General features: G+C 32.7%; 99 protein-coding genes and 14 tRNA genes (2 of these 113 only partly in view). 56 read left to right on the top strand and 57 right to left on the bottom strand.

The genetic code is table 11. From position 1 onward, the window contains the following. The 8 genes from U0D62_RS03905 to U0D62_RS03870 all read left to right on the top strand — a co-directional run. Positions 1-228: the 3' portion of an HYC_CC_PP family protein gene (locus U0D62_RS03905; protein ID WP_322194003.1), read on the top strand. The gene continues 189 nt to the left of window position 1, outside the view; the window shows 228 of its 417 coding nt (coding positions 190-417); its start codon lies off the left edge, out of view; its stop codon occupies positions 226-228. 132 nt (positions 229-360) lie between these two features. Beyond that, positions 361-4,065, top strand: a complete 3,705-nt coding sequence (locus U0D62_RS03900) for an efflux RND transporter permease subunit (RefSeq protein ID WP_322194002.1) — start codon at positions 361-363, stop codon at positions 4,063-4,065. A 29-nt stretch (positions 4,066-4,094) separates the two neighbouring features. Then, on the top strand, positions 4,095-5,360 hold the full coding sequence (locus U0D62_RS03895) for a TolC family protein (protein WP_322194000.1): 1,266 nt from the start codon (positions 4,095-4,097) through the stop codon (positions 5,358-5,360). Positions 5,361-5,412: 52 nt separating this feature from the next. Beyond that, the gene (locus U0D62_RS03890) at positions 5,413-5,976 is read left to right on the top strand and encodes a DUF3347 domain-containing protein (RefSeq protein WP_322193999.1); all 564 of its coding nucleotides are present in this window, start codon (positions 5,413-5,415) and stop codon (positions 5,974-5,976) included. Continuing rightward, positions 5,973-6,692 (top strand): heavy metal translocating P-type ATPase, encoded by a 720-nt coding sequence (locus U0D62_RS03885; protein ID WP_322193998.1) that lies wholly within the window; start codon positions 5,973-5,975, stop codon positions 6,690-6,692. The genes U0D62_RS03890 and U0D62_RS03885 overlap by 4 nt, the downstream gene beginning before the upstream one ends. 9 nt (positions 6,693-6,701) lie before the next feature. Beyond that, positions 6,702-7,400: a PepSY domain-containing protein gene (locus U0D62_RS03880; RefSeq protein WP_322193997.1), complete on the top strand. Its 699-nt coding sequence runs from the start codon at positions 6,702-6,704 to the stop codon at positions 7,398-7,400. Positions 7,401-7,404: 4 nt separating this feature from the next. After that, positions 7,405-8,640 carry an efflux RND transporter periplasmic adaptor subunit gene (locus tag U0D62_RS03875; protein ID WP_322193996.1) on the top strand — a complete coding sequence of 412 codons (1,236 nt, stop codon included), beginning with the start codon at positions 7,405-7,407 and terminating at the stop codon, positions 8,638-8,640. Positions 8,641-8,855: 215 nt separating this feature from the next. Further along, positions 8,856-9,611 carry a M15 family metallopeptidase gene (locus U0D62_RS03870; RefSeq protein ID WP_416135530.1) on the top strand — a complete coding sequence of 252 codons (756 nt, stop codon included), beginning with the start codon at positions 8,856-8,858 and terminating at the stop codon, positions 9,609-9,611. Positions 9,612-9,676: 65 nt separating this feature from the next. Here the strand turns inward: U0D62_RS03870 and U0D62_RS03865 are convergent, their stop codons facing one another. The 3 genes from U0D62_RS03865 to aceB all read right to left on the bottom strand — a co-directional run bounded on the left by U0D62_RS03865 (position 9,677) and on the right by aceB (position 14,103). Beyond that, on the bottom strand, positions 9,677-10,975 hold the full coding sequence (locus U0D62_RS03865) for a hypothetical protein (protein ID WP_322193995.1): 1,299 nt from the start codon (positions 10,973-10,975) through the stop codon (positions 9,677-9,679). Between the two features lie 216 nt (positions 10,976-11,191). After that, positions 11,192-12,469, bottom strand: a complete 1,278-nt coding sequence (aceA, locus tag U0D62_RS03860; protein ID WP_322193994.1) for an isocitrate lyase — start codon at positions 12,467-12,469, stop codon at positions 11,192-11,194. A 35-nt stretch (positions 12,470-12,504) separates the two neighbouring features. After that, positions 12,505-14,103: a malate synthase A gene (gene aceB / locus U0D62_RS03855; RefSeq protein WP_322193993.1), complete on the bottom strand. Its 1,599-nt coding sequence runs from the start codon at positions 14,101-14,103 to the stop codon at positions 12,505-12,507. Positions 14,104-14,223: 120 nt separating this feature from the next. On the opposite strand from aceB, the gene U0D62_RS03850 reads away from it, so the two are divergent. Beyond that, complete coding sequence (locus tag U0D62_RS03850) at positions 14,224-15,705, top strand: helix-turn-helix domain-containing protein (protein ID WP_322194854.1); 1,482 nt, start codon at positions 14,224-14,226, stop codon at positions 15,703-15,705. 112 nt (positions 15,706-15,817) lie between these two features. Here the strand turns inward: U0D62_RS03850 and groL are convergent, their stop codons facing one another. The 7 genes from groL to miaB all read right to left on the bottom strand — a co-directional run bounded on the left by groL (position 15,818) and on the right by miaB (position 22,555). Next, positions 15,818-17,458, bottom strand: a complete 1,641-nt coding sequence (gene groL, locus U0D62_RS03845) for a chaperonin GroEL (RefSeq protein ID WP_322193992.1) — start codon at positions 17,456-17,458, stop codon at positions 15,818-15,820. A gap of 47 nt (positions 17,459-17,505) precedes the next feature. Then, a complete protein-coding gene (locus tag U0D62_RS03840; protein WP_322193991.1) occupies positions 17,506-17,781 on the bottom strand; it encodes a co-chaperone GroES in 276 nt (91 codons plus the stop codon). A 151-nt stretch (positions 17,782-17,932) separates the two neighbouring features. Further along, positions 17,933-18,259: a preprotein translocase subunit SecG gene (gene secG, locus U0D62_RS03835; protein ID WP_322193990.1), complete on the bottom strand. Its 327-nt coding sequence runs from the start codon at positions 18,257-18,259 to the stop codon at positions 17,933-17,935. Positions 18,260-18,266: 7 nt separating this feature from the next. Next, positions 18,267-19,241, bottom strand: a complete 975-nt coding sequence (locus U0D62_RS03830) for a hypothetical protein (protein WP_322193989.1) — start codon at positions 19,239-19,241, stop codon at positions 18,267-18,269. A gap of 48 nt (positions 19,242-19,289) precedes the next feature. Continuing rightward, positions 19,290-19,796, bottom strand: coding sequence for an LptE family protein (gene lptE / locus U0D62_RS03825; protein WP_322193988.1), 507 nt, complete (start codon positions 19,794-19,796; stop codon positions 19,290-19,292). A 22-nt stretch (positions 19,797-19,818) separates the two neighbouring features. Beyond that, positions 19,819-21,081, bottom strand: coding sequence for a sigma-54 interaction domain-containing protein (locus U0D62_RS03820; RefSeq protein ID WP_322193987.1), 1,263 nt, complete (start codon positions 21,079-21,081; stop codon positions 19,819-19,821). Between the two features lie 28 nt (positions 21,082-21,109). Beyond that, positions 21,110-22,555 carry a tRNA (N6-isopentenyl adenosine(37)-C2)-methylthiotransferase MiaB gene (gene miaB, locus U0D62_RS03815; RefSeq protein ID WP_322193986.1) on the bottom strand — a complete coding sequence of 482 codons (1,446 nt, stop codon included), beginning with the start codon at positions 22,553-22,555 and terminating at the stop codon, positions 21,110-21,112. 133 nt (positions 22,556-22,688) lie between these two features. Here miaB and U0D62_RS03810 point away from each other — a divergent pair, with 133 nt between their 5' ends. The 8 genes from U0D62_RS03810 to U0D62_RS03775 all read left to right on the top strand — a co-directional run bounded on the left by U0D62_RS03810 (position 22,689) and on the right by U0D62_RS03775 (position 33,145). Then, on the top strand, positions 22,689-23,471 hold the full coding sequence (locus U0D62_RS03810) for a hypothetical protein (RefSeq protein WP_322193985.1): 783 nt from the start codon (positions 22,689-22,691) through the stop codon (positions 23,469-23,471). A gap of 198 nt (positions 23,472-23,669) precedes the next feature. Beyond that, entirely contained in the window at positions 23,670-26,171 is a 2,502-nt protein-coding gene (gene topA / locus U0D62_RS03805) for a type I DNA topoisomerase (RefSeq protein WP_322193984.1), read from the top strand. A gap of 5 nt (positions 26,172-26,176) precedes the next feature. Continuing rightward, on the top strand, positions 26,177-27,340 hold the full coding sequence (locus tag U0D62_RS03800) for a formimidoylglutamase (protein ID WP_322193983.1): 1,164 nt from the start codon (positions 26,177-26,179) through the stop codon (positions 27,338-27,340). 110 nt (positions 27,341-27,450) lie between these two features. Then, complete coding sequence (gene porK, locus U0D62_RS03795) at positions 27,451-28,824, top strand: T9SS ring complex lipoprotein PorK/GldK (protein ID WP_322193982.1); 1,374 nt, start codon at positions 27,451-27,453, stop codon at positions 28,822-28,824. A 78-nt stretch (positions 28,825-28,902) separates the two neighbouring features. After that, positions 28,903-29,529 (top strand): type IX secretion system motor protein PorL/GldL, encoded by a 627-nt coding sequence (gene porL, locus U0D62_RS03790; protein ID WP_322193981.1) that lies wholly within the window; start codon positions 28,903-28,905, stop codon positions 29,527-29,529. Positions 29,530-29,571: 42 nt separating this feature from the next. Beyond that, the gene (porM, locus tag U0D62_RS03785; RefSeq protein ID WP_322193980.1) at positions 29,572-31,119 is read left to right on the top strand and encodes a type IX secretion system motor protein PorM/GldM; all 1,548 of its coding nucleotides are present in this window, start codon (positions 29,572-29,574) and stop codon (positions 31,117-31,119) included. Between the two features lie 16 nt (positions 31,120-31,135). Beyond that, complete coding sequence (gene porN / locus U0D62_RS03780; RefSeq protein WP_322193979.1) at positions 31,136-32,026, top strand: type IX secretion system ring subunit PorN/GldN; 891 nt, start codon at positions 31,136-31,138, stop codon at positions 32,024-32,026. A 72-nt stretch (positions 32,027-32,098) separates the two neighbouring features. Continuing rightward, the gene (locus U0D62_RS03775) at positions 32,099-33,145 is read left to right on the top strand and encodes an NAD(P)/FAD-dependent oxidoreductase (RefSeq protein WP_322193978.1); all 1,047 of its coding nucleotides are present in this window, start codon (positions 32,099-32,101) and stop codon (positions 33,143-33,145) included. On the opposite strand, the gene U0D62_RS03770 is transcribed toward U0D62_RS03775, so the two are convergent. Next, complete coding sequence (locus tag U0D62_RS03770) at positions 33,137-33,523, bottom strand: DUF983 domain-containing protein (RefSeq protein WP_322193977.1); 387 nt, start codon at positions 33,521-33,523, stop codon at positions 33,137-33,139. The two genes, U0D62_RS03775 and U0D62_RS03770, sit on opposite strands and share 9 nt — an antisense overlap. A 58-nt stretch (positions 33,524-33,581) precedes the next feature. Between U0D62_RS03770 and U0D62_RS03765 the strand changes: the two genes are divergently transcribed. The 8 genes from U0D62_RS03765 (at position 33,582) to U0D62_RS03730 (ending at position 44,119) form a co-directional block, all read left to right on the top strand. Further along, complete coding sequence (locus tag U0D62_RS03765) at positions 33,582-35,507, top strand: ABC-F family ATP-binding cassette domain-containing protein (RefSeq protein ID WP_322193976.1); 1,926 nt, start codon at positions 33,582-33,584, stop codon at positions 35,505-35,507. 218 nt (positions 35,508-35,725) lie between these two features. Further along, entirely contained in the window at positions 35,726-36,184 is a 459-nt protein-coding gene (locus tag U0D62_RS03760; protein WP_322193975.1) for a MarR family winged helix-turn-helix transcriptional regulator, read from the top strand. A 174-nt stretch (positions 36,185-36,358) separates the two neighbouring features. After that, positions 36,359-37,522: an efflux RND transporter periplasmic adaptor subunit gene (locus tag U0D62_RS03755; protein ID WP_322193973.1), complete on the top strand. Its 1,164-nt coding sequence runs from the start codon at positions 36,359-36,361 to the stop codon at positions 37,520-37,522. A gap of 3 nt (positions 37,523-37,525) precedes the next feature. Next, the gene (locus U0D62_RS03750; RefSeq protein WP_322193971.1) at positions 37,526-40,738 is read left to right on the top strand and encodes an efflux RND transporter permease subunit; all 3,213 of its coding nucleotides are present in this window, start codon (positions 37,526-37,528) and stop codon (positions 40,736-40,738) included. Beyond that, positions 40,725-42,092: a TolC family protein gene (locus U0D62_RS03745; RefSeq protein WP_416135529.1), complete on the top strand. Its 1,368-nt coding sequence runs from the start codon at positions 40,725-40,727 to the stop codon at positions 42,090-42,092. Before U0D62_RS03750 ends, U0D62_RS03745 begins: the two co-directional genes overlap by 14 nt. A gap of 49 nt (positions 42,093-42,141) precedes the next feature. Continuing rightward, entirely contained in the window at positions 42,142-42,324 is a 183-nt protein-coding gene (locus U0D62_RS03740; RefSeq protein WP_322193969.1) for a CPXCG motif-containing cysteine-rich protein, read from the top strand. Between the two features lie 572 nt (positions 42,325-42,896). Continuing rightward, a tRNA-Met gene (locus tag U0D62_RS03735) sits at positions 42,897-42,969 on the top strand. Between the two features lie 694 nt (positions 42,970-43,663). Continuing rightward, complete coding sequence (locus U0D62_RS03730) at positions 43,664-44,119, top strand: hypothetical protein (RefSeq protein ID WP_322193968.1); 456 nt, start codon at positions 43,664-43,666, stop codon at positions 44,117-44,119. A 31-nt stretch (positions 44,120-44,150) separates the two neighbouring features. Here the strand turns inward: U0D62_RS03730 and U0D62_RS03725 are convergent, their stop codons facing one another. From U0D62_RS03725 to U0D62_RS03685, 9 genes are all read right to left on the bottom strand, one after another. Continuing rightward, positions 44,151-45,221 (bottom strand): nucleotidyltransferase family protein, encoded by a 1,071-nt coding sequence (locus U0D62_RS03725; RefSeq protein WP_322193967.1) that lies wholly within the window; start codon positions 45,219-45,221, stop codon positions 44,151-44,153. 9 nt (positions 45,222-45,230) lie between these two features. Next, on the bottom strand, positions 45,231-46,178 hold the full coding sequence (locus U0D62_RS03720) for an AAA family ATPase (protein ID WP_322193966.1): 948 nt from the start codon (positions 46,176-46,178) through the stop codon (positions 45,231-45,233). A 2-nt stretch (positions 46,179-46,180) separates the two neighbouring features. Beyond that, positions 46,181-46,690 carry an HORMA-1 domain-containing protein gene (locus U0D62_RS03715; RefSeq protein ID WP_322193964.1) on the bottom strand — a complete coding sequence of 170 codons (510 nt, stop codon included), beginning with the start codon at positions 46,688-46,690 and terminating at the stop codon, positions 46,181-46,183. A gap of 10 nt (positions 46,691-46,700) precedes the next feature. Then, complete coding sequence (locus U0D62_RS03710) at positions 46,701-47,666, bottom strand: CBASS oligonucleotide cyclase (protein WP_322193963.1); 966 nt, start codon at positions 47,664-47,666, stop codon at positions 46,701-46,703. A gap of 76 nt (positions 47,667-47,742) precedes the next feature. Next, a complete protein-coding gene (locus U0D62_RS03705) occupies positions 47,743-48,630 on the bottom strand; it encodes a hypothetical protein (RefSeq protein ID WP_322193962.1) in 888 nt (295 codons plus the stop codon). Positions 48,631-48,639: 9 nt separating this feature from the next. Further along, positions 48,640-49,722 carry a trypsin-like serine peptidase gene (locus U0D62_RS03700; RefSeq protein ID WP_322193961.1) on the bottom strand — a complete coding sequence of 361 codons (1,083 nt, stop codon included), beginning with the start codon at positions 49,720-49,722 and terminating at the stop codon, positions 48,640-48,642. 94 nt (positions 49,723-49,816) lie between these two features. Then, the gene (locus U0D62_RS03695; RefSeq protein ID WP_322193960.1) at positions 49,817-50,449 is read right to left on the bottom strand and encodes a response regulator transcription factor; all 633 of its coding nucleotides are present in this window, start codon (positions 50,447-50,449) and stop codon (positions 49,817-49,819) included. Beyond that, on the bottom strand, positions 50,446-52,251 hold the full coding sequence (locus U0D62_RS03690) for a sensor histidine kinase (protein ID WP_322193959.1): 1,806 nt from the start codon (positions 52,249-52,251) through the stop codon (positions 50,446-50,448). The genes U0D62_RS03695 and U0D62_RS03690 overlap by 4 nt, the downstream gene beginning before the upstream one ends. Positions 52,252-52,284: 33 nt before the next feature. Then, the gene (locus U0D62_RS03685; RefSeq protein WP_322193958.1) at positions 52,285-52,824 is read right to left on the bottom strand and encodes a hypothetical protein; all 540 of its coding nucleotides are present in this window, start codon (positions 52,822-52,824) and stop codon (positions 52,285-52,287) included. A 485-nt stretch (positions 52,825-53,309) separates the two neighbouring features. Here U0D62_RS03685 and U0D62_RS03680 point away from each other — a divergent pair, with 485 nt between their 5' ends. From U0D62_RS03680 to U0D62_RS03645, 8 genes are read left to right on the top strand one after another with little or no spacing between them, the layout of a single operon-like run. Continuing rightward, positions 53,310-53,642 (top strand): hypothetical protein, encoded by a 333-nt coding sequence (locus tag U0D62_RS03680; protein WP_322193957.1) that lies wholly within the window; start codon positions 53,310-53,312, stop codon positions 53,640-53,642. A gap of 38 nt (positions 53,643-53,680) precedes the next feature. After that, on the top strand, positions 53,681-54,154 hold the full coding sequence (locus U0D62_RS03675) for a hypothetical protein (RefSeq protein WP_322193956.1): 474 nt from the start codon (positions 53,681-53,683) through the stop codon (positions 54,152-54,154). Between the two features lie 15 nt (positions 54,155-54,169). Then, positions 54,170-54,502, top strand: a complete 333-nt coding sequence (locus U0D62_RS03670) for a hypothetical protein (protein WP_322193955.1) — start codon at positions 54,170-54,172, stop codon at positions 54,500-54,502. A 54-nt stretch (positions 54,503-54,556) separates the two neighbouring features. Next, entirely contained in the window at positions 54,557-55,801 is a 1,245-nt protein-coding gene (locus tag U0D62_RS03665) for a caspase family protein (RefSeq protein ID WP_322193954.1), read from the top strand. 14 nt (positions 55,802-55,815) lie between these two features. Next, positions 55,816-57,501, top strand: coding sequence for a hypothetical protein (locus tag U0D62_RS03660; RefSeq protein WP_322193953.1), 1,686 nt, complete (start codon positions 55,816-55,818; stop codon positions 57,499-57,501). A 41-nt stretch (positions 57,502-57,542) separates the two neighbouring features. Then, positions 57,543-58,679 carry a caspase family protein gene (locus tag U0D62_RS03655; protein ID WP_322193952.1) on the top strand — a complete coding sequence of 379 codons (1,137 nt, stop codon included), beginning with the start codon at positions 57,543-57,545 and terminating at the stop codon, positions 58,677-58,679. Positions 58,680-58,691: 12 nt separating this feature from the next. Continuing rightward, complete coding sequence (locus U0D62_RS03650) at positions 58,692-59,246, top strand: hypothetical protein (RefSeq protein WP_322193951.1); 555 nt, start codon at positions 58,692-58,694, stop codon at positions 59,244-59,246. A 43-nt stretch (positions 59,247-59,289) separates the two neighbouring features. Continuing rightward, positions 59,290-60,921 carry a LytR/AlgR family response regulator transcription factor gene (locus U0D62_RS03645; RefSeq protein ID WP_322193950.1) on the top strand — a complete coding sequence of 544 codons (1,632 nt, stop codon included), beginning with the start codon at positions 59,290-59,292 and terminating at the stop codon, positions 60,919-60,921. 735 nt (positions 60,922-61,656) lie between these two features. On the opposite strand, the gene U0D62_RS03640 is transcribed toward U0D62_RS03645, so the two are convergent. Continuing rightward, a complete protein-coding gene (locus U0D62_RS03640; RefSeq protein ID WP_322193949.1) occupies positions 61,657-62,154 on the bottom strand; it encodes a hypothetical protein in 498 nt (165 codons plus the stop codon). A 66-nt stretch (positions 62,155-62,220) separates the two neighbouring features. On the opposite strand from U0D62_RS03640, the gene U0D62_RS03635 reads away from it, so the two are divergent. The 4 genes from U0D62_RS03635 to U0D62_RS03620 all read left to right on the top strand — a co-directional run bounded on the left by U0D62_RS03635 (position 62,221) and on the right by U0D62_RS03620 (position 66,225). Continuing rightward, positions 62,221-62,769, top strand: coding sequence for an RNA polymerase sigma factor (locus U0D62_RS03635; protein WP_322193948.1), 549 nt, complete (start codon positions 62,221-62,223; stop codon positions 62,767-62,769). Then, positions 62,753-63,295: a hypothetical protein gene (locus tag U0D62_RS03630; protein ID WP_322193947.1), complete on the top strand. Its 543-nt coding sequence runs from the start codon at positions 62,753-62,755 to the stop codon at positions 63,293-63,295. Before U0D62_RS03635 ends, U0D62_RS03630 begins: the two co-directional genes overlap by 17 nt. Beyond that, positions 63,282-64,688: a hypothetical protein gene (locus U0D62_RS03625; RefSeq protein WP_322193946.1), complete on the top strand. Its 1,407-nt coding sequence runs from the start codon at positions 63,282-63,284 to the stop codon at positions 64,686-64,688. Before U0D62_RS03630 ends, U0D62_RS03625 begins: the two co-directional genes overlap by 14 nt. Before the next feature lie 115 nt (positions 64,689-64,803). Next, positions 64,804-66,225 carry a serine hydrolase domain-containing protein gene (locus U0D62_RS03620; RefSeq protein WP_322193945.1) on the top strand — a complete coding sequence of 474 codons (1,422 nt, stop codon included), beginning with the start codon at positions 64,804-64,806 and terminating at the stop codon, positions 66,223-66,225. Positions 66,226-66,349: 124 nt separating this feature from the next. On the opposite strand, the gene rimK is transcribed toward U0D62_RS03620, so the two are convergent. From rimK to U0D62_RS03595, 5 genes are read right to left on the bottom strand one after another with little or no spacing between them, the layout of a single operon-like run. Beyond that, complete coding sequence (gene rimK, locus U0D62_RS03615) at positions 66,350-67,738, bottom strand: 30S ribosomal protein S6--L-glutamate ligase (protein WP_322193944.1); 1,389 nt, start codon at positions 67,736-67,738, stop codon at positions 66,350-66,352. 35 nt (positions 67,739-67,773) lie between these two features. Beyond that, positions 67,774-68,061, bottom strand: coding sequence for a hypothetical protein (locus U0D62_RS03610; protein WP_322193942.1), 288 nt, complete (start codon positions 68,059-68,061; stop codon positions 67,774-67,776). Between the two features lie 2 nt (positions 68,062-68,063). Further along, complete coding sequence (locus U0D62_RS03605) at positions 68,064-69,038, bottom strand: deoxyhypusine synthase family protein (RefSeq protein ID WP_322194850.1); 975 nt, start codon at positions 69,036-69,038, stop codon at positions 68,064-68,066. Then, a complete protein-coding gene (gene speB / locus U0D62_RS03600) occupies positions 69,028-69,972 on the bottom strand; it encodes an agmatinase (RefSeq protein ID WP_322193941.1) in 945 nt (314 codons plus the stop codon). The genes U0D62_RS03605 and speB overlap by 11 nt, the downstream gene beginning before the upstream one ends. Positions 69,973-69,994: 22 nt before the next feature. Then, complete coding sequence (locus U0D62_RS03595) at positions 69,995-71,452, bottom strand: type III PLP-dependent enzyme domain-containing protein (RefSeq protein WP_322193940.1); 1,458 nt, start codon at positions 71,450-71,452, stop codon at positions 69,995-69,997. A gap of 1,300 nt (positions 71,453-72,752) precedes the next feature. Between U0D62_RS03595 and U0D62_RS03590 the strand changes: the two genes are divergently transcribed. The 11 genes from U0D62_RS03590 (at position 72,753) to U0D62_RS03540 (ending at position 80,626) form a co-directional block, all read left to right on the top strand. Continuing rightward, the gene (locus tag U0D62_RS03590) at positions 72,753-72,995 is read left to right on the top strand and encodes a hypothetical protein (protein WP_322193939.1); all 243 of its coding nucleotides are present in this window, start codon (positions 72,753-72,755) and stop codon (positions 72,993-72,995) included. Positions 72,996-73,558: 563 nt separating this feature from the next. Next, positions 73,559-73,717, top strand: coding sequence for a hypothetical protein (locus U0D62_RS03585; RefSeq protein WP_322193938.1), 159 nt, complete (start codon positions 73,559-73,561; stop codon positions 73,715-73,717). A gap of 32 nt (positions 73,718-73,749) precedes the next feature. Then, positions 73,750-75,726, top strand: coding sequence for a tetratricopeptide repeat-containing sensor histidine kinase (locus U0D62_RS03580; protein ID WP_322193936.1), 1,977 nt, complete (start codon positions 73,750-73,752; stop codon positions 75,724-75,726). A gap of 11 nt (positions 75,727-75,737) precedes the next feature. Beyond that, positions 75,738-76,406, top strand: a complete 669-nt coding sequence (locus U0D62_RS03575) for a DNA-binding response regulator (protein ID WP_322193934.1) — start codon at positions 75,738-75,740, stop codon at positions 76,404-76,406. A 187-nt stretch (positions 76,407-76,593) separates the two neighbouring features. Next, on the top strand, positions 76,594-77,163 hold the full coding sequence (locus U0D62_RS03570; protein WP_322193932.1) for an RNA polymerase sigma factor: 570 nt from the start codon (positions 76,594-76,596) through the stop codon (positions 77,161-77,163). 356 nt (positions 77,164-77,519) lie between these two features. Continuing rightward, on the top strand, positions 77,520-78,275 hold the full coding sequence (locus tag U0D62_RS03565; RefSeq protein ID WP_322193931.1) for a hypothetical protein: 756 nt from the start codon (positions 77,520-77,522) through the stop codon (positions 78,273-78,275). A gap of 30 nt (positions 78,276-78,305) precedes the next feature. Then, positions 78,306-78,539: a thioredoxin family protein gene (locus U0D62_RS03560; protein WP_322193929.1), complete on the top strand. Its 234-nt coding sequence runs from the start codon at positions 78,306-78,308 to the stop codon at positions 78,537-78,539. Between the two features lie 337 nt (positions 78,540-78,876). Next, positions 78,877-79,137 carry a DUF2024 family protein gene (locus U0D62_RS03555; RefSeq protein ID WP_322193928.1) on the top strand — a complete coding sequence of 87 codons (261 nt, stop codon included), beginning with the start codon at positions 78,877-78,879 and terminating at the stop codon, positions 79,135-79,137. A gap of 20 nt (positions 79,138-79,157) precedes the next feature. Next, positions 79,158-79,391 (top strand): hexameric tyrosine-coordinated heme protein, encoded by a 234-nt coding sequence (locus tag U0D62_RS03550; RefSeq protein ID WP_322193926.1) that lies wholly within the window; start codon positions 79,158-79,160, stop codon positions 79,389-79,391. A 4-nt stretch (positions 79,392-79,395) separates the two neighbouring features. Continuing rightward, positions 79,396-80,025 (top strand): hypothetical protein, encoded by a 630-nt coding sequence (locus tag U0D62_RS03545; RefSeq protein WP_322193924.1) that lies wholly within the window; start codon positions 79,396-79,398, stop codon positions 80,023-80,025. A 28-nt stretch (positions 80,026-80,053) separates the two neighbouring features. After that, positions 80,054-80,626, top strand: a complete 573-nt coding sequence (locus U0D62_RS03540; RefSeq protein WP_322193922.1) for a MarR family winged helix-turn-helix transcriptional regulator — start codon at positions 80,054-80,056, stop codon at positions 80,624-80,626. Between the two features lie 121 nt (positions 80,627-80,747). Here U0D62_RS03540 and U0D62_RS03535 read toward each other — a convergent pair whose 3' ends face one another. After that, positions 80,748-81,569 (bottom strand): dolichyl-phosphate beta-glucosyltransferase, encoded by an 822-nt coding sequence (locus tag U0D62_RS03535; RefSeq protein ID WP_322193921.1) that lies wholly within the window; start codon positions 81,567-81,569, stop codon positions 80,748-80,750. Positions 81,570-81,815: 246 nt separating this feature from the next. On the opposite strand from U0D62_RS03535, the gene U0D62_RS03530 reads away from it, so the two are divergent. The 3 genes from U0D62_RS03530 to U0D62_RS03520 are packed head-to-tail and all read left to right on the top strand — an operon-like array spanning position 81,816 to position 87,678. Then, on the top strand, positions 81,816-84,914 hold the full coding sequence (locus U0D62_RS03530; protein ID WP_322193920.1) for a hypothetical protein: 3,099 nt from the start codon (positions 81,816-81,818) through the stop codon (positions 84,912-84,914). Continuing rightward, positions 84,914-86,134 (top strand): hypothetical protein, encoded by a 1,221-nt coding sequence (locus U0D62_RS03525; protein ID WP_322193919.1) that lies wholly within the window; start codon positions 84,914-84,916, stop codon positions 86,132-86,134. The genes U0D62_RS03530 and U0D62_RS03525 overlap by 1 nt, the downstream gene beginning before the upstream one ends. A gap of 53 nt (positions 86,135-86,187) precedes the next feature. Continuing rightward, positions 86,188-87,678 carry a cellulase family glycosylhydrolase gene (locus U0D62_RS03520; protein ID WP_322193918.1) on the top strand — a complete coding sequence of 497 codons (1,491 nt, stop codon included), beginning with the start codon at positions 86,188-86,190 and terminating at the stop codon, positions 87,676-87,678. A 59-nt stretch (positions 87,679-87,737) separates the two neighbouring features. Here U0D62_RS03520 and U0D62_RS03515 read toward each other — a convergent pair whose 3' ends face one another. From U0D62_RS03515 to U0D62_RS03495, 5 genes are all read right to left on the bottom strand, one after another. Continuing rightward, positions 87,738-88,967, bottom strand: a complete 1,230-nt coding sequence (locus U0D62_RS03515) for a glycosyltransferase (RefSeq protein WP_322193917.1) — start codon at positions 88,965-88,967, stop codon at positions 87,738-87,740. 143 nt (positions 88,968-89,110) lie between these two features. After that, positions 89,111-90,355 (bottom strand): oligosaccharide flippase family protein, encoded by a 1,245-nt coding sequence (locus tag U0D62_RS03510; RefSeq protein ID WP_322194848.1) that lies wholly within the window; start codon positions 90,353-90,355, stop codon positions 89,111-89,113. Beyond that, on the bottom strand, positions 90,345-90,644 hold the full coding sequence (locus U0D62_RS03505; RefSeq protein WP_322193916.1) for a hypothetical protein: 300 nt from the start codon (positions 90,642-90,644) through the stop codon (positions 90,345-90,347). Before U0D62_RS03505 ends, U0D62_RS03510 begins: the two co-directional genes overlap by 11 nt. A gap of 27 nt (positions 90,645-90,671) precedes the next feature. After that, the gene (locus tag U0D62_RS03500; protein WP_322193914.1) at positions 90,672-90,968 is read right to left on the bottom strand and encodes an STAS domain-containing protein; all 297 of its coding nucleotides are present in this window, start codon (positions 90,966-90,968) and stop codon (positions 90,672-90,674) included. A 35-nt stretch (positions 90,969-91,003) separates the two neighbouring features. Further along, positions 91,004-91,306 carry an STAS domain-containing protein gene (locus U0D62_RS03495; protein ID WP_322193912.1) on the bottom strand — a complete coding sequence of 101 codons (303 nt, stop codon included), beginning with the start codon at positions 91,304-91,306 and terminating at the stop codon, positions 91,004-91,006. A gap of 183 nt (positions 91,307-91,489) precedes the next feature. Between U0D62_RS03495 and U0D62_RS03490 the strand changes: the two genes are divergently transcribed. After that, on the top strand, positions 91,490-93,556 hold the full coding sequence (locus U0D62_RS03490) for a tetratricopeptide repeat protein (RefSeq protein WP_322193910.1): 2,067 nt from the start codon (positions 91,490-91,492) through the stop codon (positions 93,554-93,556). Between the two features lie 59 nt (positions 93,557-93,615). Here the strand turns inward: U0D62_RS03490 and U0D62_RS03485 are convergent, their stop codons facing one another. The 12 genes from U0D62_RS03485 to U0D62_RS03430 form a co-directional block, all read right to left on the bottom strand. After that, positions 93,616-97,575, bottom strand: coding sequence for a DUF4114 domain-containing protein (locus U0D62_RS03485; protein ID WP_322193908.1), 3,960 nt, complete (start codon positions 97,573-97,575; stop codon positions 93,616-93,618). Positions 97,576-97,708: 133 nt separating this feature from the next. Beyond that, on the bottom strand, positions 97,709-98,431 hold the full coding sequence (locus U0D62_RS03480) for a LytR/AlgR family response regulator transcription factor (RefSeq protein ID WP_322193906.1): 723 nt from the start codon (positions 98,429-98,431) through the stop codon (positions 97,709-97,711). An 11-nt stretch (positions 98,432-98,442) separates the two neighbouring features. After that, positions 98,443-98,766, bottom strand: a complete 324-nt coding sequence (locus U0D62_RS03475) for an Hpt domain-containing protein (RefSeq protein WP_322193905.1) — start codon at positions 98,764-98,766, stop codon at positions 98,443-98,445. Next, a complete protein-coding gene (locus U0D62_RS03470) occupies positions 98,763-99,830 on the bottom strand; it encodes a sensor histidine kinase (RefSeq protein ID WP_322193904.1) in 1,068 nt (355 codons plus the stop codon). The genes U0D62_RS03475 and U0D62_RS03470 overlap by 4 nt, the downstream gene beginning before the upstream one ends. Before the next feature lie 13 nt (positions 99,831-99,843). Further along, entirely contained in the window at positions 99,844-100,977 is a 1,134-nt protein-coding gene (locus tag U0D62_RS03465) for an FIST signal transduction protein (RefSeq protein WP_322193902.1), read from the bottom strand. 25 nt (positions 100,978-101,002) lie between these two features. Then, positions 101,003-102,604 carry a PAS domain S-box protein gene (locus tag U0D62_RS03460; RefSeq protein WP_322193901.1) on the bottom strand — a complete coding sequence of 534 codons (1,602 nt, stop codon included), beginning with the start codon at positions 102,602-102,604 and terminating at the stop codon, positions 101,003-101,005. Beyond that, the gene (locus U0D62_RS03455) at positions 102,604-103,143 is read right to left on the bottom strand and encodes a heme NO-binding domain-containing protein (protein ID WP_322193900.1); all 540 of its coding nucleotides are present in this window, start codon (positions 103,141-103,143) and stop codon (positions 102,604-102,606) included. Before U0D62_RS03455 ends, U0D62_RS03460 begins: the two co-directional genes overlap by 1 nt. 14 nt (positions 103,144-103,157) lie before the next feature. Further along, complete coding sequence (locus U0D62_RS03450; RefSeq protein ID WP_322193899.1) at positions 103,158-103,565, bottom strand: response regulator; 408 nt, start codon at positions 103,563-103,565, stop codon at positions 103,158-103,160. Positions 103,566-103,900: 335 nt separating this feature from the next. After that, positions 103,901-104,122, bottom strand: coding sequence for a hypothetical protein (locus tag U0D62_RS03445; RefSeq protein WP_322193898.1), 222 nt, complete (start codon positions 104,120-104,122; stop codon positions 103,901-103,903). 342 nt (positions 104,123-104,464) lie between these two features. After that, positions 104,465-105,565, bottom strand: coding sequence for a slipin family protein (locus U0D62_RS03440; protein ID WP_322193897.1), 1,101 nt, complete (start codon positions 105,563-105,565; stop codon positions 104,465-104,467). A gap of 913 nt (positions 105,566-106,478) precedes the next feature. Further along, on the bottom strand, positions 106,479-106,655 hold the full coding sequence (locus tag U0D62_RS03435) for a hypothetical protein (protein ID WP_322193896.1): 177 nt from the start codon (positions 106,653-106,655) through the stop codon (positions 106,479-106,481). A gap of 142 nt (positions 106,656-106,797) precedes the next feature. Continuing rightward, positions 106,798-106,872, bottom strand: a tRNA-His gene (locus tag U0D62_RS03430). A gap of 78 nt (positions 106,873-106,950) precedes the next feature. Here U0D62_RS03430 and U0D62_RS03425 point away from each other — a divergent pair. Further along, positions 106,951-107,817, top strand: coding sequence for a bile acid:sodium symporter family protein (locus U0D62_RS03425; protein WP_322193895.1), 867 nt, complete (start codon positions 106,951-106,953; stop codon positions 107,815-107,817). Positions 107,818-107,835: 18 nt separating this feature from the next. Here U0D62_RS03425 and U0D62_RS03420 read toward each other — a convergent pair. The 13 genes from U0D62_RS03420 to U0D62_RS03360 all read right to left on the bottom strand — a co-directional run bounded on the left by U0D62_RS03420 (position 107,836) and on the right by U0D62_RS03360 (position 111,074). After that, positions 107,836-107,909: transfer RNA gene (locus U0D62_RS03420), tRNA-Leu, on the bottom strand. A 23-nt stretch (positions 107,910-107,932) separates the two neighbouring features. After that, positions 107,933-108,003: transfer RNA gene (locus tag U0D62_RS03415), tRNA-Gln, on the bottom strand. 104 nt (positions 108,004-108,107) lie between these two features. Beyond that, positions 108,108-108,179: transfer RNA gene (locus U0D62_RS03410), tRNA-Glu, on the bottom strand. Positions 108,180-108,182: 3 nt separating this feature from the next. Next, a tRNA-Arg gene (locus tag U0D62_RS03405) sits at positions 108,183-108,257 on the bottom strand. A 6-nt stretch (positions 108,258-108,263) separates the two neighbouring features. After that, a tRNA-Pro gene (locus U0D62_RS03400) sits at positions 108,264-108,335 on the bottom strand. A gap of 10 nt (positions 108,336-108,345) precedes the next feature. Then, a tRNA-Asp gene (locus tag U0D62_RS03395) sits at positions 108,346-108,418 on the bottom strand. A 3-nt stretch (positions 108,419-108,421) separates the two neighbouring features. Beyond that, positions 108,422-108,507: transfer RNA gene (locus tag U0D62_RS03390), tRNA-Tyr, on the bottom strand. 10 nt (positions 108,508-108,517) lie between these two features. Continuing rightward, positions 108,518-108,590: transfer RNA gene (locus tag U0D62_RS03385), tRNA-Cys, on the bottom strand. 5 nt (positions 108,591-108,595) lie between these two features. Beyond that, positions 108,596-108,668, bottom strand: a tRNA-Asn gene (locus tag U0D62_RS03380). Between the two features lie 7 nt (positions 108,669-108,675). Then, positions 108,676-108,765, bottom strand: a tRNA-Ser gene (locus U0D62_RS03375). Positions 108,766-108,769: 4 nt separating this feature from the next. Next, a tRNA-Ser gene (locus tag U0D62_RS03370) sits at positions 108,770-108,856 on the bottom strand. A 5-nt stretch (positions 108,857-108,861) separates the two neighbouring features. Beyond that, positions 108,862-108,935 (bottom strand) — tRNA-Lys (locus tag U0D62_RS03365). Between the two features lie 738 nt (positions 108,936-109,673). Then, positions 109,674-111,074: an RtcB family protein gene (locus U0D62_RS03360; protein ID WP_322193894.1), complete on the bottom strand. Its 1,401-nt coding sequence runs from the start codon at positions 111,072-111,074 to the stop codon at positions 109,674-109,676. Positions 111,075-111,227: 153 nt separating this feature from the next. Between U0D62_RS03360 and U0D62_RS03355 the strand changes: the two genes are divergently transcribed. The 3 genes from U0D62_RS03355 to U0D62_RS03345 all read left to right on the top strand — a co-directional run. Further along, on the top strand, positions 111,228-112,247 hold the full coding sequence (locus U0D62_RS03355) for a helix-turn-helix transcriptional regulator (protein WP_322193893.1): 1,020 nt from the start codon (positions 111,228-111,230) through the stop codon (positions 112,245-112,247). 89 nt (positions 112,248-112,336) lie between these two features. Next, positions 112,337-114,010: a tetratricopeptide repeat protein gene (locus tag U0D62_RS03350; RefSeq protein WP_322193892.1), complete on the top strand. Its 1,674-nt coding sequence runs from the start codon at positions 112,337-112,339 to the stop codon at positions 114,008-114,010. 142 nt (positions 114,011-114,152) lie between these two features. Then, on the top strand, positions 114,153-115,343 hold the 5' portion of the coding sequence (locus U0D62_RS03345; RefSeq protein WP_322193890.1) for a hypothetical protein. It continues 672 nt past the right edge of the window; only the first 1,191 of its 1,863 coding nucleotides appear in the window; its start codon is at positions 114,153-114,155; its stop codon lies beyond the right edge, outside the window.

Below are 115,343 nucleotides of genomic sequence, written 5' to 3'. Positions count from 1 at the left end.
AAGAAATCTTGTTGTAAAGACGAAGTTTTGGTTATTGAGGGACAGGATGAATTAAAAATGACTTTTGATAAGATTGAGCTTCAGCAACAAGTGTTTATCACCTCTTTTGTATACTCTTATTTAAAACTGTTTGAAGCTTCCGAAGAAAGAAACTTGGGCTTTAAAGAGTATTCTCCTCCTGATTTGGTCAGGAATATCCTTGTTTTACACGAGACTTATCTTATTTGATTTTAGTTTATTACTGTTTGGCGTTTTGACTTCAAAGAGAAGTTGTAATGCCAATATTGAACTTAATTACTAATTACTTCAATAATATTGAAGCATGATTACTTTCTAATGATTAGCTAAAAATTTAAGTCTATGCTCAACAAAAGCATTCGTTTTTTAATTGAAAATAAGTTTGTCGCCTTTCTATTAATAATAATTCTGATAATCTGGGGGATTGTTCATTCACCTTTTAATTGGGGTAACGCACTCTCTGAGATAGGATTGCCTCATGATCCGGTTGCTGTAGATGCTATACCTGATATTGGCGATAACCAACAAATTGTATTTACCAAATGGAGTGGTCGTTCTCCACAGGATATAGAGGATCAAATTACGTATCCATTAACAACTTCTTTATTAGGAATTCCTGGTGTTAAAACGATTAGGAGTTCTTCTATGTTCGGTTTTTCAAATATTTATATAATTTTTGAAGAAGGAATAGAATTTTATTGGAGTAGAAGTAGAGTTTTGGAAAAACTAAATTCCTTGCCCAAAGGATTACTTCCTGAAGATGTCGTTCCTACCTTAGGACCAGACGCTACAGGACTAGGACAGATTTTTTGGTATACTTTAGAAGGTCGAGATGAGAATGGTAATGTAACGGGAGGATGGGACCTTAATGAACTTAGGAGCATCCAGGATTATTATGTAAAGTATGTATTATCGTCGGCTAAAGGAGTGTCTGAAGTAGCTTCTGTTGGAGGGTATGTTCAGGAGTATCAGATAGATGTTAATCCAGAATTATTAAAACAATATAGTATTGATTTACATCATATTGTAAATGCTGTAAAAGAAAGCAATATAGATACAGGAATTCAAACTTTAGAAATCAATAAAGTAGAGTACCTTGTAAGAGGATTAGGATATGTACATTCTATTGAAGATATCGAAAATGCGGCCGTAAGTACTCAAAATTTTACAACGATACGAGTAAAAGATATTGCCAAAGTATCTTTAGGCCCGGCACCCAGAAGAGGAATACTGGATAAAGAAGGAGCAGAAGTAGTTGGAGGAGTGGTAGTATCCAGATATGGTGCTAACCCAATGCAGGTAATTCAATCTGTTAAATCAAAAATAATAGAGATCGAAAAAGGATTGCCGTCTAAGGTTTTAAAAGATGGTAGAACATCCCAACTTACAGTTGTTCCGTTTTATGACAGAACAGAGTTGATACAAGAAACTCTTGGAACTCTTGAAGAAACTCTTACGTTGGAGATTTTAATTACTATTTTGGTAATAACCATTATGCTCTTTAACCTAAGAGCATCTGTTCTTATTTCGGGATTATTACCTGTGGCTGTATTGATGGTTTTTATAACAATGAAATGGTTTAAAGTAGAAGCTAATATAGTTGCATTATCAGGAATAGCAATCGCAATTGGTACTATGGTCGATCTCGGAGTAATTCTTTCAGAGAATATCCTAAGACATCTAGAGAATAGTAGGAAAAAGGAATCCATTAATAAAGTGGTGTATACTGCCACCTCAGAAGTTTCTGGAGCCATTATCACAGCAGTGCTAACAACTATTATTAGTTTTTTACCGGTATTTACCATGATTGGAGCAGAAGGTAAACTTTTTCGTCCTTTGGCTTTTACTAAGACTATGGCCTTGCTAGCAGCAATTGTAGTAGCATTATTTTTTATTCCGCCAATCGCAGCATTTGTATTTAATATCAAAATTAGTAAACGAAAAATAGTGCTTTTAACGCAAGGGATATCCCTTAGTATAGGAATTCTGGCGTTAATCTATGGTTATTTTTTAGGGTTAGTTCTGATTGGGTTTGGTGTTATTGGAATATTGTCATCGTATGATATATTGAAGAAAAAACGTGCTCATATTTTTAATCTGGTTATATCAATCCTGGTAATCATTTATTTTTTGACCATATATTGGAGACCTTTAGGAGTGCAAAATTCACTTTTTACTAATGCTGTATTTGTAACTGCCACCACCTTAGGGATATTAGGAGTTTTTAAACTATTTAAAAGATATTATACAAAAATTTTAGAGTGGACTCTTGCCAATAAGCTATTATTTCTCAGTATACCTTCTGTATTACTTCTTTTGGGTTTTTTGGTTTGGCGTAATACAGGTAAAGAATTCATGCCCTCATTAAACGAAGGAGCATTTTTACTCATGCCTACTTCTTTGCCACATTCAGGAGTTGAAGAGAATAAAAGAGTATTGCAGCAATTGGATATGGCTGTGGCAACGATCCCAGAAATAAAAACTGTTGTTGGAAAAGCTGGAAGAACAGAGTCTGCGCTAGATCCAGCTCCTCTATCGATGTATGAAAATGTCATAGCTTATAAATCAGAATATGTACTTAACAATAAAGGAGAGCCTGGAAGATTTAAAACTAATATAGATGGCTTATATGAATTAAAAGATGGTCGTTTGGTGCCTAATCTTTATATGTATAATGCAACCGAAGATTTATTGATACCAGATAATGATGGAAAATTTTATAGAAATTGGCGATCTCATATTAATTCTCCTGACGATATTTGGCAAGAAATTATAAAAGCAACGACATTACCAGGCGTTACTTCTGCACCCAAATTACAACCAATTCAGACACGTTTAGTTATGTTGCAAACAGGAATGAGAGCACCTATGGGAATTAAGGTAAAGGGCTCTGATTTAGAGCAGATTCAAGATTTTGGACTAGCTCTTGAAGAAATTCTGTTAAATGTTAAAGGAGTTAAGAAAGAAGCGGTTTTTGCAGAAAGAATTGTTGGCAAACCCTATATGTTAATTGATATAGATAGAGATAAAATCGCCAGATATGGAGTGTCGATAAAAGATGTTCAACAGGTTTTAGAAGTAGCAGTGGGAGGAAAATCACTCACGCAAACAGTTGAAGGTAGAGAAAGATATTCTGTTAGAGTACGATATCCTAGAGAACTACGAGATACTCCTGAAGACCTTACTAATATTTATGTTCCTGTATATAATGGGAGCCCCGTTCCTTTAGGAGAATTAGTAAAAATAAGATATGAAAAAGGACCTCAGACAATAAAAAGTGAGGATACGTTCTTAATAGGATATGTGTTATTTGACAAACTTGACGATTTTGCAGAAGTAGATGTGGTAGAGAATGCTCAAAAAATGATTCAACAAAAAATAGATACTGGAGAGTTACAAGTGCCCAAAGGAATCAGTTATCAGTTTGCAGGAACATATGAAAACCAACTACAAGCAGAAAAAACTTTAGCAATTGTAGTACCATTAGCTCTTGCTATAATATTTTTAATCCTTTATTTTCAATTCAGATCAATTGCTACCTCATTAATGGTTTTTACGGGAGTAGCTGTTGCTTTTGCCGGAGGTTTTATCATGATATGGTTGTATGGGCAAGGTTGGTTTTTGAATTTTGATATTTTCGAAATTAATTTGAGATCCCTGTTTCAGGTGCATACCATTCATCTTAGTGTGGCTGTTTGGGTAGGTTTTATAGCGTTGTTTGGCATTGCAACCGATGATGGAGTGGTAATGGCTACATATTTAAAACAAACTTTTGATAAGAATGTTCCTAAAACCAAAGATGCTATAAGAAAATCGGTAATCGAAGCAGGAGAAAAAAGAATTACTCCCTGCCTAATGACAACAGCAACTACGATATTAGCGTTACTACCAATACTTACTTCCACAGGTAAAGGGAGTGATATTATGATTCCTATGGCGATACCTGCTTTTGGTGGGATGTTTATTGCCTTAATTACGTTATTTGTTGTTCCGGTGTTATATAGCTGGAAAGCAGAAATATCTTTAAGAAAAACAATTGTAGAATAAAGAAAAATATTGAACCATTAATATATACTATGAGTTTTAGACGTATATCAAAATATAACCAAAAGAGTAACATCAATAAAAAATTAGGGCAGTTTCTTATTGCTTTTTTCTCTCTTTTTACCTTACAAAATAATGCTCAAACGCTTCAGGAATATATTACCGAGGCAGAGCAGAATAATCCACAGCTTAAAGCTTTGCAATACACATATGAAGCAACTGTAGAAAAGGTTAAAGAATCTGGTAGTTTGCCTAATACTACGATTGGTACTGGATATTTTGTGAGTGAACCCGAAACTAGAACCGGAGCTCAGAAAGCAAAATTCAGTGCTCAACAAAAAATGCCTTGGTTTGGAACACTAAAAGCTAGAAGAGACAAAGAACTTACGCAAAGTGAAGTGCAAAAAAATGAAATTGAGATTGCAAGACGTAAAATAGCTTTGAAAGTAAAACAACGGTATTATGAATTGTACAGCCTTAAAGCAAAAGAACTTGTTTTAAAAGAACAAAAACAGTTGTTAGAAAATTATAAAGAGGTTGCTATATCCGAAGTAGCGGGTAACAAGGCAACTACACTAGATGTACTTAAGATTACTATAGCACAAAATGAATTGGATAATAAAATCGAGATCTTAAAAGGGAATATTCTTAATGTAGAAACAAGTTTTAATAAATTATTAGACCGTGATGGTTTTGATGAACTTTTGGTTCCTGATAACCTTATAATTCCAGAAGAAGAACCCACAATGTCAATTGATGAAGTTACGTATCATCCAGAATTACTTAAGTATGATCATCTTGATGAAGTTGTGAATGCCCAAAAAAGAGTAAATGACAAAGAACGATTGCCAGGACTAAGTTTGGGATTGGATTATGTAGTAGTTGAAGAACGTCCAAACCTTAATTTTGATGATAATGGTAAAGATATTTTAATGCCAATGGTATCGCTATCTATTCCTTTGTTCTCTAAGAAATATCAATCAAAAGATAAACAATTTGACCTGATGCAGGAAGGGTATTTACAACAACGTGAATCAGAACAGAATAGATTAGAAGAAATTCTTGAAAAAGCAATTAATAACAGAATTACGGCAAGGATAAATTATAATACACAACTTAAAAATGTTGAACAAACTAAACAAGCCGAAGAAGTGGCATTAACATTATATAAAACAGATCAATTAAAATTTGATGAATTGATAGAATTACAAAATATGATACTGAATTTTGAAATAAAAAAAATAGAAGCTATCACCAATTATTTTGTACAAACTTCTTTCATTAACTATTTAAACTAATTAATAAACCAACGTATACTGAATACTAATAAAAATTATAAAAATTATAAAAATGAAAACAATTTTAAAATCACTGATACTTACTATAGCAATAACTACAGTTTTTTCTTGTGGAAAAGATAAAAAAGAACAAGAAAACATAGACCAAAAAGAAAATGAAAACACTGAAGCAGTAGTAAAAGATCTTAATAAAACAACTACTAAAAGTGAAGTAATATTCAAAGATCCATCTGTTACTAAAGTTTATAACCAGTACCTTAATGTAAAAGCAGCATTGGTTAATACCAATAGTGAAACAGTGAGAACCGAAGCAAAAAACCTCCAAAATAGTGTACCTCAAAGTGAAGAAAACAAGCAACTAATAGCGACAGCAAATTTAATATCACTTACTAAAGACGTTAAAAAACAAAGAGACTTTTTTGTAACGCTTACCCAAGAAATAGAAAAAATAATTGGTAATGCAGAAATAACCTCTGGAGAAGTGTATAAACAATTTTGCCCAATGGCATTTGAAGGAGAAGGAGGTTATTGGTTATCTAATTCAAAAGAGGTTCGTAATCCATATTTTGGAGATAGAATGTTAAAATGCGGAAGCGTCAATCAGACCATAAAATGATACAAACATATCAAATAGATGGAATGACCTGCAATGGCTGCAGAAGTCAGGTAATGAAAAAACTTAATGAGATTAAGGATGTAATAAGCGTTGATGTAGACCTGCAGAATAAAGAAGCTGTTATAAAGACGAAATCTCAGATCCAATTAGAAGTTTTTCAAAAAGCTTTACCAGATAAGTACATAATATCCAAAAAGGAAATTAAAGAAGTATTTTTAACAAAAACTGAAGAAAAAGGAGAGTTACAGCAACTATTCCCGTTGTTTCTGATATTTGGATATATTACTATTGCTGCAGTAGGCCTAAATGTCGCTCCCTGGAGTACAGAAGGTTTCATGCTGGATTTTATGGGGCTTTTCTATGTAGTATTTAGTTTTTTTAAACTACTGGATTTAAAAGGATTTCCTGACTCTTTTAAAATGTATGATCCTTTAGCAAAATTATTACCTTTTTATGGATGGGTTTATCCATTTATAGAAGTAACTCTTGGAATATTTTTTTTAACACGATTTCAAATAGAAGCATCATTAATCATAACCTTAATTGTTTTAGGAGCTACAACAATAGGTGTAACTAAAGTGTTGTTAGATAAAAAAAGTATTAGATGTGCTTGCTTGGGGACAGCATTGAAATTACCTATGACTAAAGCAACGTTTATTGAGAATTCTATTATGTTAATAATGACCATCTGGATGCTAATAAAAATATATTCATAAATAAAAGCGATGGTTAAAAGAAACACAGCATTATGGATTAGAAGAACACATCGATATCTGGGGATATTTCTGGGATTACAATTTTTGATGTGGACGATAAGCGGGCTATATTTTAGCTGGACAAATATTGATGAGATTCATGGAGATCAGTTTAAAAAAGATGAAAAAGAAGTAGCTTATGATAGTTTGCCTGGATTAGGGAAGGTTTCTGCAAGGTTTAAGATCACATCTTTAGAATTGAAAACAATCACTGGTAAACCATTTTATTGGGTTAATGATAGTGTTTTGATAGATGCTAAATCAGGAGTAGTGAAATCTAAAGTTTCTAAGCAAGAAGCATTAGCTATCGCCTCTGAGTTTATGTTGGATACTTTAGAAGTAAAATCAATAGAACTACTAACAGAGACCAACAAACATCATGAATATAGAGAAAGAACATTGCCGGCTTATGTGATCACCTACAATCATCCAGAAAATGTGAAAGCATACGTATCTGTAAATGATGGAAAATTTCAAAGAGTGCGCCATAGATCATGGAGATGGTTTGATTTTTTATGGATGACACATACGATGGATTATGAAGGTAGAGATGATTTTAACACTACGGTATTAAGAGTATTCTCTTTATTGGGGTTAATCACTGTGCTCAGTGGTTTTATACTTTGGTTTATTTCATCACCTACCATTAGAAAAATTTTAAAAAAATAACGAGATGAAAAATAGTATTTATGTAGTAGTTGCCGTATTAGTAGGATTGCTTCTGGGGTATTTCATTTTTGGAAATAAAAATGAGAAGGAGACAATAGATGCTCATGATCATTCTACTAGCACTTCTGATCAAATGTGGACTTGCTCAATGCATCCTCAGGTAATGCAACCTGAACCAGGTGATTGCCCTATTTGCGCAATGGATTTAATACCTGCGGTAAAAACTGAAGATGGATTAACTCCTGATCAATTTCGGATGTCCAAAAATGCTTTAGCATTAGCCAATGTTCAAACTACGAATATCGGTATGGAGAAACTCAAAAAAAATAATATTGTCTTATCCGGAAAAATCATAACAAATGAAGAGGCTAATGCGATACAAACAGCTCATTTTTCAGGAAGAATAGAAAAATTATATGTAAATTATGTTGGAGAAAAAATAAATAGAGGACAGTTATTAGTCTTGATTTACTCTCCAGAGTTAGTTGCTGCACAACAAGAACTTCTTACCGTATCTGCCATAAAAAAAACTCAACCAGATCTGTATCAGGCAGTAAAAAGCAAGTTGCTATTATGGAAACTTTCTGAAAAACAAATAACAGGAATTGAAGAATCGGGTAAGGTAAAAAGTAATTTCCCGATATATGCTAATGTTTCTGGAGTTGTCACAGAAAAAATGGTCGATTTAGGAAACCATATGTCAGAAGGACAAGCCATGTTTAAGATTGCAAACCTTAATTCTGTTTGGGCCTCATTTGATGCTTATGAAAATATGATATCTACATTAAAAACGGGGCAATCTATAAGCATTAAAACCAAAGCATTTCCTGGAGAAGAATTAAAAGCTACTATTGCTTTTATTGACCCGGTTTTGCAAGAAGATACAAGAACAGTAGAAGTAAGAGTTGTATTGGATAATAAAAATAAGAAATTTAAACCTGGAATGTTTGTAGAAGGGATAGTACAAGCAAATTCTAATACTAATAATGAAACAATTTCTATTCCTAAAAGTGCTGTGCTATGGACAGGGGAACGTTCTGTCGTATATGTTAAAACAGATCCAGATGCTCCAGTATTCGAAATGAGAGAGGTGGTTTTGGGCGAAATTTCTGGAGATGATTATATTGTTTCCTCCGGACTTACAACAGGAGAGGAAGTAGTAACACAAGGTACCTTTACAATTGATGCTGCTGCTCAATTAAAGGGGAAAAAATCTATGATGAATAAAGCTGATCAATAGAAAAAACCAGGGTTTTCAATGTAGTTGATTATCAAAATGTTAACAATTTTTCAGTTGATATCCAAAAAGAAACTATCTTTGTAGTGGGAAATAATTTTTGGAAAACAATTTCAGGGTAATTAGTCGTTACGTGATTACTGATGGTTAGAAACGTGCAAGCTTGCTTGTGTGATGCTGATTGGTTACACCTATGAAAAACATAAAATGGGGACATTATGGTTAAAAAACTACTTTTTTTATTATTATTAATAGGACTTTTCTCTTGTGCTGATGCCGAGATAAAACCGGGCGCTAGTACAATGGCTCTTCTACAAAAATCGAAGGCAATACAGCTAAGGGCAAAAAGAGTCGAAGATAATATGCTTAAAAGGCAAAAAGAATTCGATGCCTATGCAGAGAAACAAAGCTTGTTGGATGCAATCAAAGACAATGATTTTGTAAATATTGAAGAACTGTCTAATTACTTTATTTTGGATATGAAATATGCTACTTCTGATAATTTCTTAAAAGAAGCGGTGTATTCTTGCGCTAGATGTTACGTTAGAGGAGCTGTAGCCAAAGCACTTATAAAAGCTAATAAAGACTTTATGAAGCAAGGCTATCGCATAAAATTATTTGATTGTTATCGACCACATAGTGTTCAGAAAAAAATGTGGAAGATTGTTCCAGATCCAGGATATGTGGCTAATCCTAAAGGAGGTTCTGTACACAATAGAGGTGCGGCATTAGATATTACTCTTACTAACTTAAGAGGAAAAGAGCTTGATATGGGAACTCCATTTGACCATTTTGGCAAAGAAGCAAGTCATTCATATACAAAACTATCAAAAGAAGTTATTGCTAATCGTAAATTGCTTCGTGGAACTATGGAGAAATACGGTTTTAAAACGATAAGAACAGAATGGTGGCATTATAATTTCCATACAGGTAAGAAATTCAAGATTTCTGACTTTAGATGGAAATGTGATTAAATCGTAATCTACCTATCGCCTATATGCTTTGATTTCTTATTAAAACCTGCTGTGATAAGAGTTTGTTATCTGTTAAAAGGAAATTCATTAATCCAATGAAAGCCTCTGTTAATTAATAAAAACTCTTCTCGTTCTCTTTTTGAAGTCTTAATTTTTAAAGTATCACCCTTATAAATACTTTCAAAAATGAATAGACTATCTTCTAACTTATATGTGAAGTTTTGAATATCAGTGCTATCTCGATAAGAAGTGAGGTGTAAGGTATTGGTAAGAGTATCTGTTTTTTCCTTTTTATATTGAAGTTTTTCATCCATTGTTTGTATACCTGTATAGTATTTGTCAACCACTAATCGTTTCCATCGTTTGGTGTCAGTTGTTAAAGGAGGTATAGTGTCATTATTTTTGATAAACTCTGTTACTTCATAAATTCCGTATAATGCTGATTTTGGAGCGTCTTTCCCCCATTTTTGCTGCCCTTCTATGGAACCATTTATATTAGTGTAAAACAAATAGCCTACAACTAATATTTTGACTACTATAGCGGTAATTTTTAATTTTGGAGTTGAGAAATATTGTTTAAATTTTTTAGGTTGAACTTCTTTATTTAATATAAAGAAATTTAAAATGCGATTAATATCCGGTGCGAGCAGAAATACTCCCATTATAGTTAATAAGCCACTATATAATTTAACAGGGATGTCATAACTCATATTCATCATAAAAACATTAAACATCACTGCAATCACCATAAGAGAACCTAACACAGTAGTTTTTCTAAAAAGCAATAATGCTCCTGCAATTACTTCTGCATAACCCGAAAAACGAGTATAGGTATCACTATATTCCATAAAGTTCCACATTAATCCCATAGGAGAAGAATTACCAAAAGGTTTAATGAGATCTATAAGACTGAGCTCTGAGAATTGAAGTGTAAATACCTTTGAAAAGCCATAAGAAAACATAATAGCAATGACATAATACCTTACAAACACTCTAAAATATGTGAATAATCGGGTATAATTTTTTTTTCTATAATCAATGATACTCCATAATATAGTAGTGATAAGCCCTATCATTACTGTTATAAATTGAAAAATGTAATCAGCGGTGGTATCACCACTACCATTAGGGCCAATACGAATCTCATAATCGATTCCTAATATTTTTTTTCCAACCCATACAGAGAGTTTTTGAGCTCCATCTGTATAAAAAGAAAAGAGATCATCTTGTTCTAAAATGGACCCTAAATAGTAAAAAGGAAAAGGGAAAATGTTAAGAAATAGATATACAAAAAAGAATCTAAATGTGATGCGTGTAAATAAATTCCAATCTGTTTTTTGAGAAATATCTTGAGTAACCTCCATAATTGATGATTTGTTATGCTATATGACTACAATTTATAGTTAGATGTTACAAAAATTATAAATGGGGTAGCAAATCTAAGAATACATTTGTTGAAAAACCTTAGTATTAGATATGCTATATAAAAAACGACATCTCATAAAGAGATGTCGTCTTGAGCACAATAATAAAATCGGAAAAAAATTAAAATTGCATTATTCAACCTAGTTGGGTTTATTTTAAAACTGTTCAACTTCGGTACTTCCTTCCATAGCAACAGTGGATGCTTTGCCGGCTGTTACAGTATTTTGAACAGCATCGAAGTAAGTTGTTCCTACAAATCCTTGATGTTTTACAGCGCGGAATCCGTCTTTTTGTAAAGCAAATTCTCTTTCCTGTAGTTCAGAATACCCAGCCATACCTCTTTCTTTGTAAGCTTTGGATAATTCAAACATACTTGTGTTTAAAGCATGGAACCCTGCAAGAGTAATAAATTGAAACTTATATCCCATAGCAGCTAATTCTTCTCTAAAGGTTTCCATTTCTTCAACAGAAAGCTTTGCTGCCCAGTTAAAGGATGGAGAACAGTTATAGGCTAACATTTGATCTGGATATTTAGCATGGATAGCTTCGGCAAATTTACGTGCTTGTTCAAGATCAGGATTACTAGTCTCCATCCATATTAGATCTGCATAAGGGGCATAAGAGAGTCCTCTGTCTATTCCCTGTTCTATACCGTTTTTTACAAAGAAGAAACCTTCATCAGTTCTTTCGCCAGTTACAAATTTTCTGTCTCGTTCATCTACATCACTAGTTAATAAGTTAGCAGCATCAGCATCGGTACGAGCTATGATTATAGCAGGAGTTCCCATTACATCAGCAGCGAGACGTGCAGCCACTAGTTTGTTGATAGCTTCTTGCGTAGGTACTAATACTTTTCCTCCAAGGTGCCCGCATTTTTTTGCAGAACTTAATTGATCTTCAAAATGTACACCACTGGCTCCACTTTCGATCATAGATTTCATTAATTCAAAAGCATTTAGATTTCCTCCAAAACCAGCTTCAGCGTCTGCAACGATTGGTACTAGGTAGTCCTTTTTGTTTTTTTCGCCATTCACAACCTGAATCTGATCAGCTCGAAGCAGAGCGTTATTGATTCTTTTTACAACCTGAGGTACGCTGTTTACAGGATAAAGAGATTGATCTGGATACATTTGCCCGGCAAGGTTGGCGTCTGCTGCTACCTGCCACCCACTAAGATAAATAGCTTCTAGACCTGCTTCAACCTCTTGTACTGCCTGATTACCTGTTAATGCACCTAAACCGGCAACAAAATCCTGAGTTTTTAATTTCATCCATAGTTTTTCAGCACCTTGCTTAGCAACACTATGTTCAATTTTATATGACCCTTGTAGTTTTACTACTTCTTCGGCACTATAAGGGCGCTCAATATTTTTCCATCTTGGGTTTGTTGTCCAGTCAATTAACAATTCTTCTATTCTTTGCTCTGTATTCATAACTTTGGGTTTTTACTATATGTTGAATTTGTTTTTTATAAATATTTGTATGCTCTTGTAGTAAGAAATTCTTCAAACTCCTCTGCTGTTACCAGCGAATGAAAAATCTGGATTGCGTTTTGATAATTTTTGCTCTCAAAAAGCTGTTTTCCTACTTGTTTTTCAATGATGTTTAATTCATCTTCAAAAATCATGTGAAACATTTTATCGTTAAGTCTTAATCCATTTTCAAGCCTCACTTCATTTTTTAACCATTGCCATATTTGGGTTCGGCTAATTTCTGCAGTAGCAGCATCTTCCATAAGATTATAAAGGGCAACAGCACCATTGCCTCCAAGCCACGTAGCGATATAATGAATACCTACATTGATGTTTTCTCGTATTCCTTTTTCAGTGATTGTTCCTTCAGGAATGGCAAGAAGGTCATCTTCTGTTATAGTAATATCATCGCGCTTTACGTCCATTTGATTTGCCTTAGGCATATAGGTGTCAAAGACTTTTTTAGCTAATGGTACTAATGCAGGATGAGCTACCCAGGTACCATCATGACCGTTTTTTACTTCACGCTCCTTATCTGCCTGTACTTTTGCAAAAGCTAATGTATTTCTGGCTTCATCATCTTTAATTGGAATCTGTGCAGCCATTCCTCCAATAGCAAGGATATTGCGTTTATGACAGCGCTGGATCACTAATTTGCTGTAAGCATCCATAAACGGGCTGGACATAGTTACCTGAGCACGATCTGGAACAATAAAATCTTTATGATTTCTTAATTTCTTAATATAGCTGAAGATATAATCCCATCTTCCGCAATTAAGGCCTACAATATGATCTTTTAATGCATATATGATCTCATCTAGTTGAAAACTAGCTGTAATAGTTTCTATTAATACGGTTACTTTAACAGTTCCTGGATCTATACCTAAATATTCTTCAGAGAAATCAATCACATCATTCCACCAGATTGCTTCTGTAAAATGTTCTAGTTTGGGCAGGTAATAATAAGGGCCAGTCTTGTTTTCTTTTAATTCTTCGTTGTTATGAAATAGATACAAAGCAAAATCAAACAAAGAAGCACTCATCTCCTGGTCATTTACTAAAAGATGCTTTTCATTAAGGTGTAGTCCTCTTGGGCGTACTATTAATGTTGCAACATTTTCTTTTAACTGATAGGTTTTATCTCTTTTGGGATTGTAGAACGAAATAGTTTTATTGACGGCATCTTTTAGGTTTTGTTGCCCCTGTAGGCAATTTTCCCAAAGAGGAGCATTACTGTCCTCAAAGTCGGCCATAAAAGTTTTGGCGCCAGAATTTAGTGCATTAATGACCATCTTTCTGTCTACAGGACCTGTAATTTCGACTCTACGGTCTTGCAGATCTGCAGGAATTGGAGCAGCAGCCCATTCGCTATTGCGAATTTCTTTTGTGTTTTCTGGAAAGGAAGGATTCGTTCCCAGGTCAAACAATTGTTGCTGACACTCACGGTTCTTTAAAAGCGTTAACCGTCTTTCATTAAAACGATCTTGCAAAGCTTCCAGAAAAGTTAAAGCACCATCAGTCAAAATCTCTGGATGGTAGTTTTTAACTTCCTTGGTGAAGCTAATTTTCTGATTAAGGTTTGTTTGTATTTCCATAACTATATCGTTTGAGTGAACAATATTAAAAAAAAGTTTTTTACAAAACAAGCGAACGTTCGCTAAATGTGAACTTTTTGTTTTTTGAGCAATTACGCAAAAATGGTTACTTTTGGCTTTATGGCAATAGCAGAAGAATATATTAGATTGATTTTTGGGCTGAAAATCAAGCAGATACGAACGGATAAGGATTTGTCGCTTTTTGGATTATCTAAATTGTGCGGACTTTCTAAATCGTATTTAAACGAAATAGAAAAAGGAAAAAAGTATCCAAAAACTGATAAGATTATAAAATTAGCAGAGACTTTAGATGTCCCCTATGATAATTTGGTTTCTCTTAAATTGGACAAAAACCTGGCTCCTATAGGTGAGATATTACAATCGGGAATATTAGATGAAATTCCTTTAGAATTATTTGGGATTCAACAAAGTGATCTGATTGATATTATCGCTAATGCACCTTCTAAGGTGAATGCTTTTATAAGCACAATTATAGAAATAGCACAGCATTATAATATGAGTCGCGAAGGTTTTTATCTGGCCTCACTGCGATCATATCAAGAGGCGCATAATAATTTCTTTAAAGACCTTGAGGATAAAGCGATAAAATGTGCAAATACATATCAATTGAATTTGAATGGGAAAATATCTTCTTTAGAATTAGAAGAAATTCTTAAAGAAGAGTATGGATATACCATTAATGATTCTGGAATACCAAAGCAGGAAGAATTAGATAATTTAAGGTCAGTATATGTGCCTACTACTAAAACTTTATTATTGTCTGATAGGGTGGATGAAGCGCAAAAGACATTCATTTATGCAAAGGAACTAGGGTATCAATATATGGAAATCAAAGAACGTCCCTATACTTTTTCCTGGATACGATATGATAATTTTGAAGAAGTGCTTCATAATTTCTATGCTTCGTATTTTGCAGGAGCTTTAATTATCCCTAGAAATCACTTGAAAAGCCATTTAAAAGAACTGTTTTCTATGAAAAGTTTTTCAGAAAAAGCTTTTCATAAAATTATGAATCTATATAATGCTTCTCCAGAATCTTTTTACCAGCGATTAACTAATATACTTCCTAGGGATTTTGGGATGCAAAATGTATTTTTTCTTAGGTTTACGCACACACCTGGAGTTGAGAAGTTTAATCTGGTAAAAGAATTACATATTACACATCAACAACAACCCCATGCTAATGAGGTGAATGAACATTATTGTCGACAATGGATGGCAATAAAAACATTGCAAAGAACGGCAAACAACGATCTTGACTACACATTTGATATACAGATATCTGATTATGCAGATACTGATCAGCAATATTTGGTATTTACCTCAGCGACCAAAGATCCGTTTAAAACAGAATATTATCGAAGTATTGGAATAGGGTTCTTGATATCCTCAGCCTTAGAAAAGAAAATCCAATTTGTTAATGATTCTAAAATCTCTAAGTTCAAAGTGGGAGTAACTTGTGAGTCCTGTTCGTTAATGGATTGTAAGGTGAGAATGGCTCCTCCTAAACGATTATTGGTAAAGGAAAAACATAAAAAAACAGCAGCTTTGGTAGAGGATATTGTAAAGCAATATTCATAAAATTTAATTTCTATAGTCAATAAAAAGAGCTCTGTTTTGAATTTCAAAACAGAGCTCTTTATTTGATTTTAACTATAAACAAGCTAAATAAAATAGCTTGCAATGGTTACTGCTACATCATACCTGGCATACCTCCGCCCATTGGTGGCATTCCGCCTCCAGCAGCAGGAACATCTTCTTTGATGTCTGTTAATGCACATTCTGTAGTAAGAATCATTCCCGATACAGAAGCTGCATTTTCAAGAGCAATACGAGTTACTTTCTTAGGATCGATAATTCCAGCTTTTAGCATATCTACATAAGCTTCAGATTTTGCGTCATATCCAAAGTTGTCTTTTCCTTCAAGTACCTTAGAAATCACTACTGATCCTTCTCCTCCTGCATTTTCGACTATAGTTCTTAGAGGAGCTTCGATTGCACGGTTTACGATTTGTACTCCGGTAACTTCGTCAGCATTTTCAGTATTTACACCATCTAATACGGCTTTTGCTCTTACTAATGCTACACCTCCACCAGCTACAATACCTTCTTCTACAGCTGCACGAGTTGCATGAAGTGCATCGTCTACTCGATCCTTCTTTTCTTTCATTTCTACTTCAGAAGCAGCACCTACATATAATACAGCAACACCACCTGCTAATTTAGCAAGACGTTCCTGTAACTTTTCTTTATCATAATCAGAAGTAGTAGTTTCTATCTGAGCTTTGATTTGATTCACTCTGTTTTTGATCAAATCTTCTTCACCTGCACCATTAACTACAGTAGTGTTATCTTTATCGATAGCTACTTTTTCTGCAGTTCCTAAATGGTCAATAGTAGCGTTTTCAAGAGTAAATCCTCTTTCTTCAGAGATTACTGTTCCTCCTGTAAGGATTGCAATATCTTCTAACATTGCTTTACGTCTGTCACCAAAACCAGGTGCTTTAACAGCAGCGATTTTTAATGCTCCACGTAATTTGTTTACTACAAGAGTAGCTAAAGCTTCTCCATCAACGTCTTCAGCAATAATTAAAAGAGGCTTTCCTGTTTGTGCTACAGGCTCTAGTATAGGAAGTAAGTCTTTCATCGCAGATATCTTCTTGTCGAACAATAAGATATATGGATTCTCTAAATCAGCAGTCATTTTTTCGCTGTTAGTCACAAAGTAAGGAGAAAGATATCCTCTATCAAACTGCATTCCTTCAACGATATCTACATGTGTATCGGTTCCTTTAGCTTCTTCTACTGTAATAACACCTTCTTTACCAACTTTTTCGAATGCCTGAGCAATAAGATCACCTATGGTTTCGTCGTTGTTAGCAGAGATAGCTGCAACTTGTTTGATTTTATCAGAAGAATCACCTACTTCTTTAGTTTGTTTAGCTAGATCGTCTGTAATTGCCTTTACTGCCTTGTCAATTCCTCTTTTAAGGTCCATTGGGTTGGCTCCAGCAGCTACATTCTTAAGTCCTTCTTTAACGATTGCCTGAGCTAGAACGGTAGCGGTAGTAGTACCGTCACCTGCAAGATCATTAGTTTTTGAAGCTACTTCTTTTACCATTTGTGCACCCATATTCTCTAGTGCATCTTCAAGCTCTACTTCTTTAGCTACAGAAACTCCATCTTTAGTTACTGTTGGCGCTCCAAATGATTTGCTAATAATTACATTACGACCTTTAGGGCCTAAGGTTACTTTTACTGCATTTGCTAATGCATCCACACCGCGTTTAATTCCGTCACGTGCTTCTATATCAAATTTTATGTCTTTTGCCATAATTGAATTTTATTTTTTGATTTGTGTATTATGAAGTTACATTAAACTTAAACTATTGCAAGAATAGTTTCTTCGCGCATAATCAGATAATCTTTACCGTCTATTCTAAGTTCGTCCGGTCCGTATTTTGCATAAAGTACAGTGTCACCAACTTTAACAGTCATCTCGTGATCTTTTTTACCGTTACCTACAGCAACTACTTTACCTTTTTGTTGTTTTTCCTGAGCAGAGTCAGGGATAAACAGTCCTGATGCTGTTTGTGTCTCTGCAGGAAGTGGTTCTACAACCACGCGATCTGAAAGAGGCTTAATATTTACTCCCATTATGATTAGTTTTATACAATTAAAAAATTAAAGTTTACATCTCTGGTGCTTTTATTTCAGAAATTATGCCAGTAGCGTGATACTGACAAATTGAAACAAAAAATGCCGACTATATGACAAGTCGGCATTAATTTTATCTTTTATAAAAACACTATTCCTGAGTGTCATTTTCTCCAGCCGGAGTTGCAGGAAGTTCTACTGGATCTTCTTGAGTATCTACTTGAGAATTCTGTGTTCCATTTCCATCCATCAGATTGACATTAGATAATAAAATAAGTACTAATAATAAAGTAGCTAATGCCCATGTACTTTTATCTAAGAAGTCTGTAGTTTTCTTCACACCACCTAACTGCTGCGTTCCTCCGCCGCCAAAAGAAGATGATAATCCACCACCTTTAGGGTTTTGTACCATTATTACTACTATTAGTAAAAAAGATACGATAACGATTAAACCTAAAAAAATTGAAAACGTTGTCATTATATTGTTATTTATTTTCTTGTAAATTCTTTATTGCCCGAATTTGGTCTGCAAAGAAACCACTTTTTTCGGGATTTTTCAAAATTAATATTTTATATGCTTGAATTGCTTTCTTATAATTTTTTTGAGCAAGATATACTCTTGCTAAAGTTTCTGTCATCAATTCATCTTGAGCAACCTGATTTTCTTTTGCCAGGTTACGCGAAGGAGCACTTTTGGATACTGGTTTGATTTTGGGATTGTTGGCGATAAATTCATCGATAAGATCAAACTTGTTCTGAAGTGTAGAAGCTGTTTTTGTTTCTTTTTCCTCCAAATCAATTGTTTTCTTAACCTCAGGAATAGTAGATTCTGTGTCAGATTTTCTTTCTATTGGAGTTATTGATGTTAATTTCAGCCATTCTGCAAAAGAATGTGTTTCTCTCTTGTTGAAATCTAAAGGTTTGTCTATTTGTAATGTTGATTTAGGAGATGGATTTGTCTCGTCTTCACCTTTAGATTCTTCTTTTTTTTCTTGGTCATTAGATGCTGCTAAAGATTCAGAAATGGTAACGTGTCTGAAAATACTTTCTTCTTCAGGAGTTAAAAATAGAGTAGGGTCTAAAACATCTTCGGCTTCTTCCATTTTCATAGTAACGGCATCATCCATTGACATTCTCGGAAGCGTTTTTATTTCCTCTACTTCAACAACTTCTATTTCAGCTTTATTTTTCTTTTCGACTTTAATTTGATCAGAACCTTCTGTAAAAAGTGTTGAGGTAATAAAATCAAATAAAACACTTCTATCTGTTGTGTAAGCAGCTGTTATTTTAAGTTCTTGATTATACCTGAAACTTTCCTGATCTTTTAACCCTTTTAATAATAGAGATCTTACAGGTTGGAAATAAGGGAATTCTCTGATTATTTTTTTAAGATCATCAGTATGCTCTTTTTTGAGATGAGCAGGGTTTTGTAATAAGTATGTAAGATCTTTTGTGTTCAAAAAGTGTTCTTTGTTTTTCTTATAAAAGTAACTATAGTATTATTTAGATTACCATCTTGCTAAAGTAGCATTAAAAATATCTTGAGTAATACGTTCGTATATTTCTTGAATAGCCTGATCTCGTATTGCTGTTTCTGATTGAGATGCTGAGTAATCAAAAAAGAAAGTAAATCGTTGTTCTAGATCTTGTGCTGGATCTTTTGTATCATAAAATCGAGTGTTTACAGCTATTGTTAAACGGTTCTGAGCAGCAGTGTTGTCTGAGGTGGCTGTGTTGGGTGCAATATAATATTGTACAATTTCTCCTTCATAAACAATATCTCCTCCTGAGGTTACTAAATCCAGATTGGTTTGATTTAGAATTAAATCTTGTAATTGATTAGTAAATGTTTGATCAATTCCAGGAATAATGATAGGAGCTTGATTCTGAAAAAAGTTCACTTGAAATGTTTTAGTATCTGGAGAGATAGAAGTCCCTGTCAATGAGTAAACACCGCATCCCTGAAGAATGATCATCGTCGTAAATGCAACTACTATATATTTCAATTTGCTCATCTGTATTTCTTAATTTCCTGTATTATAAATTGTATTGTTTTATTTTACGATATAATGTTCGTTCACTAATTCCTAGTTCTTCTGCCGCAGCTTTGCGTTTTCCGCGGTGTCGTTCTAAGGATTTTTTAATCAATTCTAATTCTTTATGTTGTAACGATAATGTTTCTTCTTCCTCAATTTCTTCGGCAAAATGATATTTATCACTTTCTTTTTGTGTTATATCCGGAGAAGAAATTTGTAAAACTTCGGCAGTCGGAGTTGTTACAGGTTCTTCAAAAGGAACTTCTTCTTCTTTATCTTCACGATATATTTTTCTTATCAATCCTTCGTGGTCTTTTTGTACTTGTTGAGAATTGCCGCTTTGCATCAACTCCATAGTAAGTTTTTTGAGATCATTAAGATCACTTTTCATATCAAAAAGCACTTTATACAGGATTTCTCTTTCATTGCTAAAATCACTTTCTTTTTTATCCGAAGAGATTACAGCTGGTAAATTAGCACCTACATTAGGTAAATAACTATGTAATGTCGCTCCTGTTATCGTTCTGTTTTGTTCAAGGACTGAAATTTGCTCAGCAATGTTGCGTAATTGTCTGATATTACCACTCCAATGATGTTTTTCTAATAAAGCAACGGCATCCTCGGTTAGGCGAATAGTTGGCATTTTGTATTTAGAAGCAAAATCAGAAGCAAATTTTCTGAAAAGTAAATGGATATCATCTTTTCTGGTTCTTAAAGGAGGAAGGAGAATTTCTACAGTGCTTAAACGATAATATAGATCTTCACGAAACTTTTCTTTTTTAATAGCTTCAAACATATTAACGTTTGTAGCTGCTACAATACGCACATCTGTTTTTTGAACCTTAGAAGAACCTACTTTAATAAACTCTCCGTTTTCGAGAACCCTAAGTAAACGTACTTGTGTAGTCAGTGGTAATTCTCCTACTTCGTCAAGAAAAATGGTTCCGCCATCAGCTACTTCAAAATATCCATTACGAGTTTGAGTAGCTCCTGTAAATGCTCCTTTTTCGTGACCAAAAAGTTCACTATCAATAGTTCCTTCAGGAATGGCTCCACAGTTTACGGCAATATATTTACCGTGTTTGCGATGTGATAATGAATGTATGATTTTAGGAATACTTTCTTTACCTACACCGCTTTCTCCAGTCACAAGAACTGAAATATCCGTAGGAGCTACCTGGATTGCTTTCTCAACGGCGCGATTGAGTTTAGCATCATTTCCGATAATACCGAATCGTTGTTTTGTAGCTTGAACTGATTCCATTTATAATTATTGATTTTTAAGTAAACAATTAGTTGTTTTCTGAGTAATTCACGGCTTCACCAAGTAATGTGGCACTCGTACAATCCTCGACACGAACCATAACAAAATCTCCAACTTTATAATTTTCTTTAGGAAAAACAACAACAGAGTTTTGTGTTGTTCTACCACTCCAGTGAGCATCTGATTTTTTAGAAGCTTTTTCTATCAGTACTTCAACGGTTTTACCAATAAAAGCTTTATGACGGTATTCACTATGCTTACGTTGTAAATCGTTAATCTCTGCTAATCGTCTCTTTTTTATATCAGCAGGAACATCGTCCTCCATTTTACGCTCAGCAAGTGTTCCTGGTCGCTCTGAGTATGCAAACATAAATCCATAATCATATTTTACATACTCCATTAATGATAATGTATCTTGATGATCTTCTTCAGTTTCTGTAGGGAAACCAGCGATAATATCCTGTGAGATTGAACACTCAGGAATAATTTGTTTGATATTATCAATTAATTTAAAATATTCTTGACGTGTATGCAAACGGTTCATGGCTTTCAAAATACGATCACTACCACTCTGTATGGGAAGGTGAATGTATTTACAAATGTTTTTATGCTTTGCCATTACTTCAATCACATCCAGAGTCATGTCTTGAGGATTGGATGTGGTGAAGCGTAACCTTAATTTAGGATATTTTTCTGCAACCATATCCAATAATTTAGCAAAATTAACTGCTGTAGCTTTTTGAAAATCACTTGCTTTTTCAAAATCCTTTTTTAAGCCGCCACCATACCACAAGAAGCTATCTACGTTTTGGCCTAGGAGCGTAATTTCCTTAAAGTTTTTGTTAACTAAATCATCTATTTCTTTAAGAATACTTTGCGGATCACGACTACGTTCTCTTCCTCTGGTAAAAGGAACTACGCAAAAAGTACACATGTTATCGCAACCTCGAGTAATAGAAACAAAAGCAGATACTCCATTACTTTGCAAGCGTACGGGAGCGATATCTCCATAGGTTTCTTCCTTAGAAAGGATAACATTTACAGCATTACGCCCAGCATCTACTTCTTCAATCAAATTAGGAAGATCTTTGTAAGCATCAGGACCAACAACCAGGTCAACAATTTTTTCTTCTTCCAGAAATTTACTTTTCAATCGCTCTGCCATACATCCCAAAACTCCTACTTTCATTTTGGGATTGACTTTTTTTACTGCATTATATTTTTCGAGTCTTTTTCTAACAGTTTGCTCAGCTTTTTCACGAATAGAACAAGTGTTTACTAATACTAAATCAGCATCTTCAAGGTTTTGAGTAGTATTAAATCCTTCCTTTGCTAAGATAGAAGCAACAATCTCACTATCGCTAAAATTCATCTGACAACCGTAACTTTCAATAAAAAGTTTACGTTGGTTTTCTTTCTTTTGATCAAGAACAAGAGATTGTCCTTGTATGCTTTCATCTATAATCTTCTCCATAAAATAATTCCTTATTGATTCGGGTCAAATAGTGTGCAAAGATACTTTTTAATACGATTTGTGACAAAGTGGCAGGGTTTTATTTTTAAAAAAATTATATTTGAAGATATCCAACCGTTAAAATCAGAAGATAATGCCAAATTCGCTTTTTGAAAAAATAGAAAACAGTAAATTAATAGATTTTGGAGATATATTTAATAAGAGCATTGAGCTTTTTAAAAAAGTGTGGCTTCAAGGTTTTGTTCATTTATTGATCACTTTTGTTATTATGATTCCGTTATTTATCATAATGTATATCCCGATTTTTGCAGTAGCTGGATTAGCAGGATTTGAAAATGAATATAACGAGTATGGATATATTAATGAAGATTTGTCTATTGGACTTGCGATTTTATTTATAGTGTTGATCGTTGTTGTGTCGATGGTAGTTGCGGCACTTCAATTTGGGATTAATGCACATTTTTATAGAGTTTGTAAACAAGTCGATCTAGGTCTTCCTGAAAGTTCAAAGTATTTTATGTTTTTTAAAGGAAAGTATCTGGGAAAAATATTTGCCTTAGCAATAGCTTCATTTGGAATTTCATTATTGGCACTTATGCTGTGTATATTACCTCTTTATTATGTAATGGTTCCGATACAATTATTGGGAGTAATATTTGCTTTCAATCCGGATATGAGTACTTCTGATTTAATAAAAGCAAGTTTTAAACTTGGAAACAAATTTTGGTTAATCGCTTTTGGACTAATTATTATTGCTAGTTTTTTGGCGCAGATCGTAGGAATGATTATGTGTTTTGTAGGAGTTTTTTTTACTGCTGCTTTTGTTTATATGCCGGTGTATTATATATATAAAGATGCAATAGGTTTTGAAGAAAGTAATGATCCGTCTGAGGAAAAGACATTATTTGTTGAATAAAAAAAATAAAAACCTGCTGATCAGCAGGTTTTTTTTGAACTAATTTTTTGATAAAGAATTTGGATATAAAAAAATTGATATACTTTTGTTCTCTGAAATAAGCCATTATGGCTGGGTTAATACCAACCAAAATGTTTATTGACTGTTCCATCTGTCAATCAATAAATATTAATTATCAACAGATGAAAAATACGGATTATGGCTAAGAATTTAGTGATAGTGGAGTCACCTGCAAAGGCTAAGACGATAGAAAAATTCCTTGGAAAAGATTACAAAGTAGCATCTAGTTTTGGACATATAGCGGATCTACCTGCCAAAGAGTTGGGTGTTGATGTTGAAGAAGGCTTTAAGCCGAAATACATTGTCTCGAAAGACAAAAAGGATATTGTAAAAAAGTTGAAGGATCTTTCTAAGAAAGCAGAAATGGTTTGGCTGGCTAGTGATGAGGATCGTGAGGGAGAAGCTATTGCTTGGCACCTTGCCGAAACATTAAAATTAGAGAAAGAAAAAACAAAACGTATCGTATTTCATGAGATTACTAAAAATGCGATTCTTAAAGCAATTGAGAACCCAAGGGCGATTGATTATAACTTGGTAAACGCACAACAGGCTAGACGTGTGTTGGATCGTTTGGTAGGTTATGAGTTGTCACCGGTCCTTTGGCGAAAAGTAAAAGGAGGGTTGTCTGCGGGTAGAGTTCAGTCAGTATCTGTACGATTAATCGTAGAGCGTGAACGAGAAATAATAGGTTTTAAACCAGAGGCTTCTTATAGGATTGATGCTGAGTTTTCAAATGAAAAAGGAAAATCCTTTAAAGCCAAGCTACCCAAGAATTTCAAAACAAAAGAAGAGGCTGAGACCTTTTTAAATAAAAATATTGGAGCATCTTTTAAGGTAGCGGATTTAACAACAAAGCCAGCTAAGAAATCACCAGCTCCTCCATTTACTACCTCAACATTACAGCAGGAAGCTTCTAGAAAATTATATTTCTCGGTAAGTAAGACAATGAATATGGCTCAAAGACTGTATGAAGCCGGATTGATTACTTATATGAGAACAGATAGTGTGAACTTATCTGCAGAAGCTCAGAAAGGGGCTAAAGCAGAGATTGTTTCGGCTTATGGAAATGAATATAGTAATCCAAGACAATATAAGGGTAAATCTAAAGGAGCACAAGAGGCTCACGAAGCAATACGTCCTACAGATTTTTCCAGACATACTGTAAATGTAGAGCCGGATCAACAACGTTTATACGAGTTGATATGGAAACGAGCTATTGCTTCACAAATGAGTGATGCAAGATTAGAACGAACTAATGTACGAATAGCTGGGAGTACACATCAGGAACAATTTACAGCTAATGGAGAGGTAATAAAGTTTGAAGGTTTCTTAAAAGTATATTTAGAAGGAAGTGATGATGAAGATGAAGAGCAAGAAGGAATTCTTCCGGCAATGAAAGTGAATGAAGCATTGTTTAATAAATACATTTCTGCAACAGAGAGATTTACAAGACCACCAAGTCGTTATACAGAAGCTTCTCTAGTTAAGAAATTAGAAGAATTAGGGATCGGAAGACCGTCAACATATGCTCCTACAATTTCGACCATTCAGAATAGAAATTACGTAGAGAAGGGATCTAAAGAAGGAGAGTTACGTAAATATGTACAGATGGTTCTTGCCGATGGAGCAGTTGCAGAGAAACAACTGTCAGAAAAAGTTGGTAGCGATAAAGGAAAAATGATTCCTACTGATGTAGGGATGGTGGTTAATGATTTTTTAGTAAATCACTTCTCTTCTATTTTAGATTATAATTTCACTGCAAAGGTAGAACAGGATTTTGATGAAATTGCAGAAGGGCAAGAAGATTGGACTAATGTGATGAAGGAGTTCTATGAAGAGTTTCATCCGCGTGTTCAGGATGTAGCAGAAAATGCAGATCGCGAAGTAGGAGAAAGAATCCTAGGTGAAGATCCGGTAAGTGGTAAAGTGGTTAGTGTACGTTTAGGAAAATTTGGCCCTATGGTGCAAATAGGTACAGCAGATGATGAAGATAAGCCTAAGTTTGCCAGCTTGCCTCCAGGACAAACCTTGAGTGGGATTACTTTTGAAGAAGCGATGGATTTGTTTCAACTCCCAAAAGAGTTAGGTAGTTATAAAGAAGAAACCATTATGGTTAATAATGGTCGATTTGGTCCTTATGTGCGTTTTGGAGAAAAATTTGTTTCGTTACCCAAAGGAGAAGATCCGTTAAGTGTTTCTTTGGATCGAGCTATTGAGCTTATCGATGCTAAGGAAAAGGCAGATGCTCCTATTTATACATATGAAAATCTTCCGGTTCAAAAAGGTAAAGGTAGATTTGGTCCATTCATTAAATGGAACGGAATGTTTATCAATGTCAATAAAAAATATGATTTTGATAACCTATCTGATCAGGATATCGTAACTCTTATCGAGGAAAAGAAACAAAAAGAAATAGATAAGGTAATTCATAATTGGGAAGAAGAAGGTATTCGTGTAGAAAAAGCAAGATGGGGTAGAAGTAATATTATTCAAGGTAAAATTAAGATCGAATTGCCTAAAACTGTTGATGCTTCAAAATTAACACTTGAAAAAGTCAAAGATCTGATTGAGAAAAACGCTCCTAAAAAGAAGACGACCAAAAAGAAAACCACAAAAAAGACTTCAGCTAAAAAGAAATAAAATATATGTCTTTTGAATTTTTGTCACCAGTTAGTGATATTGTTGCTGCTCATACCGCGCTAGTTCCGGATTATGCATTAGGGAAACAAATAAGGGTTCATACTGCTGATGAAGGAGTTCCGGATTTGAATAATGTAAAAATTGCTATCCTTGGAGTTCGGGAAAACAGAAATGATGAGAACTACTTGGGAGAGCAATTACATTTTGATACCATTCGCAAATCTTTATATGATCTATTTCCTGGAAACTGGAATACCGCAATTGCAGATCTTGGAGATATTACTCCAGGAAACGAAGTTAGTGATACCTATTACCTGATTCAAGAGGTGGTGTCTACATTATTACAAAAAAATATTATACCTATTATATTAGGAGGGAGTCAGGATCTTACCTATGCCCAATATAGAGCGTTTGATATTTTAGAAAGAATGGTTAACCTGGTTAATGTAGATAGTAAATTTGATTTAGGTAATTCATCTCAACCAATTACTAATACATCTTTTGTAGGTAAAATAATAGTAGAACAGCCTTATAATTTATTTAACTATAGTAATATAGGATATCAAACTTATTTCAATGCTCAAGAAGAAATTGATCTTATAGAAAAATTATATTTTGATGCTTGTCGTTTAGGTGAGGTGATATCAGATGTTACAGTTGTAGAGCCAATTATGCGTGATGCAGATATTGTATCCATGGATTTAAGAGCTGTAAGTTCCAAAGCTCTTAATAGCTCAAAGGCATCACCTAATGGTTTTGATGGTAGGGAGATTTGTGCTATATCAAGATATGCAGGAATTAGCGATAAAGTAAAAAGTTTTGGAATCTACGAATTCAAGAATTTTAAACTTGAAGAAACCACTTCATTGTTAATCGCTCAAATCATTTGGTATTTTATTGAAGGTGTAAATTATCGTTCTGATGAGCTTAATATAAAAAATCAACCAGGAACGTTGCATTATAGCGTTCCTGTAGATGATGATATTTTGTCATTTTATAAAAGCACAAAAACAGAAAGATGGTGGATAGAAATACCATTTATTTCATCTGGTAATAATAAATTGAAAAGACATACGTTATTACCTTGCACATACAACGATTATGAGCGTGCTTGTAATCAAGAAATACCTGAAAGATGGTATAAGGCGAAACGAAAAAACGAAGTTTAACATTTTTATTAAGAGGATTTAAGGTTTTTTTTGGAAAAAAATTGTTTTTCTGGAAATAAATAAATAGGTTTACGACCTTAAATCTAGAAGATCTTAACCTAAAACACGTTATGAAGAAATTTGTATCACTCTTTGCTATTGTAGCAATGCTCTATAGTTGTGGCGGTGGAAACCGTGGAGAACTAATAGGAGTACAGGGTAAAAAATGGCATCCTGAAAAGCCTTATGGAATGGCCCTCATCCCCGGAGGATCTTTCATTATGGGTAAGTCAGACGATGACAAGGCGGCATTATCTAATGCGCCGACAAAAACAGTTACCGTCCGCTCTTTCTACATGGACGAGACAGAAATTACTAACAGTGAATATAGACAATTTGTTCGTTGGGTACGTGATTCTACAATCCGAATGAAGTTGGCTATTATGGCTGATGACATGGGAAAAACCCCTGGTGATGATGGTATCGGAGAATATGCGTTCTTAGATGCTAATACCGAGGAGATGACTGTCTATGAAAAATACATGTACGATAACTATAGTGGTACAGGAGAGACAGGATATGAAGGAAGAAAGCTTAATAAAGATATAGATATCGTATGGGATACAGAAGATTATCCAGACGAATTTTATTCAGAAGTAATGGATTCCTTATATATCCCGTTAGAAGAATCTTATAACGGTAGACGTTCGTTTGATGTAAGTAATTTCAAGTTTAGATTTACTTGGATGGATATTCAAGCGGCAGCACGTGCTAAAAAAGGAAGAAGAAAAGACTTCGTAAAAGAAACTGTAATAGAGGTATATCCTGATACTACAGTTTGGATCAAAGATTTTAACTATTCATATAATGAGCCAATGCATAATGACTATTTCTGGCATAGCTCTTATGATGATTATCCAGTAGTTGGAGTTTCCTGGGAGCAAGCAAAAGCTTTTTGTACCTGGAGAACAATCGAAAAGAACTCTTATCAGAGAAAACGTAACAAAGAATTTGTAAACTATTTCAGACTTCCTACAGAGGCTGAATGGGAGTATGCCGCAAGAGGAGGGTTGGAATCAGCTACTTATCCTTGGGGTGGACCTTATGCTTTGAACGACAGAGGTTGTTTCCTTGCAAACTTTAAGCCTTTACGAGGAAACTATGCGGCAGACAACTTTTTATATACTGTAGAAGCAGATTCGTTTGATCCAAACGATTATAATCTATATAACATGGCAGGAAATGTTTCTGAGTGGGTACAATCATCCTACGATCCTGCAGCATATGAATATGTATCATCAATGAATCCAAATGTCAATGATGATCAAAATAAACGTAAAGTTGTACGTGGAGGGTCTTGGAAAGATGTTGCTTATTTCCTACAGGTAAGCACACGAGATTACGAATATTCAGACTCTGCAAGAAGTTATATTGGATTCAGAACCGTTCAGGACTATATGGGTACTGACGTAACTGGAGAAGATAATACTCAAAATCAAAATTAGTCCCAAAATTTTCTATCAACTTAATTACTAACCCTTTTTTAATTAATTTAAATTTAAAAAAAACTAAACACATTTATTATGGCAAATTCAAAATCAAGCAAGAAGTTAATGAACATGGTATATGGTCTCGGAGCGGCCATCGTAATTCTAGGAGCACTTTTTAAAATTATGCACTGGAAATTCGGAAATGAGATGCTTATTATTGGTTTGATCACAGAAGCATTAGTATTTACTGTTTCTGCATTTGAACCTGTAGACGAAGATTTAGATTGGTCTTTGGTGTATCCAGAACTAGCAGGAGGAAACAAAAAAGACAAAAAAGAAAAAGAAACTCCAGAAGGATTATTATCTAAGAAATTAGACGATATGCTTAAAGAGGCTCGATTAGATACAAGTTTAATGAATAGCCTTGGAGACAGTATTCGTAACTTTGAAGGAGCTGCAAAAGGTATAGCTCCAAGTATAGATGCGATTCAAGGTACTAAGAAGTATAGTGAAGAAATGGCTACTGCAGCATCTCACTTAGAGTCTTTAAACGGTTTATATAAAGTTCAGTTAGAATCTTCTGCAAAACAAGCTGAAGCGAATCAAGCAATTGCTGAAAATGCTAAAGCACTTGAAGAGCAAATGAAGAGTCTGTCTAGTAACCTGTCTTCTCTTAATGGAGTATATGGTGGTATGTTAACAGCAATGAACAGAAGTTAACATTTAGAAAGTATATAATAACTACCAAAACTTACAAAGAATATGGCAGCAGGAAAATTATCCCCAAGGCAGAAGATGATCAATCTTATGTACTTGGTATTTATAGCAATGATGGCATTAAACATGTCAAAGGAGGTTTTATCAGCTTTTGGCTTGATGAATGAAAAATTATCTTCTTCTAATACAATTGCTACTGAACGTAATAATGCATTTATGGCTGGTCTGGCTGAAAAAGTTTCAGAACAACCAGAAAAATATACTCCACTAAAAGAAAAAGCTGATGAGATAAGCAAGCTTTCTAATGAGTTTAACGCTTATATCGATCAATTAAAAAGTGAATTAACAGAAGGATTAGATGATCCTACGGATTATGAAACAATGGATCGTCCAGATCAATTAGATCTTAAGTTTTTTCAAGGAGGAAAGAATACAGCAGCAGCAGATGAATTTTTAGCTAAAATCGCTACCTATAGAGATGGAGTATCGACGGCGATACGTTCTGTAAAAGAAGTAGACCCTCAAGTAGCTGATGACGTTGTTAAGTTTTTTAGCACGGATGAAGTTAAAGATAGAGATGGTGTGAAAAAAGATTGGTTATTTTATAATTACAACGGTTTCCCACTTGTAGCTTCTGTTACAAAGCTTACTCAAATGCAAGCTGATGTTAAGACAACTGAAAGTAAAGTGTTATCTGCATTATTAGCAGGACAACAAGCATCAGAATTATCTTTTAGTAACTACGAGGCGATTGTAGTTGCAGATAAAACAGCTTTCTTTAGTGGTGAAAAATTTAAAGGAAGAATTGTTCTAGGTCGTTTTGACGCTACTTTGAAGCCTACCAAAGTTACAGTAAATGGTAAAGAGCAAACAGATGTTCAGAACGGACAGATTATGTTAGATTTCCCAGCAGGAAATGTTGGAGAAAGAGACATAGAAGGTGTTTTAGAATTTAAAGAAGGTGGTGAAGTTATTCCTATCCCAATTAAAAGTTCTTATACGGTAATTCCAAGACCTAATTCAGCGGTTATTTCTGCTGATAAAATGAATGTAGTATACCGTGGAGTTAGCAATCCGATGACGATTTCTATCCCTGGAGTACCAAATGTAAATGCTTCTGCACCTGGACTTAAAAAAGCAGGTGGTGCAGGTAAGTATACGATGAATGTTACTACAGTTAAAGCTAGAGAGGTAAGTATTAAAGTTAGTGGTAAACTTGCAAATGGTACTACCGTAAGTGATAGCAAGAAATTTAGAATTAAAGATATTCCTAGACCAGTAGGTACTGTTCGTGGAGAAGATGGTTCTACTAAGATGGCTAAGAACGCTCTTTCAATAGCTTCGATTGGGGCAATATTACCAGATTTTGATTTTGATATAAAACTTAAAGTTACCAATTTTAAGTTTAAAGTAGAAGGTCAACCTACTGTTCAGGTGAATGGAGGAAGATTAAATGCCAAAGCAAAATCAGCTCTACGTAGAGCCAAGAGAGGTTCGACAGTGCAGATCATTGATATTAAAGCACGGTTAACTACGAACGCTTCATATAAATTGAAGAAGATATCTCCGGTAATTGTGGAGTTAACAAACTAAAAACAAATTATTGATTATGAATTTGAGAAATTTTTTAGTAGCCGTTTTTGGCCTATTCATAACATTATCTTCTTACGGTCAGGCAAATGTCCTGAACGCAAATAATCCTGATGAAATAGGAAAGAAGACAGAACAGCAAATCAAAAATGATAATGACCATCCTTTAGAATATGGATATGTTGATGAGCGTGATGTGTTATGGGCTAAAACTACTTGGGAAACTATTGACCTTGATGAGCGTATCAATTTTCCTTTGTATTATCCTATAGATACTAATAATATTGGTTCTCATCGTCGTTCATTGTATGATGTTTTGATTTCTAATATCAAAAACGGTAAGATTAAAAATATGTACTCTGATTCATATTTTACTGAGACTCGTACTTTTCAAGATCTTGAAACCACATTATCAAGAACAGATACTACAGACTTAGGATATGAGCAGTATAATGCTGGTGAAGAAGTAGATCCTCAGTATATCAATAGAAGAGAGATTTCTGCAGCTGATATTGCAGAATATAAAATTAGAGGATACTGGTACTTTGATAAACGTCAAGGAGAATTAAGGTACAGATTGCTAGGTATAGCACCTGTAGCACCAGATGTTAACTTTATTGATGACGATGAGCCAGATATGGTTGCGTTATTTTGGATATGGTATCCTGATGTAAGAGAGATACTTCATAATTCAAAAGCTTTTAATCGCAGGAATACGTCATTTCCATTTACTTATGATCATATTCTTAATGCACGGCGATTTAATTCAATTATCTATAAAGAAGATAATGAACAAGGTGACCGGGAGATTAAGGATTATATAGTAGATAATGCTTTAATGCAATTGCTGGAAAGTGAACGTATTAAAGAGAGTATTAGAAATTTTGAAATGGATATGTGGAGTTACTAAGCTTCAGTATTCTTAATAATATTAGTTTACAAAACGCTCAACAACTGTTGAGCGTTTTGTTATTTTTGGCCTATGGTAGATTATATTGTAGTAGGATTTGGATTAGCAGGACTGTCTTTTGTAGAGCAACTAGAAAGGAATGGGAAATCCTATTTAGTATATGAAGATTACTCTCAGAAATCTTCAAGGGTGGCAGGAGGCTTATATAATCCAATAATATTAAAAAGATTTACCGCCGCCTGGAAAGCTCAGGAGCAAACTGAAATTGCATTGCCTTTTTATAGAGGTATTGAAAAAAAACTTCAAGAATCATTGGTTTTTGATCTCCCTGTTCTTAGAAGATTTAATTCTATAGAAGAGCAGAATATGTGGTTTGAGGCTTGTGACAAACCTATTTTAAATAAGTTTCTTTCTTCAGATTTGATATCAAATACTAATATAGCTCTAGATATACCTTATCATTATGGAAGGGTAAAAGATACAAGAAGGATTAATATTCAAAAAATGCTTGCTTGTTATGCGCAATATCTAGAAAAAAAAGATCTGTTGATAAGGAAATCGTTTAAACATGAAGATCTAAATATTTCAAAAGAAACAATAGAATATAAAGGAAATGAAGCCCGTAATATAGTTTTTACAGAGGGGTATGGAGTAACTAAGAATCCGTTATTTAATTATCTACCACTTTATGGAAATAAAGGAGAGTATATTGTAATTAAATCTTCAGAATTAGAATTAAAAGAAGCGGTAAAGTCTTCTGTATTTATAATTCCTTTGGGTGAAAATTTATATAAAGTAGGAGCTACATATAATAATAAAGATAATTCTCAAGATACTACCTCATTGGCAAAAATAGAGATCGAAAAAAAACTAAAAACATTTCTTAAAACACCATATGAAATAGTAGATCAAGTTGCAGGAATTCGACCTACTGTAAAGGATAGAAGACCGCTTGTAGGAACACATCCCGAATATTCCAAGGTTCATATATTAAATGGCTTAGGAAGCAGAGGTATAATTATGACACCATCTATGGCATCACAGTTATATAACTATATTCATAAAGGAATCCCCTTAGATATAGAAATAGATATCAGACGTTTTGAAAAGTTAGGATAAATGTTTTTTCTGCCCATAATGTAGAAAAAAGTTAATCCAAATATTTCGGGATAACCTTAGAATGATTGGAAGCGAAATTATCATAGTTCCTGCAATCACAAAAAAGGTGGTTAATAAACTAAGTTTAAAAAAGAAATTTGCAATCACAAAAGCCATTCCGGCAAAAATAATACCTACGGGATAACTTACATACATGGCTCCGTAAAAGAAAGAAGGTTCTATTTTATATTTAGTGTTGCAATGGCTACAACGTTCCTGCATTTTTAAAGTTTGACTTAATTGATAAGGATTAGCCGTTTTGTACATACTTTCTTCCTGGCAAACGGGACAACGACCAGTTATAATGCTATAAATTTTGGTTCCTTTTAAGAAGTTCATAAGCTACTTTTATGCTAACACAAAATTAATCATCTTTGCACAAAATATTCAAAAGCTGATGTTAAACATACATAACTTATCGATTTCGTTTGGGGGAGAATACTTATTTGAAGAAATAAGCTTTAGATTGAATGCAGGCGATCGAGTAGGATTGATAGGAAAGAATGGAGCTGGTAAATCTACAATGCTCAGAATTTTATCCAAAGAGCAAGAACCTGATTCTGGTCAAATTGCTATGGATAAAGAAGTGAAGATAGGTTTTTTAAAACAAGATATTGATTTTACTCAAGGTAGAACAGTATTAGAAGAAGCCTATGAAGCGTTTATTGATATCAAAAGAATAGAAAGAGAAATAGATGATATTAATACCCAGCTAGCAGAGCGCACTGATTATGAAAGTGAAAGTTATAATCAATTGATTACAACACTAAGCGACCTGACACATCATTATGAGATTTTGGGTGGATATAATTATCAAGGAGAAACAGAAAGAGTATTACAAGGTTTAGGATTTGAAAGAGAAGATTTTGAACGATTAACCGATACATTTTCTGGAGGATGGAGAATGCGAATTGAGTTGGCTAAATTGTTACTTCAAAACAATGATGTTTTATTGCTGGATGAGCCTACAAACCATTTGGATATAGAGTCGATTATTTGGCTAGAAGGTTTTTTAAAAAACTACTCAGGCGTTGTGGTTATAGTATCTCACGATAAAATGTTTTTGGATAATGTTACTAATCGCACCATAGAGATTTCATTAGGCCGTATTTATGACTATAATAAGCCGTATTCTAAATATCTGGTACTTCGTAAAGAAATGCGTGAGCAGCAATTGGCGACTCAGAAGAATCAATCCAAACAGATTGAACAGACAGAGAAGCTAATAGAAAAATTTAGAGCCAAAGCATCAAAAGCTTCTATGGCGCAGTCTCTGATTAAAAAATTAGATAGAATAGAGCGTATAGAAGTCGATGAAGATGATAATGCGGTGATGAATGTAAGTTTTCCTGTTAGTGTTCAACCAGGAAAAGTGGTTATAGAAGCAGATGCAATAGGAAAATCTTATGGAGAAAAAGAGATTCTTAAAAATATCGACCTTTTAGTTGAACGAGGAGCAAAAATTGCATTTGTAGGGCAGAACGGACAAGGTAAATCTACTTTGGCAAAAATTATAATTGACGAAATATCACATGTAGGAGCTTTAAAATTGGGACATAACGTGCAGATTGGATATTTTGCTCAGAACCAATCAGAATACCTGGATGGAGAAATCACCATTCATGAAACGATGGTTAATGCTGCTAACGAAAAAAACCGAAGTATGGTTAGAGATATGCTGGGAGCATTTCTCTTTAGAGGAGATGAAGTAGATAAAAAGGTAAAAGTTCTTTCAGGAGGAGAGCGCAATCGATTAGCATTATGTAAGATGCTTTTAGAGCCATTTAATGTGCTGGTGATGGATGAACCTACCAATCACCTGGATATTAAATCAAAAAATGTACTAAAAGAAGCGTTAAAGAGTTTTGAAGGAACTTTGATTCTAGTGTCTCATGATAGAGATTTTCTTCAGGGATTAACAAATACGGTGTACGAATTTAAAAATAAGAACATCAAAGAATACTTGGGAGATATAGATTTCTATTTAGAACAGCGCAAGGTAGAAGATCTTAGAGAGATAGAGAAAAAGGATAAACAAGTAGATAAAACAGTTCCAGACACCAAACAAGGTGCAAAACAATCTTATGAAGATCAGAAAAAACTCAAATCATTAAATAATAAGTTGAGTAATGTAGAGGCCAAAATCAATAAACTTGAAAAAGAAATTAAGGATATTGATGTAGAGTTAGCAATTAATTATGATGAAACGATAGCAAAACCTGATTTTTTTGATAAATATCAAGCAAAAAAGGATGATCTGGCAAAATTAATGGAAGATTGGGAAGTTTTACAGGAAGAAATAGACTCCCTGGCAAATGAGTAAGATAAGGTCAAGATTTACGAAATTAATAATATTTTAGTTTCAAAATAAAGATCTGATAATATAGTTTTTCTTTTTTAAGAATTTGATAATTAAGAGCTGGCTGTGTCAAAACTGTGTAAAAATCGACAGTTTATATTTGTGATATTTTTATCGTTAGCATCAGGTACAACTAGAATTTTATGAATATTTTTGCGTTTGAAATTTAAATAATAATATTTATGAATAGTACAAAAGCCATAGATCTAAATGCACATGCGTTATCCTGGGTAGGTAAAATTCATTACGATTTTGGATTTTTAGTTCAGAAAGCATTTCAAGAAAATAATATTGATTTATCCAAAGAAGAGTGGAGTGTGTTAAAACGTCTTAATGTTAATGATGGGCAACCACAAAATGACTTGGCTTTTATAACTCATAGAGATAAAACATCAATGACTCGTTTGGTGAATTCTATGGAAAGTAAAGACCTTGTAGTCCGCAGAAGTGATGAAAATGACAGAAGAGTTAATCGTATTTTTCTAACAGATCATGGAAAAGAAATAATTCAAACCGTACAACCAATAATGTATGATTTGATCCCTGCAGTACAAGAAAGTCTTACCGAAGAAGAAATAGAAACTTTAATTGCTACTCTTAAAAAGGTAAAATCTAAAATTGCAGAGATAGCAGAAGAATAAGAATACACATAATTTGATCATAAAAAACACCTATCTCGTAGGTGTTTTTTTCGTTTTAGTCGATTAGTAAATAAGGTGTTTTACTTTTTATGACTTCTTTAACTGCAAGCGACTCCTGATGTTGATAGTTTTGTAGCACTTTTCAAGACAATGTCTGAACTTGCTAAATGAATTATGAGAAAAACTATACTTTCTATCCTTGGATTAATATTGATTATAGGTGCCGTATTTGGTGCCAAGATGATAATTGATAGTAAAAGAAGACCAAAACCTAAACCATCCAAAGTTGTCAAAACTGTTTTTGTAGATACCGTAAAAAATAAGGTAATACCTATTCAAATAACTGCAAACGGAAATCTAACTGCCAAAAGGAGATTAGAGCTGTTTTCTGAAGTTCAGGGTATTTTTAAAGGAGGAACAAAACTTTTTAAAACAGGACAAAAATATCAGAGAGGGCAGGCACTGATTCGTATCGATGCTTCTGAGTATTATGCAACCGTGCAATCGGCAAAAAGTAATCTATATAATTTGGTTACTTCAATAATGCCAGATTTGCGATTAGATTATCCTGAAATCTATGATAAATGGCAGAACTACCTGACCAATTTTGATATGGACAAAGCGACTCCCGAACTTCCGGAAACTACCTCAGAAAAAGAAAAATATTTTATAACAGGAAGAAATATTTATTCGACCTATTATAATGTCAAAAACCTTGAGCAGCGATTAGCAAAATATGTAATCTCTGCTCCTTTTGATGGCGTTTTGGCAGAAGCTTTAGTAACAGAAGGAACCCTTATACGCCAAGGTCAGAAATTAGGCGAGTTTATAGATACCAGGGTATATGAAATGGAAGTAGCGATCGGAAAAGAATATAGTGATTTGCTTAAAGAAGGCGAATCTGTAATGCTATCCAATCTTAATAAAACTAAAACCTTTACAGGAACAGTATCCAGAATTAATGGTAGAGTAGATCAAGCGTCACAGACCATTACTACTTTTATAGAAGTAAAAGATGCTTCTTTAAGAGAAGGAATGTATCTAGAGGCAAATCTAAATACCAGGAATGAAAAAGATGCTATAGAAATAGATAGAAATCTTTTACAAGAAGAAAATAAAATCTTTGTGGTAAGAGATAGTATTTTGGATATCATTAATGTGGATCCAGTTTATTTTTCTGATAAAAAAGTGGTGATCAAAGGAGTTCCAGAAGAAACCATTATTGTTACAAAAAGCGTTCCTGGTGCATATGCTGGTATGTTAGTCAGGGTGTATGAAGAAAAGAGTAGTAAGGCAAGATCTAATCAGAAGCCTGCGTATACTAATAAAAACCAATAACCTATGCGCAAAATTATTGCTTATTTTATCAAATACCATGTTGCAGTAAATGTTGTAGTAATCGCATTTTTTATTTTTGGTATTGCTGGAGCACTGGCGTTAAAGTCTTCGTTTTTTCCATTAAGTGATTCTAAAAATATATCAATTAATATAACTTATCCAGGAGCTTCACCGTTAGAGGTAGAAGAAGGTATCGTTCTTAAGATAGAAGATAATTTAAAAGGATTACAAGGTGTAGAGCGAGTAACTTCTACTTCCAGAGAAAATAGTGGAACGATCAATGTCGAAATTGAAAAAGGAAAAGACGTTGATTTTATGTTGTTGGAGGTTAAAAATGCAGTAGATCGCGTTCCTTCTTTTCCTACCGGAATGGAACCATTGGTTGTTGCAAAGCGAGAAGCAGTACGACCCACTATAAACTTTGCAGTAAGTGGTAAGCAAATATCTCTTGCGACCTTGAAACAAATTAGTCGTCAGATCGAAAATGACCTGAGAGCCATTGACGGAATTTCTCAAATTACTATTTCAGGATATCCAGAAGAAGAAATTGAGATTGCTGTAGATGAAAATAGTTTATTGGCGTATAATCTAAGTTTTAATCAAGTATCTCAGGCAGTGAGTCAGGCTAATATATTGACTACAGGAGGAACGATTAAAACTGAAGCTGAAGAATATCTGATTAGAGCAAATAATCGTTCGTATTACGGAAGCGAATTATCTAATTTAATAGTAAGAACTGACCTTTCAGGACGTACAATACGATTAAAAGATGTAGCCCAAATACGAGATCGTTTTTCAGAAACACCGAATGCTACATATTTTAATGGAGATCTGGCTGTAGATGTACAAATAACCAGTACTAATACAGAAGACTTAATATCATCTGCAGAAAATGTAAAAGCATATATCGAGGATTTTAATCAGAAATATAATAATGTTCAGTTAAATGTTATTAGTGATCGATCAATCACTTTAGTACAACGTACTGAGCTTCTAACTGAAAATGCAATCATCGGGATGATTTTGGTGTTGATTTTTCTATCACTATTCCTCAATACTCGTTTGGCATTTTGGGTTGCATTTGGATTGCCTGTTGCTTTTTTAGGAATGTTCATTTTTGCCGGACAGTTTGATGTTACCATCAATGTATTATCACTATTTGGGATGATTATCGTGATTGGTATCCTCGTGGATGATGGGATAGTAATTGCAGAAAATATCTATCAACATTATGAAAAAGGTAAAAGCCCGGTACAAGCAGCTATCGATGGAACGATGGAAGTTATACCTCCTATAGTTTCAGCAATAGTAACTACGATATTAGCATTCAGTATTTTTTTGTTTCTGGATGGGCAAATCGGAGAGTTTTTTGGAGAAGTCTCTGTAATTGTAATTCTTACATTGGCAGTATCTCTGATAGAAGCTTTAATTATTTTACCAGCACATTTGGCGCATTCAAAAGCTTTAAAAACTCAACAGTCAAAACCTAAGACAACTATTGGACAATTGTTTGCCAAGTTGCGATATATTAATACATTCGGAGATCGTATTATGCGATGGTTGAGAGACAAACTCTATAGCCCGCTACTGCGTTTTGCTCTTAATTATAAGTTTTTTACGTTTTCCTTTTTTGTTGTTCTGCTGTTATTAACTATTGGAACTATAGGAGGAGGAATTGTGCGTACTTCTATTTTTCCTCAGGTTGCCAGTGATCAGTTACGAATTAATCTAGAAATGCCTAATGGTACTAATGAAAGAACAACGGATAGTATTATTTCATTAATAGAAAAAAGAGCAGTAGAAGTAGATCGGGAACTCACAGAAGAGTATTTAAAAGACCCAATATATCAAGGCAAAAACCTGTTCAAAAATATAATTAGTAATAGAGGTCCTGGATCTTCTACGGCATCGCTTGTGGTAAATCTTTTGCCAGGAGAAGATCGCCCTAATGAGGTTTCTTCCTCGTTAGTTGCTAATAGTATCCGTCAGAAAATGGGAGAAGTTATTGGCGTAGAGAGTTTAGTATACGGAAGTGGAGGTAATTTTGGAGGAAGACCAGTTTCTGTATCCTTATTAGGAAATAATATAGCAGAGCTAAAAGCAGCAAAAAAGGAATTAAAAGATATATTGGTAGCTAATTCATTATTAAAAGATGTTACTGATAATGACCCTGCGGGTATAAAAGAAATCAAATTACAGCTTAAAGAAAGTGCTTATTTGTTGGGCTTAAATCTCACAGATGTGATGAGACAAGTAAGATCTGGTTTTTTTGGTGTCCAGGCACAACGTTTTCAAAGAGGACAGGACGAGATAAGGGTTTGGGTACGTTATGATCGAGATAATCGTTCCTCTATAGCTGATCTTGAGGATATGCGTATTAGTACGCCTTCTGGAAACCGAATACCACTTACAGAAATTGCTAACTATAGTATAGAACGTGGTGATGTAGCAGTTAATCATTTAGATGGACGAAGAGAAATTCAGATTTCTGCTGATCTTAAAGACCCAGAAACGACCAGTTCTACCGATATTTTAACTGAAATAAGAACAGTTACTATGCCAGAGATTCTTTCAAAGTATCCTACAGTAACACCTTCATATGAAGGGCAAAATAGAGAAGCAGGAAAATTCCTGGGATCCTTGGGGCCAGTTGGTCTAACAGTATTAGTATTGATTTATATAACTATTGCTTTTACATTTAGAAGCTATAGCCAACCATTATTACTACTGTTACTGATACCTTTAAGTTTACCTGCAGTAGCTTTGGGACATTGGGCACACGGATTTTCTATTAACTTGCTATCACTTCTAGGGATTATTGCATTGATAGGTATTATGGTAAATGACGGTTTGGTACTTATCGGTAAATTTAATAGTAACTTAAGAGATGGGTTAAGTTTTGATGAGGCGATATATGAAGCAGGACGATCACGTTTCAGAGCTATTTTCCTAACCTCTCTTACAACCATAGCTGGATTAGCACCATTGATTTTTGAACCAAGTCGCCAAGCAAAATTCTTAATACCCATGGCAATTTCGATTGCATACGGTATTGGTTTTGCCACAGTACTTACACTACTAGTTTTACCATTATTCTTATCATTCAATAATAATATAAAAGTAGGAGCAAAATGGCTGTATACAGGTAACAAAATCACAAAAGAAGAAGTAGAACGAGCAATAAAAGAACAAAAAGAAGAAAATGAAGAGCATTAAAAATAAGAGCAAATACATCCTCAATCTGGTTGTCTTGCTAATGTTGACTTCGGGAACTATACTTGCTCAACAGTTAACCAAAGAAGAAGCTATCAGACTCACATTAGAAAATAATTTTGGGATATTGATAGCAACAAATAATATTGAAGTTGCAAAGAATAATAAAGGAGTTTTAAATTCAGGGTATTTACCGAGTTTATCAGGAAATGCAGGTGCAAATTACCAATCAGCCAGTTCAAACACCTCTTTTCAAGGAGCTCTGGATCCCAATACTGGTGAGTTACGACCAGATGTTGAAATTGATGATGCAGAAACGCAACGTTATAATGCTGGATTAAATCTTAATTATACCCTGTTTGATGGATTAGGACGTTACTACAATTATAAGCGATTAAAAGAACAGTATAACCTGACCGAATTACAAGCTAGAGAAACAATTGAAAATACCATTTTACAGTTGTTTACAATTTATTATGAAGTAGCTCGATTGTCAGAGAATATTGATATTTTAGAAGAAACATTAGAGATTTCACAGGAGAGAGTTACCAGATCTAATTATCAGTTTGAGTATGGTCAAAATACCAAGTTAAATGTGTTGAATGCTCAGGTAGATGTTGCTAATGATAGTATTAATTTATTAAATACCAGGCAACAGCTGTTTAATACCAAGCGAGATTTAAACATTATTCTAAACGAAGAATTAGAAAAACAATTTGAGGTAGATACCACTATAAAATTTACATCTGAGTTAGAGTTGAATGATTATTTAGAAAAAGCCACAGAAAACAATGTAACACTACTTCAAAACCAGAGCAATATACGTATCAGTAATTATGATCTTAAAGTAAGTAAATCTGGATACTTGCCAAGTGTAGGGCTAACCGGATCTTACGGCTGGAATCAGTCAAGAAACCCTCCATCAGCCTTTTTTCCAGGTAACGTAGCAGATACCTATACATTGGCAGGAGGAGTAAGTTTAACATGGAATATTTTTGATGGTGGGGGAACGATTACTAGAGTGAAAAATGCCAAAATAGCACTGGATAATCAAGAGTTGTTAAAGGGTCAGATTACATCACAAGTAGAAAGAGATATTGCTAATGCATTGGGTAATTATGAGAACCGATTAAAGGTGTATGGGATTCAACAACAGAACGTAATAACCAATCAAAATAATTTTGAACGCTCGCGCGAACGCTTTAAACTTGGGCAGATCACCTCTATAGAGTTTAGACAAGCTCAGATTAACTTAATCAACGCTCAAACCAATAAAAATTTAGCTAAGTATGATGCAAAGCTAGCAGAACTTCAATTGCTGCAACTTACAGGGCAGTTATTAAATATAGATTTCTAATCTTTTTGTGATTTTTCTAAAGATGATGACGAATTAATAATGAGGATATATGTTTGAACACTTTTTTCAATGTCCGTATTGCTGGGAAGAAATTTCAATGCTTCTGGATCCCTCAGTTACCAATCAGATATATGTAGAAGATTGCGAAGTGTGTTGTAACCCAATCCAATTACATCCTAGATTTGAAGATAGAGAACTAATAAGTTTTGAAGCAATTAATATTGAGCAATAGAGTAAGGTAAAAACCATTAACAAGTAACTCAATTCCTATAAATAAAGGATTCACCTTAAGATTACAACCATTCATCGATACTTATTATTCAGCTTATCGAAATAAATACAGTAGCGCTAGAAGTTTTGCCATCTTTGTAATGTAATCAAAGAGAAATAAACGATTAAAAACATATAAAAAATACGGTAGGTCGTTTCTAACAACCCCGATTAGCTCTCGACCTACTAATCTTATAACTGTCTTTGTATTAAACCTGACAGTGTTGCCCCGAACCAAACTTAGCACGTCATAAGCATAAGAGGTTGATGAAATTCATCAACCTTTTTTTATTAGTATAAAAAGAGTTTTACTCATTACAAAGCACGCTCAACCCACAATTCTGACAAGAATTAGAATCCAATTAGCTTGATGATAACGAGGAATGTTTAATACACGATTAATTATTAAATATTTTTTTGATGACTATGTGGTTTAAAATCAATAGGTAAGAAATGTTTGTGTAAAAAGATTATTAGTTTTTTGTAATAATGCTTTGCGAAACTAAAAAAGGTTGTATATTTGCCGTCCAATAGCGCGGGATAGAGCAGTAGGCAGCTCGTCGGGCTCATAACCCGAAGGTCGCAGGTTCGAGTCCTGCTCCCGCTACGAAGAAAACCAGTTGTGAAAACAACTGGTTTTTTTATACCCGAAAATCTGATGCTGTGCATCAAAGATTGTAGGGTATAAAAAAGTATATGATGCTCTGCATCGCTGGTTTTCTTTGTACAAACACACCCCAAAGGTCCAACGACTGTAAGGAGTTAATCCTGTTCCCGTTACAACAGGTAACCTCTTCATTTTGAATGGGTTGTTTTTTGTTTATAGTCATTGTTATTCTTAATATTTACGTACCGTATTACGTACCGCAAATTTCGATTTTTAACTCTGAGAGCTTTTTTTGCTAAATTGAATTAGATCTTAATAACTTGTCTTTTTTATACAAATGATTGGTTAACAGGAGTATGGGGTGATTTTTGGACGTAGATATTGAATTTTGAATTATCATAAAATCAGAACCTGAGGGTGGACTACCCGACCGAGCTGTATTTAATTGAAACTATCATAGTTTTTGAGAATTAAATAGTAAAAAGAATTCAATTTTCTTATTAATTAAATTTGTATGTAATAAAGTGTGAAAACTGTAGAAATGATTTCAGATAAACTCACCTACCTTAAAAAGTCATAGAACATAAATTGTCGAATTTTGATTTCGATAGACAAATAACAGTCTATGAAAGAGAGCTAGGTAAAATTCTTCGTACTCCTGTCGATGAGTACTCAAATTCAGGAAATATAGAATATGGTATCAATAATATTTTTAGATGCTGTTGGTAATGTAAATTATCCTTTAGGATATATGAGGTCAAAAAAAGATATCTATAAAGAAATTCTCGAATTATTTGAAAAGGAAGAAAAGGAACTAGAAAATCTTTTAACCGTTTACTCTAATCAAGACGATCTTGATGATCATTTATTGAATATGGATGATTTGGATTCATCAGATGAAGAACCTTTAGAAAAACATTTGGATAATTGTAAACTCACCAATGAAGATTGGGGTGTGGAAGTTTGTACATGTCCTGGGGTTTATGTATATAGAAAATACTTGTCAATCGGATTGAGTGAAGAAGAAGCTAAATTAATCTCAGATTATGTTGAGTTTGGATCTGTAATGGAAGAACAAAAAAGAATTAAAGCGGAGAAATTATATGAGAAACATAAGTTTTTAAATCTTAAAGGATTTGAGAGATTGTAAACAAAAAAGTATTTTTTGGGAATACCCCATTTTACTTTTCAGGGAAATAATCGATCAAAGTATTTTTGTTTTCTTTTAAGTCTTTTAAAATAGTATCTAAGGTATTTGCAATCTTTCTTTTCTGAGAAAATGAAAGACTATCACTCAGAGATATATTTATATTATCTGGAGATTTAACCTGAATAGCTCGAATATTGTCTCTAAAATACTCTAAGACCTTCAATAAAATTTGATTGGGTTTTTTAGGTAATTTTATTTCTTCAAAAGCCATCTTAGTAAGTTCAGTAATAAAAATTGATTTTAGAGACAACTTTTCTCTGTCTTTCAAAATTTTTATCAACTTAATTACTTCAATCTTTTGATTCTCAAAATCTCCAAGGTCTCTTTGCTTATGAGGATTCATTTTTAGCTTTGTTGAACCTTTGAAGAATTTGGGGTTTTTAAAAAGGTGATATTCATTTTTACCTCTCACAAAATCTGTTCTTAATGAAGGAACTACATCAATGACTTCTTCAAAACCATTTATATTAAATATCAAACCTATTGAAACTTTTTGCTGACGAACATCCAATAAATCAGGGTCATTGAAATGGTATTTTAAAAATTTAAATAATTCATAATACATATCTTTTTCTCTACAAAAGCTAGTTTTTTTGAACTTAACTAATATGTCTAGATCAGATAATCCGCTCAAAGCCGTTCCAACTACCTTTGAGCCTTGATATGTTGCTTTACCCAGCAGATCAAAACTAAACCTTTTATTAATAGCTGCCCTTATTCTTTTACCTTTTAAAAGTACTTCCCGATCTATGTCATCAGGTTCATAAGTTTCTAATACAGACGCTAAATATTTAATCTCGTCGTTTTCATTTAATATTTCTTCTTTGCTATTAAAGACTAAAAGTAAAAATCCAATAATACGAAAGCTTGCCGCACCAACTATAGCTCCTAATATTCCAGTTATTATAAGTGATTGAAAATCGAATTTTATTTCTGGATTTTCTTCTTTCTTTTCAGATTGATGTACTATGTTCAATATTAAACCAAAGATGCCTCCAACAACGGCTCCAACTTCAGTATAGTTATTTTTAGTCTTTTTCAAAATCAAATTCTATTTAGTCAAGGTGATGGTATCTTGAAATGGAGGTGTAGGTATTATTTTATTAGTGATTTTCTTCGATTTTTTAGGATTCACAGCTTCATTTGGATATGCATCCAGAATTAAAGAAGGTATTAGTCGTTGTGTTAAATCAGAGAATGTAAATCCGTACTCTCTTTTATCCGTTTTACCAGTGATCTGTACCATTTCTTTGATATCATCATCAGTGAAACCAAGTTCAGTTAACGGTTCTTTTAATACTGATAACCTTTGTTCTTTATTTGGCCTACCAAAATTTAAGATATCCGCAGCTCTTCTTTTTATAGCAGGATCTAATGAGTTTAAGCGATTTGTACACATTATAACTGCTGCTGGTAATTTACTGTTACCAATTCTATCGATTCCACGTATAAAAGCATTTACACCAGCTTTATCTTCATGATGCATTTGGTTGCTTTCTCGCGATTGAGTTAAGGCATCAGCTTCGTCTACTAAAAGAATTACTGCACCCTTAGATTTACCTGAAGAATTCTCGAGCTTTCTCGCCTTTTCAATTGTACAATCAAAGGCTAATGATATTAGTTTTGTCATCTCACCAACATGACCTTGACCCCTAGTAGCTAAACTTAGAGGCAGTAATGTAATATCTATTCCTTCTTGTCTAGCAACAGCATCACCAATACATGTTGCTAATTCCGATTTGCCTGATCCAACATCACCTTCTAAAACTACTAATGGAGGTCTTCTTAAAACTATATTGGATATAAGCTTAGCATTAGAATGATATTTTTTTATCCAAGACTTAATTCCTTCGGGATTAATTAGAAGACTCAGGATTTTAGCCATACGACTTTTATGATTCTCTAGTCCAACCAATGCATTGAGTCTTTCTTGAAACTCTACATTAGGATATATAATTGCTTGTTCGAATAAGTCTTCAATTGATGATTTTGTACTCATAATTAATATTTTTTAACACTAAAACGATTAAGTGATTTACTTCCAGAGGTATATGTTTTATCTTGTGATAAATAACCATCTACACCTGGTTCATTTGCTACTGTTCTTTTGAATGGTAAATCATTCTCATACTCGATTTGTTCGGTTGTACTTAAACTATTCCATGCGGAACTATAGGTGAGATAACTCCGAAAAGAAGCTCCATCAACATCAGCACCAAGTGTTATTCTACCGGGATCATTATCAATACCTGACTCACTTGTTAGATCTTCGGCTGTGTATTTTATTGTTGGTTCAATCCAGTTCCCGTTTTTTTGAAACCCATATATTACACTGTCCAAATAGCCATCTTTAAGAAGTTCTATAATCTCGGTTTCGTAATTGGATATATGGCTATCAGAGGGTTTGTCGTAAAATCTTTGTATTCTTTTTAAATCCGTTGCTACTTTTGCTGCTAGATTCTTAGCATCAGCAGATGAGAAGGTCTTATTAAATGTATTGCTATAACTCATAAAATGTTTTTTAAATATGAAATGATGAACCAAATACTTTTTTCCAGTAATAAATAGTCTTTTCTTTTGTAGTAGCAGCTAACGCAGCGTCAATGGCATCCCCTGCATCTATAGCGGCATCTACTATTAAATCTGCCTCAGAGTCTGTATAAAGCTTTGCAGCATTATTTTCTTCATTAACAGGATCAATTATTTGAACAGGTTCTGAAAAAGAACCTATACTATTATAAGGGTAGTAGTCATCAAATGAAATTTGTTCTCTCAGATCTGTTTTTGCTACATAGGTGAAAAAGCTTTGAAGTGCTTCTGGATAATCCGAAAAATTTTGACCATTATCAGCAAGCTTTGCAAAAATTAGCTCAACCATAAATGATTTGAACCTAAATTGGGTGTTTTCATTTTTCAAATTTCTTACCCAGTATTTAGCAAGTCTTATAACTTGAGCAAAATGAGTGTTGTTTTTTGATTTCCTTGCTCGGATAAACTCTAAATGTAGTGGTATGCTAGTCTTTAAAAATGACCCATCATCTTGACTGACAAGATTTCCATACCACTGAGGGTCATTGTAATATAGTATAGGAACTACGTCTACATCTAAGCCTGTTCCTCTAAAAGAAACCTTAACGGAATAAGTTTGTGGTTCTACTTGTTCTGGGCTAAAATTTGGGAAAGCCTTTCTCAATTTCTCTGCCAAATAATCTAATAGTTCATTTATGCTAGATGGTGCAGAATCCCCTTTGACATAACATCCAACATCTATATCATTAATTGATCTTAAAGCAGTACCTTTAGCAAGACTACCTGAGATGATCATTTTTTTTAATACAAAATCCGGATGATCATTTAAATAATTCTTTAGTTTTTCCCTAAGTCTATTAACTTGTTCCCGGTATTCTTTAGCCTTATCACTGGGCAAATTAACTTTATCTGCTGCCCAATTTGCTATATCTTTTTGTGAAACATGTTCTCTTGCCATAATTCTAAATGTTTTGTTTTTATGTTTGCAAGAACCCTATATTTTAAGAGCGGTTCAATACCTTGGTGAGGGTATTTTAAGCATAAAGATTTTTGAGTTTCAAAACATTCATTGTATTGGCATAAAGGTGTGCGTGTGAGTTTACATAATCTAAAAGATATCTATTTTCTATGTTTCTAAATTCTAAATCTCGAGATGGAAATCGTTGATCACCAGAAAAATATAAGACTCCTATCTCCCTGATTAAAAATTCTTTCGTAAAATTCACAATATTCATTTTGAAGTGATTCCCTTCCCAGTATCTGTTTTCTGCATCATTATTGTCTAAAATCATCAAGTCGAAATCACTAGGTAGTAGGTTGCCTTTATTAGCAAGAGCAATTTCAACTTGTTTAAAACTAAGCTCTTTGATTCGTATGTGGACATGATTAAAGGAAACTTTTGAAGATTTTTTCGCAAAAATACGTTCAATAGTATCATTTACTGGAGTTGATGTTTCGCTAATGATCAATATTTGAGATTTTGCTCTTAAATCTGCATTTTCTTTTTCTGTATTTTGAATACGGAGGATAGTGTCTTTTTTTATTTCCTTAACTTTTTCAATAGAACTTTCACATTCTTTTTCTAAGGAAACTACACTTTTTGTGATTTTGCGTTTAAGGTATTCTTTTAGATAATACTTTAAACCGAAAAAACCTACTAGGCTTAAGAATAAACTAATAATTATACCTTGCGTGCCAAGTTTGGTGATAAATAGATTGTTAATTTCGTTTTTATTTTCTAATGTCCGTTCTTTATTTTCTAAAACCTCTTTATAAAGGGGATTAAATTCTTTGTCTATTTTCTGTTGAATCTCAGATTCTGAGATATTAGTAGAGATAGTTTCTTGAGTTATATTGTTTTTCTTCTGAGCTGATAATAATGCGGTAAAACTAATCATAGTGATAAAAAGTGCCTTCTTCATGATTAATGTTTAATGATTATAAAAAATGTCTAATTCTTCTAAAATATCTTTGAGAATCAACCCACTAACTGCATAATTGGTTCTAAACCCTTTAACATTTTCTGTATCACCTGCAAAATGAATTCCTATGACTTTGCCTGAGTCAAAATCAAGTAAAGGGGATCCTGAATTTCCATTCCACGTTGTACAATCATGGAAATAGACATATCTATGAACTCTGGTTTTAGAAAACTTTCCTGGCGCAAATTGTTTTACTCCAGCAAGACTATTAAAATGCTCATCTCTTTTTACTTCATCTTCGAAGCAAGCAGGATATCCAACTACATATATTTTCTCTTTAAAGCTTGGTATTTTATAGGAGAGTTCTAAGCCTTCTGGTAATTGGTTACCCCTATGGTTTTTATCATCAATAAGAAGAAGTGCTATATCTAATTCTCTTCCTTTTGGTATATAAACAACTTGTTTTACATCAAATTCAAGCTCTTCATTGGTTGCGTGTTCTTTTTTAAAATCAATACGAATTCTATAGGGGTCACCCATCCAATCTTCTCTGATTTTATACGTTCCATCTTCGTTACTAGAAGCAAATTTATTGGCAACATGTTTGTTGGTTACTACAATACAAGTATTTTTAAGAAGCCAACCCGTTCCTATCCAATTTCTTCTATCATCACCAGTAATTTCTATTCGTCCAACAGCTGGAATAACCTTAGAAATAGTATCTGTATTATCATTAATATGCCTTTTCCAAGGTGTAGTAATGGCAATGTCTATTTCATCATTATTAATAAGAAATACTGGACGGTCAATGGTTTTTATTATACTTTGTTCCGCACGTTTGTACAAATCCATGTCCTCATTAATCCCGTTAATTGTGGAATGGAATAACATATCAATTACATATGCATCTTCAAAGTCATTCAGAAAAGTTTCTAAACTTTTAAAAAAGGTATTGCCGTTGGTAAAATCAACTCGAAGTTCTATGCTACGCATTATTTCCTCATTGTTGTAATAGGCTTTTAAATTGGCTAGTACATCTTTAGGGGATTGTCGGGAGTTTTTATTTTCCGAAGTTTGTTTTTGTGTATCCATTATACTTGTTTTTGTACGATGACAAGTACGTTAAGGGATACAAAAATGGCAATACCTTGGTAAGGGTATATTTAATTAAATCGGGAGATAAAGTTTAGTCAAAGTCATACCCTCTCTTAAGTGCATAGCTCAATAGCGCATCTCGTCCTTTAAGGTTTAACTTCTTTGTTATATTTTTTCGATGCGTTAATACAGTGTGTTTACTAACAAATAATCTATCGGCAATCTCTTGACTACTCAATCGCTGACCTATCAGCTCTAAGATTTGGTTTTGCGTTTTAGTAAGAAGTTTTTCTTTTTTTATTTCTGCCGTAGAACTTTCATCCTCTAATGGTAAATCAGAATCATAATAAATTTCGCCAGCATATACTGCTCTAATGGCTTCTAAAAGTATGGGTAAGCGAGCATTTTTAAGTAGATATCCCTTGGCACCCGCAGCGATCATCTTATTGACAAAATCTCGTTTTCTAAACATGGTAAACGCAATGACTTTGATGTGCGGATATTTTGCTGTTATTTGTTTTGTGGCTTCAATACCATTTACGTTTGGCATTCTAATATCAATAATGACAACATTTACATGTCTATTTCTCTTGTCTAAGAATTCTAATAAAGCACGCCCGTCATTTACTTTGCCAATAATACTAATGTCCTTTTCAAATTTAAAAAAGACATCTATGCCATCTATTAAACTATTATGGTCCTCGGCAATTACAATGTTAATCATAACGGTATCTCTATTATAAATGTACTTCCTTTGTTGGGGTTAGAATCAATAACCAATTTTCCTTTTAACTCCTCTATCTTTCTCTCCATACTATATAGCCCCAATCCTTTTTGTTTTTTTATTTGAGTTATATCCAACCCAACCCCATTATCTTCCACAATGATGGTTATAGCATTTTCATCGGCTGTAATATCTACTGAGACCTCTGATGATTTCGAATGTTTTACAGCATTGGTAATCAGTTCCGTGGTCATTCGACGTAAATCATTTTCTACAGATACATTAATAATATCGCTTGTTCCATGACTTTGTACTTCAACAGATAATTGATTACTTTCATTTATGATAGCGGCAAAATCTTTAATAATATCAACCCAATAACCAGAATTTCGAGATGCCGAATCTTCCAAATGTGCCATATTTCGCACTTTTTGATAGGCTTCATCCAATAATTTCCTTGTTTTGGATATTAAATTCTCTTCTTCTTGTTGAAAACGATCCTTACTAGCTTTAATATTATCAAAACTCTGCTGAATTGCTATTATCAACCCTCCTAAATTATCGTGTAATTCTCCTGCAATGCGTTGACGTTGAAAATCTTTTTCTTCATTACGAGCATCAATAGCTCGGAGTTCTTTTTCTTTTTCAGCAAGTTCTTTCTTATTTCGGTAGTAAAGTATTAGAATTACACCAATAATAACAACAGCAATTGAAATACTTATGGACAAATATGAACGGTTTTTATGTTTTATGCGTTCAGCATCTAATACTAAATTTTTTTGAGATAATTCTGTAGTCTCTAATAGAGTTAATATGATGTTTTGTTCAGTAATATTAATACTATCCCTGTAGGAAACCATTCTTTTATAATAGAAATAAGCTGAATCTATTTTATTCAAATTTTCATAATTCAAAGATAGATATTGATATAACCCTCTTTTTCTATTATAAACATTTTCTTTGATGGGTAAGTCTTCTGCTTTCAATAGTGTAGCGATAGCTTCATTATAATTACCTTGTAATGTATGTGTATACGCTTTTGTTTTCAAAGAGGAATCCATCCGATCTGGAGAATCTAAGATGTTAGCATAATATAACATACTATCTATATGAATTTCAGTTTGCTTCAAATCATCGGTATAACTTTGATAGAAGACAGCTTTATAATTGTGCAGTTTGTACATTGCAATCGGGGTTCCAATGGTATTTGCATAAAGGCTTGCTTTTTTTAAATGAAAACGAGCATTTTTAGTATTTTTAGGAGTAATTCCTAAAAAGCTTAACCCTAAATGTGCAGTAAGTAATTGTTCTACATTGTCATTCTGATTTGCATTTTCAAAAAACGTTTTTAGATAAGACTCTCCGTCATATTCTAGGAAATCTTGAGAAACTAAAGTGTAGTGTAGATCATAATTAATAGCATTTGCCATTTTTATGTTTCCGCCTGTATTAAATAATTTTTGAGCTTTAAGCTTTAGAGCATAGGCCTTTTCTTCTTGATTATTATATCTGTAGGTATCTCCAAGCACATAATAATACCATGCTTTGTAAGCCTGTGGAAGTTGAGTGCTGTCTACTTTTTTAAGAGCAATAAATGCCTTTGCTATATTACGTTGTTTGAGTTGTAATTTTCCCTGATAATACCAGTGCAAACTACTGTCTTTATCGGGTAGGTGTAATTGTGTGAGTTCACGTTTAAAAATAGTATAGTTTTTATTCTCCAATAGCGAATCTAAGGGAGCTACTTGGGTAAAGGCTTTATTAGATAAGAACAAGCAATATAGCAGAAGCAAGTATTTCAAAATTCGAATTTTTGAGTGTTAATTTACGACTATTTATGCAGGGTCCAACACACCTCCACCAACTGTTCTAGGTTCTTCCTCTTGTTCAGTGATGTTAATATACTTTCCGGCAATAAAATCTTGAAGGAGTTTTATATCGTAATCGTAATCCTTTGAAGAGGTATTAAAGGAAACATGATGTTGGACAAAAAAACGATAGATGGCTTTATGCCAATCTTCAAAACCTTCATCATGAACCGTGATCACCAAAATTTTATCATTTGGGAAACTTGTATGGTCAAAAACAGAGTCTAGATCCAAGGTTTGTCTATCCCAATCTAGATTTTCTGTAGCTAGTTTTCTACGATCAGTAGGATGTCCGTGACTATATATAGTTAGCATACATGGAACATCTTTGCTAGAAATATCATAACAGTTTCTTAGCTTGAGACTATACTCATTTCCTGAATCAGACAAAGCAACCATTGGAATTTCAGTAGCTATTTCAATAGCATTATTCTTTGTACAATATGTTCCTCTGCTATAAAATGTTTGTTTGTGTTCTGGGGTTTCTAAAGATGTCTTTTTTTTCATGATATTATGATTATAAATTATACCTCAAAACTAAATGATATGTGCTATGCAAAACATACCTTGGTGAAGGTAAATTTTGTGTAGAGTAGGGATAACTGATCGAAAATGAATTAAATGATGTGCTCTGTTTTAACTAAGATACTTCCAGAAAAAGAAAAGGACATTCTACAAATAACTTGAATATAATAAGCAAAGCAGCACTCATCACAATAACACTTTTACTAATTCCAAAGGGATTAGTAAAAGTGTTATTGTTTTACTCTATTTAATCCAAAATTTAGAGAAAAAGTTTTAAAATTTTAATGCTGTTAGCTATCGTTGAAGATCCAATTAAATAGCATTTGCACTCTAATCGATAAACCTCAATAATACATTAATTGTCGTTCACGATATATTTTGTGTAGTTCATGTTTTTTCTAATCTAATAACTTGGAAAACAAGTACATGTGTAAATAATTTTATTCGCAGAATCAAATAAAATTATCATGAAAATTAAAGGTATTGAGTTTAATCAGGCCATGCAAATTCCTGAATTAAAAAAATTATACGAAGAGGATCCCAAAAAATTTAAGAAAGATTATGCTGATAATCCTATTAACAATATTGGAGTCTTCAAACTGGTCATTTGGTTTATAGGTATTACAATAATTATATGCATTATTTCTAGTGTTATTATTAGTCTTTGGAAACCAGATATATCGTCCAATGAAATTAGACTAAGAGAAGTTCCAGATCTATTAAAAATGGTTGCATCTGCTGCGATCGGAGCTATTACTGGATTATTAGTTCCTACACCATCTCAAAATCAAAATAATTAGTACAAATAGTTTATTGAATAATTTAAAATCTACGATATATGAATCTAATTAAAAAAACTTCAAGAAATCAAACTCGAGTAATTATTATAGCATTAATGGTACTAATTCAAGGCTGTTCAGTAAGGTTGATTAGTGATTATGATAATATTACTGATAAAACAGTAACTGAACTACAAGAAAAAGTTTCAAACTATTTCGTGAGGCTTGAAAGAACTATAAATAATAATGATGAAGTAAAGTATGAAAATTTCATAAAACAGTTTGATGCAATAAAAGTGGACTTAAATAACATTGAAGTAAGAGCTGCAGCTTTGGAAAAGAATAGAATAATACAAGAAAAAGTAAAAGAACTTAAAAATGCAATCGAGAACTTAGAATCTTCTCATAAAGAGGGCTTTAGTCATTATGATCAAATTAAACCTTTAAAACGCTCGTTTAATGTGATTTTTACTGCAATGGTAAAGTTTCAACTTGCTTTAAAAAGAGGAGAAAAATTAAAAAAAATCAAATAACCTAAAATTTAAAAAATGGCTGAAATAAATGTACAACAGATTTTAGAACAAATGTTAAATGCTGCAAAAGAAGTTCTTGAGAACCATTGGGAAGAAGTAAAACCATTTGCACAACAAGAACTGAAGGCATTAGCGGAAAACCTTCAATTAATAAATAAATTAAAAACTGAAGAAAAGATTACCGAGAAACAAGCTAAGTACTATATGGAAATTCATAAAAGCAGTGTGCGTATTGTTTTTCTAACAATTGAAGGTTTGGGAATTCTAGCAGTGGAAGCCACTATAAATGCAGTATTAGATGTTATAAAAACGACTGTTAACACTACAATTGGATGGTCTATACTGTAAGCATATCATAGTTAATTGAAAAAACACAAAACTTAACTATTCAAATCATCACTTATGAATTTAGAAAATGCACATGCACTTTTAATAGGTGTAGGAGGAGACAATATAGGTATAACTGTGGATGATGCAACTGCCATTGCAGATGTATTAACTGACCCACAAAAAGCATCATATAAAGAAGAAAATGTATGCTTATTAACTGATGAAAAAGCAACAAGATATAATATTCTTGAAAAGCTTCATGAATTAGTAAAAATAACTGAAAACAGACCAGAATCAACAGTTTTTATCTATTATTCTGGGCATGGTGGTAGAGATAAAAAAAATAATAAATATTATCTGTTGCCCAATGGATATGACATGAATAACAAGATAGATACCATGATTGAGGGTAATGAGTTTTCGAGATTGGTCAATCAAATCAAAGCAGAAAGATTACTATTAATTTTAGATTGTTGTCATGCATCAGGGATACTAATTAATGGAAAATCTGTTATCGCAAAAAACCAGAATATTGAAATCAGTAGTTCTAATATAGAACTCATAAATCGCCTAAATACAGGTGAAGGTAAAGTATTTATAACCTCTTGTGATGATGATGAACAATCTTATATTTTAAATAATGCTAAAAATAGCCTGTTTACCGAAGTATTATTAGAAGCATTGGAAGGCAAGGTTAGCAAGGGCAGGAGCTATGTAAGCATGTTAGATATTATTTATCATACAGGTCATGAAGTTTTTAAAAGAATTCAAAAATACGCTCCAGGATATAAGCAAAGACCCATTTATAAATGTATAGAAAATTTATCACCAGATTTTTATATATGTAAAGCTAACATTTTAGAAGAAACTATTGAAAATTACTTCTATTCTAAGAAAAAACTCCAGAAGTTATTAGAAGAACAAGGTGTTTCTACTAGCAATTATACTTTTCATATTTTACATCAATACCCCAAAGGACCACTTGTGGATGCTTACTTAATTGATGATAGTATTATGGAGGCATATGCCAGAGCAATAACATCTAAGAAAGCGCACAGGTTTATAAAAAAAGCAAATAGGCTTAGATTGAGTGCAGATCCAGATGATAAACGAACAACAATAATAGATCCATCTTGTCTAATTCCTAACGAAAATGCAGCTCCGATTGATGTCTGGGAGAATATTTTTGATACAGCTCGTCTGCACGGCCCTAGAATGTTGGCTGCTTTATTATTAGTCGTGCCCAATGACAAACTAAAAGAAGATGTAAGAGAGGAAACAAATCGATTACTTGAAAGATTAAAAACACACAAATAAAACTTACATATATTATGAAATTAAAAGTGATATTACACAAAAATATCCTATTATTTATTTTCTTAATAGGATTATTATTTACTAACGTCGATTCTGCGTTTAGTCAAAATACTTTATGCAAACCATGCCCAGAATTAGCAAAATACTTCGCTGGTAAGCACAGTAAAGCCAATAAGCATATTCAATATGCTGGTTTTAACATTCCAAAAAACTTAGAGGTTGTGTGGAAAAATTTTCCTGCTGTCAGAAAAATAGAAACAGCCTATAAAGCTGCTGAAAATAGGAAGAAAGGGAATGGAGAAAGATTCTTAGCAAAATTAAAAACATCAATAGGGCGAAATTTTGAATCCGTACATCATGACTCAAAGTTAAAGGACTTAGTTGATGATGAGAAAAGAGTAAAATTTAAGAACCTTAAGCAGCCCGGAAAAATTACAGTAAATAAAAATGTTCAAACTCAAATACTAGCAATCAGCAAATATACAGAGACAGGAGCATTTGGTGGAATAAGAGGTGTTTTACAATATAAAATGGAAATACCTGAAGATGACGTTTATGAAATTTTACGAGAAAGTAACTCTTTTACGGATGCCTTTGAACGTGGTTTACATAAAGCAAAAATTCCACCATCACAACAGGAACGTATTAGAATCCTGATAAAAGATCTCATGAAAAAATACCCAAGTGCAAAAGATGACAAAATCCTAATTCAATTTCTAGAAAAGCATAAAAAAATTCGAGCAAAGATAACAGAAATTGTAATTAATGAAATAGTAGTTAATGATGATATAATAGCTGTTTTTGAATCCACCGATGAAATAGAATCTATAACTAAGACCAAAAAATATCAAGACTTTGTAGAGGTAGCACCAGAATATGAGATTGAAAAATTAACTATAAATACTTTTAAAAAAGCAAATATTTCCAAGCAAAGTTCTTATAATGAGTTATTAAAATTTATAAGAAAAAATATTCAAATATCAGATAATGCTATAAATCCAGTGCTTTATGAACCAATAGAAAGTTTTATAACAATTAAAACTGAAGAAATTTTTATAAAATCATATAATGGTAAAGAGGAAAATATAAAACAAGATTTAAAAACCTGTAAAGAAGAATTTAAGCAGTTGCTTAATCAAAAAACTGAAAATAACAAAAAGTTAAAATCGCTAATGACAGAATTAGCTAATGAAAGAGTAAAAAATGTTTCAAATAACACATTTGCCGAAATTGAATCATATTATAAAAATGTTGATAATCATCTTAACACTATTAGTGAGAATAGTCGTTGGGAAAAAATAAGAAAAGATTTTCGCAATAGGATCAATTACAATAATTTAGGTTTTAAAAATAATCAAATAGAAATTTTTAAAATGGTACTTGATGATTGGGATAATTATAAGAATAAAAATAAATTCAAATGGTTTAACAGCAATATTGATGACCTTGAAGAACTATTTCATAATTATTCAAAATCTAGTGGTAAAATAAAAGCTTGTTGGGGGTTTATTTTACAACAACAAGGTTGGGATGGCGCGGTTCACTATTATACTGAAATAGCACCAAATCCTTCAGCGAGAGGAAATCCATATTATCTTCTGAATTATTATTACAATAGCACCAATAAAGACGGAAAAATTGAAAGGCTATATGATAAAGTGACTAATTTCTGGGTTGGAAGGCTATGCCCACCTCACTAGATTCAAATTACAATTACTTGCATCATAAAATAAATAAACTTATGAAAAAAAAATGGTTAGGTATCGCCTTAGACATATATGATGATCCTGATAATGGCAGGAATTTAGTAGCTAGCAATAAAGCTATTACCTATTGGAAAGATATTTTGGAAAATCAATTTGGTTTTACCCATGTAGATACTGAAAACAATAGCCCAATCATCGATAAAAACGCTACTAAAAATAATGTGTTTTCAGCACTCAATAAGATGGTTGAAGCGGCAAATGAGGACGATGTCCATGTGTTTGTATTTGTTGGACACGGTGATTTTCAAGATGATAAATACTCTGTCATAAAAGATGAGATACTATTTGACAGTAATGATCATCACGACGAAAAAATCTTACTATTTGGTTCGGACCAAATTATAGATGATGAATTTAGAGCACTTTTAAACAAAAACAATAAAAAAGGTTTATTCATTCTTATTTTTGATTGTTGTTATTCAGGTAATATAAGGTCAAATAATATATCTGAAGAAGAATATAAAAGAATTGAGCAAGCCAAAACAATGGAGTTAATAGATAAATATGTTCAATTACAATTAGATCAAGACAAAGAAAATATTCTACCAGATAACTTAGCTACAAAGGATAGGACAATTCCAGATATCTTAATTAAGAAAAACCCATTTATAGATAAACTTGAAGAAGCTTATATGGGGACACAAGATATTATGATAGCAAGACAAAATATAAAGAATTCAATAGATGAATTAACCAAAAAGTATCCGCCTTTTTGGTCTAAAGAAAAATCAAATAAAGTTATTTCTAAAAACTATTATCCGGGTTCATTGGAAATTGGCATTATAGAAAAGAACATTGTCGATTTACGTTCTGGCATATTTATGAGGAGTAATCCTATAGAAATAAATTCATATCAAAATGAAATCTTAATCTGTGCATCTTCTGCTTACAAAAAAACATATCAACCAAAGATAGATGGAGAAAACCAGAGTGCTTTCAGTTATTTATTAATAAAAAACATAAAAGAATATCTTTCAAAGGATGAACCCCTAGATTATAAAACTCTTTTGAAGCTTACAATTAATAAACTAGAAAAGGAAAATATTTATTCTTATCCACAGTTGATAGTATCCGCAATCGACCTTTCAACCAAACAAGTATTCACTAAATAAAATTATAGAATTATGAGTAATACAATTACGTATCCCAGGAACCCCAAAGAATTAAATAAAAGCGTTTTGTTAAACTTAGTTTTGAATGACTCAGAAAATTTTCAGATCATTCATAACGAAATCTCAAAAGATCACAGTTATTGTGTTTTAGTTCGTATGAAAGAAGTTTCAGAGGTATCGATTAATGATAAAACATGTTATGAGATAGCCTCGATGGAGTTTCATGTGATACATATTTTTAATCAAAATCCCAATTTGGATCCATTTGCAATTAACGACACTCTTAGTAATGGTTTTGTCAATCTTTCTTCGGCTGAGGATGTAGAAAAACATCAAGAATACCATAATAATTTTGGTGATATGTTGTGTTTGGATGTACATTTAACCAATAAAGAAAGTGAACCTGAACCTAAACTCTTTCAACCAAATACAAAACTTATTTTAGAAAAAGATCAAGTACTCCATTTTTCTATTTTTGTAGATGAAGTACCTGTTGATATTGAAAATGAACAAGCAACAGCAGGCAAACAATGTAGTACGAGAACTGTATGGATAGATAGAATCTGAACCATTAATGAGCTATAAAAACATAAAATACCTATTTTATTTAATGTATGTAATTAGCTTTAAAGCCAATTCACAAAATTGTGAATTGGCTTTAAAGTATTTGAGAGCCTTTGAACCGATCGAAGCATTAGAAGAAATAGATAAATTAGATAACTATTCTTTAAGTAAAAAATTAATAACATTTGAAGCCAATTATTTAATTGATGGAACTGTTAATGCTTTTCCTTTTGCTGAAAATTCTAGCATCAATGAGATTGAAGATCAAGTACTATACAATTTATTTTATGGAGACTATTTAAGAAGAATATCAAGTAAAAAACCTGAAAATACAGCTGGCTTAAAGCAGCAGGCAGATAAATTATATACCGAAGCATTAATATTATCAGAAAAGTTAAATACTATTTATAAAAATGAGTCACTTTGGCGAGTGCTTGACTATTTTGTAAAAAACTCTTCTAGAAATAAAACAGATTTCAAAAACTTTGAAAATTATCTGAATGAGTTTAATAAAATCAATGATCCTAATTATGCTTTTTGGAAGTCTTTTTTTAGGCTCAATTATAAAATTATTGTAACAAGCGAAACTAAAAAAAGAATAGCTATTGAGAATAATGCTTTTTTAAAACTCAGAGAGCTTACCGGTAAAAATAACTACCTGCTAGGACGTTCTTTACAGTTAGAAGCTTTGTATTATGATATTTATTTTAAAAATATCTCTGAATCGCTAAGAATTAATTATTTGGCATATAATAAATACAAAAGTGTCCCTTATTTTTATAGTCAATACCGAAGCGAAACTATCAAATTAAATATTGGATATGACCTAAAGAGTTTAGATAGAAAACAAGAAGCAAAAAAAGTTTTACTATCTATTTTATCTGATTCCATATTCGAAAATTCAGAAAAATTACATAAGTCGGATGTATTTGAAAAATTAATAGAAATTTACAAAAAAGAAGATAAGAAGGATAGCGTAATTTTTTATAGTGAAGAATATATAAACAATGAAAGAGAAGTCGGACGATTTGAGGTTGCTAAAGAAAAAGATAAAAATGCAAGAAGATTTAATTTCGAGAGATTAAAGAAAACGATAGCAAGAAATAGTAAATATTTTATTCTATCACTAATTGGCGTCTTATTAATCGCTCTCTATTCAGTTTTTAGATGGAAAAAATCCGACAAGGCAAAAAAAAGAATTGATATCCAATTGCACAAACTAATTGAAAAAGAGAAGTCATTACGAAATAAAATAGTGGAGAGCGAAAATGAAAAGATTGATAGTGACAAAGAAGTAAAGCTGTTGAGAGACGAAATTGAACAAACTATACAAGAAATAGAACGTTTAAAGAGGATAACTATATTAGAACACATTGTATTAATAAATGGAGTGAGGTTACCAGTATCCGATTTAATGTATATCAAAGCTGATGGTCATTTTTTACATTTTTTTACTAAAGATAATAGAGAATTTGTAATAGGAACTTTAAAAAAAATATTAAATCATTTGCCACCTAATTTTATTCAAGCACATCGTTCTTATATAGTAAATTTGAACTATATATATTATTCGGATAGTATGTGCTTAAGGTTAAAAGACAAAACAGAAATTCCAATTGGAAGAACATACAAAACTGAGGTAAAAAAAATGATCGAATTATCTAATGCTTTAAAATAAAAAAAGTAGTATCTCACTAACTGTGTAAGTTAAAAATATTAGGTGTTGCAAATTTAGATATTTTTTTGTTTAGCTTTAAAATTTGCACAGAGATGAAAATGAAGATTTATTGACCGACGAATTTTTGAAGCAGTTAGAGACAGGCGATGAACTAGATTCATTTTTGAAACAGCTCAAAAAGCTTGGCATTGAAAAAATGCTTGAATGTATTTATAGTTCAGGTGTGCGGTTTTGGTGCGTGGTTTTGCTGGTATTTGTGTCAATTTGCAGATGTTTATTTTTTTTAAACATTGATAATCAGCGTTGTGATTAGTGTAGTTTTCACCCTCATAACCCGAAGGTCGCAGGTTCGAGTCCTGCTCCCGCTACAAAGAAAACCAGTTGTGAAAACAACTGGTTTTCTTTGTACAAGCCTCCTTAAAAGGTCCAACGACTGTAAGGAGTTAATCCTGTTCCTGTTACTAAAAAAACCTCAGAATATTCCTAAAGCTTTTTTTATCGTTGAAGATTTAATAAATCTTGACAGGACAAGAAGAAGTTTATTTTAAGCGAAGTAAAAGTGGGAGGAAGCCCTAATTCTACTATGATTAGTTGTATGAAGAATTAATTAGATAAAAGACCTTAGAACAGCAAATATTCATTATATAGTATTTATGATTATAATGGATTACTGTTTATTTTAAAGAGTTTAAGCACTACAGATATTTTAGGAATTTCAATAACAAATAAAGGTATTTATAACCTTTCTATTATGACCTTGTCTTTGGTGAAAAAGTAAACAACTTTAGCAATTTCATCTAGCAAATAGTCTTTGTAATCATAATTAATTTTCTTTAGGAGATGAGTTTTTCCATTCTCGATGTTCATTTTAATAATGTTTGTTGTCCCATCTTCTTTTGTTTCTATAATTAGCTTTACTTTATTACTATTTTCAAGCTTTCTCGTTCTCTCAAGAATATTTAATAAACTACTATCAAAATCTAGTGTGTTTAGTCTTGTTATATCGCCCAAAGTACTTTTATAAGACTCGTATGTTCCATAAATTGAAGATGCCGACTTGCTTATGATTCCCAAATCTTTAGAGACTAGAACATTTCTAAAAGTTCGATTGATTTGAGTTGGGATAAATCCAACTGCTGCTTTATAAGTATTATACCCATTAAAGATTGTATTTGTAGTTTTATGAAGGAGTTTTTTATGATTATCATATTCAAATATTTTTTTGTAACCCATTAAAAAATGTATTGTCTTTAAAAATAAGTGACAAGCTCTAAATTAGCTAAGAACATATTTTTCAACATGGTTGATTTAAAATTAATTGAGGATTGCAAAGCAAATGATAAAAAGGCGCAGATTGAACTGTATCGCAAGTACAATCAAGCTATGTATAACATTGCTTATAGATTAGTACAAAATACAGAAGATGCCGAAGATGTAATTCAGGAGTCTTTCCTAAACGCTTTTAAAAAGATACATCAGTTTAAAGCAGAAGTTACTTTTGGAGCCTGGTTGAAAAGAATTGTCATAAACAGGAGTATCAACCATTTTAAAAAAAATCAGTTAGCAACCGTTGGAATGAACGAAGCTTATCATGCCCACATAGAGATGGAGCATAACGATTCTAAATCAAACAAAGAATTAGTGTTGAAAGATGTTAGAGAGGCCATCCATACACTCCCTGAAAAATATAAATATGTGGTTATGTTGTATCTCATCGAAGGTTATGATCATATAGAGATATCTGAAATCCTAAATATTTCTGTAGCGGCATCAAAAACACAACTAATGAGAGGTAAAATAAAATTAAAAAAAGCATTAAAACTGAAAGGTTATGGAGAAAGATCTTAAAGAACTATTTGAGAAGGAGCGTAATATAAATCATCCTAGAAAACCAGATCATGAAATTAAATTCATAACAAGACTTTATGAAGAATTGCCTAATAAAAATAAGTCTTCTTACCTCGTTTTTAAAATTGCAGCTTCTGTTGTATTTATAATAGGGATTGGAATTGCTTACTATATTTCATTACCCCTAGAAACTACTCATCAAACAGAGGTTTCAACTAACTTTTCACTGGGTCAGCTTTCGCCAGATTTAGAAAAGATCGAAAACTATTATACTTCCAATATTGAAATGATGCTGGTGGAGATAGAAGAAAACAGAGGAAACAAGAGCTTTAAAGATCGATATTTTAAACGATTATCTCTGCTACAGGAAGAATATGAAGTTCTTATCACCGAAATCAGAGAAGGCGGACCAAATTCATTTACCATTAGTGCTATTATTAATAATTTGAGATTACAACTAGAGTTACTGGAAGAATTAAATCAAGAAATTACATCATCAAAAAACGAACATCATGAAATTATTTAAAAATATAATCATATCATTTCAATTGCTGATATTTATATATACTATAGGTGTCAACGGACAAAGTTTTAGTAAATCCAAAACACATAAAATTTCGGTAGAGAACTCTACTCTGGTTGAAGTAGTTAGTACATACACTAATATCGAATTTGAACAAATAACAGGCAATGAAATTAAATGGGAAGCCATTCTTCAAATTGATGGACTATCTCAAAAAGAAGCAGAAGAGTACTTTGATACCTGGAAAATTGAAACGGATCGCAAAAATGGCAAACTAACAATAAGTTCTTCTCCAGACTCTAAAATGAATACCAATTGGCAAAGACACGGTTTTTATGAAGGATATTTTCTTAATGAAACACAGTTATCAGCGATTTCTGATGAAATGAATCCTCAACCTAACATCGGGAAAGAAAAAAATCTACAAAACAATTCTTCGGCAAAAGAGGAAAATAGTAAAAAATTTGACCAGGAAGCTTATATAAATGAAGGAAATACCTATTTGCTAAAATGGCAAAAAGAGCATAATGAAAACATCGGTAAGCGATGGTTTGATAAAACCAGATCGGAGCGTATAGCTATGCTAAAAAAAACAAAACCCGAAAAGCCTTCCAAAGGAAGTAAATCTTCAAAAACACCTAAATTCACAAAAGAAGAAAAGGCAGGTATTAGCAACAGAATACAACGAGCGGCCAAGTTAAAAAAAGACATGATTCCTTCTGCTAATATTCGCCCTTTGAACAAACGAGCAGTTATTAAAAAGATTTTAAAAATAGGCATCCCTAAAGGAATCAATCTATCTCTTAACATGAAGCATGGAAAAGTTGTCTTCAGCAATGAAATACCTAATATACAGGCTGATTTGAAACATGTTTTGTTTAAAGCCGGAAAAGTACTTGGCAATAAAACTAAAATAAAAGGAACTTTTGCAAATTTTGAGATTGATCACTGGCAGTCTGGAATCCTTGATATAGCTTTTTCAGGTTTTGTGTTAATCAAACAGGCGGACGAAATTTCGGTAACATCAAACGCATCCGTGGTTTCAATTGACACCGTAACAAAAAACATTGACGCGTTCGGAAATTTTAAAATGCTGAGTATAGATGCATCCTCATCCATCACATATGCCAAAATTGATGTTGTAGATAGTAAAAAAGTTTGGATAAAACTACCCAATACACCTTATAATATATCCTATAGGGGAATCGATTCAAGGCTTATACATCCTGATAAATTTTCTCTAAAAACAGGAAAAGACCATTCAGAGCAAGTTTTAGAAAACACTTCTTTAAAAGATAATGGTCGTAATATAGATATCAAAGCTTTGGCGAGCGTTATGCAGATCTATGACACTTCTTGGGAACATCTAAAAATAAAAAGCCTGGAAGATCTGTAGCACTTAGTTAAGTACATTAATAACCCAACAAAAAGCATTTCAAATTCTTTTCTATATAGCTCCCTCATTCTGAGGAGGCTCAACCCTGTACAATCTTTTTAAAACAAATAAAACCATGAAAAACATTAGTTATTTACTGATAGGATTCTTTTTTTCTGTATGTCAAGCTCAAAGTGACAATATAAACTATTCCAACGCCTTTAAACTAATAGATGCCTGGCTGGAATCACAAAAGGATTATGAGTCCATTCCTGGAATAGTGGCGATGGTGGTTCAGGATCAAGATCTGATCTGGAGTGGCGCTTTTGGGAAATCCAATATTGAAAAAAATATAAACGCTGAGCTATCCACTATGTGTAGTATTTGTTCAATAACAAAAACTTTTACAGCAGTTGCTATTATGAAACTGGTGGATGATGGAAAAATCAAATTGGATGACAACGTCATAGATATTCTCCCCAGTCTTAAAATTGATCAAAACCACTCGAATAAAAATACTATTACTATCCGTTCTTTACTATCTCATGGTTCTGGGTTACCACGAGACACTGGTCATCGCTATTGGAGCGCCCCTGATTTTACTTTCCCCACTAAAAAACAGTTGAACACCGTATTAAAAGAGCTAGAAACCGAAAACATAGTCGGAGGGTATCTCAACTATAGTAATCTTGGTTACGCATTATTGGGCCAGATAATCGAACAGGTATCCGGTATGTCCTATACCAAATACCTTAAAACACAGGTTTTGAATCCACTAAGAATGTACAATTCGGAGATAGATATACACAAAAAACAATACGAGAACCAATATGCTTTGGGTTACACCGCAATAAACAGAAATAGAACCAGAGAGCGGGTTAACTCATATCAAACAAAGACTATGAGCCCTGCAGCAGGGCTTTCAACCTCAATTTCAGATTTAGCAAAATATGCTTCCTGGCAGTTTCGACTTAGAGATGCTTCCTCCCAAGAAGTACTGTATCCTGCATCTCTTAAAAAAATGCACGAAGTACAATCCAAAAGCAAAGATAGTTCAAGAACCTGGGGATTAGGATTTGAGGTATATACCGACGCATCAGGTATTACCTGGGCAACACACGGTGGTATATGCCCTGGTTATGTTTCCTATTTAAAACTGGATCTGACTAACAAAATGGCGTATGGTATCATGGTAAATGCCAATGGAGTTAGAGCTTATAAGTTATTAAATGGTATAACATCCATTTTGAAAAAAATGGACACAACATCTGAAAACAATATAGAAAACAAAGATTTTGAAGAATATACCGGATATTACAATTTGAACCCTTGGAATAGTGAATATTATATTTCTACCTGGGAACAAGGGTTGGTTCTTCTCTATTTGCCCTCAAAAAATCCAGTTACCTCTATGTATTTTTATAAAAAAACCGGAAAAGATACTTTTCGATTAGTAAATTCTAATCATGAGTTAACAGATGAGATCATCTTTGAACGAGATAAAAAAGGAAAAATATATCGGGTATTAAATGAAGGGAATTATCATCTTAAAATATAAAAGTGAAATACATCGAACCCTCTGTTTTTTTATTGTAAGCTTATTTTACTTAGGTTCTAAGGACATTAGGGAATTAACTCTACAAATTCATCGCTTATAAACCGTATTTATAAGTTGAGACGTATCACCGTTTAAATTTCAGTTTCTTTTCAATAGCTTCAACCATAATATTGGCGATATCAAGTCCTGTAGCATTTTCGATACCTTCCAGACCTGGCGATGAATTTACTTCTAACAAAAGAGGGCCTTTGTTTGATCTAATAATATCTACTCCCGCAACTGGCAAGTTCAATACTTTTGCTGCTTTGATTGCTAGTTTACGCTCTTCAGAAGTGATTTTAATTTTGGAAGCAGAACCTCCCTGATGAATATTCGCTCTAAATTCTCCTTTGGCAGCTTGCCGTTGCATTGAGGCCACCACTTTTCCGTTCACAACAAAACATCGAATATCCTGCCCATTGGCTTCCTTAATAAATTCTTGTACCAGGATGTTGGTTTGTACGCTTTTAAATGCATTGATCACACTCTCTGCAGCTTTATTAGTTTCTGCTAGCACCACACCTTTTCCTTGAGTACTTTCTAAGAGTTTAATAATTAGCGGTGCTCCGTTCACCATTTTGATTAGATCTTTTGTATCAAGAGGAGATTTTGCAAATCCAGTAATGGGAATATGAATATCATTTTTAGCAAAAAGTTGAGTGGCTAATAGTTTATCTCTTGATTGAGCAATAGCTTCGGCAGTATTTAAACAATATGCACCCATCGAGTCGAATTGTCGGATTAAAGCACAAGCATAAAAAGTCATTGATGGTTTTATTCTTGGGATGATCGCATCAAATTCATCAATAATGTTTCCTCCGCGATAACGTATTTCTGGTTCTGCAGCATCTAGCTTCATATAAGCTTGTTCCACGTTCAGAAATACCATTTCGTGACCTCGGGCAATACCAGCTTCTACAATACGCTTGTTACTATATAAATTTGGATTACTTGCTAGCAATGCAATTTTTAATCCTGATTTTTCTTTAAGGAAAGGTTTATATTTTATTTGAATCTCATCTTTCGTAAAATTTTGCTGAGCAAAACTTATTGATGGATTTACGATATATCGATCAATAAGTGCTTCTCGTCCTAATAGCATACGATACTCCATCGCATCACGATTAGCAAGTGTAAGTTCGATATCAAAAGTAGTTTGCCCTAAAGTTACAGGTGTTTTGATTACAAAACGTTCTTCTGCAATTCCTGAAGAACTTTTTACTACTCTTTTATCATAAAGTTTGGTTTCGCATCTAATTGTAATACTTCTATTATCCTGTATAGGATTGACCTCAAAGCGCACCCATTCTTCAATTCCCTTATGTATAAGCTTGATATTATTGGCTTGGATGGAAGAGGTCTTAGCACCAGAATCAACACGCGCTTTGATAGCAGGAATTCCAAATTCTTCAAAGACACACCACTCTTCGCTCCCAATTACTTTTAGCTCGTTATTTATTATAGTTTTGATCATTGAATTAGTTCTTTGTTTTAATCTTCATAAATTTTCTATTCATCGAGTAAATCTTGATCTTTTCTGCTACTATTGCCATCAGTTTCATCAAAATCTTCCATAGCCATAACAAGACGTTTACTTACCTTTACCAAGTACAATGTATCTTCGGTAACTACCTCAACACACTCTATGACTTCGTTTTGGGCATTTTTGAAGGTAATGATGTCTTCTACATCATATCCGTCAGGATATTGAATAACCAGGAGATTAAGAATATCAGTATTCAACTTTTTATAATCAACAATAATCTTTTTCAAATTTGAATTTCTTTGTGTTTTCATTTTTACATATCTAATAGGTAGCCAAATATTAATGGAGCTACAATGGTTGCATCACTTTCTATTATAAACTTGGGAGTATCAATATCCAGTTTACCCCAAGTAATCTTTTCATTAGGTACTGCACCGGAATAAGATCCATAACTTGTGGTAGAATCACTTATTTGACAGAAATAATTCCAAAAAGGAGTATCCATACGTTCCATATCCTGATACAACATTGGCACTACACATATTGGAAAATCCCCGGCAATACCACCACCAATTTGAAAGAAACCTATTCCATTTTTGGAATTATCAGTATACCAATCGGCTAGGAATGCCATGTACTCAATACCCGATTTCATAGTACTGGCTTTCAGTTCGCCTTTCATTACATAACTGGCAAAAATGTTCCCCATAGTACTATCTTCCCATCCGGGTACTACCATCGGCAAGTTTGCTTTAGCAGCAGCATACATCCAAGAATCTTTGATATCAATCTCATAATATTCTTCAAGTACTCCTGAGAGTAACAGTTTATACATAAATTCGTGTGGAAAATATCGCTCTCCAGTCTCTTCGGCGTCCTTCCAAATTTTGAAAATATGTTTCTGAAGCCTTCTGAAAGCTTCTTCTTCAGGAATACAAGTATCGGTCACACGATTGAGCCCTTTTTCTAGTAGGTTCCATTCCTGTTGCGGAGTCAAATCTCTATAATTAGGTACTCTCTCATAATGGCTATGTGCTACCAGGTTCATAATATCTTCTTCGAGATTGGCACCTGTACAAGAAATAATATGTACTTTATCCTTTCGAATCATTTCGGCAAAGATTTTTCCAAGCTCTGCCGTACTCATTGCACCGGCTAGAGACACCAGCATTTTTCCTCCATTTGCCAATTGTGACTCATATGCTTTGGACGCATCTACCAAAGTTGCTGCATTAAAATGAAGAAAGTATTTTTCTATGAATTTTGAGATTTCACCTTTACCTTTCATCGTATTCTTCATAATTAGATTTGAATTTTTTTAAAGTTTGATTTTCTATGGTGTCATCTTCATCATCCAAAGTTTTTTCACTATCTTCAAACTTATAACTCACCATTTTATAATACAATTTAGCAGCTAAAAAGTCTGATGCCTTACTTGTTGCGTTAGGGCATAGTTCAACAATGTCAAATCCCACTACATTTTTTTCTGAAAATACTTTTTTTAGGAGTTCTAGGGTTTCATACCACAATAAACCACCGGGTTCCGGAGTTCCGGTTGCAGGTAGGATCGATGGGTCAAGAGCATCCAAATCAAAGGTGATATACACATTATCCGTCATTAGATCGATAACATTGTCCATCCAATAATCATTATTTATCATTTCGTGAGCAAAGAATACTTGGTCTTCATTCATTACTAAATTTTCTGAAGCATCCATACTTCTTATTCCTACCTGAATTAAATTGGTATTTTCATTAGCTTCATACATGGCACAAGCATGATTATATTGAGAACCATTGTATTCTTTTCTAAGATCTGCGTGCGCATCAATCTGTAATACCGTAAGGTTGTTAAAACACTCATCAAAAGCTCTAATAGCTCCAATTGAGATAGAATGCTCACCACCAAATAAGGTTACAAACTTGTTTCTTTTGATATGATTTTTAGTGATGTTGTATACTGCTTCTACCATAGATTCTGGAGTGTCATTCACTGCTATGGGATCTGATAAATGTATTCCTTTTGTGTAAACTTCGCTATCGGTTTCGATATCATATAGCTCCATATTTTCTGAAGCGTGTAGAAAAGCCTCTGGGCCTTTATCAGCGCCTTTACCCCAGGTACTGGTTCCATCATAAGGAACAGGGACTAATACTACTTGTGACTTGTCATAGCTGGCATATTGTTCTGGGATTCCGGCATATGTTTTACTGGTTTTCATTTTCGAAAAAATTAAATACGGTTTAAAAAATGCTTGCTAATTCTTGTTGATTATTATTAAGAGATTCAGTAATCTTTTGATCTTGTTTTTGATATCCAAGAATAGATAATAATTGTTCTGAGGTTTGTTGTTCTGAAAAAACAGAAGTAATCAAATTACCTTCCTCATCTCGGTCAATAATAATATGTTTAGGTTGTGGGATCAGGCAATGTTGTAACCCACCAAATCCACCGATGGTTTCTTGATAAGCACCTGTATTAAAAAATCCAATGTATAGTGGTTTTTCTTTTTTATACTTAGGTAGATATATAGCATTCATATGCTGTTCAGAATTGTAGTAATCATCACTATCACAGGTGAGGCCGCCAAGTAATACTCGTTCATATTCATCATTCCATCTATTTATGGCCAGCATCACAAAACGTTTGTTGATTGCCCAGGTATCAGGTAGAGTAGTGATGAATGAAGAATTGATCATATTCCATTTCTCACGGTCATTTTGTTGTTTCTGATATAATACCTCGTAAATAGCCCCGCCACTTTCGCCTACAGTAAAACTTCCAAATTCGGTAAATATATTAGGAACATCCACTTGGGCTTCTTCACAAGCGATTTGTATCTGGTTGATGATTTCATTAATTATATACTGATAGTCATAATCAAAAGCCAAAGAGTTTTTAATCGGGAATCCTCCTCCAATATTTAAACTGTTCAGGGTAGGGCAGATTTTTTTTAAGCTGATGTATACCTTCAAACATTTTAGTAATTCATTCCAGTAATAGGCGGTATCACGAATCCCTGTATTAATAAAAAAGTGTAGCATCTTTAATTCTACTTTGGGATTTTCTTTGATCTGATTATTATAAAAAGGAACAATATTACGATATCCGATTCCTAATCGAGAAGTATAAAACTCAAACTTTGGTTCTTCTTCTGAAGCAATACGAATACCTACCTGAAATTTACCTTCAATTGTATTACTCAATAGAGATAATTCTTCATAGTTATCAATGATAGGAATACAGTTTTGATGTCCATTATTGATTAATCGAGCAATGTTTTGAATGTACAAGTCTCTTTTAAAACCATTACAGATCACATAGGTATCATCGTTGATTTTTCCTTGTGCTTTTAGATTTTCAACAATATCAATATCAAAAGCAGAAGATGTTTCGATATGAATGTCATTTTTTAGCGCTTCATTTAATACGTGTTGAAAGTGAGAACTTTTGGTACAATAACAATAGTTATAAGTACCTGCATAATTATTGGTTTTAATGGCATTGTTAAACCACCCTTTGGCTCTGTTAATATTTTCAGATATTTTGGGTAGATAGGTAAACTTTAAGGGCGCTCCATATTGAGCAATCAATGCCATTAGGTTAATACCGTGAAATTGTAATTGGTTATCCTCCAGTTTAAATTCTTCCTGAGGGAAATAAAATGTTTGATCGATAAGATCGATATATTTGGTTTTCATCTGTTTGAATTTGTTTTACAAATGAAATTCACCAATAGAAATACAGACGTATATAGCCTAAAAATCAATGGATCATTCCATAAAATGAGATTTGAAAAAATTATAAATTGGTAAGACAAATGATTAGGCCATTTGTATCAATCTATTCTCATATCCGAATAACAGAAATAGTGTAAGGAACGAATTTTATCCGTTCTAAGAATTGAAGTGCAATCGTATACTTTTTAGAAGTCAGCCTGAGAATTCGGTTCCCTATCCCTAGGGCAGCTTTTGGAGTAGACTTCTTTATTCTCCTAAGCCCGAATCTGAAAAAAGATTCCATTTTGTTTAGGCAGTGCGCCTGATTGTACAAACGCATTATTGATATACCAAATGTAATAAAAAAGTAATATCAAAAACTTTTTTTGAAAAATATTTTTAGAGATATTAATAATTTCCCAACTTTAGGATAGATAGATTAGAAACTTTGTTTTAAAATACCATAATTGGAACGAATTATAAGATTTATCTTAGGATTATACATAAAACTAAAAGCTCATTTACTTAGTAATATCAATTAAAGGTGGTTATCTCAATTAAAATAATATCTTTGCGCCTTAATTAGGAAATTGATACAAAAATCATTATTTTTTGTATAACAAAATGAAAACTAATAGTATACATATCACAACGCAATTACTGTTTAATCCAGAAGATACCAGATGGATTAATGAAGTATCCTTTAAAAAGAGGGCGCTATGTAACTATTATAATTATTTTTTTGAATGAAATAAATTAGAATACAAATATATAATAGCAAGCGTCCAAGAAATTGGGCGCTTTTTTTATGGTTTAAATTTTGATGTAAAACAAGCTATGATCATGTAACCAGGATAAAATTACAAAGTCAAACTAGAAAAATTATTTAAAAAGAACCTTGATCATAGTATGTAATCAGATAACCTAAAAAAAAACTTAAAATTTTTTAAACGTATGAATAAATGTTAAAAAGCATATAAAAAAACAATAATTGGAAAGTAAGTATCAGATAGATAAATGTTTACCAAAACCCCCATTATTCGTCACAAAACGAACAGGATTTTCTATGTTTAATTTTTAACATAACTTATTGATAATCAATAAAATAAACTTAAAAAATACTTGCGTATGTTTAAAAAATTTCGCATCTTTGTACCATACAAATAAGCAATAAATCATTTGTAAAAATTTTGATAAAAACAGTAATTATTTCTACTACGTAAAAAGGATGCGTAGTAATATCAGATATTTACAATAACAATTAATAATAAAAGATAAAACAATGAAGTATAACAAATTTTATAACAAGGAGCAGGAGATCAGAAATGATCTGTTTGCCGATGCGTTCGGAAGCATCCTTGGAATGGATTTATATACTTCGGTTGTTAATCCTCTTCCAGAAATGATAACCGATATCAGAGGCAGTAAAGGACTGGAAGGAGAACTTCGTATAAGTAAAAGTAAGAACTCCCGTAAAGTAATAACCGTAAGCGGTTATGCTTTTCATAAAACTTTCGTTTCGTAAGCTTTAGTAAAGGATCATAAGGGATCGGGTTTATCAAAGATGATAGACCAAAAGTAGTAAGAGAAAGCTGATTTTCTTTTGGAGCAATCAAAGATTGAAGTATTAACTTCTAATCAGAAAACCAATCAAGAATAATCAATCCTGTAATTACTGTTTTAATCACTTATAGTCTGATTATTCAACCTTACGATTGCGAACCACCAACAGTCTTTATTTTCTATAATAAATGGGTTGTATTGATCAAGAGAAGATTAAGGAATTAAAATCCTTAGCAACTGAAAATATCTTGATCTCTATTATCAAAAAACACACGTAAGTTAATCGATTGACTTACAGGTGATATTGTAGAAGATATATAAAAACTGATCCACCATTCATTACATCCAAGATTACAGTTTGCCGTTCCCAAAAAGGGGAAAGTAGGGTAACGCAACTGTATAGGATGACACTTTCCCAACACCAACTGATCATTTCCCATAGGTAATGGTATGTACCAACATACTAATCTGGGGTAGAAACCTATGGGCGTACCTCAAACAATGGAATACAAAACAACTGACATTATGAAAAACTTAAAATATTTACTAGTATTAGCTTTACTCCTATGTGCTAACCTTACTTCTTGTACACCAGATGATAGTGTGCAAGAGAATGAAACTCTTCATACTGAAGTATTATTCAGTGATGGAGAAGATGGAGATTTAGATGAAGATGAAGGTTAATCTTTATCATTATAATTTAGTACTTTTGAGGGATGAAACGATTTACAGTTCCATCCCTTTTCTTTTTATGTATATCTCTAGGTATTCTTTTTAATTCCTGTAATCGTGCTATCAAAAACGACCAAATTTCTTCTCAGATAACCAAAAAGATTGATTCTTTAAATAATTACTATAGCATTGCTGATGATAATTCTGGTACAAAAGAAAAAAGATTAGAAGCTTTAGATAACTTTTTACAAGGAGCTAATGCGTTACAAATAGATTCTTTACAATGTAAAGGGGTTTATTTAAAAGGGAAACTTTTTAATAAATATAAAGGTCCGCAAAAAGCTATCGAGCAATCAGATTTATTATTACAGTTAGCCAAAAAAAGCAACGATAGTGTTTATATGGGACGAGCTTTTTACCGACTAGGATATTATAATAGAAAATTGGATAATTACTTGGATGCTTTTGGATATTATAATCAATCTTTTAAAATTAGAAGAAATATAAAAGATAGTATCAATTCTGGTAAATGTTTGATGGCCATGTCAAATATTCAAAGAAAGTTGGGAGATCATAATGCTACTAAAATTACAGCTACTGATGGAATTACGTATTTAGAAAATTCCACTGAATATCGAACACTAGCTGGGTTGTACCATAATATATCAATATCTTTTAAAGAACAAGGTAATTATAAAGAGGCTTTGGTCTGGAATGATAAAATTCTGTATTTGGTTAAAGATTCAATCGCCAATAAACAGATTAGGAAATTGGATAAAGCAAATTTTAAAATTACCAGAGCCAATATTTTAGTTGGTCAAAAAAAATATGACGAAAGTATTTTTATTTTAGAAGAGTTATTAAATCAAAAGCATATTAATTCTAATTCAGCAACACATACCTTAGTTTTAAGTAATTTAGGGTATATCAAATTTCAAAAAGATTCTTTAAATCCAGAAAGTGAATCTTTATTATTAAAAGCATTAGAGATTAGAAAACAGAAAGGAACAACATCTGGATTAGTTGCTAGTAATTTACATCTTTCAAAATACTATCGAGATAAGAATCTGGTAAAATCATTACACTACGCTAGAGAGGCACATAAAAATGCAATAATAAGCAAAAACCAGGAGTCAATTTTTGAAACTTTAGATTTAATTACCAACTTAAATTCTGGTTCTTTAGAAGATCATCAACGTTTTAAAGAGACGAGTCTTAATTTAATGGAGCTTAGACGAAAAACGCGAGAAATCTATGCACCTACTCGGTTTGAGAATGAAAACCTTCTTAAGGACAATGAAGAAAAAAATCGAAAAATCTCCCAGGTTCGTAATCAAAACACCATTTACCTACTTGGTATGTTGTTATTACTCACAGGTATTGGATTTGTGGGTTACTTTTTTAGACAACGCACACGCTATCTTAGTCAACAAAATAAAATCGTACAGTTTCAGGCTAGTTATGAAACAGAAACCCGTATTTCTAAACGATTACACGATGAACTGGGCAATGATATTTTTCAGGTAATGATGCAATATCAAAATAATCCTCACGACCCTCAAATACCAGATAAACTTAATAATACCTATATAAAAGCACGCGATATCTCTCGAGAAAACAGTGAGTTTGAAACAGGAGTTACGTATCCAGAAGAGTTAAATAATATGCTTCAAAATTATACTCAAAACAATATCCAATTAATTATGAGAGGTTTTGATAAGATAGATTGGAGCGATATTGATAAAACAGTTAAGATAACTGTATATCGTGTATTGCAAGAATTAATGACCAATATGCAAAAGCATAGCAAGGCTAATTTAGTAGCGTTAATCTTCTCTCAGGTTGATAATAATTTAGGTATCAAGTACTCTGATAATGGAGTAGGAATGGAAGAAGAGCATACAAAATCCAAAAATGGACTTCGTAATACGGAAAAGCGTATTCAAGCTATTAATGGAAGCCTTACCTTTGTCTCAGAAAAAGATAAAGGGCTTAAAGCCGAAATACAAATTCCGAGTTAAAAAAATAGCAAATGTTTAGTAAGGTATTGGTAGCAGAGGATTATGAGATCGCCAATCAGGGCATTATCAAAGTATTAGATGACAATATTGGAATTAACAATATACAGGAAGCAAAATATTGCGACGAGGCGTATTTAAAGTTTAGAAAAGCGTATAATGATAAAGATACGTTTGAGTTGTTAATTACCGACTTGTCTTTTAAAGATGATCATAAACCTCAAACGAGAACTTCTGGAATCGACCTGATTAAAGATGTAAGAAAAATACAACCAGATATCAAAGTGATTGTCTATTCTCAAGAAAGTCGACCGGATAAGATCAATATGCTGTTTGAAAAATTTAATATCAACGGTTACGTATGTAAAGGTCAACAAGCAATAAGAGAATTGGTAGCTTGTGTGAATGGAGTATATCAAGGTGATACCGTATTCCCTCCCGAATTGACAAATAATTCGTCTACCAGTGCAATGGTTCACCTGGATGATTTTGATATCATGCTTCTTGAGGAACTATCACATGGATTTACCAAAAAAGAAATTGTAACCAGGCTTAAAAAGAAAAATATCACTCCCAATAGTGAGAGTACTATTGATAAAAGAGTAAGCAAACTTTTTGATGATTTTAAAGCAAAGAATACTACCCATTTAGTAGCTATAGTAAAGGATTTGGGACTGTTATAAAATATACTTTTCTCAAAATCATTAGGTTCTAAAAAACACTATCAAAAAATCTTTTCATAAAAATATACCCTATTACGGAAATCTGTAAGGAGATATCCCATAACCATTCTATGTTTGTACCGTAAAGGCAAGTGAGTGATAGATGATGAACTTATTCTAAAACATGAATGGACACAAACTAACTATAATGAAGAATAAAGATCAAGTAATCATAACTGGAATTATTGAAGGAAACGATAAAATACTAACTTGTTTTTATAAAGAAAACATACGATACATACAAGGGTATGTGCTGCGCAATTGTGGCAACCTTGAAGATGTAGAAGATGTTTTTCAGGATGCATTAGTTGTATTGTACCAGAAGCTACGATCTGGATTTATAGAACTAAGAGTACCGATAAGAACCTATTTTTACGGGATATGTAAAAATATCTGGAGAAACCGATTAAGAAAGAAAGAAAAATTAATTATCGGTGATGAACAGAGTCGTTATCAAAAAGATACTAATGACTATTTGTCGATGGATATAGAGAACCAAGAAAGAGAACATCTTTATAAAAAACATTTCCAACGACTTAGTACAGATAAAAAGAAATTACTCTCTCTATTCTTTGAAGGAAGGTCTGTGAAAGAAATTTCTGAAATTATAGGAAGCTCTGAAGGGTATACAAGAAAAAAGAAATTTCAAGCAAAAAAACAACTATTAAAAATGATCGAAGAAGATCCAATGTATAACGAGTTAAAGGCTGTATGCTAAACCAGACAGAAGTTTCTTCTGGTGTTTGATAAGTACTTCCAAATTATGTATAAAAAGGTTAGTAGTGCTCTAAATAAAGTACACAATTTTAAAAAATAAACTAGGAAAAAAAGTAAGGTAGTTTATGAAAAAGTGGGTTTCTCTGTAAAGAGATTCTCACTTTTTTTATGATGTAATAGTCTTAATAAATTAGTTTTTAAGGCCTTTAAATAACGGTTTTGAATACATTAAATTCTCAAAAAAAGAATAGATAATTAATTGCTTAAAACGTTAAAACAACGTTAAATGTAAAATGCATTAACAATATAGTTAGGAATCCTAACTATATTTGAATCCTAATTTGAAACAACATAGAAATGAAAAACCAAAAAAGACATTTAGTAATAATTCTGTTGACTTTTGTATTTATCTCTTGCAAAGCACAGGTTAAGACAAACGAAGATCCATCATTTAAATCCAGTGATGATTTAAAGATTACTGCGGCTAAGGTTAATTATGACAATGATCTTGAGCATCATATTTTTGAAATCCAGGTAAAAGGAAAAGCTGGAGAAAGTAAACCCGCACCGGTTGGTAGTGTTCATGGAGCTCCGGTTTTGGGATATGTATTTCCAACAAGTTTAAAACCTACAGATGTTGGCTTTTCTAAAACAGAAGGAATAGTTGCACTAGCCCTGACTTCGCATCCAGATTTTGATGACACTCCGCTATGGGATGAAAATTTTGACTCTGATTACGCAAATGATGGTATTATATGGCATCCACATTGGGTTGTCTTGGTAAAAGACGAAAGAGTTCCTGGAAGATTAAGTGTAAAAACTTTTGATACCAATGATAAGAGCATCAAGCTTCCTGCTACAAACCCTGGAATGCCGATGTATATGGATTCTCCAGGTTATAATGTGATCACCAGAGGAAATACTATAAAAGTGGTGGTTCCCAAATTTAGAATGAACAATATTACCGACTTTTCTTTTGATGGAGTAGCAGCTTATATGCAGGTAAACACAAAATGGAAAGAGAAGAATATGCCCATGTTAGGAGTGTACGCAGTATATAGTGTGGCATCAGGAGATCTATCACTTCCTTATAAAGTAAATAAAATCAATTAATAAATAGTAATCCTTTAATTTAAGTAAATCATGAGTAAATCAATTTTTTATCACGCAGGATGTTCAGTTTGTATTAGTGCAGAACACGATATCGTAAACTTGGTAGGAGCAGAGAATGTAGAAATAGTAAACATAGGAGAGGTTAGAAACCGTATAGGAGAAGCAGAGGAGGCAGGAGTTAAATCTGTACCTGCATTATTGACTCCAAATGGCAATGTATTACATCTCAATTTTGGAGCATCGATGGCAGATGTAAAAGGTTAGTTTAAATTCTCTAACACATAAAGTAGGTTAAAGGTAAGTAGTGTTAATTTTAGAACATTGCTTACCTGTTTTTCAAAAATGAAAATTATTCAACCTTCTTAGAAATCAACTCATTAATAAAATATTTAGTAATGTGAATTGGGGATAACTATTAAATGATAAAAAGTTGTCAGATTGAGTGATTTTTCGAAATGAAATGAAGAGAAATTGTATCGAAATTAGGCTTTTTAGAAGAAAATCACTTGTTTTCGATACATTTTTGCTGTTGTAAAAACACTCAAACAGACGTAATTTTCTTATCCTGAATTTACACTTAAAAACACTTAAAAAAGCAATTATGAAAGTTTCGGTTTATGATACGTATGTGCCAAAAGATAAAAGTACAGTCATGCATTTTGATATCCTTGTAGAGGAGAGTACCAACCTAGAAGAGGTATACGATTACGGTAAATTATATTTAAATAATAAAGGTATTCCTGATTTTAACCTGACCACAAAGGAGTGTAACTTTTGTCATATCGAAAATGCTCCTGATCAAATTGAGAAAGAGATCCGAGAAAAAGGATTTTATATTATAGAAATGGAAAATTGTAATTAATATTTTAAAATCATTATTTTATGTCTAAAGAAGTTTGGTTAGAAAGCTTACAAACAAAAACAGCACAGGAAGGCTTTGAATTAGCAATTAAACTATCCCGAATGGGAGTCAAATATACACAACCTGATATCGAGGTTTTAAAAGAACTAAGAAAAGAGTATGCGCATAATGCAAATGGATTAACAGCTGCTTCGCAAGTGGTAGCTGTAAATTTTCAAACAATATCTGCAGCAAATAACTATTGGAACACATAATATTTTGAAGAAATTAAATTTACATTTTAGTAGTATAGTGCAAGGCGAATTTAGGTTACAAAAACTAAACTTCCTCTTTGTCTTTCAAGTGAATTGCCCTGGATGTTTTTTATACGGAATTCCTTTTGTAAACGAATTATATAAGGAGTTTAGTCAGAATATATCTTTTTTAGGTTTATCTACCGCTTTTGAAGATTTTGAATATAATAATGAGCTTAATACAAAGCAATTAATTAAAACAGGTCAGGTGGTTGGTGAAACTAAAAAAACTCTAGAGCAACAAGGTTTTGACTCTTATCCTAATCCTATAGAATTTCCTATAGCTATAGATGAAATAGCCGATGATTCATTCGATTTTACTCTTGCCGCAGAGAAGATATGCAGGATCAACCCTAATTATAATATTTGGCCAAAGTTTGAACAGGATATTTTTTTGAAAAGAGTAATTACTTACTTAAAATCTCAAGAGGAAATAGCATTGACTTTTACACTAAATCAGTTAAGAGGAACGCCAACCATGATCGTTTTTAATGATACATATGAGGTGTTATTTGAGCAGTTTGGCCATGTCCAATATGAAACCATTAAAACTAAATTAAAGAGTCTTATTGATACATTTGGTAAGGATTACTAACTTTGAATGAATTTTAAGGATTGTTTGTATGGGTTTAAAATCTAATATCACCAGTGGTTTGAGTAGGTTGTCAGAAGTTTTTAAAGTACTTCTTTGGGAGCATGCCAAAAAACTAAAACTAAGCCCTATTCAAATACAGATTCTTAATTTTATCACATACCATAAACAAGAGTTATGTAATGTTAGTTATCTGGCAAAAGAGTTTAATGTTACAAAACCTACTATAAGTGATGCTATCCGGGTGCTGGTGAATAAAGATTTATTAATAAAAGATTTCTCATCAGAAGATAGTAGAAGTTACACACTACTATTATCTCTTAAAGGAAAAGAAATAGTAGCTCAAACCGAAAATTTTACTGATCCTATAAAAGAACAATTGAGTAAGATCGAAGAAGAAGATTTAGAATCTTTATATAAAACATTAAGTAAATTAATTTACCAATTAAATAAAACAGGTATTCTTACCGTACAAAGAACTTGTTTTGGTTGTACATTTTATAAAGCTGATAAAGAGAAGCATTATTGTAACTTATTAGAGAAAGAACTTTTGGATACTGAAATCAGATTGGATTGCGCAGAGTTTGAAGATGCAAAAGCATAAGACATAATAAAGCCAGCAACAACAGTAACTGGCTTTTTATTTTTTAATATACATTATAGTAGTTTTTATCTTATTCGTGTATTTTTTTAATTACTAAATTCAATTTCTGTTTTAGGACACCTTAAGCCGCCATAGCGGTAACTGGCATTCCATAAATTTCTACAATAGGCTCCGTAATCGCTTCGATGCTATTATAATTTAAACTTTGTAATACATTATAGTTAAACCAAATAGATAATAATCGGTATGGGATCTCCAGAGAATCTTTTAGACCTAATTTCGAATCATCCATATGTACCCATCTCTTTAATGGTTGCTCATAGATTTTATCAAGAATAACTGCTTTTCCATAATGTTTTTTCATTCTTAAAAACATTTCTACATCAAATAACCATCTGCTAAAGAAGTTTTTCTCAAAAAGTACAGGAACTAATTCTGCTCTGAATACTTTTGCTCCACACTGAGTATCTTCGATAGGTAATCTTAATATAAAGAAAACTAACATTTTTATAATTTTTGAGAAACAAGCTCTTAAAGTATCTTTTTCGATTCCTTCAGAAGCGTTTTTAGCTCTTGATCCAAACACCATACTTAATTTCTTATTCGTTTTTAATGTTTTTAATAGACCATCAAAGTCTTCAAAGTCTGTAGACAAATCTGCATCTATAAATCCAATACAGCTAATATCTCCTCTACTGTGTAGGTATCTTGCACCAACTCTCACGGCAGCAGCTTTACCTGCATTCTTTTTTACATCAATCACACTTACTTTTAATGGATTTGCAGATTGTATTTCTTTTAATACATCTATTGTATTGTCTTTACTACCATCATTTACAAAACATAGGTGATAATTATTTTCTTTATTAATAAAGTTTAAAAAAGCAGAAACATTTAGTCTCTTTTCTTCATTGTAACAAGGTATGATAATTCCAGTTTTCATAGTAGATTATTTTAGGATTATGACTCTAAATTAGGGGGAGTTGACGTCTGAAATCGGGGTATTTCGATCACTGGAAAATTGGTATCGGTGAATGGTTTTTATCGAAAGACGTACCATTCGTCTAAATCGAACCTTTATTGTATATTAGAGTAAAATTCCCCGGCACTTGGTATGGAGATGCCTATTACAACTACTTTCTTGTAAAATCAAAGTGCAGAATTATTAAGGTATTTGAAAAATTATACTTTGGATATAGAAAAAAAAACAACGAATAAGTATTTGATTAGCGCTTTGCTGATTGGAGTAGTTTTTCATGGTGTAGGTATCTTTTACACTTTAGAATCTACTTATGATGCTTTGATTCATCTTTTTTTTGCCGATCATTATGCTACTACCTGGTTTGAACCTTGGAACTATAAATGGTATACCGGGTTTACAGTAATGGGATATCCACCACTCGTTCATCAAAGCATGGCTTTATTATCATATATAGGCGGCTTGAAGTTTGGATTGTTTACAATAGCAATTGTTGCAATCATTCTTTTTATCACTGGAGTATATCGATTTACAGTATTACTTACTTCTAACAGAAAAGTAGCTGGATATGCAAGTCTTTTAGCAGTTTTTTCCTCTTCTTTTTTAGAAACCTTACACATTTTTGGTCAGCTACCTAGTATAGTAGGAATCTCTATTTTGATGCACGCGTTACCCGAAATTTATTTATGGATAAAAACAGGAAAATATCGATACTTAATTAGTTCGTTAAGTTTAATCGCTGTAACTGTTACTTCACATCACGTGACTCCTATATTTGGGATGGTGTTCTTTATATTTCCTTTAATTGGGATGGTGATTATGGACGCTTCAAAAGATAAAGTATCGTCATATAATCAAATTAGTATTATTGTTTTTTTTAAAACATTTCTGAGCTTATTAAAGAGAATAGTAGTTTTTGGTATGGGATCATTATTCTTGATAATAATTTGCATTTTACCCTATTGGATTAACACAAAGAACAATCCAATTACACAAGTACCTATACCACACGGATCAAGAGATAATTTTTTAGAAGTCACCTCGTCTGGTTTGGTGTTTTTCTTGATTCCTTGGGGTATTTTATTGTTTTTATTTCCTTATATATGGTATCGATTTTTAAGTAAAAGATATTTGTTTTTTGGTTTGTCGATTACTTTATTAACCATTTTAGGTACAGGAGGAACGACGCCAATCCCAAAAATAATGCTTGGAGATAATGCTTTTAATATTCTTACACTGGATCGCTTTACCCTTTGGGCTTCAATAATGGCACTCCCAATATTTGGTGAATTTGTATATCGATTTGTAGAGGGAGATTTAAAAAAATATCTACAACAAAGATTTGGAGGAGTGTATCATAGAATACTAGGTGGTGCTTTGGCAGGGGTATTTATTTTCACTGCTATATTTACAATGAGTTTAGGGTATTTTAGACCATCACAGCCTCAAAAGATTAAAATGCTTCCAATTATTAATTTCCTTAAACAAGATCAACATGATAAATGGAGGTATCTACCATTGGGCTTTGGAGATCAGATGGCATGGCTCTCTGCACAAACCAATGCTATGACAGTAGATGGTAATTATCACTCTGCACGTAGATTACCAGAATTAACAACCAGAGCAGTAGAAAGATTAGAAAATTCAAAATTTAGAGGTATAGAAGGGATTGGTTCTTTACAACAGTTTTTAACCGTTCCAGAAAAGTATAATTTAAAGTATGTGTTTTCTAATGATAAATTCTATGATCCTATTTTATATTTCTGTGGATGGCAACGACTCAGATATTTAGAGAATGGTATTATGGTTTGGGAAAAACTTAATATTTCACCTTTATCTAAAATCTTACCTAAAGAAGATGTACCCACTTTTCAAAAGTTGATGTGGGGTTTAATTCCTATTTCTACAGCGATTATTGCCTTTATTTTAAATATACAAATACTCTGGATCAGAACGTTAAAATCTTCAGTCAGAAAAATTCCTCAATACCTAAACCGAGGAATTGCATATGATGGTTTTTCTAAAAGAATTACCAAAATATCATATGTATGGGGAGTATTAGTTATACTAATTTTTGGATATGGGATATATCAGTTTTACTTAAAAAATGCAACCCAAATTAGTCCTCAAAATGTTGTAAGAGCCTATTATGACGCTTTGGATTTTAAAGAATTTAAAAGAGCCCATTCGTATTTGGACCCTCGCAGCAATAAAACAATAGATCAGTATATGCTTGAAGTATCTGTTACTGACGGATTATTGAGTTCTTATGCTAAACTTGATGAAATAAATATTACTATAATAAGCCAGAATGATAGTGTAGCAAAAATAAAAGCAATTACTAATTGGATTACACCATTAGAAAAAATTGATAAAACATACTACCATCAACTTATCAATAGAAATGGAAGTTGGTATATCCATCCACTAGAATATGACCTTGATATTCCTCCAGACCAATTGTTTGCAGAAAATAGTACTATTTTTTATAATCATGGTCGCAGAAGAATTACTTCTGAGCAGACATATCATGAGGATGTACTCAAGCAACCGGTACTTGAAGTGCTTTTTGCCAAAATAATTAAAAACAAAGAGCAATATAGTATCGTAGGAGCATTGCAAAATGTTGATAATGTTCCTGCAGATGTGGTGATTAAAGGAAGTTTATATGGAAGTGAAAATAACCGATTAGCCACATATAATGCAAAGCATTTGATGAAGCATAAACTGATTCCTAAAGAAATTACCAGTTTTAGAATAAATTTTGAAGGAATAGCCTGGTTGGATATTAATGAATCAAAACCAGATACTTTTGATCCTGAACAATTCACAGTTTTAGAATTAAAAGATCGTCCGATTGAGTTTAACCTTCAGTGCGCCGGAAACGTTGCTACAACAGATTTGTATAAAGGAGTTGCTGTTAATGATATAGTGATTACTGATGATAAAATTAGCGGGGTGTTTTTTAACTCAGGGCTAGAAGAAGTAACCATTCCTCAACTGCTAATTTCTTATTATGATAGCAACAAAAAAATGATCTGGGTAGATCATAAATACCTAAGAGAAGGAATACGGCCTCAACGCAAACAATATTTTGAATATACCTTTAAAGATGTATCAAATATTGAAATTATTGATGAAAACCTAGATAATGTTTATGTCAATGGATTACCTAATGTTGAGATTAGCCAAAAAGTAGTACCTAACAGAAAACCTGATTTAAAATCCTTGGCATTATTACCTGTTAATGGTAAAGGTTTTAGTTATATCAAGTTAGAAATAAACACATATATAGGAGCTCCAAATTAATGAAGTTGACAAAAAAACATATCATTTTTGGCCTGTCAGTAGCAGTACTATTATGTATTAGTTTTAGTAGTGTATTAGAACAGGAAATAACTCCTTCTATAGTTCTCAAAACAAAACAAAACATATTTACCGCTGGAGAAGAAATTAAATTACAATTTGAAGTAGATTCTCAAGAAGAAACAACACTTTTTATCAGTTCGTCTTATGGTCATACTGTAATTACTTCAGAAACTGGAGATTTTATTATCCCCGAATTTATTGCTGAAACAAAAGGTACTATAGAATATGCATTATTTTTTAAAGAGCAAAAAGTATTTTCGGGAGATATAGAAATACAAGCTAATACTTCGTCTACCGTTCAGTTAGAATCTTATGTAGGTCCTCCAAGTATTATTGCAGGAGGAAACGATTATACGATGCAAGTGGTCGTTCCCACAGATATTTATGATAATCCAATGCCGGATAGTACTGCTATGGTATTAAAGCATCAGTTTTTAGATATAGAAAAAGAGAAGCTGATTTATACAAAAGATATGATAGGTTGGTTAAATATCTATTCCTACAATCCCTCAGGCAGACTATTAATTTTTTCTAAAGTCAAAGAAATACCTTCAAAAGAGTTTTCTGTTGAGGTATTTCCATCTTTAGCTCAGGATTTTAAAATCTCAAGTGATAGAAAACATTCATATGCAGATGGTAATCAAATCACAGAATTTAGAACTTCGATACTCAGAGATCAATATGGTAATGTGGTGAGTGATGGAACTCTTGTACAATTTATTATCAAAGATGATGATGAAAATATATTACAGACACAAGGAAATACTATAAATGGAATAGCTATAGGCAAAGTATTACACCCAGATCATGTAACATCCTGGGAAATAAAAGCAATAGTACCAGATATTGCAGAGAGTAATATTTTGAATGTTTCTTATCAGGGTGTATTAGAAGATTTTGAAGTACAGTTTTCTGAAAATAACCGTGAAATAAAGGTTGGACCACTTTTTAGTTTTATGAATCAACTTATTCCAGATGGAGCTTTGGTAGTTTTGAAAATCTATCAAGAGGATAAGTTACTCGAAAATAAAGTAGAATTCTCCTTTTTGGGGAATGCAAAATTTAAATTACAAGATGATTTTTATCCATCAGGTACCTATAAGATGGAAATAAAAGCTTTAGGAGTTCAAAAAACTATAAAACAAGTGTATTTAGAATGATAAGCTGGAATAAAAATATATATCGAACACTGATTTTAATATCATTTATAGGGTTGATTACACTAATTGTTTTCGGTATTGCACAAACCCTTTCATATCTTTCAACAGGAGCAGATAGATCTTCAATGCTACATGTTGTAGTTGATAAAGCAGAGGTTTATTCACCCAAAGTAATTTGGGTAGATACTATAAATCCGGGTCGTCCCATAGAGACACAAACGTTACAAGATATAGAGAAGGATTATCTCAATGCCTGGTACATTAAACAGGTGGCATATCAAACACAGCTAGATCGGGGAATAGATGATTACTATACCACAAGTGCAAGAAAACACCTTCGCAGTATAATAGAGGATAATAAAAGAAAAGAAATTAGCATTCAAGGAACGACTACAGATCATGATATATCCTTGGATTTTTATAGCGCAGATGGTCAATTGGCAGTAATAACTGATAAAAACGTAAAAGAATACCAGAGTATATATCAAAAAAATCAATTCTTGTTAGATACCAAACGAGAATCAAATTATCAGGTATTATTATTGTTAGAAGATGGATTCTGGAGAATACGTCATATGACAAAACAAAAAAGCAAGAAAAAGAAAGATACCATAAAAACAAAACCTTTTACTACAGTTTCAGGTAATAAAATCTATTTTGATGATAAAGAGTATAGGGTTAAAGGAATCAATTATTATCCACAAAAAACACCTTGGGATATGTTTGGAGATCAGTTTGATATTAATGCGATAACCAAAGACCTTGAAATTATTAAGAATGCAGGCCTTAACACCATTCGAATTTTTATACCCTATGAAGATTTTGGAAAAGCTAAAGTATTACCTGAGAAACTCAGAAAACTTAAACAAGTATTAGATCAGGCAGAAGTAAAAGGCATAAAAGTGATCATAACATTATTTGATTTTTATGGCGATTACAGCGTATTGGATTGGACCCTAACCCATCGTCATGCAGAACAGGTAGTAAGTACGTTTAAAAATCATAAGGCTGTATTGGCATGGGATATAAAGAACGAACCTGATCTTGATTTTAAAAATAGAGGTGAAGAGAAAGTTTTAGCTTGGTTAGAAGAAATGATTATTCAGGTAAAGAAATATGATCCTAATCATCTGGTTACTATTGGATGGTCTGATACAAAACCTGCAGTCTTACTTAAAGATAAAGTAGATATAGTATCTTTTCACCATTATCGAAGCATTGATGATTTTGAAACATCTTATACAAGTTTAAAAAATCAAACTAGTAAACCATTAGTGTTACAAGAATTTGGGATTTCTTCAAATCGAGGTTTATGGAGTCCTTTTGGAACTTCAGAAAAAAAACAAGCTAGCTATTATCAACAATTCCAAGAGATAATAACTCAATATGAGATACATTACCTTTTCTGGACATTATATGATTTTGAAGATATTCCTGATAAAGTTGTAGGCTCTTTACCGTGGAGAAAACATAATCAAAAACACTTTGGAATAATCGATAATAAGGGAAATAAGAAAAAGGCATTTGGAATGATATCGCAATAAAAAACACCTGTAAAGACAGGTGTTTTTGATCGACCGTGATAACTATTCAATTGGGGTAATTACAATGTCTTTTTGGCTATGTAAACCGGGTTAACTCCTTCTGAGTTTATAGCACGTTCTTTTTTTAGTTCTTTAAAAGTGTCTAGATACATTTTGGTAATTCTACTCATAGGAAATGCAGTAGCAGCTTCATAATTTGTTTTACCAAGTTCTTTTCTATATTGAGAGTTCATAGCAATTTTTTGTATAGCATCGGCAAGGCTATCCATATTTTGAGGATCAAAAAACTCGCCTTTATATCCCTCATCTTTTACCAATAAACCTAAATCTCCAAGATTAGGCATTACAACAGCTTTTCCGTAGCTGCCAGCTTGATGTAATACACCAGAGCTTCCTGTAGTAGATGTATACGGGAATACAACCATTGCACTCTCTCCAAAAATTTTAGGAACATCTTCTTCTTCGACATAACCAGTAAATGTTAGTTGCGAGACATCCTGATACTTTTTCTTTACAGATTCGAGATATCCAGGAACATTAGGGTTATCAGTACCGGCTATTATGATTTCAAGATTTGCTTGTGTTCTTGATCTGATTTTTTCTACAGCTTCAATTAATATTTCAACCTTTTTATATGTGCCAAACTTACCAAATGTCATAACCTTTAATGGACCATCAGGAACATCAAATGAAGGTTGTTCTGGTAGCTCAAACGTTCCGTGTGGGATTAATATCACGTTTTTTGCATTATACTTCTCTTCAAGAATATCTACGTATTTATGTATAGTTACTGCAACTTTATCGGCTGATAACACAAATCGAGTAAGTATTGAGCCTATAAAATTGTATGCTTTTTGAATTATTTTGTTTTTAGCAAAACCAGCACTTTGTAGATCTACTTGTTCCAAAATATTGTGTAGTAATACCACTGTAGGAATCTTTTTTATTTTGCATAATAATGGTAATAACAAACCTAAGGCTGCTGCGACTTTTTTATCACCAAATTTCATAAACTGTAAGTTAAAAAGTATGGCATCAGGAGTTGTTTGTTTTACCGCTTTCATTACCGATATAATATTCTTGTAGCTGTTAAATGTCCAACATTTCTTTACAATTACTTTGCAACCTTGATCTGTAAAATTTATTTCGACTTCTTTAGGTGCGGCATCTGTAAGAATGATTAACTCTGTTACTTCAGTATGTTGTCTAAAATGTTTTACCAGGTGATAGGCATATTCATTCAACGTTACTTTACTTGGTGGATATGAGGTTACAATTGCAAGTTTCATAAGATTTAGGTTTTGGTTATAGAACAAAGATGATCTAAAAATGGGAGGTTATTAGGTAATTGTCGATGAGATGTAAAAGGCTGTAGGTCAGTAGTTTTTTTATAGAGATTAATGGGTTTTTGTAGGGGTCTAATAATATAGATCTAACTGGTCGATTTGATTTTATTATGGTAAAAGAAATACAGGATTTGAACAATTAATAAGATTACCATAGCAACTATCTGCGCAATAACTACTTCTTTTAAAGAATTATGAAATAAGATAATTAAGGCAACTTGTGATGCTCCTAAAACCCCTGAAATTATTACTGGTATATATTTATCGAGAGATAAAAAATAATAAGCAAATATATTAGCGATGGCAAACAAGGATGTTGCAATGGCATATTTCCATAATAATGGTGCTATGGATAAATAATCCGATCCAAACATCATTTGAATCACCAGTTCAGGAAACAGATAACATCCTGATACAATAATCATAGATAAGCCACTAATATATGCTATGTATTTAAAAAGAATGGGAGCAGTAGCTTCTCCATCTTTTTGTTTTTGAATTACTTTAGGTAATAATAACATTACAAACATCCAGGCTACAAAATATACTACACGCCCTATTAGAGCTAGTGAAGCATATAGACCTGCTTGATACTCATCAAAGTAATGCTTTACTAATAAAATATCACTGTTGTTAATAATGATTTGAGTTAATTCATAAAACCCTGTCAAAACAAAGAAGTTTATAACATGTTTTGTGTGCTTTTTACTTAGTGTATGTTTTCTGGTAAGAGAGAAAGAAGATGTTTTAAAAGGAATTAAACCTAATAAGAATGAGATAAAAATACCGATTACAATACTTATTGATGAAGAAAACGGCAACACATAAATAAGTACCAGCGTTATCAATAACCTACTGATCATTTCTGTTTGATAGGTAGTAGCCAGAGATCCATATTTTTTTGTTCCTTGATAAATACCTCTATTTACACTCATTATAAAATAGATAGGAATACTAAAACCAAAAATGGTAAACATTAAGGAAGACTGCGTATTAAAAATAATCTGCAGTTTTTCTGCAAAAAGTATTAATACAATACCCAGTATTGATCCGATTATGGTTGCATAGGTATAACTAAAAGAAATAAAACTTTTAAATACCTTCTGTTCAAATAATACAGAGAACTTTGCAGTTGCCAGCTGAAAAGTCATAGCTACAAAAGATAATACTAATAATAGTGTAATTAACAGAGCTGCATCGGCAAATAGTTGAGGTCCAAGAATTCTGCCTAAAAGAAGGTTGTAAAGATAATTGCCTCCATTTACAATAATAACACTAAGCATAAACTTTTGCTCAGCAGAGAGTTTGGGTATGTATGTACTAATAGTCATTTCTGAAAATATGTGATAGTTGATTATTTTGTAAAGCATTGACAACTGTTTGGTTTTCTTTACCTAAAATGAAAAGTACTTTACTTCGTCTGCATGATTTTTGATAAATATCATTGAGTATCTGTGTTGCTTTTTTATCAATTTTCTTTACTTTTTTTAGGCACATTACTACTTCTTCATAATGGTCTAACAAGTAGTTAAAATGGTCTTTTACTTTATTCGCTTTACCTGCAGTGAAATTTCCTATCACTTCAAAGGTTCCTTTTTTATTTTCTATATGTAGTTTCATGATTTTGGGATTTAAAGGTGTGTATTTTTATATAAAATCTTTTTTAAGGATGTAATTCACTTTTCCGAAAGCGTTCTTTACTTTTTTATTCTCTTTTCCTATGATGTAAAAGATTTTATTGCTTTTCATAGCGTTTTTGTGTAGGTTGGTTAGAACGCGAATACCATAAGTATCAATCTGCTTAACTTTATCTATAGAGATTACTATTTTTTCTGAATGATTCATTAGTTGACGAAAATGGTGTTCTAGCGATAATGCATTTTTGTTAATTAGATTTCCAGTAATTTCAAAAACTCCTTCATTGTTTGTAATTGCAAGTGCCATAACTGTTTTATTTTGGGATTACTATTTTTTTGTTTTTAATTGTATCTTTTTATATAGCTGATCCTTCTAAAAGCATCACGAACTATTTTATTTTCTTTACCGATGATACATAAGTTCAAATTTGATCTCATTGCTTTTTTATATAATACCTTTAAGATATGTATTCCGTAGGCGTCAATATTTGTTACTTTATGGAGAGATAAAATCACTTGATTAGATGTAAAAGCTAATTGCTCAAATAGGTATTCAAAATGTGTTTCTAAAAGCAATGTGTTTGCACCTACTATGTTTCCTTTTATCTCGAAAACTCCATAATTGTTTGTGATTTTAAGTGTCATAATATTTTGTTTTATAGGTTAATAACAATACAAAGGTGAAGATTATAGTTTGTGCCAGGCTTTCATTTTCGGTCAGGTGCAATTTGCTGTAGATGAACGGGGAAATATTAGTGTTTAAAAAGCAGAAAATGTTGTGAGGAAATAAAAGATATGCTTAACTTGTTGAGACCAATTATAGTAAGTATGATTCAAAGATTACTAGTGCTTTTGTTTTTTGTATCCTTTACCTTAAATGCTCAGGATATGAATCAAGGGTTTAACTTTCTCGAAACCGGAAAATATAAAGATGCTGCATCTTTTTTTTCAACGATTTTAAAAGAATTTCCAGATAATAAAACAGCTAGATTATGTTATGGAAGAGCAGTAGGGTTATTAGGAGAATCTGCTAAAGCAGTCGATATATTTAATAAGCTAAAAAAAGAATATCCTAATGATTTTGAAATCAAATTAAACTATGCAGAATCTCTGTTGTGGGATAAGCAGTTTACTAATGCAGAAGGGTTTTATGAAAATTTGGTAAGCGAAGACCCTTCTAGTTTTTCTGCAGTGTTAGGGTATGCAAATACATTATCAAATCTTAAAAAATACGCTAAAGCATTGGATGAGGTCAATAAAGCATTAAATATAAAACCAAAAAATACAAATGCTTTGGTGTCAAGAAAATATATCCGTTTAGGATATGCCTTTGAGTATTCGCAAAACAAACAGTACGAAGAGGCATTACGCCTTTTGGATTTGAATCTACTAGATTTTCCTGATGATAAAGATACTTTACTTAATAAAGCCAATATATTTTTGATTACCAATCAATATGAGAAAGCAGAACAAAGCTATAGAAGTCTTGCTAAAAGTTCTAAAGACAGTGTTTTTGCATTAAATGGGTTGTCTTTAGTCGCTCATAAAAAACATAAAGATAAATTAGCATTGCAATTTGCCAAGAAATCCAAAGATAAAGCAACACAGTTTAAAGCAGATAACAATCTATGGTCATCAGCTCAAGAACGTTATATCCAGGCTTTATTATGGAATCAAAAGTTTAAACTGGCAAAGGTTGAAATAGAAAAGCTAAAATCAAGCTCTATCAATAAAAACCAAGTTGCAGGCCTTGAAGCATCGTTAGGAATGTATACCAGTGATTTTAAAATGAGTCTTGATCGTTATCAATCTATATTAAAAAGTGAAGTTAAATCATTTGATGGAAATCTAGGTATTGCAAATGCATATAGAGCTGCAGGACAGGATTTAAAAACTTACGAATATGCTTTTACCACATTAAAATATTATCCCGGACAACAGGATGCAGAAAAATTAATCAAAACACTTAAAAAATCCCATACTCCGTTTATAGAGAAAAAAACAAACTTTACATTTGATAATGGAGATAATGAAGCAATAAGCCTAAGTGTTTTGTCAGAAATCCCTTTATCCACCAGGTTCAAAACTACAGTTAATTATAGCTATCGTACTACTGAGAATACAGTAACAAAAAATAGCGCGACATCTCATGATGCTTCATTAGGGATGGAGTATAAGTTTACCGGTGATATTTCTTTTTCTGGTAAGATTGGTATAAATAATTCTAATGCTTTTACTACTGATTATACTCAAATAACAGCAGAGGTTCTTGTGAAAACTAAACCTTTTAAGCTGCAGAATTTGGATTTGGGTTATAAACGAGAATTACAAAACTTTAATGCAGATCTGATAGATCGGGAGATTGTTATGAATAATTATTACCTCAATTATAATCTGGGGACAAACTTTAATTTAGGATGGTATACCCAATATATGTATACAACGCAAAGTGATAATAATACCAGAAACCTATTATTTACCTCTGTATATTATACTTTTTTGAGAAGACCAACAATCAAGGCAGGATTAAATTATCAATATATAGCATTCAAAGATCAGGTACCTACTATTTATTTTAGTCCGGAAAAATTTAATTTGGGAGAATTATTTGCAGAAGTATCTAATACTATTGAAAAAAAATGGACCTATACTGCCAGTATCGCGGTGGGGCAACAATTTGTTGAAAATGATGATGCTTCTTCTACATTTAGAACCGAAGGTAAATTAGGATATTTATTTTCTGATCGTTTTAGTGGGAATATTTATGGAAAATATAGCAATATAGCTTCAGCTACAGCAGCGGGTTTTGAATTTACTGAGTTTGGTTTTAGGTTAAAATGGTATTTTCTTAACAAACCAATTTTTGACAAAAAAATTATGGAATTAAAAAAATAACGAGGATAACCTTTACATCATCCTCGTTATCAACCCAAACCCTGAACCAATTTTAATTATTATCTTATTAAGAAGCTTCCTGTATATTTTTTCTTTTGATCACCATTTATGATGTATTTGTACATTCCTGAATCAAGGTTTTTTGTCTCAAAAATAGCTTCAGTATCGGTGATCATATTTAGTTTTTCATTTCTCACTGTTCTTCCTAACATATCTATAACTACAATCGTAATGTCTCCTTGTAATGCTTCTGGTATTTTAATATGTGTACTACTATAGAAAGGGTTAGGGTAATTGAATACTTTTTTAGAAGTATTTTGTAGTTCCTGATCCTCAACCTGTAGCGTATTTGTGTTTGTAAACGCAACATTATTTACCTCTATATTGAAAGTTGAGAAGTTTTGATAATCTCCTTGTATAGAAAATACAATACTTCTTACATCAATAATTTCATTTGAGGTATTTACTCCATCATTAAAGTCTGACAAAGGGATTGTATATAATGTATTCTCTTTATTTGCTGGTATTGTAAATCGTAATCTGTCGTTCCAATCACTAAGGTCTTTAGTTACAATAATAACTTCAACCGGATTATCCGTATTCATTTCAAACTGTAATGCATTAAATTCTTCTACGTTTAGTGTAAGATCTCCAGACAGAATGTTTCTAAATATGTTTAGTGTTTCCTTAACTTCACCTTGTACTATTACATTTCTTTCAATCGTGTAATTTTCATCAACAACATTCTGATCGTGCTCTAGCACTTCAAAATTGTTAACTATAGCTCCTTGTTCTAAATAGTCGATTCCCCAAGGGCCATCAGCTAGATATAACGCATCTAATTGTGAGGATAGTTCTCCATCTATCGAAAACCCTATATCAAATAAATGTCCAGTATTGATAGTGATCTTTTCTCTATAACTCCCGGTTAAACTAACAGTTTCTGCTATAGATTGTTCTTGAGATAATTCTGTTGTTCTAATATTACCATTAAAGGTGATCCAATCAGATCCTAATTTATTTATGATATCTAAAGTTAATGTACCATTTGCATAAGATCCCTGCTCAACAAATACAGTAGGTATTCTTTGATCTACATGGTGACTTCTAAGAGGTTTTTCAGATAAAAAGGTATCTATAATATGATTTGCGATGTTTGCAACTTGAGGAATAGAACCACCCCATACCTGGAAGTTAGTATAATCTCCTTCAGGATAGTTTCCTATGTTCCATAGGCTATAAATCTCATTTTCAGATTCTCCTTTTTTGATAGAGAATGTCAATGCATATTCAATCTCTTTTGTTGCTCTTTCAATTTTTGTACTTACAATGGTATAATTTCTAATTTCTACGGTTCTAACATCTAATAGTTTTGATCCATTCAGTCGATCACAGATCGTTTTAGAATGGTCATAAATTGATCCGATTGTAGAAGTAGCAAGTCCGGCTGCCACTCTGTTATCTGATTGATAATAATCAACAGAAAATATAGCATTGGCATTTGTAACTTCAATCAAATCTTCTGGACTCGATACAAAAGTAGATTCTGTACCAAATACTCCCGTTTCTGGAAAATAAATACTTAAATCTTCATTATTTGCAGACTTATATGATTTTACACCTGGTTGAAATTTGGATTGTGACTTCTTTGTATTTAAAAAAGTATTTGTTTTGGTTCTGTTAAAGTTTCTTTTTGCAATTAAGCTTGCTAGATCGCCATTGCTCTCTAATCCACCATCATTGGCTGAGGTAACATCAGTTGCAGTATCTATATCAACACAGTTATCTATGATCATTGCACTATAAGGACTTGCAGTAATATAGAATAGAGCATCGTTAAAATCTTGATCACAAGATGCATAATCTCTTCTTATATCTTCAAATCCAAGAATAATTCTTTCGTTATCTGGATCTGACAATAATACATTGTGATATCGAAGAGAGGTATCATTTTCTGGATTATAATCAGGGTTCGAATGTAGTTGCCAATATCCTGTGCCTACACAACCATCTGACCATGCGTTTGCCAATAATACCCATCCAATTCCTGTATCAGGAGGAAAGCTTCCTATTTTTACCTTATCACCAACCTCTAATTCACCACCACTTCCAACGGCTGATACATTAGGAAAGATAATGGTAATATCTTCTGGTACAGGTGCAGATGCAGATGGGTTATTGATGTCATAAGTATAAAACCCTAGTGTATTTCTGTAACCAGCTCCTTCGCCTATAAAAGTTACCCATACTTCGGCATTTTCTTGTAAAACAAGATCAGTATCGTATCCGGATGAAATATAATGAGGATTAAAATCAGGTACAGGATATCCTTCTGGCAAGGCATTATTTACTAGGTCAAGAGTTTCTTGAGAAACGGTATCCTGACCATCTAAATATAAAGGCTTACCATTAGAGGAAAAACTACCAAGATAATTATATCTATCACAGATTTCTGGTACAGGAAAACTACTTGGTGTTTGTCCTCCGTTCTCTGGGGCAAAGCTACTTTTTCTCAGGTCATAATTGTCGTCTAATCCATCATTGTCATTATCAATTCCTGAAGCAGTAGTTTCTACGATTCCATCTCCGTCACTATCGTATGCTTCTGTATTGTCTGACACTCCATCATTATCAGAATCTGTATCTAAAAAGTCATAGGTTCCATCACTATCAGTATCTACTGTTCCGTTGTTTGTACCATTATAATCACTATCAAAAGCATCATCTAATCCATCATTATCTTCATCAGTATTTGATAATCCTACATAAGAAGTATTTAATTGTCCTTCGATGATATCTACAATTCCATCATTATCGGAGTCAATGTCATAACAATCATAAATAGTATCGTTATCAGTATCTATTGGGGTAAATACACTACCAGTTTGGTCTTGATCAAAAACATCTGCTATACCATCATTATCGGTATCCTCAAAATTGGCATCAGACCCATTGCACATTCCGTCATTATTAGTGTCTTTATCTCCTTGTCCAGCTTCAACTATATCATAAATTCCATCATTATCAGAATCTATATCCAAAAAGTCTGGCATACCATCCTGATCTCTGTCATAAGCATCTTGTACTACATTATCTCCATTACCGCTTACATCATTATCCAGGTAATTATACATATCGTCTCCATCATCATCACCATATGGATTTAAACCATTACATTCTACAGTATTTATGATTCCATCTCCATCAGCATCAGCATCCATAGAATCTAAAATACCATCTTGATCTTTATCCAGAGGAGAGATACCACTCGCACACTTAAACCCGTCGTTAGAGTTTGTGGTTTCTGTAAGATTTAACATCGTTGCAGATGGTGTATCAGTTTCATAATCATTGATTAGGTATAAACCTCCGTTATTATCAGAGAAGTACAATCTATTATTGGCATCCGCATAGGCAGCACCAAAAGTACTGCTTGGTAAATTAGCTACCGACTTACTGGTAAATACAGGCGACCCTGAAGATAAATCCCATTTATATAATTTACCTCTGCTGCCTCCATAAAAAGCACCATTGATATATGCAATATCTGCACAAGTACTTGGTGAAGTCTGATCTACCTGAATTACTTCAAAGACAGGAGAGGAAGATCCATCTAAGTCTTTTAAATTGGTTATTTTATGAAAAGTATTTTTGGTATTATTCTGAAAAACCCAAAGGTTCCCATCAGGATCAACGTCTGCTGCATATCCTCCTCCAAAGGCGGTCGTTCCTGCTGGGGTAACAGCACCAAGATCTATAATCATATCTGTACCAATTCTTAAAAGGTGTTTATCACTTTTCTTTATCGCATATAGATAATTGTCAACTACATTATATCCTCCGGCATTATATGCAGAGTATGTATGTAGTCCTTCAGAATATGATCCTGTAACAGGGTCATAAGCTTTTAAAACTCCCGATATAACTTGATAAAAATTACCTTCGTTACAATCAAAAGGTTGTTGAGCATTTAAAGAAACGGTGATCAATAAGATTAAAAGAGTAGTTAACTTTTTCATAGCAATATAGATTTAGGTTTTTATAGATAATCAAAACTAATCCATACCTACTGCAAAAAGTTGAGTTATTCGATCATTGGTAGTTTGCTTTAGGTGAGTGGTTGTAAATAAAAGATATTCTTTTTCTGATGATTTATAGCAAGTTAAGGCGTTTCATTAATTCTGGGCGATTAGATCGACTTACAGGAATCACATCCTTTTCTATAAGTACACTATTATCTTCGATATCAATGATACGTTTTATGTTAATCACATAGGATCGATGTACTTTTAAAAACAGGTCATCTGGTAATTTTTCTTCGATTTTTTTTAAGGTAGAATGTACCGTATAATTTTGTTTTTCTGTTTTGATTAAGATATAATCTCCTTTTGCTTCGATTAAGTTGATAGTAGGAATATCAATTTTAATTAACCTTCTGTCTATATTGATATAGAGATCATTTTCTCCTGAAGTTGCATTTGTACCTTCCTGGGGGGCAGGTTCTGTTTGATTCTGAGAAGTGACCTCGGCACTTTCTGCTTTTTGAATAGCTTTTAAAAACCGTGGGAGTGTGATAGGTTTAACTAAAAAATCAACGATACAGTCATATTCAAAAGCTTCTAAAGCAAAATCTTTATCAGAGGTGGTAACTATAATTTTTGGAGGATTTTTTAAGGTTTGAATAAAATCAAAACCAGTAAAATCTGGCATATGTATATCCAAAAAGATAAGGTCTACATTTTCTTGATTTAAAAATTTGATAGCCTGAATAGCATTAGGAAAATCCTTAATTACATTAAGATCATCTACCTGGGTGCATAGTTGCTGAATAATCATTCTTGCCGTTCCTTCATCGTCTATAATAATGCAATTCATATAAGTAGGTATTATTGTAGTGTCTGTAAAAAGTGTTCTATAGAATCTAAAATTAACATAAATTCTGGATATAAAGTGGGATTATTCCCCTTTAATTCTTCTTCAAAGTCAATTGTGACCTGATATCCTTCTTCAAAACCCATCATTCCGATTTTGTTTTTTAACTTATGCACATTCTCTGCAGCTTTAGAAAATACCTGCTGTTTATAATTGTTTAAAAACTCTTCTTTCTCTTCTGGAAACTCTCGTTTTACTATTTGAATGAGTTTTTGTTCAAAATCTTCTGAACCTGCTGCCAGTTCTTTTATATAGATAAGATTTGGAGTTTCTGTCATGATTTTTGTTTTTTTAATGTAAAATAAAAAGTAGTTCCTATGCCAGATTCTGACGTTAACCAAATTTTTCCTCCATAGAAATCGATTATTTTTTGCACTATTGATAAGCCAATCCCTCTAGATTCTTTGTCGTTATCAATACTTTGAAATATTTGAAATATTTTTTCGTGATATTTTTTCGGGATTCCTTTTCCGTTATCTTTTATATAAAACTGCCAGTAATCCTGTTGCTCTTGTACTCCAATATTAATTATGCCTTTTTCCTTATCAATACTAGAAACAGCATTACTTAGTAAATTTTGAAAAAGCTGTTGTAAACGATGTCGATCACTTTTTAAAACAGGTAATTTTTCATCAATAATAATTTGAGTATTTTCTGGAACATGGATTAAGTGTATGATGTCTTCTACAACTTCATTTAAATCTATGACCGTAGCACTGTTATCTTTTTTATTAATTACAGAATATTCTAGGATACCATTAATTAGATTATCCATTTTTTCAATGTTTTTATCAATTAGATCTAGGTTATGATTTGTGGTCTGATCAAGTTTAGAACTGTCTTCTTTTATCCAATTAATAAGAGTGTTTATGTTTCTTAAAGGCGATTTTAAATCGTGTGATACTACCTGCGCATAGTCTTTTAATTCTTTATTACTCCTTTCAAGATCTTTGAGAATACGTTCACGTTGTCCTTCGATTTTAGAAATTTGTAATGCTTGCTTTTCTATAAGATTGGCAAGTTCGATCCCGTCAAGTTCTTTTGATTCTCCGTTTCCACCACTTTCTTTTTTATAGGTTACTGATATTGATTCAAGAATTCGTGTTGAGTCTGTTAAACTAGCAATGACTTTGCGTTGTTGTTCTGCCTCCTCTCGTAGTTTTTGATTAGCATCAAATAATTCTTGAGAACTTATAGACATGGCTCTTTGCAACATGCTTTGTTGCTCTTCATAATTATGATAAGATTTATTAATTGCCTCAATAAAAATTTTAATATCAGGATCATCTTTAAGATCTTCTCTGAGATATTTTCTGATTTGTCTGAGGAGTAAAGAGTTCATTAATAAAACTGTATTATTCGCTAAAAAGAGTAAGTGTCATTGTTTGATTATGGAGTTCACAGGTTTTTCCGGATTTAAAGGGTGCAAGTTCTCCATATGAATAGAAACCGCTTACCGTTGCTTGTGAACCTATGGATTCTATTACTTCTTCTACTTCTTCTTCAACTCTTTGATCCATAACTAGCTTTCTGCCGATACAGCTTACCAGAATGGCTAATTCAGGTTTTGAAGATCGGTCTTTCATTCCGATATCTGCTGCCTGAGAGGCTCCATCGGTGATATTATCAATATTAGCCATCATGAGTTGTACCTTAGAACCTTCGGGAACATCTCCTGCAAGGATCATAGTATTAGATTCTTCATCTATAGACAATACGGTTCTTACTATGGATTCTGTTCTGTTTTTTGATTTTACACTTAAAGGGTATAGTAAGGCCGATTGTGGTAATTCTGAAGCTTTATCTCCAAGATATTTTTTATATAAATCAAGAGCAGGTTGGTTATCTAATTCGTATAAAATATTATGATCAGATTTGGTAATAATCCTTTCTGGACCAAAAGGTGTCCAACCACCATATTGTGCATATGAAATATCTAAAGATTCTCCATAAAAACCTATTATGACAATTTCACCCTCTTTGGGAGCTTCATTATACCCTACCAGTGTTTTTTCAAATCTTGCATCGTCTCCGCATAATCCTCCAGTAATTGAGAAACCTTTTTGTTCAGATTCTAACCCTTCAATAAGTGCAGAGCCGTTGACAAAACTACCTTCGGAGACTACAAAAACATGTTTTAATCCATCTTTAGGCATTTGTTCCATTAGCTTTTTTCCTGCTGCTAAAGCATCTTTTTTATGGTCTAGTATGTTTTCTCTTTTAATAGTAAATGAGCTTTTTTCAAATTCGATTGCGGTTAACGCTATTGAATCATCATAAACCCGTTCTCCAATAATCTCTCCAGCTGTAGTACCAAATACGATTTCGCCATCGGGAAACATCTCTCTTACTTCATTATATGTTTCTTGTTTTGCCAATTGATATCTGTTACCAAAAACCAAGACCAACGGATTTTTAAGTGAAGAGGTATATTCTTGTGATCCGTACCATTTTTGTTTGTTTTGCTTTTCGAATTGTTGGAGCTTCATAGTTTATTTTTTTTGATATAGTTTATTAATACTTCTTTTTTAAACTGAAAAAGAATGTTGTTCCAATACCTACTTCACTTTCTAACCAAATGTCACCTTCATATAGATCTACTATTTTTTTTACAATCGATAGCCCTATACCTGTAGAGTGTCGATCATTACTGAGTGATTGAAAAATTTTAAATATTTTCTCGTGAGATTCTTTTTTTATACCCACTCCATTATCTTTTACCTGAAATACATAAAATGATCCTTGGTCTGAATAATCTATTTCTACCCTTCCTTCTTTTTTATCTATATAATTTACTGCGTTACTAATGATATTTTGAAACAGTTGCTGTATTCTTGTTTTATCAGCATGTATATGAGGTAATTTGTTTTTAATCGATACTGTTACATGTTTTGGAATAAAGATGGTATTGGTAATATCTGAGATTGTATCATTGAGGTCTATTTTTTCGGTTTCTAGGTTATTTCTGTTACCTGCACTAGAATAGTTGAGAATTCCATTAATGAGACTTTCCATTTTCTCTAATGTATTCTCAATTAGCGCAATGTTATCTAAACCTGACCCCTCAAGTTCTTTATAATAATCTTCTTTTATCCAGTTTACCAAAGCGTTAATACTGCGAAGTGGAGATTTAAGATCATGAGAAACGATGTGAGCATAATCTTTTAACTCCTGGTTAGTTTTTTCTAAATTGGAAAGTAATTTTTCTTTCTGTTTCTCCGCTTCTAATTGATTGGTAATGTCCTCTACCAGTGCAACCTGATATTTTATGTTATCATCTTGATCTCTTACTGCAGCAACATTAGTTTTTGCCCAAACTAAGGAGCCATTATTTTTTTTATACCTTTTATTGATTGAGAAATTATCTATTTCACCAGCATTTAGTTTTTCCATAAATTTAGCAGAAGCGGGATAATCTTCTTTAATAGAAATTCCCTTAACTCCTAAGCCTTGTAATTCTTGTTGACTATATCCTAAAAGTTGTTCGAAAGCTTTATTGGTTTGTATAATTTCACCAAACCGTGTTAATACAATACCCAAAGAAGAATTATCTACAATTGTAGATAATTGATTTTTTTGTTCATCAAATACTTGTTTTTGATGAAGCTCTTCTGTGATATCTCTTACAATTCCTTGAGCAGCAATCGGTTTTTTATCTTTATCATAAATAAGACTAGCATTAATATGTACTATTCTAATTCCCTTGTGTTTAGTGTAAACTCGTGCTTGATAATCAGAAAATTTTCCGGTCATAACTAACTGATTAAAGGACTTCATGGCATATTTGTAATCCTCTTTATAGATAAGGCTGGTTACATTAAGGTTTTCTGAGTTAATGTCATACCCAAACAGTTCGACTGCTGATTCATTCATTTTAATGACGTTTCCAAAAATGTCCATTAATACGTATGCATCAACAAGATTTCCGAAAACTCCTTGAAGTTCAGATGTTTTTTCGGTTAATCCTTCTTTGAGTTTGGCATTAGCGTGTTTAAGTTCTTGAGTGATTTCATATAACTCTTTTGATTTTTCTTCAAGAATTTCTTCGGCCTGTCTTCTGGCAGCTTTTGCCCTTTGCAATGCTCTTTTTAATATGTCAATATCAGGATTACTCATTAATTTTTGGTAATACTAAATTTGACTTCTGTACCATCTTCTTTTATTTTTTCTAAAAGAATGGTAGCAGTACTATTATAATGTTCAAAAGTTTTATGCATTAACCCTAAACCGAAATTATACATGGATCTACTGGATTTGTATATCATCACCAGGTTCGTTGAAGTTTTTTCTAAAATATGAAAGGTAGGAAGTTCTGCATCCGGATATATTTTTTGAACTTCTACGTGAATATGATTTTCTATAGAAGATAAAAGTTCGATGGGGTCATCATATTTATCAATTAATCCAGGATAGCTATCTGCAAGTACCTTGAAGAAATGTTCTGCATATGTAAGGAGAAGATCATCAATACTGATATTGGTATGATCACTTAAATGTGTTAATAGGCTCAACATTTCTGAAAAATCATAGGTTCCTACTGCTGTATAAGCACCGCCAGAGGGTAAGGACGATTCTTGAATTATTTTGTCTACTACAGCTAACCCGAATTTTTCTTCAACTAATTCTAAAAACTCAGTAAATACTATTCCTTTCATATGCTAAATAGGTTTTATGTTTTTATAAGTTCATTAACACTCCAATAGTCTATTAAACACTTAATCTTATGAGTATAATCTTCATATTTTAAGGGTTTTGCTATATAACCAGCAATTCCGACTTCATAACATTCTTTAAGATCGTTATGATTATTGGAGGTACTAAGTATGACAACTGGGGTATAGTTAAGTCTTGGGGTCGACTTTAATATTTTTAAGAATTCCAAACCATTCATTTTAGGCATGTTGAGGTCTAAAAAAATGATGTCTGGTAGGGGTCCATCGCCTTCTAAATATTTCACGGCTTCTTCACCGTTTTCAGCTTCGATGAGGTTATGTGAGTATCCGTTTTTTTGTAATACTCGAGCAAATTTTAATCGCTCTATTTCATCGTCTTCTATTAATAAAAAATTTAAACGCATTATTTCAGATTATTAAGTTAAGTTAAAAAAAAGTTTTTTCCTATTGTAAAGGTGTTCTTTTTTGGGATAGAATTTCCCTGCCTTTCGATAAAAGCGAATCTAGTGTAGACGAATGGTAGTTTTGTGTCGGTGAATTGTTTTTGCAGTTTTAATACGTAACAGTGACCGTGTTTTAAGAGATTTATAATGAAATATTAGCTCTTAGTAATTACCTTGGTTTAAACATATATTCATAAGAAATCCTTTGTTAATAAAGGGTTTGAGTAAGTTGTGTGATTTGAAACGACAAGAAAAACCAGATAACAAACATTAGTGATCTTTAAAATAACATAATATTATTTTAAGTATTTTATTTCTGCGTTGGCAGCTTTTAACAATGTTTTTAGTTTTTTCTTTTTAATTGGACATCTGGTATGTGACAGATCATTTTTTGTTCTATAGATTAAAGATTCACAATAATCAATACGATTTAATGTAGTGAAATTAGAGAAAATCTTTTTATATAAATCGTCTACTTCGGTTAGTGGTTTTGGGGAGCTTTTTTTAAATAGGAACATTTTAATCAATTTTGGGAATTGCCTAACAAATAGGTTTTGTTTATAAAGTTTGGTTAACAATCCAGTAATCAAAATTCATTCCCTAACGCCCTTTAGACTCTTAAATTTTGTTAAGATTTATGGTTTTTTTTAATCAATATGGGATAAGCATATTTGATAAACTTTTTAACCTCAGGAGAAAGCTTATATTAAAATGTTCTATGATTTTATGTTGTGTTTTTTGAAGAATTCACCTCCTTGAATGAAGAATACTTTTTTAAGGAAATTAAAGAAATAGATATATGAATCTGGAGAAATAATAATGATACTGCAGATAATTATTACCTGCAGTATCTGAACACGCTACCTATTCACAGAGAATATGTCTTTTAATTGTTTAACCATCCCGCCATCACCAGAGACACTAATCTCACCGATCTTATCAGCAATTTTCTCTACATACTCCATTTCTTTAAGTTTGTAAAGCATTTCGTTCTCTTCCATTAGTTTAGCAGTATTTAGCAAACTACGGGTAGAGGCAGTCTCTTCTCGACGTGTGATAATGTTGGCTTGTGCTCTTTTTTGAGCGACCAATACCTGGTTCATGATCTCTTTCATTTCTCCAGTAAGAATCACATCGCGAATACCACAATTCAAAATTTTTACTCCTAGTTTAGAAGCATCAACTTTTGTATCATCAAATACTGCTTTGGCAATATTTTCTTTACGTTCTAAAAGCTCATCAAGGGTATACATACCTACATAAGCACGTAGTGCCAATTGCATAGCGATGTATAGTTGTTTTTCATACTCTTTATTATCTAATAAAGCTTTTTTGATATCGATAACTTTATATTGAGTATAAAAATTAATGCGTACCGCAGCTTTATCTTTGGTCAATAGTTCCTGACCAGCAATTTCTAGTTGCAATTGACGTAAATCTGCTTTAGCAATTTTGATAGTTGTATCATTTCTCCAGAAACGATAGGTGCCACTTTCTAAAATTTTAGTATATACATCATCTACAATCAATATAGCTTTTTCATAGGTAGCTACTTCAAATGCTCTGATGTATTTACTCAATGCGTAATTGCTAAAGAGTGATTTGTTGATCTTTTCTGTGATATAGATCTTACTAATATCTGCTGTAATAAATTTATAATCACGTAGTCCTTTCCACAACGTATATCTACCTGCAGGAAATACACTCTTAAAGTTCCCGTTCTCGTATACTAACACGATCTCATTATCTTTTACTTCGATCACGTGTAGCATAGCTTCCAGTTTTTTATCTTGTAGTAAGATCTCTAATGCTATAGGTGCTCCAAAAGGCTTTGTTAAATCGTATTGTGTTACCCTCTCATTAAGCGCTAACCAATGAGTTCCTTGTGTGATTACGCGATTATAATCTCCTTTTTTGAAAACTAAACCTACTTTACCCGCATTAATTCTTACTCGTTTCATTTGTTTGTATTTAATTGTTAATTACTTGTCGACTTTAATTGAGAACTACAGGTATGGTTCTTTCTTAAAGTATATTTTGACTGATTTTGATAACCAGAATGTTTATTTCTTTTAAAAAAAACAGTGAAAGCAAATCATCTTTCCAGTGCGGAAATATTAGGTTATTACATTTTCTACAACCAGTTTTATGTAAAGAGATAAAAGATCATATAGTTCTGGTATCTAAATTCAAAAAAGTGATTATTTCAAATTATAAAAGACTAATATTTCAAGGTACTTTTGAGATTGTCATTATAGCAAGAGTACTATAATAACCGATCTACGATCACGGTTTTTATCTTATTTAACAGCGAGATGCGCTGGGGCTAGTTTTAAAAGATAGCCAAGCTTTTTGAAAGAGGCATTTTGAGTGCCAATTCGCCAGAACCTTAATCTGGTGCGTCTACCAATTTCGCAATATCCGTATAGGATAGTAGGACTCGAACCTACATGAATTTCTGTTGTTCTAACCACTGAACTATCTCTGCTTAAGAGAGTGGGAGTCGAACCCACGACCGACAGAATCGAGACTATTTTTGGCAATAGTCAAACCTTTAAGTCAAGCTGAATATGAAGTGATGATACACAATTTGCAATACTTCATACAATGGTGCTATACAGAAACACGCAACAGGACTTACTTAATATTTTAATGAACTTGTTATTATATTTTGTATCTCTTATCAGGTGTCAACTGATATTTTTGCTTTTAATCTCAAGAGGTTCTTAATCTAAACCCTGCTATTTACCCCAATAATAGCAGGGTGTTACTTCAAACCTTTTTTAATTTTTCCCTAGTAAGTCAAAAGGTTTGTTGTAATTACATCACAAAGGTGAAATTAAACTACGCAATCATCTTACGTAGAATATAAATTCACTTATAAAATATGCGATGTACATCATTTTTGTTTTCTATACCTTCTGATTCTGAAGGATATAAAACTGTTCGCATTGCTTTGATATAATTAGAAGTCCACTTTGTTACTACTCTAGTAATCACAGGTTTCCAATCATTCTTTTTAACTTTGTTAATTGTAAAGTGTGTCTTCATAATAATTTGATGAATTGGTTAAACATTATTTTAAAAAATCAGTGAAACAGATAGGATTTGAATACTAAAACAAGTTCAGTACAAACTCTATATCTTCAGAGCTTTGATCTAGCGCATTGACCATCTTTGCTACTGTTTCTTTTGGGGTGTACTCCGGGAATCGAACCCTGTTCTTTCCGTTCACAGCGGAATGCTTTACCAAATAAGCTAGAGACACCATTTTTTGGAGCGTATATTTTTAATCGTTGTGTATTTTAAAATCTTATATTAGACCATAAATCAGAAAACAGAGTTCATGGATAATATTTCGACAATTATTTTGGCCGTATCACTTATTATAATAATGCTAGGCATGGGATTATCATTGGTGATAGATGATTTTAAAAGGATATTTATATATCCAAAAGCCATTTTAATAGGGTTGACTAATCAAATCATAATCCTACCATTAATAGGATTTGGATTAGCATCGATATTTCCGTTACAACCAGAGATTGCTATAGGAATTATGATTTTGGCAGCTTGTCCTGGAGGACCTACTTCTAATCTTATATCACATTTGGCAAAAGGGAATATTGCATTGTCGGTAACGCTTACCGCTTTAAGTAGCTTTATAACCATTCTTACGATCCCTTTTATTATCAATTTTGCTCTACTACATTTTTTAGAGGAAGGCCAAATGATTCGTCTGGATATTGTTAATACTATTATCCAGATATTAGTTATTACAATCATTCCTATTGTTATAGGTATGACTATAAGAAGATATAGAGAGTCATTTGCATTAAAAATGGCCAAACCTGTTCGTAGAGCTTCAGCAATTGTAATAACCCTTGTGATATTAGGTTTGATTTTTAAAGAAAAAGACAATTTTATCTCCTATTTACAACAAGCAGGGCTTGTTACCCTTTGTTTAAATGTGGTTACAATGGTTGTTGGTTATTTTTCTGCAAAATTATTTAGAGTTGATAACGAAAGTGCTGTCTCTATTTCTATTGAGTCCGGAATTCAAAATGGAACATTAGCTATATCTATTGCTATTGTACTTCTTGAAAATACATCCTATGCTATCGCTCCTGCAGTATATAGTTTATTAATGTTTTTTACTGGCGGTATAGCCGTTTATCTTGGAATCAAAAAGAGTAAAATAATGGCAAACTGATAAACCAAAATGCCTTAGTACAGGAAGAGAGATTCGAACTCTCAAAATCTTGATTCTAAATCAAGCACGTATACCAGTTCCGTCATTCCTGCATTTGTTGAAATATTTTTTTATGATGACCTGAAAGGATTTGAACCTTTACACCAAGAGTCAAAGTCTTGAATGCTACCATTACATCACAGGTCAATTTGCAAACTCCATAGGATTGCGAATACATAGCATTTCGAACCTATACTTCAAGGGTTGTAACCTTGATTGCTTCCGCTCACCATGAGTTTATTATAGTACTGTACTCTGTAAGGGAGTCGAACCCTTGTTTCCTCATAGAAAGTGAGGTGTACTAACCGTTATACTAACAGAGTATTTGGTATATCTACTAAGATTCGAACTTAGACTCAAGGATTAGAAATCCCTAGTGCTTCCATTTACACTATAGATATTAATTGTCTGGGGAACAGGACTCGAACCTATAACCTCCCGCGTCCAAGGCGGGTAAACTACCATTGTTATACCCCCAGATGATTATTGCAGTATCGACGGGATTCGAACCCGCAACCTTCCGAGAGACAGTCGGGTGCACTAGCCATTGTGCTACGATACTATGTGGTGGAAGCAGTAGGACTCGAACCTACAAGCTCCGAAGAGACCGAATTTACAGTCCGGCGAGCCAGCCAATTGCTCAATACTTCCGTAATTATAGAGACAAGGACAGGATTCGAACCTGCAAACGTCGGTTTTGCGGACCGCTACTTTGGCCATTCAGTCACCTTGTCTTTTACGATACCAGAAGGATTCGAACCTACATCTTGAGAGTTAACAGCTCCCAGCTTTACCAGTTAAGCTACAGTATCGTTATTGCGGAGAGCAAAGGAATCGAACCTTCATCACGTTCTAGTCGTGAACACGGTTAGCAACCGCACGTAACAAACCAATATTTACCTACTCTCCAAAGCGGAAGGAGTGGGAATCGAACCCACACGAGTCATTATCTCCTAACAGTTTTCAAGACTGCGGCCACCACCTATTGGCTTGCCCTTCCGTAAGTTGACGTAGTAGGATTTGAACCTACATCACCTCGGTTAAAAGCCGAGTGCTTTTGCCAATTAAGCTACACGTCAAATTTAGTTTTCAATATGTCAATGAACTATGCCAATAAAAAAAGGCGCCTTATTCGGGCGCCTTTTATATCTTGTTAATGGGTATAAGTTATATTCTTATACATATCCTTTTTATATAATAGACACCAAGTTTGTTCGAATCAGAACAATATTCTCTTTGTTTGGTAAAGAGTGGATTTAAAATATGTAGCCAACTATTCGGTATCATTTTATATGTTTTAATTATTATCTAGTTTTAATAGTGCAATCTTGAATATTGTTTTTGTTTCGATTGCGGTGCAAAGATTAGATCTTTATTTTTAATCTGCAAATATTTTTTGATTTATTTTGCTGATAATCAGATAGTTATGCTTGGTATATGAAACAGAAATCCCTGTCCGTTTTTCAACGGATTTTGGATTTTTTGGCAATCGTCTGTCTCCCTGATGCTTACTTTCCAAATACTAATCTTTATGTGCTAATTAACTTTTATTCATTTTGGTAAAAAAAATTATAAAAAAAAGCGCCCAATTTCTTGGACGCTTCTACTATATCTGTTTTTTATCTTTTAATTCACTTTACAAAATGGTAAAAAAATAAGTACATAGCGTCCGGTTTCGAATGGATGTTTCATTAATCCATCGATAATCACACTGGCTTAACAGTGATTTTGGTGCGGTATGTATTTTATTTTGCATCATTTTGTTATGCAAATATGCGATAATTTTTGATCTATTAAAAAGGTTTATACTAATTTGCTTATTTCCGATTTTTTTTATCCTGTCTCCTTTTGTTTTTCCAAGGAGCATTTTTTTGCCAATCTCCAGCCATAATACATCCATAAGGCATCACTTCATCAATCACAGTACCTAATCCAAATTCTTCCATCTGACTTCTTACTGAAGAAGCATTTTTATACGCGCTAGGCAGTTCTGTAATATCGATTTCTTTTGAAAAAAATCGAACATCCAGACCATTTGTCTCCTGATCAAAGATTTCTTGAAATGTCCCTGTTTTACTTTTTCTATGTTGTGTTCTACTCACGTTTCGTCCGGCACCGTGTGGTGCAAAACCTAAATTGGTTGTTGTTGTTTTACCATCAACGATCAATACCGGTTCAGCCATATTTAAAGGGATTAACCTAGGCCCTGTAATATCCGGCATAAATTTAGGGTCTAATGGGGTGGCTCCTTTTGCGTGATAGAACAAATCTCCATCTTTAAAAACAAAATTATGCTCGTTCCAATATCGATTTTGCGCTTCGATTTGTAAAACTTCCAGAGTCGCATTATGGATTACTTCATGATTAGTTTTTGTCCATTTCCTTATAATTTGTAAAGCCTCCCAATATGTTTTTCCTTCTTCAGTATCAAAAGGAATCCAGGCATTTTGTTTTAATGTTTCTGGAGACAATTCTTTTCTGAAACGCTCTGCGATCTTCATTCCTTTAGTATACAGATTAGCACCTGGACCTCTGGATCCGTGATGCGTAATCATCATAGTATTTCCGGTTTTTTTAGAAATACCAATAAATAAGAAATGGTTACCATCGCCTTGTGTTCCTAAATGGGTTCTCGCTGCCTGAATCATTTTCTCATTATTCAACATATAATTACTTTCAAAATCTTTTAATAACTCGTCAGGAAATCTATATTGTGTATTTCTATCTCTTCCTCCTGGACCAAAATGTGTATTAGCATGAGCAGCATCCAGTACTGTTTTAGGGTCTGTTTTTCCAAAATCTGTAAGCATCACAGAACAACAAATATCAGCGCTATGCATTCCTGGATGGATTGCATTTTTGGCAACCGCTACACCTCCAACAGGGATAGTTCCAATGGGGCCGGTAGGACAAGCATCTGGCATTACCGCTCCATTGACCATAGTAGGAGTTTTCATTAAAATATCCATAGAGTCTACTACTGAATTTACATTAGTTTCTTCTAATTCGTTTTCTGCTTTGATATTAATAACAAATGGAGCAGCTTCTTTATGCAAATCCATAATCGGAGGTAACTTGAATTGCTCCAGGTAGTTCATCATAACCTCACCTTGTAATTGATGTGTATTAATATGATTGATAGCTTCTGGGAACCATTTTCCAGATCTGAAACCTAAATCAATCAATGTTTTTCCTGTAATGTATATTTTGTTTTCCATAATATTCTTTTTTGGATGCTTCGTCGACTCCCCGTTCGACGAAGCGGTACTAAATTAACCAATGTTATAATTATGATACAAATGTTTAATTATATTACGCACTCTTTTTGCGTACTAAAAAGAGAATGATTATTTTTCATTAAAATGTAGTATATGGCTTTAAACAAAAATGCATTAATTCGTTATAAAACCATTGATAAATGTTTACAAAATCAATATAGAAAATGGACGTTAGGCAGCTTGATAAAAGCGTGTTCCGATGCGTTGTATGAATATGAAGGAAGAGAAATTAATGTAAGCAAACGTACTGTGCAATTGGATATTCAAATGATGCGTAGTGATAAATTAGGTTATAATGCACCTATAGAAGTATATCAAAGAAAGTATTATCGGTATGCAGATGAAGATTATTCAATCACAGATATTCCGATTACTGAAAGTGATATGAATGTTCTTTCTGAGACCGTAGAGATGTTAAAACAATTTAAAGACTTCTCTCTATTTTCAGAATTGGGAGGTATTATACAACGATTAGAAGATAAAGTATATTCAGAAAAGACTCATCAATCTGCAATAATACACTTGGATAAAAATGAAAAACTGAAAGGATTGGAACATTTAGATGTTTTATATCAAGCAATCTTAAAAAAGATAGTATTGAAGATTACCTATCAATCCTTTACTGCAAGAAAAGCCTCGGAGTTTGTTTTTCATCCTTTTATACTTAAAGAATTTAATAATCGATGGTTTTTGGTAGGCAGAACATCTAGCAATAAACGAATTTTGACTTTAGCCCTTGATAGAATTATAGGGATTGATTATGATACCTCTATATTATATATAAACGAAGATTTTAAAGGAGATGAATATTATAAAAATACAATTGGTGTAACAGTTCTTAATGATGAGCAGTTGCAGGAAATAACCTTAAAAATAGATAGAGGTAATGCACCGTATGTAATTACTAAACCTTTTCATCACTCTCAGGAAGTTATTAATAGATTAGATAATGGTAGTATAATCATTAAATTAAAAGTACATCTTAATTTTGAGTTGGAACGCTTGATATTAGGATTTGGTGAAGCTGTTGAAGTATTACAACCAAGGCACCTTAGAAAAAGGATTCGAAAAAAGTTAGAAAAAGCATATGAACTCTATAACGAAACATCTTAGTTTATAGTCAAGGATGTAGATTTTGTGGTTTTAAGAATCAGATGTGTTAGAGTATGATAGTTCCAAACTTTATCAATAATTTTGTTGACATGAAAATATATTTCATTTCTCTTCTATTCATAATAATGAGTTATGGTCATTCTCAAGAAACAGATAGCACATTGGTGCGTTTACAGAGAGAAGTCGAACTTGCTCAAACCGATTCTATAAAGATTAATGCGTTGTTAGAGTTAGCAGAATTGCAATATGATAGAGATTTTAGTTCCTCAGGAGAGTTAGTTAATCAGGCTCTAAAACTAATACATTCAGGAAATGAAAACCAAAATCAGCAACAATTGGCAAAAGCCTATGTAATAAAAGGTGTGATTAACCGTAGAAAGGGAGATTATCCTAAAGCTTTGGATTATTACTTTAAAGCCAAAGAAATCTATGAAACAGAAAAAGATATTTGGCATGTATCCGATGTATATCACAATATGGGCATGATGTACAGGTATCAAAATGCCCATGATAAAGCTATTGCTTTATATAAGAAATCCATTGAGATCAAAGAACCTCTCAAAGATATTCATGGGATAGCTGCTGGATATAATATGATGGGAGTTTCATATCGGCAAAGCAAACAATTGGATTCTGCTATGATCTGTTATAATAAAGCAAAATCCTTATTTATTTCTATCGATAGTACTGATGATATACAGCGGGTTAATAATAATTTAGGTGCTTTATACAGAGAGTCAGGAAATATAGAAGAAGCGCTGAGATTAGGATATGAGAATATAAAATATGCTAAAAGATATGCCAAAGCGTATTCTTTATGTGCAGCCTATTATAACATTTCTAATATTTATAAAAAAACAAAAGAATACGATAAATCATTAATTTATGCAGATTCTTCATTGTCTATAGCCGTTCAGGAAAATTTTAGGGAAAGAATAACAAAAGCATATCTAAGAAAAAGTTATCTACAGGCTCAGATGGGGAATCATAAAGCAGCCTATGATGACTATCGTACATTTAACCGACATTCAGACTCTATCTACAATATTGAAAATGTAAAGAAAATTCAAGCATTAGAATTGAATCATAAATTTAGACAGGAAAAATTTGCGGATAGCTTAGCCTTTGTTCAAGAAAAAAGAGAGGTGACACTTTTGGCAATAGCCGAAAAATCGAAAAAATGGCTCTATTTTGCACTTTTCATTGTTTCTTTAATCGGAGCCTTTGTCATTACTTTATTAGTACGCCGAAATTATAGAAGTAAAGTTCAGATAGGAGCTGAAAAGTTGGAAAAAGAAAAAGCGCAAAAAGAACTACTCGATCAAAAAATATTGGCCAAAGAAGAAGAGATCAAACGATTGGTAGCAGATAATACGATGCGTCTAAATTTTAAAGAAGAATTGTTAAACCAACTCAAAAAAGAACTGGTAGAGAAAAACCCTCAAGAATTGAAAACTTCTTTATCGATACTAACCAAAGAACTAAAATCTCAGATCAGTATTGAAAGTAAACTCTCTACTTTACAGCATAAAATTAATGATGTTAATCAGGGATTTGATTCAAAATTAATCAAGTTATATCCCGAACTTACCAAGACTGAAAGAGAAGTTTGTGCTTTACTTCGACTTAATTTATCAATCAAAGAAATCATGACTATTCGCAACTCTTCTATGGATGCTGTAAAATCTGTTAGATATCGTATTCGCAAAAAAATAGGGTTGACTGCAAAAGAAGAATTAGAACAGTTTATTCAAACACTTTAATACTGCAAAAAGTGTTAGTTTAATTGACTTGCCACTTTTTGTCACGTATATTTTTTTGATTAAGCAGCAATAAACACTAAAATAGTGGATTAAAGTTTTAACTTTATATTAAATACTTCAAGACTTTTATAACCCCCTTATGATGAAAAAACTACTCCCCTTAGTTATACTGTTTTTTGGCATTGTTACAATAAGTTTTTCGCAAACCAAAATTGATACGTTACAGCAAAAACTTCAAAATGTTCCATCAGAAAAGGTTCGGCTAGCAATTTTGGATACCTTAACAAAAGCTATGATACGAGCTAATCATCCAGATCAGTTTGTATTTCTTGATGAGGTGATAGCACTAGCCAAAAAACAAGGAGATTATGATCTGGCTGCTTCAAAAACCCGATTTGTAGCACAGAAATATATCAATAACCGTCAACCGGATTCTGCTATTTATGTGGTTAAAGAGTTATTACGTGAGAAATCCAGATTTACTACAAAAAAATCTGAAGCTCATCTATTATTAAAAAGAGGAGGAGCGTATTTTAATCTGGAAGAATTAGAAGAGGCTTTAGCAGATTATGATACTTCGGCGGAATTTTTTATGGAGTCAGGCGATTCTATTTTTGCAGCGGATGCACGTTATTTTGCTGGGCAAGTGTATACAAACCTGAGAGATTTTGTGGGAGCTGTAAATCGTTTTGAAGAAGCTTACAAGCTATATGATATCCTGGGAGATGCACAGTATGCTAATTACGCATTAAGCGAATTAGCAGGATTGTATTCCAGAAACGGTTTTAGAGATAAGGCAATCTTTGAAAGAAAAAGAATTTTAGAGCATGCAAAAAAAATAAAAAGCCAATATGCGATTGCTTTTGGTTATGCACAACTAGCCAGTGATTATTCTTATAAAAAAGATTATGAGACTGCTAAAATATATACTGATTCCTTAGCAATTAGTTTAAAAAGTGTTCCTGAAGGGAGTAACAAATCAGAACTGATGATACAACCCCATAAACTATATGTTGGGTATTATCTTCATAAAAATGATGTGGATAAAGCAAAATTTCATTTGGATGAAGCCGAAAAGTACAGATTGTTGAGTAGTGCTCCAGAGTATAATGAAACTTCACTTTTATTAGACAGGGCAGATTATTATATAAAAACTAAAGAGTATAAGAAAGCTCAATTCGAGCTGGAAAAATTATTAGCAAAAAAAGAGAATATCGGTGATATTAATTTGAATACTAAAGCAGAAAATCGAATATCCAGAGTATTTGCTTCTCAAAGAAATTATGAACAAGCTTATAAGCACTTATTAAATCATATAATTGCCAAAGATTCT

Source organism: Aquimarina callyspongiae (assembly GCF_034322225.1).
GTDB lineage: Bacteria > Bacteroidota > Bacteroidia > Flavobacteriales > Flavobacteriaceae > Aquimarina.
Note: the sequence above shows the minus strand (reverse complement) of the source record. Positions and strands in the feature narration are given on the sequence as shown.

What these genes read in the sequence shown, in the direction of transcription:
- U0D62_RS03680 (WP_322193957.1), top strand. Translation starts at nt 53,310, where the DNA reads ATGAAAATTAAAGGTATTGAGTTTAATCAGGCCATGCAAATTCCTGAA.
- U0D62_RS03875 (WP_322193996.1), top strand. Translation starts at nt 7,405, where the DNA reads ATGAAAAATAGTATTTATGTAGTAGTTGCCGTATTAGTAGGATTGCTT.
- porK (WP_322193982.1), top strand. Translation starts at nt 27,451, where the DNA reads ATGAAGAAATTTGTATCACTCTTTGCTATTGTAGCAATGCTCTATAGT.
- miaB (WP_322193986.1), bottom strand. Translation starts at nt 22,555, where the DNA reads ATGGAGAAGATTATAGATGAAAGCATACAAGGACAATCTCTTGTTCTT.
- aceB (WP_322193993.1), bottom strand. Translation starts at nt 14,103, where the DNA reads ATGGAAATACAAACAAACCTTAATCAGAAAATTAGCTTCACCAAGGAA.
- U0D62_RS03465 (WP_322193902.1), bottom strand. Translation starts at nt 100,977, where the DNA reads ATGAAGCTCCAACAATTCGAAAAGCAAAACAAACAAAAATGGTACGGA.
- U0D62_RS03710 (WP_322193963.1), bottom strand. Translation starts at nt 47,666, where the DNA reads ATGGCAAGAGAACATGTTTCACAAAAAGATATAGCAAATTGGGCAGCA.
- U0D62_RS03750 (WP_322193971.1), top strand. Translation starts at nt 37,526, where the DNA reads ATGCGCAAAATTATTGCTTATTTTATCAAATACCATGTTGCAGTAAAT.
- U0D62_RS03745 (WP_416135529.1), top strand. Translation starts at nt 40,725, where the DNA reads ATGAAGAGCATTAAAAATAAGAGCAAATACATCCTCAATCTGGTTGTC.
- porN (WP_322193979.1), top strand. Translation starts at nt 31,136, where the DNA reads ATGAATTTGAGAAATTTTTTAGTAGCCGTTTTTGGCCTATTCATAACA.
- U0D62_RS03700 (WP_322193961.1), bottom strand. Translation starts at nt 49,722, where the DNA reads ATGGATACACAAAAACAAACTTCGGAAAATAAAAACTCCCGACAATCC.
- U0D62_RS03670 (WP_322193955.1), top strand. Translation starts at nt 54,170, where the DNA reads ATGGCTGAAATAAATGTACAACAGATTTTAGAACAAATGTTAAATGCT.
- U0D62_RS03635 (WP_322193948.1), top strand. Translation starts at nt 62,221, where the DNA reads ATGGTTGATTTAAAATTAATTGAGGATTGCAAAGCAAATGATAAAAAG.
- U0D62_RS03360 (WP_322193894.1), bottom strand. Translation starts at nt 111,074, where the DNA reads ATGGAAAACAAAATATACATTACAGGAAAAACATTGATTGATTTAGGT.
- U0D62_RS03500 (WP_322193914.1), bottom strand. Translation starts at nt 90,968, where the DNA reads ATGGCACTTGCAATTACAAACAATGAAGGAGTTTTTGAAATTACTGGA.
- U0D62_RS03580 (WP_322193936.1), top strand. Translation starts at nt 73,750, where the DNA reads ATGAAACGATTTACAGTTCCATCCCTTTTCTTTTTATGTATATCTCTA.
- U0D62_RS03880 (WP_322193997.1), top strand. Translation starts at nt 6,702, where the DNA reads ATGGTTAAAAGAAACACAGCATTATGGATTAGAAGAACACATCGATAT.
- U0D62_RS03705 (WP_322193962.1), bottom strand. Translation starts at nt 48,630, where the DNA reads ATGAAGAAGGCACTTTTTATCACTATGATTAGTTTTACCGCATTATTA.
- U0D62_RS03605 (WP_322194850.1), bottom strand. Translation starts at nt 69,038, where the DNA reads ATGAAAGGTAAAGGTGAAATCTCAAAATTCATAGAAAAATACTTTCTT.
- U0D62_RS03800 (WP_322193983.1), top strand. Translation starts at nt 26,177, where the DNA reads ATGTCTTTTGAATTTTTGTCACCAGTTAGTGATATTGTTGCTGCTCAT.
- U0D62_RS03665 (WP_322193954.1), top strand. Translation starts at nt 54,557, where the DNA reads ATGAATTTAGAAAATGCACATGCACTTTTAATAGGTGTAGGAGGAGAC.
- porM (WP_322193980.1), top strand. Translation starts at nt 29,572, where the DNA reads ATGGCAGCAGGAAAATTATCCCCAAGGCAGAAGATGATCAATCTTATG.
- U0D62_RS03595 (WP_322193940.1), bottom strand. Translation starts at nt 71,452, where the DNA reads ATGAAAACCAAATATATCGATCTTATCGATCAAACATTTTATTTCCCT.
- U0D62_RS03620 (WP_322193945.1), top strand. Translation starts at nt 64,804, where the DNA reads ATGAAAAACATTAGTTATTTACTGATAGGATTCTTTTTTTCTGTATGT.
- U0D62_RS03550 (WP_322193926.1), top strand. Translation starts at nt 79,158, where the DNA reads ATGTCTAAAGAAGTTTGGTTAGAAAGCTTACAAACAAAAACAGCACAG.
- U0D62_RS03435 (WP_322193896.1), bottom strand. Translation starts at nt 106,655, where the DNA reads ATGAAGACACACTTTACAATTAACAAAGTTAAAAAGAATGATTGGAAA.
- U0D62_RS03720 (WP_322193966.1), bottom strand. Translation starts at nt 46,178, where the DNA reads ATGAGTACAAAATCATCAATTGAAGACTTATTCGAACAAGCAATTATA.
- U0D62_RS03715 (WP_322193964.1), bottom strand. Translation starts at nt 46,690, where the DNA reads ATGAGTTATAGCAATACATTTAATAAGACCTTCTCATCTGCTGATGCT.
- topA (WP_322193984.1), top strand. Translation starts at nt 23,670, where the DNA reads ATGGCTAAGAATTTAGTGATAGTGGAGTCACCTGCAAAGGCTAAGACG.
- U0D62_RS03455 (WP_322193900.1), bottom strand. Translation starts at nt 103,143, where the DNA reads ATGAAAGGAATAGTATTTACTGAGTTTTTAGAATTAGTTGAAGAAAAA.
- U0D62_RS03760 (WP_322193975.1), top strand. Translation starts at nt 35,726, where the DNA reads ATGAATAGTACAAAAGCCATAGATCTAAATGCACATGCGTTATCCTGG.
- U0D62_RS03510 (WP_322194848.1), bottom strand. Translation starts at nt 90,355, where the DNA reads ATGACTATTAGTACATACATACCCAAACTCTCTGCTGAGCAAAAGTTT.
- U0D62_RS03565 (WP_322193931.1), top strand. Translation starts at nt 77,520, where the DNA reads ATGAAAAACCAAAAAAGACATTTAGTAATAATTCTGTTGACTTTTGTA.
- U0D62_RS03660 (WP_322193953.1), top strand. Translation starts at nt 55,816, where the DNA reads ATGAAATTAAAAGTGATATTACACAAAAATATCCTATTATTTATTTTC.
- U0D62_RS03350 (WP_322193892.1), top strand. Translation starts at nt 112,337, where the DNA reads ATGAAAATATATTTCATTTCTCTTCTATTCATAATAATGAGTTATGGT.
- lptE (WP_322193988.1), bottom strand. Translation starts at nt 19,796, where the DNA reads ATGAGCAAATTGAAATATATAGTAGTTGCATTTACGACGATGATCATT.
- U0D62_RS03685 (WP_322193958.1), bottom strand. Translation starts at nt 52,824, where the DNA reads ATGAAAAAAAAGACATCTTTAGAAACCCCAGAACACAAACAAACATTT.
- U0D62_RS03695 (WP_322193960.1), bottom strand. Translation starts at nt 50,449, where the DNA reads ATGATTAACATTGTAATTGCCGAGGACCATAATAGTTTAATAGATGGC.
- U0D62_RS03570 (WP_322193932.1), top strand. Translation starts at nt 76,594, where the DNA reads ATGAAGAATAAAGATCAAGTAATCATAACTGGAATTATTGAAGGAAAC.
- U0D62_RS03650 (WP_322193951.1), top strand. Translation starts at nt 58,692, where the DNA reads ATGAGTAATACAATTACGTATCCCAGGAACCCCAAAGAATTAAATAAA.
- U0D62_RS03630 (WP_322193947.1), top strand. Translation starts at nt 62,753, where the DNA reads ATGGAGAAAGATCTTAAAGAACTATTTGAGAAGGAGCGTAATATAAAT.
- U0D62_RS03895 (WP_322194000.1), top strand. Translation starts at nt 4,095, where the DNA reads ATGAGTTTTAGACGTATATCAAAATATAACCAAAAGAGTAACATCAAT.
- U0D62_RS03445 (WP_322193898.1), bottom strand. Translation starts at nt 104,122, where the DNA reads ATGTTCCTATTTAAAAAAAGCTCCCCAAAACCACTAACCGAAGTAGAC.
- U0D62_RS03485 (WP_322193908.1), bottom strand. Translation starts at nt 97,575, where the DNA reads ATGAAAAAGTTAACTACTCTTTTAATCTTATTGATCACCGTTTCTTTA.
- U0D62_RS03480 (WP_322193906.1), bottom strand. Translation starts at nt 98,431, where the DNA reads ATGAATTGCATTATTATAGACGATGAAGGAACGGCAAGAATGATTATT.
- U0D62_RS03640 (WP_322193949.1), bottom strand. Translation starts at nt 62,154, where the DNA reads ATGGGTTACAAAAAAATATTTGAATATGATAATCATAAAAAACTCCTT.
- porL (WP_322193981.1), top strand. Translation starts at nt 28,903, where the DNA reads ATGGCAAATTCAAAATCAAGCAAGAAGTTAATGAACATGGTATATGGT.
- U0D62_RS03525 (WP_322193919.1), top strand. Translation starts at nt 84,914, where the DNA reads ATGAAGTTGACAAAAAAACATATCATTTTTGGCCTGTCAGTAGCAGTA.
- U0D62_RS03460 (WP_322193901.1), bottom strand. Translation starts at nt 102,604, where the DNA reads ATGAGTAATCCTGATATTGACATATTAAAAAGAGCATTGCAAAGGGCA.
- U0D62_RS03490 (WP_322193910.1), top strand. Translation starts at nt 91,490, where the DNA reads ATGATTCAAAGATTACTAGTGCTTTTGTTTTTTGTATCCTTTACCTTA.
- U0D62_RS03645 (WP_322193950.1), top strand. Translation starts at nt 59,290, where the DNA reads ATGTATGTAATTAGCTTTAAAGCCAATTCACAAAATTGTGAATTGGCT.
- U0D62_RS03655 (WP_322193952.1), top strand. Translation starts at nt 57,543, where the DNA reads ATGAAAAAAAAATGGTTAGGTATCGCCTTAGACATATATGATGATCCT.
- U0D62_RS03590 (WP_322193939.1), top strand. Translation starts at nt 72,753, where the DNA reads ATGAAGTATAACAAATTTTATAACAAGGAGCAGGAGATCAGAAATGAT.
- U0D62_RS03470 (WP_322193904.1), bottom strand. Translation starts at nt 99,830, where the DNA reads ATGAACTCTTTACTCCTCAGACAAATCAGAAAATATCTCAGAGAAGAT.
- U0D62_RS03450 (WP_322193899.1), bottom strand. Translation starts at nt 103,565, where the DNA reads ATGCGTTTAAATTTTTTATTAATAGAAGACGATGAAATAGAGCGATTA.
- U0D62_RS03355 (WP_322193893.1), top strand. Translation starts at nt 111,228, where the DNA reads ATGGCTTTAAACAAAAATGCATTAATTCGTTATAAAACCATTGATAAA.
- U0D62_RS03865 (WP_322193995.1), bottom strand. Translation starts at nt 10,975, where the DNA reads ATGGAGGTTACTCAAGATATTTCTCAAAAAACAGATTGGAATTTATTT.
- U0D62_RS03610 (WP_322193942.1), bottom strand. Translation starts at nt 68,061, where the DNA reads ATGAAAACACAAAGAAATTCAAATTTGAAAAAGATTATTGTTGATTAT.
- groL (WP_322193992.1), bottom strand. Translation starts at nt 17,458, where the DNA reads ATGGCAAAAGACATAAAATTTGATATAGAAGCACGTGACGGAATTAAA.
- U0D62_RS03540 (WP_322193922.1), top strand. Translation starts at nt 80,054, where the DNA reads ATGGGTTTAAAATCTAATATCACCAGTGGTTTGAGTAGGTTGTCAGAA.
- U0D62_RS03495 (WP_322193912.1), bottom strand. Translation starts at nt 91,306, where the DNA reads ATGACACTTAAAATCACAAACAATTATGGAGTTTTCGAGATAAAAGGA.
- U0D62_RS03775 (WP_322193978.1), top strand. Translation starts at nt 32,099, where the DNA reads ATGGTAGATTATATTGTAGTAGGATTTGGATTAGCAGGACTGTCTTTT.
- rimK (WP_322193944.1), bottom strand. Translation starts at nt 67,738, where the DNA reads ATGATCAAAACTATAATAAATAACGAGCTAAAAGTAATTGGGAGCGAA.
- U0D62_RS03555 (WP_322193928.1), top strand. Translation starts at nt 78,877, where the DNA reads ATGAAAGTTTCGGTTTATGATACGTATGTGCCAAAAGATAAAAGTACA.
- U0D62_RS03740 (WP_322193969.1), top strand. Translation starts at nt 42,142, where the DNA reads ATGTTTGAACACTTTTTTCAATGTCCGTATTGCTGGGAAGAAATTTCA.
- U0D62_RS03850 (WP_322194854.1), top strand. Translation starts at nt 14,224, where the DNA reads ATGGCAATAGCAGAAGAATATATTAGATTGATTTTTGGGCTGAAAATC.
- U0D62_RS03810 (WP_322193985.1), top strand. Translation starts at nt 22,689, where the DNA reads ATGCCAAATTCGCTTTTTGAAAAAATAGAAAACAGTAAATTAATAGAT.
- U0D62_RS03585 (WP_322193938.1), top strand. Translation starts at nt 73,559, where the DNA reads ATGAAAAACTTAAAATATTTACTAGTATTAGCTTTACTCCTATGTGCT.
- U0D62_RS03675 (WP_322193956.1), top strand. Translation starts at nt 53,681, where the DNA reads ATGAATCTAATTAAAAAAACTTCAAGAAATCAAACTCGAGTAATTATT.
- U0D62_RS03770 (WP_322193977.1), bottom strand. Translation starts at nt 33,523, where the DNA reads ATGAACTTCTTAAAAGGAACCAAAATTTATAGCATTATAACTGGTCGT.
- U0D62_RS03890 (WP_322193999.1), top strand. Translation starts at nt 5,413, where the DNA reads ATGAAAACAATTTTAAAATCACTGATACTTACTATAGCAATAACTACA.
- U0D62_RS03515 (WP_322193917.1), bottom strand. Translation starts at nt 88,967, where the DNA reads ATGAAACTTGCAATTGTAACCTCATATCCACCAAGTAAAGTAACGTTG.
- U0D62_RS03535 (WP_322193921.1), bottom strand. Translation starts at nt 81,569, where the DNA reads ATGAAAACTGGAATTATCATACCTTGTTACAATGAAGAAAAGAGACTA.
- U0D62_RS03425 (WP_322193895.1), top strand. Translation starts at nt 106,951, where the DNA reads ATGGATAATATTTCGACAATTATTTTGGCCGTATCACTTATTATAATA.
- aceA (WP_322193994.1), bottom strand. Translation starts at nt 12,469, where the DNA reads ATGAATACAGAGCAAAGAATAGAAGAATTGTTAATTGACTGGACAACA.
- U0D62_RS03440 (WP_322193897.1), bottom strand. Translation starts at nt 105,565, where the DNA reads ATGAAACGAGTAAGAATTAATGCGGGTAAAGTAGGTTTAGTTTTCAAA.
- U0D62_RS03840 (WP_322193991.1), bottom strand. Translation starts at nt 17,781, where the DNA reads ATGGGAGTAAATATTAAGCCTCTTTCAGATCGCGTGGTTGTAGAACCA.
- U0D62_RS03755 (WP_322193973.1), top strand. Translation starts at nt 36,359, where the DNA reads ATGAGAAAAACTATACTTTCTATCCTTGGATTAATATTGATTATAGGT.
- U0D62_RS03575 (WP_322193934.1), top strand. Translation starts at nt 75,738, where the DNA reads ATGTTTAGTAAGGTATTGGTAGCAGAGGATTATGAGATCGCCAATCAG.
- U0D62_RS03900 (WP_322194002.1), top strand. Translation starts at nt 361, where the DNA reads ATGCTCAACAAAAGCATTCGTTTTTTAATTGAAAATAAGTTTGTCGCC.
- speB (WP_322193941.1), bottom strand. Translation starts at nt 69,972, where the DNA reads ATGAAAACCAGTAAAACATATGCCGGAATCCCAGAACAATATGCCAGC.
- U0D62_RS03505 (WP_322193916.1), bottom strand. Translation starts at nt 90,644, where the DNA reads ATGAAACTACATATAGAAAATAAAAAAGGAACCTTTGAAGTGATAGGA.
- U0D62_RS03625 (WP_322193946.1), top strand. Translation starts at nt 63,282, where the DNA reads ATGAAATTATTTAAAAATATAATCATATCATTTCAATTGCTGATATTT.
- U0D62_RS03475 (WP_322193905.1), bottom strand. Translation starts at nt 98,766, where the DNA reads ATGACAGAAACTCCAAATCTTATCTATATAAAAGAACTGGCAGCAGGT.
- U0D62_RS03885 (WP_322193998.1), top strand. Translation starts at nt 5,973, where the DNA reads ATGATACAAACATATCAAATAGATGGAATGACCTGCAATGGCTGCAGA.
- U0D62_RS03820 (WP_322193987.1), bottom strand. Translation starts at nt 21,081, where the DNA reads ATGGAATCAGTTCAAGCTACAAAACAACGATTCGGTATTATCGGAAAT.
- U0D62_RS03560 (WP_322193929.1), top strand. Translation starts at nt 78,306, where the DNA reads ATGAGTAAATCAATTTTTTATCACGCAGGATGTTCAGTTTGTATTAGT.
- U0D62_RS03765 (WP_322193976.1), top strand. Translation starts at nt 33,582, where the DNA reads ATGTTAAACATACATAACTTATCGATTTCGTTTGGGGGAGAATACTTA.
- U0D62_RS03730 (WP_322193968.1), top strand. Translation starts at nt 43,664, where the DNA reads ATGGTATCAATAATATTTTTAGATGCTGTTGGTAATGTAAATTATCCT.
- secG (WP_322193990.1), bottom strand. Translation starts at nt 18,259, where the DNA reads ATGACAACGTTTTCAATTTTTTTAGGTTTAATCGTTATCGTATCTTTT.
- U0D62_RS03870 (WP_416135530.1), top strand. Translation starts at nt 8,856, where the DNA reads ATGGTTAAAAAACTACTTTTTTTATTATTATTAATAGGACTTTTCTCT.